Origin of the sequence: Flavobacterium sp. MDT1-60, from assembly GCF_014844035.1 — a bacterium.
In the GTDB taxonomy this organism is placed as follows: domain Bacteria; phylum Bacteroidota; class Bacteroidia; order Flavobacteriales; family Flavobacteriaceae; genus Flavobacterium.
Genome location: NZ_CP062159.1, coordinates 3,575,269 through 3,690,611, shown reverse-complemented (window position 1 = coordinate 3,690,611; position 115,343 = coordinate 3,575,269). Strand labels below are relative to the sequence as shown.

Below are 115,343 nucleotides of genomic sequence, written 5' to 3'. Positions count from 1 at the left end.
AATCAAATAATTTATACTACTCCCGACGGTACGACAGTGCATCTAAAGGACGTAGCAAATATTGAGCGCCGATATGAAGAAGAGTCATCTTTTATTAAAATAGGCAACGACAAGGCAATGCTGGTCTCTATTGAAATGCAGCCAGGGAATAATATTGTGGCCTTTGGCGAAAAGATAACTGAAAAACTGGAAAAATTACAAAAAGACTTTCCAGATGATATTAAAATCAATACTGTTTTTAGCCAGCCCGAAGTAGTCGAGCATAGTATCAGCCATTTCATGATGGAATTTGGATTAGCAATTATATCGGTAATTGTTGTAGTAATGCTTTTGCTGCCATTCAGGATGGCTGCCGTTTCATCATTGGCCGCACCAATTTCTGTTATGATAACATTTGGTGTAATGAATATGATTGGAATTGAACTGCATCAGGTATCATTGGCCGCACTTATCATCGTACTGGGGATGCTCGTGGATGATGCTGTAGTTGTTGTTGACAACTACATTGAAAAATTAGATGAAGGCATCACTCCATGGCAAGCCGCCTGGAAATCTGCCAAACAATTATCATTATCAATTTTTACGGCTACACTGGCAATCATATTTGCCTTTTTACCATTAGCCATTTTTATGGATGGAACTCCTAAAGATTTTATGGCATCATTGCCAGTAACTATTGCAGTAGCACTTACAGCATCTTTATTGGTGGCATTGTTTCTTACACCTTATATGTGTTTTGTATTCATTAAAAAAGGATTACATGATCATAATCACAAACCATCAGATTCTCCAAAGAAAAAGTCACTGCTTGATAAGTTACAAGATGTCTTTGATAAAGCTGTTACTTACTGTTTTAACAGGCCGAAAGCAACTTTGACAGCTGCTGTATTGGCGGTACTGTTAGCTGGTTTTGTGGCAACACAGGTTGACCAGGAGTTCTTCCCTATAAATGAGCGTAACCAGTTTAACATAGAAGTCTGGATGCCAAATGGAACGGCATTAACTGAAACAGAAAAAACGGTAAATGAAGTTGAAAAGATACTAAAAAAAGACAAACGTATCGTTAGCACAGCAAGCTTTATAGGAACAAGTTCTCCTCGTTTTCAAACTACTTATGCACCTGAGGTACCCCGCAAGAATTTTGCTCAAATATTGATTACAACCACCAGTAACGAGGCTACGGATGAAATTGTTAAGGAATACCTGCCCAAGTTTAATGGTTTTGTAAAAGATGGCTACATACGATTTAAACAGCTTAGTATGCAGGAAGGGTCTCCAATTGCAATTCGTGTCATAGGGGAAAACATGAATGATCAGAAACATGTTGCAGCCCAGGTTAAAACTATTCTGGAAAAAGCAGAAGGTACGAACTGGGTGCGAAGTGATTATGAGGATGATTATGTTGGTATAAGCCTTAAAATTAATGAAGAAGCGGCTGCCAGATTAGGTGTATCAAATCAGGTAATTACACAAACATTAGGAGCCGGGCTTAAAGGATATGCTGTTTCACAAGTTTGGGAGGGAGATAAACCGGTAGATATTTTTGTACGCTTGGATGCAGAGAGACGTAAGGATTTCAGCAATCTTGAAAACTTACATATCAACACCGCTTTTGGAAGCATGGTTTCGCTGAAAGAAGTTGCAAGTATTGTACCGACATGGCATACTGGTGTTATTGCGCGCAGAAATGGGTTAAGAACACTTACCATAAATTCAGAGGCTCAATTAGGAGTAAAAGCGGCCACTATTATGAAAAATATAGAACCTGAACTTAAAAAATTAGAATTACCCGAAGGCATAACATTGCAATATGGAGGAGATGCTGAATCAACAGAAGAGAACATGCCCGGTATGCTAACCGCATTGAGTGTTAGTATTTTATTGATATTCATAACGCTATTATTTCAATTTCAGGTACTGAGTAAATCACTGATTGTCCTTTCAACATTTTTACTGAGTCTTTTAGGAGCATTCCTTGGATTGTATATCACAGGAAATCCTATGGGTATGACCGCTTTTATGGGAATTATCAGTTTAATTGGGATAGTGGTGAGAAACGGAATTATACTGGTCGATTTTGCGGATGAGCTGGTGCATGAACATGGTTATTCTATTAAAGATGCTGCGCTTGCCGCGGCAAAACGAAGAATGCGTCCGATCTTCTTAACATCATCTGCCGGTGCCGTTGGAGTAGTTCCTATGATTATTTCAAAATCACCGCTTTGGGCACCACTGGGAAGTGTACTGGCATTCGGTCTTATTGTATCTATGGTTTTAACACTGTTTATTGTTCCTGTAATGTATTACAAATTTGTAAAACCTGCAGCAGAGCATGTAGACGATGACAACAATATCAAGCATTAACAAATTAAATCAGCATTATGCTTTAAGCAATATGCCGTAAGCAAAATCCATTAAAAAACAATTCTTGCTTAAAGCCTAAAGCTTAAAGCTTATCGCATAATAAATATAAAAATGAAACATAAACTTTTTTTAAAAGGAGTAATGATTATTTCCACATTAGTACTCAGTATAGCTGCTTCTGCTCAGTCAAAAGTGCTTTCGTTGGAGGAATGCCGCAAAATGGCATTGGAAAATAATAAAAGAGTAATAAGCGCCCAATTTCAATTAGACGCTGCCAAAGCTAATTATGAGGTATCTAAAACCAACGCTTTACCCACCATGGATGCTTCCGTGATGGGGGTACACCTGGGGGAACCATTTGATAAGTCACCATTGGTTCCGACAGACTTTGCCAATGCAAGTTTAGACGTGAAGCAGGTTATATATGCCGGAGGTAAAATCAAACTAAGCAAGGAAGCGAGTTCAAAAACAATTGAAATTTACCAAAGCCAAAAAGCAATGACCCAAACAGAGGTGTTATTAGCCGTAGAAAAGGGTTACTGGCAGATTGTACAGGCAAAGGAAAAAGTAAATCTGGCGGGAAAATACAGGGAAATGCTTAAAAGTCTAAGTCAGGACTTAAAAAATGCTGTAGATGCCGGACTTACCTATAAAAATGACTTTTTAAGGTCAGAAGTGAATCTTAACCAGGCTGAATTAAACATTATAAAAGCTAATGATGCCCTGGTATTGGCGAAACTTAATTTTTCACAAATAATTGGTCAGCATGGCGACACAAACTTTGCTGTTACTGATGAAGTGGGAGGTGATTTTACTGCTCTTTCTAAACTTCCTGATGCCGTTGCTGCGGATAACAGGCCTGAGATTGATATGCTTAAAAAAGCTATTGAAGTTGAGAAAATTAAAACTAAAATTATCAAAGCTGAAGTGAAACCTCAGGTGGGATTACAATTAAGCGGGTTTAGTTCTTATGGGGAAAATATTAATTTCTCTAATGGCAATAATAATTTAACCTCATACTACAGTACAGTTTCCTTTACTATGCCAGTGTTTGATTGGGGAAAGAATAAAAAGAAAGTGAAAGAGCAAAACTTTAAAATTCAATCTAAACAAGCTGAATTAGAAGAACAAAAAGAACTGATAGATATTGAAGTGCAGAATGCTTATTTGCAGCTTAACCAATCGGTTAAAAAAATAAGCTTATCAGCCAACTCTTTGAAACAGGCCGATGAAAACTTACGTCTTGCCAATGACAGATATAAGGTAGGGACAATAATTGGTAAAGATGTACTGGAAGCTCAGGTAATCTGGCAGGATGCCTATTCAAGTATAATAGATGCAAAAGCGGAGTATAAAGTAAATGTAGCCAATTACAATAAGGCAATTGGTGAATTAAAGTAGAAATCAATGGATAATAAGAGAAAAGATATTATGGAAGCCGCATCAATGCTGTTTTTACAAAAAGGCATCAAAGCAACCACTGTTGAGGAAATAGCCAAAAAATGCCACATATCAAAAAAAACATTTTATTATTTTTTTGTTGATAAGGAAGTTGTAATAATAGAAATCGTACAGAATTTGATCAACAAAACAGATCGGCAATTAAGGATGCTGCCCGATATTTCTCCCAACGCCTCTTCTGAATTAATTAGCTTTTTTCATTACCTGCAATCTAATATTTATGTATTTAATGCCTTGTTTATGAGTGACCTGAAGAAGTATTATCCGAATATCCATAACCTGTTCCTTCAGGACAGAAAAAATAAACTAATACCGTTCTTTATTAAAAACATTGAACGTGGAATTTTGGAAAATATTTATCGGACAAACTTAGATAGTAGGCTAACTGCTGAATTGTATTTTTTGCAGCTGGACAATGTTATTGACAATACTGATATCACAGAGGATGAAAGATATGCGATTATTTACTATATCAACAGCTTCTTTCTTCACGGTATTATGAACAAATTCGGGCTAAAATTAGCAATCACTCATTTTAATTAAAAAAAGTAATGGCAATGCAAGCTAAAAAGATTGTTATTGTTGGAGGTGGTTTTGCAGGAGTAAATCTTGCAAAACAGCTCTCTGGCAATTCTGAGTTCCAAATCATATTGGTTGACAAAAACAATTATCATTTTTTTCCTCCTCTGCTTTATCAGGTAGCGACAGCCTTTATTGAGACTTCCAATATTACTTATCCGTATAGAAAGATGTTTCAGGCTAAAAAAAATATCAGGTTTCACTATGGAACATTTTTAAAAGTAAACGCCGCGGAAAATACAATTGATACGGATACCGGGAGCTTAAGGTATGATTATCTGGTCCTGGCAATGGGAACCGAAACTAATTATTTTGGTATGGAAAACGTGAAAGCAAATGCCTTACCGATGAAATCAATTGATGATGCGCTCCATTTAAGAAACAGGATATTGCTTAATATGGAAAAAGCGGCACAAACCGAGAACGAAGCGGAACGCTTAAAATTAACCAATATCGTGATCGCCGGAGGAGGGCCCACAGGCGTTGAATTAGCTGGAATGATTGCAGAAATGGGAACTAAAATAATGAGTAAGGATTATCCGGAAATGCAGGAGTCAAAGGGGAAAATCTATCTTGTGAACTCACCTGCAAATTTGCTGAATGTAATGAGTGTTTCCTCACAGCAGGAAGCAAAAAAAACACTGGAAAAACTAGGCGTAATTATAAAACTTAACGCCGCTGTTAAAGACTATAAAGAGCAGCAGGTACACTTGTCAGATGGAGAAGTTTTAGATACGTCATTGCTGATTTGGACCTCCGGAGTTGTAGCGAGAGAAGTTAAAGGGCTGCCCGATAATAGTATTGGTAAAGCAAGAAGAGTTTTAGTAAATGAGTATAATCTGGTTCATGGCACAAATAATGTTTTTGCCATTGGAGATATGTGTTTACAATTTGAAGATAAAAACTATCCTCAGGGGCATCCGCAATTAGCACAAGTAGCAATTCAGCAGGGAAAATTATTAGCACAGAATATAAAAAATATTTCAGCTTCAAAACCGATGAAAAAATTCCAATACAATGATAAAGGAAGCATGGCTATAATATCAAAATACAATGCGGTGGTAGATTTTCCAAAATTCTTTTTGAGCGGCTACTTTGCCTGGTTAACCTGGTTGTTTATTCATCTTATCCCGATAGCAGGGTTTAGAAATAAAGTAAAGATTTTTTACAATTGGTGTGCAGCGATGGCAACCAATGATCCTACACTAAGAGTAATTATAAGGCCTCAAGTCGAAAAGAAATAATTTTGTAAAAATGAAAAAGAATCAAAAAGAAAAAGAAAATTCTGTTAATCGCAAGCAAGTAATGATAATTAGCTCAGATGACAGGAATTGGAGTGAAAGCGACTTTTATCCAATGCAGAACTGGTCACCTGAGGACAGGCAATTGTGGGAAAAAATTATGCTGGAAAAGAAAAAAACAGATAAGAAGTCGCGTACTCACGGATGTTGATTTAAAATTCGATACTACGTTTCAGCCCAGATTCAAATCGGGCGTCCAAAAATATTTAATGAGTTTCATGTTGATTTGGTTGGTGATTTGCCGGTTATTTATTAACCGGCATTTCATTTTTATAATACAACCAAATTTCAATTATTGATTTACCAGAAAATTACTATGTCCTATAAATTAGCAGCAGTATTTAGGCTGCTCTTATGTCTTATAGCCGAATATACAATGGTGTCCACTACTTTTCTGCTGTTATTCTTGAAATCTTATCAGGTATTACACAAGGCTGTTTTGTCCTATATATTTTAAAGAGATACAAACCCCGACCTTCCTTAATTATCGTTGCCATTTGAGCATTTTTTTTCGTTTGAAGTACCATTCGTTTAGATCAAATACTGTCTTTTTAAATCCTTTCCCTAAAAAAACCGATAATCAGACCAAACTTGGCGAACAGCTAACCTTTTTGCAGGGCAGCCCGCTATATATCTTTGCTTTATAATTTACAAGTCCTTTTAAAACAAAACTTAAATCTAAATAATAAAAAGCCATGGATATCTTAAAAAAAGTAAATATCGTAAGAAGAAAAATAGCCCAACAGTTAACTAAAAATATTGGACGTAATACGGCCAACATTACTTTTAACCACAGTGACACCGGCAAGGTGAAAAAAGTATTAATTGTCAGACCAAACCATAGGTTAGGGAATCAACTGTTAATGACACCACTGATAGCTGAAGTTTCAGAAATTTTTCCAAACTCTAAGATTGACCTGTTTGTGAAGGGTAATCTGGCTCCAATACTTTTTAAAAATTATTCAAATATTGACAGGATAATTCAGCTGCCTGGCAAACCATTTAAAAGTATCCTTCAGTATTTAAAAGGCTGGTCTGCAATTACGGAAAGAAAATATGATGTCGTAATTAATGTTGACAGCTGCTCTTCTTCTGGCAGGATTGCAACAAAAATTGCCGCTGCTGATTATAAATTTTATGGAGAACCTGACGAAATTCAGGAGAACGAATGTCCGCACTCTGCTAAACAGCCAGTTTACGGCCTGAGAAATTACTTATCACAATCAGAAAAACTCAATCTTGATAAGGCAATGCATGATTTGGATTTAAAACTAAATCCAGCTGAAATCAAAAAAGGTAAAGAAATACTGGACAAATTGGTAAAGGCTAAAAATACCAAGACAATATGCTTATTTACATATGCAACGGGTGAAAAGTGTTTTCCTGAGAGCTGGTGGATGGAATTATATAAAAGATTAAAAAAGGAGTTTGCGGATATTAATATTATAGAAGTCCTTCCTATAGAAAATATTTCAAAAATTAAATTCAAGGAACCTACATTTTACAGCAACAATATTCGTGAAGTCGGGGCATTGATCAAAAACACTTCTCTTTTTATAGGAGCTGACAGTGGTATTATGCACTTAGCCAGTGCGGTTCATGTTCCAACGATTGGTCTTTTTTCTGTAACTGACAGGGACAGATATGAACCCTATAATGCAGGCAGTGTGGCGATAAATACCAACTATTTCAGCACCAATGAGATTATGAGGCTTATTGCGCAACGAATAGACTGTTAATCTTAATAAATAATAATAATGAAAACTTCCATACCTAAAACAATAATCATTTTATCGGTATTACTGATCTGCTTTAATTCGTTTAGTCAAAATATTAAAAAAGATTCTATTAATGACCTTATAAACAATGCACCATCATTTACAATTTTTCAGGATAATTATTTCATCACCGGTTCTTCATTAGACAGTCCGGTAAGCCGAAGTACCTCTGATGCAAAATATCAAATCAGTTTCAAACAGCGCCTGACAAAAGCGACGCTTCCGTTTAATACTTATCTATTTCTCACCTATACGCAAAAATCGTTTTGGAAAATATACGAGGAATCCAAGCCCTTTGCAGAAACCAACTATAACCCGGCACTGGGACTGGGGAAATTTTTTACGAATAAAAATGATTTATTACGCATAGTAGCGGTTGCATTTGAACACGAATCCAATGGGAAGGATAGTATCTATTCGAGAACGTGGAACAGGATAAGTTTCCAGTACATGCAACAATTAACCAAAATGTCATCAGTAACGGTAAAGGGATGGATTCCCTTCGGCTATAAAGATGACAATCCCGATTTGATAAAATATGTTGGTTATGGTGAAATTAGCTATTCGCAGAAATTATTTAATGGACAGTATGTTTTTGACATAACCTCCAGAAAAGGAATGTCGTGGGATGATAAAGGCTCAGTTTGCGCACAGTTTTCGTATCGTCTTGGTAAACGAAACAATCAATATTTATCAGTGCAGTACTTCACTGGTTATGCAGAAAGCCTGATAGATTATTCTGAAAAAACCAATATGATCAGAGTTGGATTTGTGATAAAGCCTTCAAAATCGGTTTTTTATTAAGGTTTGATATCCGGAGCAGCTCCGTTGAATCCTATTTTGTGGTTAAAACGTGGTCACAGGAAAGAGAGCAAAAGAACATTTCGAGAAAAATATAGTTTATGAACCTCTATTGAATATAACAAATATGATTAAGAATTATAAATATTTAAGCCCTTTCAGGATTTTAATTTCCTTCCACAAATTAGTGGAAGAATTAGAACAAACAGCTGTATCCGATATTGAATATAAATCAAACTATGCCAAGAGTTTATTAGATAAGATCAAAGACATACCCGAAGTTCTTAACGGAATTGATTGTTTTGAAATTCTTGAAAACAATCAAAAGTTAATTCAGGATGTGCTGGCCGATTTGTTTCCCGCAGCTTTAACAGGCAATGAAATAAAAGCGGTAACAATCCCTTTTTACGATATTACATTTAATTATTCACAGCGGTTTAAAAAAATTCTCGATGACGCCGGAATGTGTTTTGACATCAGTATCAGGGACATGGATGAGCATCAGTTTTACATTATGAACTGTACGTTTATACTAAATGCCTATTATAAGCAAAAAATTAATGTTGAAAAGCCTTTGTTCTATGACATTCCGGACAAAAATGGAATTGTCAAACATTACAAAATAATTTACAATACTGATTTTCTGGAAATATGTCCGGCAGAGAACACCACGTTTCTAACCCAGCAGGAAATTGAGGAATTAATTGATAATTATCATAACATAGAATTATGGAAAAAGGCATTTCCTTATGATTCATGGTTCTTAAAAGGATTTGCAATAATAACACTTGTGGATGTCACGCTGGAAAATGCGGTTTCTAATCTGAAATCAAATTTATTGAAAGCAAACATCGAAAAAGTGGAGCTTAATGATAGCTTTGAGTCCATTTTTAGATCGGTATTTAAGATACCTGATTTAAAAGCAGGGTTCACACTTTATGATAACCAAGAAGGAATATTCATAAAACCTCCATTTAGTGAAGGCGAATTAGAAAGTTTTATACTCTTAGACACAAAAGAAGCTGATTGTAAAAATGCACTTTGCGGATGCTCTTTTGAAAGTCTGATTGAAAACAACAAGCCTTTTATAATTCCGAATGTTTATGATTTTTCTTTGACCAACAAACCCTTTGGTGTTCATTTACTGAGCCAGGATATTCAAAGTTTTTTGATGGCTCCAGTCATTAAGGACGATAAATTATTGGGACTGCTGCAGCTTACATCATCAACTGTAAGGGCTTTGAATTCTGTTAATGCCAATAAGCTCGAATTGTTACTGCCTTATATATCAGATACTATTGAAAAAAGTAATGATGATATGGTGAATCATCTGGAGGCAGTTATTCAAAAGGAATATACTTCGATTCATCCCAGTGTCTATTGGAAATTCAAAAAAGAAGTCCGCAACTATCTACACTTAAACAACTCAGTAAAAGATTATTCCTTTAAAGAAATATCCTTTAAAGAGGTGTATCCATTATATGGGCAAATAGATATTAAAGATTCTTCTGAAAATAGAAATAAGGCAATTGTAAAGGATTTGAAAGATCAGATCAATCAGATCATTACTATAATTGATGCCATAATTTCCGAAAAAAAAATTGGAGTCATTGATCAAAAAAAACATGAACTGCAAAGTTTTCTTATGGAATTAGATCAGCCCTTACAGAATAATTCAGAACAAAAAATACATCATTATATAGAAACAGAAATCCATTCCTTTTTAAAAACTTTTGATTACAATCAAAAAACAGAAAACCAAATAGATGACTATTTCCAAATGCTCAACCCAAAGACAGGAATGTTTTATCAGAGGCGGAAAGATTTTGACGATACAATAATGAGTATTAATAAAAAACTTTCTAATGTTTTGGAAAGCAGACAACAACAGGCACAGGATATTTTTCCACACTATTATGAAAGTTTTAAAACAGACGGCGTAGAGCACAATTTGTATATCGGGGCATCAATAGAACCTAACAAAACCTTTAATACGGTTTACCTGCAGAACTTAAGGCTGTGGCAATTGGAAACACTTTGTGAAATGGAATTGGAACATCATAAGCTTAAAACAACCTTGCCCTATACTCTTGATGTAACTTCACTCATACTGGCGACCCACACTCCAATTTCTATTCGTTTCAGGATGGATGAAAAACGATTTGATGTTGATGGCTCGTATAATGCACGTTACGAAGTGGTGAAGAAAAGAATCGACAAAGCATGTGTAAAAAATTCTGAAGAACGTATTACCCAAAAAGAAAAAATAACAATCGTGTATTCCAATTCTACCCAGGAAAAAGAATATCTCAAATATATCAGGTACCTGCAGCACAAAAATATTTTAGAAACGCAGATTGAACATTTGGAGGTTGAAGATTTGCAGGCTGTTTCCGGTTTAAAGGCGCTTCGGGTAAAAGTAAAGCATCAGGACAATAGTCTGGTTATTGAAGCAAAGGAGTACATAAGCAAACTTTTTAAGGAAAGATTAGATTCAAAATATTCGTATCATAATTTACAACATACGCAAAATGTTGTACTGGCTGCCCAAACCATTTGCAGAGCCGAAAAAATAGATTTGGAAAAAACAGACATACTGCTTTTGGCTGCCTGGTTTCATGATGCAGGTTACATTGAAGGGATGGATGATCACGAAAAAAAGAGTATTGAAATCGCTTTAAGCTTTCTACAGGAGAGAAATATTTCAGACAGCATCCAGCAAAAAGTAAGTGAGTTAATCCTGGCCACCACATTTAATTATATCCCAAAAAACAGATTGGAAAAAATAATCAAGGATGCAGACAACGTTCATTTGGCTAATGAAAGCTATCCGGAGTCATTAGAACTGTTAAGGGACGAGTGGGAGAAGTCTATGGATAAAAAATATGATGATACCCATTGGTATACTATGAATATTGAATTTCTTAAAAAACATCAGTATTTCACAAAATTTGCGCAAAATGAATGGCAGGTTTTAAAAGATAAAAACCTGAATTTAATCGAAACAAAACTACTAAACTGTTAATATAATGACTGAAAAATTAAATCATAATAATATAGAAAGTCCGCTTCAGGTTCAGGGGAAAAAAAATAAAAAGCGCAAATTTGAGAAGGGCGTAGATACCATGTTCAGGACTACCCTGAGCAACCATAATAATCTAAGCCGTTATGTGGATAACAAGGCCCATATTTTATTATCTGTAAATGCGATAATTATTTCCATATCCCTTTCCAAGATTTTTCCAAAACTGGATAACCCTGCCAATGAACATTTATTTATACCCACAGTAATTTTAATTGGATTTAGCGTAGCCTCGATGATATGTGCTATCATGGCTACAAGACCCAGTGTTACCAAAGGCAGCTTTACCAGAAAAGAAGTAGAGGAAAAAAAAGTAAACCTTTTATTTTTCGGGAATTTCTACAAAATGCCTTACCAGGATTATAACTGGGCAATGAATGAATTAATGAACGACAGCGAATACATATACAATTCCATGATAAAGGATTTATATCATCTGGGCATCGTTCTGGAAAAAAAATACAGGTTGTTACGAAACACCTACAACATTTTTATGTGCGGCATTATCATCGCGGTAGTGGCCTTTCTAATTGCTTTTAAATTCAGATAAAACGATGATTATGAAAAATATAAAACTATATCTGGTGCCATTTTTAATTATTGTGCAGTCCTGTGCTACTTTCAAGCCGCAGTCCTGTCCTGATGAGAAACAGGAAAATTATCCAGTTAACAAAAAAAAGCAACATACTTTCTTTTTGATTGGTGATGCCGGTAACGGATTTAAGGATATAAGCTCGGGGTCATTACTAACAGACCAGCTAAAAAGTGCCACCGATAAAAGTACGGTACTATTTTTAGGGGATAATATCTACCCGGCCGGAATGCCTGAAATAAACAGTTCAAAACGTAGTCAGGCCGATGCGGTACTTCAAAGTCAAATTGATTTTGTAAGGGGTTTCCAAGGAAAAACTATTTTTATCCCAGGCAATCATGACTGGTATAGTAACGGCCCTGAGGGTCTAAAAAGAGAACAGGAATTTGTTGAAAAGCAATTAGGAAAAAAATCCTTTTTGCCAAAAAACGGCTGTGCCATTGAAACTGTCAATATTGCAAATGACGTAGTGCTGATCATAGTTGATTCACAATGGTACATCACCGATTGGGACAACCATCCTGCCATAAATGAAGACTGTATTATAAAAACAAGAATTCAATTTTTAGACGAATTCAGGGATGAGATCAAGAAAGCCAGAGGTAAGACTACCCTTGTTGCGATTCATCACCCGATGTACAGCAATGGGGAACACGGAGGTCAGTATTCTTTCGAAAGCCACTTAACTCCTTTGCCTGTTTTAGGAAGTTTAAAAAATGTAATACGTAAAACATCTGGTATTTCAAATGCCGATATGCAAAATAAAAATTATAATGAATTAAAAAAGAGCCTGGTTGCGGCAGCCCAACAAAATGATAAAGTAATTTTTATCTCAGGGCACGAACACAGCCTGCAGTACATTGCTCAGGACAACTTGCATCAGATCATAAGCGGGTCTGCTTCAAAAAAATCAGAAACACGAAACACAAAAGGAGGAAAATTTTCGTACGCGGCCAATGGATATGCTGTTTTAGATGTTTTTGATGACGGTTCCTCTTTTGTGCGTTTTATAAATAGTGAGGATCAAAAAACAGTGTATCAATCACCCGTTTTACCTGCAGATACCCAAAAGCAAAATTTAAAATTTGGAAGTAATTTCCCAGCGGAAATTAAAAGTTCGATTTATGATAAAAAGACTACAAGCAAATCTATGTACTATGATTTTCTTTGGGGGAAAAGATACAGATATGCCTACAATACATCTGTCACAGCTAAAACCGTAAATCTTGATACTTTGTTTGGTGGATTGACCCCGGTTAGAAAAGGAGGAGGGAACCAGTCAAAAACCCTGCGATTAAAAACAAAATCAGGGAAGCAATATGTGATGAGAGCCATGAAGAAAAATGGAAGCCAATTTATACAATCAGCATTTTTTGAAGATCAGTATGTGGAGCAAAAGTTTCAGAATACTGCTGCAGAAGCGTTTATTCTGGATGTTTTTACAGGTTCTCATCCTTATGCTCCCTTTACAGTGGGAACACTTTGTGATGCTATTGGGGTTAATCATTTAAATTCAAAACTGTATTACATTCCAAAGCAAAAAGCACTGGGTGATTTTAATGCTGAGTTTGGAGACGAACAATATCTTCTGGAAGAACAGGCTTCTAGTGGTAATGTTGAACTTTCCAATCCATCTTTTACAGGCAATGTTATCAGTACTGCTGATCTGGTAGAGAAACTTCATTCAGACGAAAGTGTAGTTATTGATGAAAAGGAGTATATCAAAGCCCGATTATTTGATATGCTGATCAATGACTGGGACAGGCACCAGGACCAATGGAGATGGCTGGAATTTAAAGAAGATGGAAAATCAGTTTTCAGACCATTACCAAGGGACAGGGATCAGGCATTTTCTAAAATGTCAGATGGATTTATTTTGGGTGCTGCAGTAAAGTTGATACCACCAGCGAGATTATTGCGAAAATACAGCGATGATATAAAAGACGTTAAAGGCTTCAATATAGAACCTTATCCGCTAGATATAGCATTTATAAGAACTTCTGACAAAGCAGTTTGGGATGCGCAGGCAAAGCTAATACAAAACAATATAACGGATGAAGTAATTGAGAGTGCGTTTGAAAATATTCCAAAAGAACTAAACGATGAAACTGTCTTATCTATCAAACAGACACTCAAGGCAAGAAAAAATAATTTACAAAAAATTGCTGACAGGTATTTCCAATTAGTGAATAAGTATGCGGTTATAACAGGTACAAACAAAGATGATTTGATAAAAATTGAATGTCAGGAAAATGAGGATGTAGTGTTGTCTATATTCAGGAAAAAACGCGACAATACCCTTGAATTGTTTATTCAAAAAACGTATGATCCGAAAGTAACAAAAGAACTCTGGGTTTATGGCCTGGATGACAAGGATAATTTTGAAGTGACAGGTAAAAGCAAAAAAATAAAAATACGTTTAATAGGCGGCCAGAATAATGATCAATACCAGATCCTAAATGGCAAGAACATCTACATCTACGATTATAAAACTAAAAAGAATACGATTGACAATACGGCTAATGCAAATTTAAAACTAACAGATGATTATAATATCAATACCTATGACTACAAAAAATTGCAGGCTAATACCAACCAGATTATCCCTATTCTGGGAGCAAACCCCGATGATGGTTTTAAAATAGGCATAAATGACACTTATACTCTATATGGTTTTGACAGAAACCCTTTTTCAGCAAGACATCAATTCACAGCAGCCTATTATTTTGCAACAAGCGGTTATGAACTGCATTACAAGGGAGAGTTTGCTAATGTAATAGGTAAGCTTAATCTGGTAGTACAATCCAATTTCCAAAGCGCAAACTTCAGTCAAAACTTTTTTGGATATGGAAATGAAACGCAAAATAATGATGATATTTACGGATTAGACTACAACCGTGTCAAAGTAAAAGAATTAGGCTTTGCTCCATCACTTCTGTGGAAAGGAAAAGCAGGGAGCAGCCTGTCATTTGGCCTTTGTTATAAATCAATTGAAGTTGAAGAAACGCAGGGTAGATTTGTCGAGAACAACAGCGAATTGCCTCCTGCAGTTTTCGAAAAAAATCAATTTATAGGTGTAAGCACAAAATACCAATTCGAGAACTATGACAATAAAGCCTATCCAACACTAGGAATGAAAGCGGCTCTGGAAGCAGGATTTACGTCAAATATTGATGATAATAAAAGAAATTTCGCTTATATAATTCCGGAAGTCAGTTTTAACCATAAACTGGACCCATCGGGAAAATTAGTATTGGCCACCCAAATAAAAAGCCATATTATCTTCAACAACAACTACGAATTTTATCAGGCAACTTCTATTGGAGGAAGTGAAGGTCTTAGAGGGTTTAGAAACCAACGATTTACAGGCCAGCAGTCATTGTTCCAAAATACCGATCTAAGATATACATTCAAAAGTATGAAGACCAATATTATTCCGATAAGACTGGGAATGTACGGTGGTTTTGATTATGGAAGGATTTGGATGAAAAATGACTATTCAAACAAATGGAACAATTCCTATGGTGGCGGTCTTTTTATTAATGGAGCCGAATTATTAACGGCAAACCTTGGGTTATTCAATTCTATTGATGGGGTAAGGATGGCTTTTTCACTGGGATTTCAATTTTAATATTAATAGTAATATAGGAATAAGATAATAGAGTTAACATTTACCATTTCTATTTTTGTTTTCCAACCCTAATACAAAGATATCGTGCAGCAGAATACTATTCCTTCCGAAATTTCCTGGCTCTCCTTCAACAGTTGTGTTTTAGATGAAGCCAATGACCCTGGTAACCCGTTATATGAGCGTATCAAGTTCTTAGCCATTCATTCTTCGAACCTGGATGAGTTTTTCAGGGTAAAAATCAACAAATTACTAAAAGGAAATTCAGAAAAGGATACTGCTTTATTAGTGCAGGTTTTATCTGAGGTGAACCTTCAGCAAAATAAATTTGGGGTAATCTGGAAAGACACTATTGTACCTGAATTGGCAGAGAATAAAATCATTTTTTATGAAAATCAGGAAATTAAAAAGAAGCATTTAGACGAGATAGAATATTATTTCAAAAGTATTATCCTTTCCTATATTCAGGTCGTTTATATTACTGAAAACACCCCAAAAGCATATTTTTTAAATAATCGTGGATTGTATCTGCTGGTAAAATTAAAAGATACCTATGGAGCTTTCAGCTATGCTTACCTGAATATTCCGTCTGACAAACTGGAAAGATACAAACAGTTGCAGCGTATAGCAGAGACCAATTATATTATTTCTATTGACACCATTATCAGAAAATGCTTATCGTTTGTATTTCCTTTGGAAGAAGTTGTTTCCTGCAATGCCATAAAATTAAACAGGGATGAAAATTATGAGATTTTGGATGAAACCTCCGGGGATTTAATAGCAAAAATTGAGGCAAAAATTGAAGAAAGGAAATCGGGTTCATCAACACGATTTTTGTATGATTTCAATATGGATCCTGAAACTGTTTTGGTTTGTAAAAAAGCATTTCAATTGCACGAAAATGAAATGATAAAAGGCGGGAGTCATCATAATCTTTTTGATTTATTTAGGTTTCCAAATCCAATAAAACCAAGACTGCAAGGCGAAAGCTATCCTGCACTGAAACATTTGCCTTTTGAAAACAACACCTCTATTTTTGAGACTATTGACAAACAAAGCCAGTTAATCCATTTTCCATACCAGTCCTATCATTACGTCCTGCAGTTTTTCAATCAGGCTGCAATTCATAAGAATGTTACTGAAATAAAGATCACTTTATACCGTATTTCATCACAGTCGCTCATTGCAAATGCCTTGATAAGTGCTGCGAAAAACGGCAAAAAAGTCACTGTTTTTGTCGAAGTAAAAGCGAGATTTGATGAAAATAACAATTTGTACTGGTCCAAAGAAATGGAAAAGGCCGGAATCAAAATCATTTACAGTATGCCTAATTTAAAAGTACATGCCAAAGTTGCGCTTGTTACCATGAAAAAGGAACAGGGCAGGAGTAGATTTTACAGCTATTTATCTACAGGTAATTTTAACGAAACTACCGCCAGTGTTTATTCTGATTTTGGTTTTTTCACTTCAGAAGAAAAATACACAACCGATTTGAAAAAAGTATTTGCGTTTTTTAAAACCAAGGAAAAAGCGGCAGCAATAAAAAATCTTTTGGTTGCAGGCTTTAATATGAAAGAGAAGCTAATGGAATTGATAGACCAGGAAATCGCAAACAGCAAAGCAGGAAAAAAGGCGGCAATTTTATTGAAAGTAAACGGGATTGATGAAGAAGAAATTATAAACAAACTGATTGAAGCCAGCCAGGCGGGTGTTGAAGTAATTCTTCTGGTGAGAGGAATTTGCACCGTACTACCGGGAATTAAAAACAGCACTGAGAATATAAAAATCTACCGGATTGTAGATATGTTTTTAGAACACGCAAGGATATACAGATTTGCTAATGGTGGAAAAGAAAAAATCTACCTGTCATCTGCCGATATGTCCAGCAGAAACCTTAACAGGAGAATCGAAGTTGCTTTCCCGATACATGACGGTTTTCATAAAGCAGAAATAAACACCATAATCCAACTGCAGCTGGAGGATAACACAAAAAAAAGAAATATCAACTCTAAAGGTCTCAATGACCCAATTAATAGCAACTCCGGCAATCCAAGACGCTCTCAAAGAGAAATCTACAATTGGATTGCACAAAAAAATAATGTATAACTCAAAAGTTTAATTGTATTTGATTAAGGAGCTTGTTTTCCTTAATCAGATCTTTTAATCAAAAAAATAAAATAATGATCGATTTTTTACTATACCTGATTTCACTAATTCCATTGAGAATTTTATATTTCATTTCAGACTTTTTTGCTTTTTTACTGTATTATATTTTTAAATACCGCCGTAAGGTAGTGGCTGAAAACATCTACCAATCATTTCGTACGCTATCGGATATTGAGAGAATTATTATTGAAAAAAAATTCTACAGGGATTTTTGCGATAATTTTATTGAAACGATAAAGCTGCTTTCCATTTCTGAGAAAAAGTTACAGTCGCACATTACGGCAGACTATTCCCAATTAGAAAAGATCCTTGCAGAGAATCAAAATTGCCACATTTATTTGGGGCATCAGTTCAATTGGGAATGGGCAAATGCGCACATTGCTTCAGTTCTGAAAAAAACAGATGTTGTAGTGGTTTATAAGCCCTTGAGCAGCCGTCCGATAAATGATTTAATGCTGAGAATAAGAAGCCGTTTTGGCTCAAAAATGGTAGCCTCAAAAAACATGAAAAAAGAGATGGTACAGTTCTCAGACAAACAGCACATACTGGTTTTAGTGGCAGATCAAAACCCTAAAATTCCACAGAAAAGTTTTTGGACCCCGTTTCTTTCACAAAGGACAGCGTTTTTAAGTGGCACCGAACTGAATACGGCGCATCACAAGACACCAAGTCTATTTGCAAATATTATTCGTGAAAAAAGAGGACATTATAAATTTGTTCTCGAACCAATTTTTGATTTTTCCGAACCTTATAAAACGGGAATTATAACTAATATTTTTACTGAAAAACTGGAAAATGCAATTTTATCAAATCCGGAGAATTATTTATGGAGTCATAAGCGCTGGAAACATCAATACAAAAACGAATACCGAAAAAGATGGATTAACAAAACAATTAAAGTTTAGCTTTCTAAAGTATAATATGGTGTTGGATTTTAAATTATATATTGATAAAGGTGTAAAAGAAAACGGGACAAAAGAAGATTTTCATCTTTTGCCCCGTAGAGTGATCCTGAGATACAGTTTTCAAACCATTTTCTCCAGGATTTAAAGAAATTGGCATACTTTTAATAAAATTCTTTGAAAGATTTTACAATTTAAATTATTTTTAAAACCCCTCCATCTGCTCTAAGACAAGAACCGTTTGTTGCGATCGAAAGCGGACAGGATAAATAAATGGCCAGTGAAGCAATTTCTGCAGGATCTATAAAACGCTGTAATAAAGAATGCGGATTTGTCTGCTGTATAATAGCATTTTTCATTTGTTCAATTTCGATATTTTGTAAAGAAGCGATATGTTCAATTGTTGAGGCAACTCCCTCAGAATAAGTTGGTCCGCCTAAAATGGTATTCACTGTAACTTCAGTTCCTGCGGTTAATTTAGATAAACCATTACTTACAGCCATCATTGCAGCTTTTGTCATTCCGTAATGAATCATATTTCCGGGAATGTTTACACCAGATTCACTGCTGATAAAAATAATTCTTCCTGATTTCTTCTCAAGCATGTGCGGTAAAAGTTTTTTAGAAAGTCTGATACTGCTCATTACATTAACTTCAAAAATTCTATACCAATCTTCATCTTCCAGATTTTCAAAATCTTTTAATTCGAAAACACCAACGTTGTTAATGAGAATATCAATATTGTTTAACTCATTTAATAAAGCGGTTACTTCTTCTTTTTTTTCAAAGTCACACACAATCCCTGAAACGACAGCATCCGGAAATTCATCTTTTAATTTTTGTACTGCCAGATTTGTCTTTTCTTCATGCCTTCCATTAATGATAACTTCGGCTTTTTCATTTAATAATTGTTTGGCAATTGCATAACCAATTCCTTGCGTTGAACCGCTTATAAAAGCTCTTTTTCCTTCTAATTTTAAATTCATTTTTATTGTTTTTATTTTTGTAATGATTGATACATAAATATTCAAAAAAATTAGCTGATAACAGCTAATTGCATTTCTATTTGATTTTTTAAGGCAATTTTGTCTGGATACATCCTCCTGAGTGTATTGAGTCCACACCAAAATGTTATTAAATATCTGCCTAGTATTTCGGGGTCTGTCTTGTTTTTTAAGTTTCCTTTTGATTGTTCTTCTTTAATGGTTTGAGTAAACATTTGTTCTACTTCTTTTAAAATCTGAACCGCATTTGCTTCCATATTTTCATCAATAAAAGTCATTTCTACAACTGTATTGGCAATAATACAGCCTTTAAGATGCTCATTTTTTTCCGCGGAAGCAATACTTTTAAAAAAGTCTTTAATTAATTCTAACGGGGATGTGCTTTTGCTTAATTCGCTTTTAAAAGCCTCAAAAGATAATCGTCGTTCTGCAATAGCTTTTTGAAAAACCTCTTTTTTACCTCCTTTAAAGATATTGTAAAAACTTCCTGCTCCGGCTCCTGTTGCTTTTTGTAAATCGCTCAATGAGGTTGCACTGTATCCTTTCTGCCAAAAAATTTCTTGTGCTTTTTTTACAATATTAGCGTCTTCGTAAATGGTGGGTCTTCCTCTCATTGTTTTTTTTATTTTGTAACGATTGATACAAAATTATAAAAAAATAAGTTCACTCTAAATTTTAAAGCAATTTTTCTTTTAATTAAAAGACTTTCTGAATTGAAGGGGAGTTAAGCTGATTTTCTTTTTTGAAGAGTTTGCTAAAGGAGTGCGGATATTCGAAACCTAATGAACAGGCAATTTCGTTTGCGTTTAAATTTGATGCAGCAAGTAACTGTTTTGATTTTTCAATACTATGATTTTGAATGTATTGCTGAGCGTTTAAACCTGTAATACTTCGCAATAAATCACTCAAATAATTGGAAGAAATATTAAATGTTTGTGTTTGTTTTGAATCCTGTCAAGTCACCTTTACAGAACATACAAATCATATGTGTTTATATGTTAAAGCTTGTTAAAATGTGATTTCGCCGATTATTAAAGAAAAATTTATTTAAAGTAAATAGACACCCTTAACTTTATATGGCAAAAAGGTATCCCCTTCAAAACTTATGTGCCACGATTTTGCCATGGAACTCATAGCATCTAATCTTTGTATTTATAGATATCGTCAAAAGCTTGTTTCATTTTACATTACTTTGTTTCATTCTATAATATGAAACATAAAAAGTTCGTCAGTTAAAACCTACTTGACAAAACAAGGCTTAATTTTAGGTTTAAACCTAAAATTACAAATTATGAAAAACTACACACTACTAACCGTTTTAACTATTTTTACTCTCGTCTCAAATTTTAAGACAGAGGCTCAAACAAAAAAGAAGCCCAATATTATAATGGTTATCTCAGATGACACCGGCTGGGGTGATTTGGGAATATACGGCGGAGGAGTGGGACGCGGTATGCCAACGCCAAACCTTGATAAAATGGCTAAAGAAGGTATGCAGTTCTGGTCATTTTATGGACAGCCCAGCTGTACTCCTGGGAGAGCCGCAATGTTAACGGGACGAATCCCGAATAGAAGCGGCATGACTACTGTTGCTTTTCAAGGACAGGGAGGAGGACTGCCAAAAGAGGAATGGACACTTGCATCAGTACTTAAAAAAGCCAATTATAAAACTTATTTTTCAGGAAAATGGCACTTGGGAGAAGCCGACTACTCCATGCCCATTGCACATGGTTTTGATAAAATGCAGAACGTAGTACTGTATCATCTGAATGCTTATACATATGCTTTCGAGTCGTGGAACCCAGAAATGTCACCTGAAATGCTGGCTCTTTTTAAAAAAATTACGATAGGTGTACTTGAAGGAGAGGCAGGAGGAAAAGCGCGCGAGATAAGTAAAGTTACAGAAGAAAATATTGCGGAATTGGATATGATGATGGTAGAAAATAATTTAAAGCAGCTTGACGATTACGCAAAAAGTAAAGATCCATTTTTTATGTGTATTAACTTTGCAAAAAATCATCAGCCCAATCTACCCTCTAAACAATTTGTAGGTAAATCTCCAGGAAAAAGCAAATACTCTGATGCTGTGGTTGAGATGGACTATAACGTGGGCCGTATAATCGATAAAATTCGTTCTCTTGGTATTGCCGAGAACACTATAGTTATCTATACTGTTGATAATGGTGCCTGGCAGGATGTTCATCCCGATTCTGGCTATACGCCATTTAGAGGTACAAAAGGAACTGACAGAGAAGCAGGCAGCCGGGTACCGGCAATTGCATGGTGGCCTGGACAGATTGAAGCAGGAAGCGAAAGCCATGATATCGTTGGCGGACTTGACCTGATGGCGACATTTGCCAGCCTTGCAGGTGTAGACCTTCCTAAACAAGACCGGGCAGGTGTCGAAATGGTATTTGACAGTTATGATATGTCAAATGTTTTATTTAAAAAAGGAAAACCTATGCGTGACAGATGGTTCTATTTTACAGAAGCAGAATTATCACCGGGTGCAGTGCGAATAGGAAAATTTAAAGCGGTATTTAACACCCGCGGAGATAACGGTGCTATTGCCGGCAGTGATATGCCGGGACAACAGCTTGGATGGAGAGGCGATGAGACCTACGTTGCTACAGTGCCTGCTATTTATAATCTTTGGCAGGATCCGCAGGAACGATATGATTTGTTCATGAACAGCTGGACTGAAAAAACATGGACCGCAATAATTTTTAATCAGTCTATAGCGGAATTGATGAAGACTTATGCTAAAATACCTCCAAGGGCACCTCAGAGTGAAACTTTTACTGGTGAAATGCAAATAGAGCGATTTAGGACTATTGAACAAGTGAAAAAAATGATGAATGAAAAAAAGACAACACTCCCTCCATTAAGTGTAGATTCTAAATAGTAATTAAATTGACAGGCCATAATGCCCGGCTTTTTTATGGGCTATCTTGATAATTATTTTTTAGGAACTGGTTCCCGCTATACGCTGCAATCTTTGCGCGGAACCCCGCCACAAAGGATTTCACTGCTATCGGGGCTGAGGGCTGCTGCGGGACCTGTTTTGTCTTTGGATAACTGCATATTCTTAAAAATTCTCGACCTTTCGCTGCTGATTTGGCTCGTAATTTTCCTGATAGTAGTGCTTGATTGATAATCGTATAAAAAAAGGCGTCAATTGTGTTCAATTGGCGCCTTTTGGCTGTGGTGACCTCAGAGATACTAATTTCAAACCATTTTCTTCTGGATTTGAAGAAATTGGTATGCTTTTAAGTTTATTCTATAGATTTTATTTTAAAATATTTTAAAAGGAGTTCAATGTCTAAGAGTTATTTCTTTTTAAAATTTATTTGGCTGGAATAATGTCAATTATCACAGTACGGTTGTAAAAACGTTCTTCAGGAAGTTTATTTTCAAATGCAGACATACTTTCGTCTTCGCCAAAACCATGTACTTCGAATTTTACATCTTTTCTGCCAGAATTTGACAATGCCTTCTCTATAATGCTTTTCACTTCATTGGCTCTGTCTAAGGATAAATTCAAATTATAAGACTCTTCACCAATAATATCAGTATGTCCATGAATGATAACAGCAGCGTTTTTAGGTATTTTAGGTGTAACAACTTCTGTCAAATATTTCTCATACATCGCAATTGCTTTTGATTTATTAAATTCAAAAATAATGCTGTATCTAAGACCTTCGTCTGTTTTAGCTGGTGTCCACAACACCATGTGAGTAGTGGTAACTTTTTCTTCAATACTTCCACTTTTGGTTTTTCCAATCATTTTTACTTTATAGTCACCCTCAGAACGAGTTCCCATAATGCTTTTACCAGGAATACTTACTTTTTCCTGAGTATAAGGACCAAAAGCTTTTACTTTCCCATCTGGATCTGTAGTTTCTAAAGACCATGATGAGTATGCCTGTCCAGCACCAGCAGCATCGATAGTAACATAACTGTCAATAGGTGCTTCCTGAACTGTAACAAGTTCTAATGGTTTTAACGGAGCATCCGGGCCCACTTGAAATTCCATCAATAAATCAGGAGAATTACTTTCGATAGAAACCCTGCGGTCTCCTTCGCGAAGCAGCACCAATTCTTTTGTTGCTCCGGGCTGTTCAGATGGAATAGAAGGTTTTAACTGTCCTCTGGTCGCTATTCTTGATGCATTTATTTCAAATACAGAAACTAAATAAGTCTTTACAGATTCGGCCATTGCAGTACCATCTTCGGTTCCTGTTTCTGAAGAACCAACAAGCGTAACATTTGCTCCGGGATTTTTAACCATTCGATATCCAAGAATATTAATGACGTTATAATAAACTGTCATTTGTCGTGCAGAACGTCCTGAAGGATTTACACTGGCTGTAACTCCAATCTGATCTTCATTAAAATCTTTTACGTCTTCTTTTTTCAATAATTTGTAACGACTTGGTATTTTATTGGAATTAAGATCGAAAAAAACATAATTTCTTAAAGGAAATACCTCACGGACGCTACGTTCTCCGGGAATATTTTTAGGTGCATTTACAGAAAACTGCACTTTAGATGCTGTAACTGCTGCAACAGGAGTTTCAATTGCACTTCCTTGTCCAAATTTAAGTGCCATACCAACTCTAAGAGCAGTTACACTCCAAGTCTCGGTTGAGCGTGGATGTTGTCCAAAATAAGGCTGAAAATTTATAAAAGGAGATAAAACAAATTGTGTTTTATGATATTGTGAAGATAACGGAATATCAAAACCAGCTCCAATCTGCATTGAAATAATCGTTTTGTTTATCGCATCAAAATCACCTCTTACATCAGCCGTTTCTTCCTGATTAGGATAAGCCGGATTAGTTCCTAATGAATATTTAAATGCTTTATCTAAATTAAATGCCAGACGTGGCCCTCCATACAAATAAAAATTTGATTTAAAAGGCGCAAAACGAATGCTTGGTTCTATAGTAATATAACTTAAATCTGTAGATAAGTCTGCAGGGCAGTTACATGAAGTCATTTTTTGATCAAAAGAACCTTTTCTACTATCATAACCAGCCTGAAACATAAATCCCAACCTCGTATCGGGTTTGTGAAATTCTACAAGTGGTGCCAAATAAAGGCCTGCACCTTCACCATTATGAAAAGTAACCGGAGGAGTCAAATTCGAATTAAGCTGATGGGTCGAACCGCGGTAAAAACTATAGTTCGTGGCACCTGCTACACCAAAGAACCACGAAGGCTTTGTGTAAAAGACTTCTTGCGCCTGAAGCGTTGTTTGAGCACTTAGACATAATAGAATCAAAAGTAAAAATCTGTTTAACAGAGTTTTATCTGAAGTCTTGGTGGTATATAATTTTGTTTTAAAACTAATGTTAGTTTTCATTTGCGTTTATTTAGGTGATTGTTTTTATAGAGAAAAAAATCCCGTCCTAAGACGGGATTTACTATTTTAAAATATTATTTATGGTACATTAATAGTTGTGTTTACCATGGTGACAGATGCTACTAAAGAAATAGCTCTTCCATTAAGCACTGTTTGATTTGCATTTCCTGCAGTAGAAAAAGTAACTCCGGAATTTGCAATAATAGTTCCTACCATCGTTCCACCGCCGGCACTGTTGATAGTAGCAGCACTACCAACATACCAAAAAACGTTTTTAGGCAATCCGCCATTTATCATTATTACACTTTTGGCACCTGTAGGTCCTGCAATTCCAACCGTAAGTCCTGAAGCAGTTTGAAAAATCCAGGTAGCATTTGGGTCACCCTGTGCATCAAGTGTCAGGTTGCCATTGCTGATTTTGAAAGTACCACTCGCTGACTTATAAATACCTGGAGCTAACGTCAATCCGCCTAATTCTCCGGCATTAGGATCTGAACCACCTGGTTTTGCCGCAGGTGAAATACTTAAGTACGCTATATTCGCATCCAGTAACCCTTTTTGTGCAACTGCCAATGATGTCGCTGTTCCCGGAACCGGGGGTGCAGTAAATATATCACCAGTAACATTTCCAACATTTAGAGGAGTTTCGGTATAGATAACAGCACCATCATGAAATCCTGTAATAAGAGTAGAAGCAGCGGTAGTACCTAAACTTCCATTATTAATTACTGTATTTAATCCTTGATTTGTAATTCCGGCGTTACCACCAAAAGCTCCAAACATAGCAGCAGTACCAAGATCTATGATTATAGGTGCAGGAGGCAACAGCAAAGTTGTAAAGTTCCAAACATAGTCGCTAGCCAATGGAGTTCCGGCTGCACTTTTTGCCCCATTCGTAATTGTGGCTGTGTAAATTTTTCCTAATACAAGTGAATTTGTCGGTTTAAACGAAGCTGTAGTTCCGGAATAAGAAACAGTACCCGGAATTGTTGTGGCACCCTGTTTAAGAGTAAATGTGGCAGCATTGATTGACGCAACATCCATAATAGTACTAAAATCAGCAGTTACAGTTTGATTTAAGGCAACATTAACAGCATTATTCATAGGATCTGTTGCAGTTACTGCAGGTATCATATCTGTCGTAAAATTCCAAATAAAATCTGCTGTCATTGCAGTACCCTGTGCGTTTTTTGCACCTGTAGTTATAGTAACAGTGTAAATTTTATTAGGTAATAAAGGACTTGCAGGTATAAAAGATACCGTTGTTGATCCTGTATACGAAATTGATCCCGCTACAGCATTAGTTCCCTGATTTACTTTAAAAGTGGTACTGTTTAATGTGGCTGGATTCATAGCCATATTGAATGTTGCCGAAATTGTTTTATTCAAAGGAACTGAAACGGCATTATTAATAGGATCTGCAGTAATAACTACAGGTCTTAAAAGTGTTCCCGTCGAAAATACCCATACATATTCAAGCTGTAAAAAATTACCCATTACGTCTTTGGCTTTTGTAGTAATTTTGGCCGTGTAAGTGGTATTCTCTGCAAGTAAAACTGCTGGTGTGAATGATGCTGTTCTTCCGGAATATGTTACCGTTCCTGTAATAGGAGTCGTTCCTGCCACAGTAAACGAAGTCGAAGTAATAGAACCTGGATCCATTTCTTCGTTAAATGTTGCAGTAATAACCTGTCCCAATGGAACATTTAAAGCATTACTCAAAGGAGTGGTTGACTCGACTATAGGACATACTCCTATAACTTCTTCGAAATCATCATTTTCGCATCCTGTAATAAGTGTAATGCATATTATAGCAAATGTTAATAGTAAAGTTTTGATTTTCATTTTGTTTTGTTTAAGAAATTAGATTTATTTGACGGAAGTAAAGGTGATGTCAAATGGTGCTTAAACATTATACAATTCTGACTAAGAGTTGTATGATTAACACTATTTTTTGTAAAGAAAAATTCTGGGAGTGAAGAATATTGTTAAGACTGGAAAATAAAATAAAAATTATATACCTAAATTATTTCTTAAAATTCAGTGACTTATCCATTTTATTTGCTCGAATTTAAAATTTATTCAAATATTTATTATATCTGAATTTAATGCTTTTTTCCAAATCTGAATTTTATTTTGATTCACAATGTGTTAGGCTTACATACAGAAAATGGGCGTTTTTGCAGGAAGTTATTACGCTGGTTTAATGCTAAATTTGTTAATGCTTTTAAGATTATTGATTTGCAGAAATTTTATTAAGTATTTATATAGTACTTTTGGTGTTTGTAAAACTATTTCAACATGATAAGCTCTGAAAATTCCGCCGCAACTACTAAAGACTTAAAAGAAAAAGAGCCGGTAAAAATTATATTGGCTGAGGATGATAAAGATGATCAGGAATTGTTTAAGGAAGCTCTTAATGCAACAAAAGTTCCATCTGACGTTATTACAGTAGAAAACGGGGAGGAATTGGTTAACACCCTGAAAGATGAGTCCGAACCAAAACCTGATATTATTTTTATAGATATAAACATGCCGATTAAAGGAGGCAAGGAGGCACTAGCAGAAATAAAGAGCGATCAGGAACTTAAGGAAATCCCTGCAGTTATGCTCTCCACGTCTAATCATCCTAACGATATTGAAGATACTTTTAATAAGGGAGCAAATCTCTATGTACAAAAACCAAATTCTTTTACAGGCTTTATTCTCATTCTGAAAAAAGTATTCTTTCTCCACTGGACAAAAGCTTTAATGAATCCGGTTAAAAATATATTTTTTGTTTCTGAAAAGAATATATCTCAGGAGGATTAAATAATCGCACTTTTCTGTCTGCTTATTTATACACACGTTTAAATTTCAAAGAAATTGAAGCAAAATATCGAATCAAAATAAAAGCCTGAGAAATCTCAATTTCTCAGGCTTTTATTTTAGTTAATATCGCGAAGCATTCAAACATCTAACCAACTTGAAATTTAGAAAAATTTGAAGACACAAATTTCAATTCCTTTTTATTATATATTTATAATAATCCCTAAAATGTAGTTATAATAGTTACCTTTCCACAAAATGATACAATTGAATTTATGAATAAAAAGGGACCAATTATAATTATAGAAGATGATCTGGATGATCAACAATTTTTGGCAGATGTCTTTGAACAACTGCAATACCCAAATGAAATTATATTTTTTGGTGATGGAGAGGAAGCACTAGATTATCTTACTGAGACGACCATTGAGCCTTTCATTATATTCTCTGACATAAATATGCCAAAATTAAATGGAATTGAACTTAGGGCAAAAGTGCATGAGAATGAAGATTTAAGAATGAAATCTATTCCTTATCTATTTTTCTCAACAGTTGCCCAGCAGAAGCATGTTATTGAGGCCTATTCAAAATCGGTGCAGGGTTTTTTTGTTAAACCGTCGGATTTTATTAAAATGAAAGCAATGATAAAAAATATAGTTGAATACTGGCAAGATTGTGTTTCTCCTAATTATGTAAAATAATTAGGACTATTATGTGGTATTAGGTTACAGCTATTGGATTCACTCTTTATTACAATTTAATCAATTTTACTAATAAATATTTTTTTAGATATTTTCAGTAGCTTGTTTAAGAGGAAGTGTAACTATAAATTCGGCTCCATTTCCTTTTTCTCCTTTAGCTATTATAGTTCCATTGTGTCTGTTAATTATCTTTCGGCAAAGTGCCAGACCAATCCCGTTTCCTTCGTATTCATTTTTTGAATGAAGTCTTTCAAAAGCGGTAAATATTTTTTCTGCAAACATAGGATCCAGTCCGATACCATTATCTTTGAAAGAAATCTCAATAGATTCAACAGAATCGACAACCTTTATAACAGAGGTTATAATAACTCTCGGAGGCTGGTTGGCTTTTGTGAATTTTAATGCATTTTGGATAAGATTATAGAAAAGCTGCTGAATAAGAATTGCTGCTCCCTCGATTTCAGGAAGATCACTTGTGACCAGAATGGCACCTTTTTCTTTTATTATAAGCTCCAGATCTGTTTTAATGTTCTCTAATAACTCATTTAGGAAAATCTTTTCAACAGGCTGCGTACTTTTGTCAACAGTAGAATAGGCAAGCAGTCCTTCAATAATGCATTGCATACGATTTGCAGAATGCTCTATTTTGTTTAAGTGCATAACAGAACGATCCGGCAACTGGTTTCCAATTTCATTTTTTAAGAAGGTATTGAAGATTTTAATTTTTCTTACCGGTTCCTGAAGATCATGGCTCACCACATTAGCAAAATGCAGCAGATCATCATTAGATCGTCGGAGTTCCATGGTACTCTCTTCGATCTTTTTTTTCAGTTCTACTTCAAATTCTTTTTGATCGTGTATATCCTGTACAACTCCTAAGATTGTTGATGGATCTCCCTTTTCATCTTTTATGATTTTTCCAAAAACCTTAATCCACTTCTCCGACTTGTTTTCTTGTATAATTCTGGCTTCGTAGCAGACCACTCCGTTCAACAGCGCCTCTTTATGGGCTTTTTCCTGAAGATAGCGATCATCCGGATGCAGTTTTGCTACCAGTACCTCTATAGTCATTTCAGAATCAATGGACCAGAGTTTTTTGAAATTATCAGAGGTTTTGATCCTGTTTGTTTTAATGTCGATTTCGTATGTTCCCATGCCATAGGCTTCGATTGCCATGGTCAGCATTTCATCAGAATTCACTATTTGATTTTTAGCTACATGTAATTTAGTTACTTCTGTACAGGTGTTTACAACGCCATAAATAACTCCTTTTTCATTGTGAAGGGGAGTAAAACTATGATTAAAAAAGAGTGGTGTCCATACTCCTCTTATCAGGATATCAAGTTTTCTGTCGTTGACTTGAAAAGGTATTCCGGTTTTCATAACCTTTAGAACTTGTTCGATAATCGAATCTTTCTGAAATTCGGGAATCATCTCAGCGAACTTTTTGCCGATAACCTGCTCACCTTTATTCCATAAATTGCGCATGGCTGTATTAGCAAAGGAAATTACTAAATCATCAGTACAATAAACTGCAGTAGGTATTGGAGTATTTTGTAATATATCTTGTAGAAAAATTAAATTATTCTGCACATTTATTAGCTTTATGGTTTATGCTAAAGTAATATGTTGCATAAAGTTTCTGTTACATAATTAATGGCATAGATTGCACAACTTCAATATATCACCAAAGTACTAATTGTTTTAAGTTTTGAGATTTTAAAGAAGTACAGCGTTGTATTTGTGGGGTGAAAAACAGATTAACTCCAAAAATTTATAGCGATAAAAATACCGCAACTGACTACTATTACATAATTTTGTAATGCATGAAGCAACCAGCTTCTTACTATTATACTATGAGCAATACATTTTCTGACAATAACCAAATTGGAATGGTATCTACTTTCTCTGATCTTGTACATACCGATTTCAAAGGAGAAAGGAATGCGCTATGCTGGTACAGAAATTTAGATGGTGATTTTAACGAGATTGTGGCCCAGTTATCTTTAAAAGAAAATATAACGGAGGTTTATCGGGAAGATCTAATTGCACTCCAACTATCAGAAAAGGGGAATATAGCAAGGGAAATAATCTTAAATGATTTACAATTATTAGCTGATTTTGGAGCTTCGCCCGCTCTTAATTTACTGAAGTGTTATGAACGTGATGATGAATTTGATTTCATATCGACTGATGTGTATTCGTTTCATGTTGATCGTTCGCCCATTGCAACAGATACTTTTTTATGTACCTATCACGGAGCGGCAAGTGATATTATTTCTAATTCGCAGGCAGAGCAAAAAATCCTGATTCCGGAAATCCGAGCAAAGTTAAAAGAGCTGCATGATGGACCAGAGGAAGAATTCGATAACTTTTTGAAAGAAAATTATTTTGATTTGCATTATCAGGTACATCAGGATGCAGAACCTGTTAATTTAGGATTAGGGCATCTTTGGCGGCTGGCTGTAGATCATCCAAAACAACAAGTACTGCCTTGTATTCACAGAGCACCAATAGAAAAGGAAGGGGAGTATCGGTTGTTGTTGATTTGTTAAGAAAATTCTATAGATACTTACTCAAATCCAGATTAAGAATAGTACCAACTCTGCTAAACTCTTCATTAACCTTTGCATTCAGGATTAGTTGTTCATTGTTTATGGGATGATTAAAAATCAACTGATGCGCGTGAAGCATCATTCCTTTGAGGTCAAAATTTTCCAGCCATAATTTATTTTGTTTGTTACAACCATGTGGACGACTTCCTAAAATGGGATGAAAAATATGTTTGAAATGTTTGCGTAATTGATGCATACGTCCAGTTTCAGGAATCGCTTCTACCAAACAATATCGTGACGTTGGTTTATTGTTAAATTCCAATTCAACTTCGGCATTTTGCAAACGATGAAAGTAGGTTATGGCATTTTGTGTAATGTCATCATCATTGGTTAAATCATAATCAATCGTTAGTTCTTCGGGTGACCAGCCACGTAAAATGGCTAAATATTTTTTTTCGACTTCGCGTGTGGCAAAACGATCATTCATAATTTTCAAAACGGCTGTATCCAACGCAAATAACAAAACACCGGATGTTTTGCGGTCTAATCGATGAATAGGGTAGACGTGTTGCCCTATTTGATTTCTCAATTCCTGAATGGCATACACTTTTGCATCGCGGGCATAAAATGATTTGTGAACCAACAACCCACTTGGTTTATTAATGGCAATAATATATTCGTCCTGGTAAAGAATTTCTAACATTTGGCAAAAGTAAAAGAGATTTCGATTGAAATCTCTTTTATGAGTTATTTATTTCTAATTCGCAGGCAAAGCAAAAATTGAAATTCCAGAAATCTGAAGAAAGCTACGCGATCTTTTAATTTAATCTCACAGAATATAGATTTTCAACCTTTTTCTAAAATCATATTTACCGATTAAACACGTATGCTAATTTATGAGAAAGCAAATTGTAGTTTAACTATATTATATTTATTAAACTTCCAATGAAGAGGCATCAGCAAAATTCGCTTTCAACTCTTCTGGTAAATAAGGTCTTCCTCCAGTTGCAGGAATACAAGTTCCTGTAAATACTGCTGAAACCATTATTTTTCCATTTTTTATTATTGATTGTTTAAAATGCAGTCTTGGTAATCCTTTAGCATCTGTATATACAGCACAGGTCACATCAAAATTATCATCTTTTTTGAGGGAGCGTATAAATTTGATCTTATATTCTGATAAAACCATAAATACACCATTTTCTGCCTGTTGAACGAAATCAAAACCTAGAATCTCCCGAATATAATCATGGCGGCATTCCTCCATATAAAAAGGGTAATATAAGCCATCCATAATGCCTTGTACATCTATATGCGCGTCTGCAACAGTGTAATTTTTTGAATATTCCATAGTATTTATTATAAAGTTTTAATTTTCATAGCGAACGCAAATATTTTAGGATTATTGTGGTTTAAATTCCCGATCGCTCGAATATGCGCAACGATAGCGCAGAAATTCTTTCCGTGCCCGTTCCTAATATTGATAAAAAATGGATTTCTTTTTTTAAATCTGTTAAGATATGCTTTACGGGCACGGATTACAAATCCGCGCGATCGGGTATAGCAAGTTTAACTTACTTCAAGGTTGAATAGATTAATTACTAAAAACCTAATAAATCTGTTGTTCCAATGTAAAACGACATATGCTACTTTATAAAACACGTATTTATACCTGTAAAAAGTCTAAGTGTAATTTATATACTTGCTTAAACTAATTTTAAGTTTTATGTAAAAGAAAAGTTTTGGGAAGATATATTTAAATTTAAAACAATTTAATTAATAATAAAAGATCAACATGAAAAAAAAGCAGATTACTAATAGTGAAATAACAGAGACTGTAGCAACTAATTCAAAACCTACTGCGTATACAGGTCAATCTTTTCCATTTACAGAATTAAGTGATCGGATTTTTGAAATCATGTTATATCAAATTTTTCAATTAAGAATAGAAACAAAAGATTCAAGCTTAATAGAAAAATATGATGGAGTTGCTTTGATGCAAGGTGTCGGAGAAAAAGGAAGAGATTGTATATTGACAAAAAAAGGTGCTAATGTTGGTTTGATCCAATGTAAACAAATCAATAAAAATATCACAAAGCCTGAAGTATTAAAAGAAATTCTAAAATTTGTTTTACATTATATAAATGATAAAAGTTTAATTACTGATATAGATAATTTTACTTATTATTTAGCAGTTTCTAAAGGTTTGGCAGAAACTTCTATTACCTTGATTAGCAATTTCAATAAAAATTTTAAAACAGAAGATATTGAACATTATTGTGAAGAATTAATTTCTAAATATGTTGGATTGAAAACTATTAATTATAATGATCAAAAAGTCGAAATATTTAGAGTATTAGAAAAAATTGAAATAAAATGTATAAATCCCTCTGATTTGTCTCGCTATCTTTTTGAACACGATTCGTTGGTTAAATATTTCTTTAGAGTATTAACTATTACTGATAATGCGCTTCTGGAAAGTATAATTGAGACATATCTATCTCCAATTTTAAATAAAATTATTCCTAAAGAAGAAAGAGAAAACAAAGATTTTTCATTTAGATTTAAAGAATATATTCAAAGAGTATATACACACTATTCTTCATCAAGAACTTTAGTATTTGGAAATCAGCAAAAAAAATTAGAAGATTTTTATTACCCTTTAAATTTAGAATGCAAAGCGGAAGATGTAAACTGTAAGCCGTTAAAAGTGTGCACTTTAAATTACGAAGAAGATTTTCTTCCACAATTTAGGAAGGTTATAATTGTTGACAATGGAGGAATGGGAAAATCAACAATTATGAAGTGGCTATTTTTAAATGTTATAAAATATAAAAAGGGTATTCCAATCTTTATAGAACTGAGAAAACTTAAAAATAAAAAAACTATTATCGAAGAAATTATTTCAGAACTCAATCCAATTGATAAAGTTCTAGAAAAAGATTTAGTTACTAAATTAATTGCTCAGGGCAATTTTATTTTCTTTTTCGATGGCTATGATGAAATTTCTGATATTGACAGAGAATTTGTTACCACTGATTTACAAAATTTTATTTCCAAATCATCGAACAATCTATTTTTGTTAACTTCTAGGCCAGAAACAGCTTTAAATACTTTTAGTGATTTTAAAGAATTTAAAGTAAAAAAAATGGAGAAAACGGAGGCTTTTGAATTAATAAAGAAAATTGGTAATAATAGTGAAAAATCATTGAGATTGATAGAGAAGCTTAAAGAAAATGATTTTGAAAACATCGATGATTTTTTACAAAGCCCGTTATTAGTATCTCTACTTTATAAAAAATTTGAACATAGAGAGAACATTCCTATTCAACTTCAAGAATTTTATTATGATGTATTCGAAGCCCTATATCAAGATCATGATTTGACTAAAGGAGATAGTTTTGTGCGAAATAAAAAGACAAAACTTAGCTTTAATGATTTTTTTCAAATATTAAGGGAATTTGCTTATTACACATTTAAAAAAGAAGAAATTGAATATAATGATGCAATTCTTAATAAATATCTTGATGAAATTTCAAAAAGATTGCCTCACATAAAATTTAAATTCACTGATTTAGCCGAAGATCTTGTAAAGGCAGTACCATTATTTAATAAAGAAGGTCTGCAATACAAGTGGTCTCACAAATCCTTTCAAGAGTATTTTACTGCAGAATATATTTGCAGAGATTCGAAAGAAAAACAGGTAAGTATTTTAAATCAGATGTATAAAAGTTCTAAGTCTGAAAAATATTTTTTTGTTTTCAAGCTATGCTATGATATTGATTTTAAGTCTTTCAGAGAATCAGTTATTGTGCCCTACTTAAATGAGTTCGTTGAGCATTTTGAAAATTCGTTTTCTTCTTTACACTCCCTTCCAAATATTGACTTAAATGAAGTGATTCTTCGAAAACTAATAACTTTTAATAAATCATATTTAATAATTACAGATAGAAATAATGATTTTATTAATTCAATTTTCGACAAATTAAAAAAAGAAGATTTCTTTAATGGTGGTAAATTGGAAAATTTTCCAGACTTTATGGATGATGACCACAAAATAATAGTTATTGTTTTTTCTTCAATGACTATTATTGGATCGAGAAAGAAATCTGATATTTTAGAGCTTTTAATTGATAAAAAAAGTGATTTATTAAAACAGATTAAAAATGATTCAAAAAAAAATAAAAAAGGAAAAAAAGAATTTAAGAAAGGTTTTCCTGAAGCCGTAATTGTGAATTTACAACAAAACTTTTCAAATGAGACAGCTGAAAATTTAGCTTTTTTTAATAACCTTGTTGTATCTACTTTTCTTGAAAAAAGCGATCAACATTTAGACATTGATAAATGCAAAATATTTCTAAAAAAATATAATGAAGAAATTGAAAATATCCAAGAGGATTATTATCAAGGCTTTTAATTATTCTATGCAAATATTAGATGGATATAATTTAATACAAAGAAAAATATGATGACTAGAAAATTTATGCTGATTACATTGCTGATTTTATTTGTTTTGCCTTTACAAGGACAAACGCCACAAAATAGTACAAGTGCAACAAAACAGATAGAAAAGCAAGTTGAAGCTCCGATTTATCAATTATTTCCAACTGAAAACTATTGGACTTTTATTAAATTAGATACTCGAAATGGAAAAATGTGGCAAGTACATTTTACTATATCAGAAGAGGGCTACGAAGGCGAACTAGTATTAAATTCAGATTCACTTGTATTGACTGCAGAAGAAATAAACGGGAGGTTTACACTTTACCCTACAAAAAACACATATAATTTCTTATTACTTGACCAAATGAATGGTAAAACATATCAGGTACAATGGAATAGTGCTAAAGAAAAGAGATTTGTCAGCCGTATTTAAAGCAGTTTCATTTAATATAACGAAATCGGCGATCGCACAACTGTCATTTAATTAAGATATTAAAACATTATGAAGTTGAACAAATACTGTCAAAACAAAAAAGAGACTAGAAAGTCTCTTTGTGAAATTAATTATCTTTATAAATAATTATTTAGCAATCAATTTCTCAAGCCTCGCCATCATTTCATCTTTCTCTTTCAACATACGCTCGTATAAAGCAATTTTTTCTTCATGAAGTTGGATCAATTTTTCAATTGAATTATTATTGAAAGTTGGATTATAATTTATTAATCCTTGAGTATCATGAAAAGTATTAGAAATAATATTTATTGCCTGATCTTCATCAAAATTCTGAAAAGCTTCAACTGGAATTTTTAATGCATTTGAGATTTGATCCAATATATCATCTTCAATTATATCTTTTTGCTCCAGCATAGAAATTTTCTTTTGGTTCCAGTCATTTCCCAGATCAAAAGCCAATGCCTCTTGTTTTATGCCAAGCATTTCTCTGAAGCGTTTTACGTTTCTTCCCTGATGTATTTTCTGTTCCATAATGAATATCAATTTTTCTAAAGGCTCAAAGATAAAGCCATTTGGATTAAAAATCCTGAATTTCAAAGATAAAAAAATATCCCATAAAAGAGCCGTTTTTGTCAGGTATTATATCCAGTTTACGAATAGATTATCCTTTTGAAAGAACGGAATTTCGCTTGTAAATTTTAAATCTACTTATTATGAAAAAGAATAAAATAGCATTCGAAACTAACTTTTGGGCAGGGTTGGCGGCAGGAAATCCATTTAAGGCAGTTAAAGCCTTTTTTGATTTTGCACATCTTGATTATTATAAACAAAATTTAACTGAAGTGGTAATTTATAGCTGTAAAACGAAAGCTTACGAACAGGACAACCCCTCCAATGCTTTTGTCTTTTACACTGCAATCAACTCTTTTGTCAAAGTCTGTTACGGTCTCCAACAGAAAAGCAAAAAATGGAAAGTTACAGCGCCTTTGCACTCTGAAACAGTATTTCATCTTTCTTCCCTGACGAACGAAGAATATGAAAATCCTTTTATTGTATTTCAAAAAGCATTTGATGAAAAAACGCTGGAAGAATTTGAATTCTTTCTATGTCTAATCCTGGAGCTTTCTTTATCTCCCTGTCCCGGAAATCCTGACTCTGACCTGACGACGCCCTATATTCATTTAATCAAAATGCTCGATGCAGCAGAAATAATAAGAGAAAGGGGAGTTGAGAAAATCAAGAAAAACCGATAAGATTGATGCTGTAGCGGAATAAAATATCCCTTATTCAAACTTTAGAATACGATATTAAATAATAGGGAAGAGGTATAAGAAAAATCCCTTTTCGTTATGAAAAGGGGATTTAATTACAAAAAAGGTTCAGTTAGGCGGTGTTTAAAAGAAAATAACACAAGCCCTACTTTTGATTTGATATTGTATTTTTCAAATAAAGCAGCTCTATAAATTTCAATAGATTTTATTGACAGATTCATAATTTCTGCCATCTGTTCATAGGTGAATTCCCTTTCATCACAAACCAATCTCAGGAAATCGAATTCTCGCTGAGTTAAAACAATATTTTGCTTTTTCTCACCATTGCTATCATAATTACGTACACGTTTAAGAATTTCAGAAACATTGTTATATCCTATTTTAATAATGTTATCAATAGCAAATTTCAAATCGTGGGCTGTACAATTTTTATGTAAAAAACCTCTGGCGCCATGATGATAAGCTGCATCAATTATTTGCTCGTCAAGATGCTGTGTCAACAGTAAGACTTTGTACTCTTCTTCTTTTTCTTCTAGTGCTTTTAATACTTCAATACCATTCATATGAGGCATGGAGTAATCCAGAATGTATATATGGGGAGAAGGGTTTATTGGTAGTGCCTGCAAGAAATCATCACCATTATCAAACTCATGAATTACTTTGTAGTTGCCAATTTTATGCAGTAATTCTTTTAGACCTTGTCTTACAATAGAATGATCATCAATTATACAAATAGTAGTTTGTTCCATACTTAAATTCTTTTGTTTTCTGATAGGGTAATTTCAGTGCCAGATCCTAGCATACTTTTTACAGTAAAATGATATGACATACTATCGGCTCTTTTTGCCATATTTATCAACCCAAAAGATAATCTGTTTTTTTTATCGTCAGAATCAAAACCTTTACCGTTATCTGCAATTATCATTTTAAAATGAGGAGTGGTTGTTATATAAATATTTATTTTATTGGCTTTAGCATGTTTAAAAATATTATTGATACATTCCTGAAAGATGCGATAAATGATTATCTTTTCATTGTCATCAAATTTCTTCACCTTGATTTCCTCAAAAGAGTATATAATTTCAATTTTGCTGTTTTTTTTCAACCGCTTTATTTCTGTGGCAATTGCTTTTATTACATCTTGCTGTAATAATAATTGGGTGTTCAGGGCATGACTGATACTTCTTATGGATTTTGATAAATTTCCAAGTGATTGTGATACCGGTTCTAATATTTCTCCCAGTTCGGGAGAATCCAACTTCATATTTTCTATTTGAAAATTGATGTATGTCAACTGCTGACCGGCATCATCATGAAGATCCTGAGAAATATTATTCAGTACCTGCTCCTGAGTTTCAATTACAGTTTGAGTAATTGCTTTTTGGAAATTGAGATCTTTCTCATGCAAAAGCTCTGTATATTTTTTTATCTTATTAAAATAAAGACGAATCAGAATAACACAAAAAAATAGTATTAAACCAATAAAAATAAAGGCTATTATTATTCCTAGTACGACTTGATTCATTTGTAGTTATTTTTTTCTCTGTAGATGTAAATATTGATTAAAGTATAATAGGCGATACAAACTATATTAACAATAAAAACATATAGCGTAACCTGACCAAATAAAATTATTCTTGTAACCTCCAAGGCTTTAAATCCTAACATTAAACCCATGCCAAAAAAGAAATACACCGGTGCAAATAATAGTAAATAATTATTGGATAAGAAATACATTAAGTTCTCTTCTCTTAATTGCCTGTAACTTTCATAGATAAAAAGTATGACATATAACAAGGCACCAAAAACGAAAGTGTAATAATTATAAACATCTGTTATTTCTATCACAGTAAAATTAATAATAGAAAATAGTACAAAAACGCATAGTATACTATTGGACATTTTTTTAGACTTTGTGTTTTCTTTAAACGCCAGCATCCAAAGAATATCATGAAAAACAATACTGATATTAAATGGTATTCGAATTGACCTATTATTATATACTAAAATAGAATTTATCAATTCTGTAAAAAAAACCACAAATAGAATATACAAGAGATATCGATGCATTTTAATTTTCCAGCGAAGATTGCCTAAAGCAAAAAGCAGCGTTATTAAAACGCATGCTTTTATTGGATTTATAATATCTAGAATATTCAATCTTACTTATTTATAATGGTATATTACGATTAGGACTTTGATTCTTTTTTGAAGGATCAGTTGAATAATCAAAATATGGGGTTTCATTTACTGATTGTCCGTTACCAGGATTTCCATTGACCTGAATGACAACAACACGTTCTCCAGATTTATCTATAATAGCAAAACTGAAATGAAATTCAGCATTATCATTTTTTTTAGCATATTCTTTTGCCAAACTTCTTATTAAAGCTGTAGAAAAGCGATAATAGGGACCTCCTTTTGTTGATATATATTCATATACCATTTTCAATGTATCAATTTTATTTTCTTTATATTCTAAATTTACATAGGCATCATATCCATGATTCTTAATAATTTTTTTAAGATCCCCCCATGTAATAACATACTTTCCTTTTTGATCAGTTACAGTGCCTTTTACTTTATGATCTTTTAAAACCGCTTCTTCTAGTATTTTGCGTTTAACTCTATCACCATGCTGTTTTAACCATTTCGCTTTTTCTTCAATATTGGGTAACTTGTAATAGTCATCTAAAGTTAAAGAATCACTTGTGGAAGCTGGCTTATCTACATTAGTTTCAGTAGCTACGGTCGTGTTGTCTTCTTTTTCTTTTTTACACGCTGCAATGGTTAAAATAACCATTAAAATTAGAGTACATTTTTTCATGATATAAAGTTATTTAAGGGTTAATAATTTATTCTTCAAATTTTACCATTATCCTCGCACACTTAATAGGGTAAAACCCTATTTTATCAGATTTTACCCCTATTAATCAATTTATCAGCTAAAATAGCGATTTTCCTGCAAATAAATAATATTTAGCTAAAAACCAATTTATTAGGTGAAAAACCATATCTGTTTTAGGTATTTACCTAAGTAATGAAATTACAGGCTGACGTAGTTTTGGAATACAAATTACAAGAATATTACCAGGAAGCCGAAAAGGGTATTATAGAGTAAGCAGAATTAAACATTAATAATTATGCCTAGAGAAATTAAATCAGCAAATCAGCAATTGCAAATACAAAATGTAGCACCAAATGATTTTAAAGACCGATTAATAAAGCTGATTCCCGCAGAAATTATAGCTGCGTACGTCACGATATCAGGTTTAATAATAGGTTTTGCAAAGAATAACCCAAATGCGGACAAGTCTTATTTATTATGGATTGTCATCCTTGTTTTAATGATTTTTACCCCTGTTTATTTGATGAAAATCTTGGGAGTTTCGAAGAAAGTCCAAATCTTGTTTTCAACAATTGGTTTTTTAATTTGGGCTTTTGCAACAGCTTCACCGTATACAAAAGATATACTTGGCTTTTCTTTTGAGTTAATTGCTTCCCTGATATTGATACTATATACTTTATTGATACCTCTTTTCTATAAAGGATAAGCAAAGAAAATAAAATTTTATAAAATTTAAATTATTACATTATGAAACCCACCAAAAAAACAAATACGAAAAATGAGGATTTTGAATTAAATGATAGTTCTTTTTTGCCAAAAGAAGAGTTCCTCCACAAGTACAACAACAATATAATTTGTCTAACTGATTCCAAAGGTTACGCGCAACCTAATGACAAGGATTTATTTGAGATACGTCTTGATTCTTCCAATGGTTTTATACCTCTTTGGGAAAAAGGGGTTACCCTAAATTGGAGATTTAGTAAATCTTTTGGAAGCTACTTTGCTAAACCTGAGGCAGCTAAAACCGGTGTTAGAAAACTTTTTGGGGAAGCCATTTTAGCCTGGCAAGATGCCTGCCCTATAAAATTCCATGAAGATAATGATGCCTGGGACTTTGAAATTGCTATGCATCAGAAGAATTGTAACAATAATGGATGTGTTTTAGCGTCTGCTTTTTTCCCTGATCCCGGACAAAATATTTTTTATATCTATCCTACAATGTTTGAGCAAAACCATCAGGAACAGATAGAAACTATAGAACATGAAATTGGTCATATTTTTGGGTTACGACATTTCTTTGCTAACATATCTGAAAGAGAATGGTCGAGCGAATTATTTGGAACGGACAGTGCATTTTCGATCATGAATTATGGTGATAAAAGTAGATTAACAGCAGATGATATTAAAGATTTAAAAATACTATATGAACTAGTATGGAGTGGAAAACTTACAGAAATAAACGGTACCGAAATTAAGCTATTCAAATCCTATCATATGAGCAGTAGTTTGAGTAATAGTAGTTTTCAATTATCAAATGCAGTAAATTCTAAAGGATTACATGAGCTGTTATTAGAGTCTAATTTTATATCATCAGCATTTGAATTGAGTGACGATGTATCACTTCTAGTTAAAAGAGCCATATTGAATGTAAAAGGGAATAACTCAACAGATCCAGCTACGCTTTTGGATGGGTTGGAACTGGTAGCAAATTTACTTTACGCCGGTAACGATTTTATCCTGCTAGCAGTAAAATTGAATAAGCTTATTACTGACAAATCGAAGAAAATAACTGTAGCAGAAATGAAAAAGTGCACAACAGTTGGGGATTGTGTCACTTTAGTAAATATTAAATTGTAATATTATGAAATCATTATATCTAATCTTAGTGTTTAGTATATTCTTAGGGGCTCAAAATTGTTTAAGCCAGAATGATACAGTTGTTACTAAAGAAATTGTTACTATAGAAAAAACTGAGTCGTCTAAACTTCTTAAGCCATTTTTAGATAAAATCAGTATTAAGAAATCATTTGATACTAAAACAGATGATGATGAAAAAGCAGCTACACTTTCCTTTACAATTCCAAAAGATAAAGAGAATATCTTCAAAATTAATGCTGGGATTGGTTTTACTTTAGATACATTAATAAACAACAAATATAATGCGGTTATAGGATTTTTTGTATATAATAAAAACAATCAGATAGACAAACGTCAGGAAAATTATAAGCTTGGAATAAATCACAATTTTGTTTATTTCACAAAAAATGATTTGGGTATTATTAATGACAATTCATTAGAGTATCTAAATGATAATGTAAAAAAAGCACAGTCACTGTTAGCATTATCCTCTTTAAGTATTAGGTCTAATAATGGAAAACTAATTTTTGAAAGTTATGCAACTAGAGATAGTTGGTTCGCATACAAGCTTCTGCCCAGAGTTGGTCTAGAATACCAAAATAGTTATGACGTAGCTTTACCTTTAGAACAAGGTTACTATTTTAGAAGCTATTTTAATGTAGGTGGGGCTGTATTATTGAGAAAAAAGACTGTCTTTGAAAAAACAGTGGCGACAAATATTTTTTACAATAGCAAAGGAGAGGTAGTAAAAAGCACTAAAAGTATATTTAAAAAAACGGGGACAATAACTATTACATACAACAGCAAAGGCGAGGTAGTAAAAAAGGATGAAAGTTTACCTGATAAAGATAAAGAAGATAAAACGTTTCGTAAAAAAGGATTAGAATTGATTGTCAATTACGAAGGGAGAAATAGCCTTCTTGATAATTTTGAAAATAATCCAAACTATACTTATTTTCTGAAAGGTGAATTAAAATTATATCCTATAAGAAATGATAATTTATCAATAAGCCTATCCTACAATAAAGGAGAAAACCCATTGGAAGGATTAGAAAAACAAGAGTTTTGGATGTTGGGATTTAACTTCAAAAAATAAGTTTTTACATCGCTCTCCGAAGTCTTCTTTAAGAAAAGCTATAAGGCAGGAAAAATGTTATTTTTAAATATTTAAAAATAAATAAATTAACGGTTTGAATCCAGTCAAGGTAACTCTGCGGGAAATTCAACTTCTTGCACCTGATCTTTTTATATACTTGTTAAATAGTAAAAAAAAGGCATAAAAAAGCTCCAAATCATTGATTTGGAGCTTTTTATTCGTGACCCCAGAGGTACAAATTTCAAACTATTTTATCCAGGATTTAAAGAAGTTGGTTTACTTTCAAGTAAATTTATAAGATGATTTTTAATAGTATTTCTTTAAGTCTCTTTATAATTTAATTTTTATTCTTGAAAAGAACATAAACCAATTCCACTCCCAAGTTTTACCATTGTCATTAGAGAATGCCTGCCCCCAAACCGGATTGTCAGTATCTGTACGATCATACTGAAATTGAACTATAATTTCTTTTCCATTAATAATTTCTTTCCCAAAAAAAAGGCCTATATTATTTTCAAAAGAGCCTAACAATGGTGGATCAAGTATTCCAAAAATACTATCTGCCCAATATAAACTCCACAATTTTGTTACGGGATTAAACAATCTTAATGCAAATGCTTCAATTGGTTGTTGTTTTGAATCACACATATAATGCTTTTCAATATTACTAATACCTGTTAACAGCAATTCTGTTGTTTTTGAACCTTCTATATCAACCCATTCTTTACAATTATTAAATCTTTCTTTTAATTTTCTGTGATGAACTTTATGGTTACCAATTAAAAATGAATAATCAGATGAATTGGAATTAGATGACGGCTTAATTTCTAAAGTTCCATCGACCATAAAAGTAGGTGTTTGTGCCAGTAATGGGTAATTATTATTTGTCATAATGCTCTTTATTTTGATTTAAAAGGACCCAATTATTTTGTGTTGTAATTAATTCCTGCATTGCTTTTTTTAAAGCGTTTGGCATATTATTAATGGCTTTTTGCTTTGCTTCGTATTCCTCTATGTCCTGGAAGTTTGTTATTGTAACCAATAAATTTTTATCTTGAAAAACTGGTAATCTCGGAAAATCATTTTCAGTCATTTCACTAACCCAAATCGAAATATCTTCAATATTTATTGTTTTTAAAAAAGGGATGTAGTGAGTGTCAAATAATTCTATTACCTTCTTAATTGTACTATTACAAATATAAAAATCAATTACTGTGACTGCTTTGTCAGTTTTTAATGTTACTGTTTTATGTAAGGGTTTTAATAAATAAACATTATCAGAGTTAATTATCATTTCATTTGCTCCCTTACCATATTCTTTCCAGATTGGACTATCAATATAAAAATCGTTTAAAAATTTAACTCTTGTTTTCATATCTGTAAAACCACGAAACCATACAAATCTGTCGTTGACTTCATTGATTTTAAATTCTCCCAATGTATGTCCGCCCAATTCATTCATAGGCGAAACAAAATTTGAGTGAAAATAATGTCTGAATGTATCAGCCATATCTGGTTTTAATAAATAATTACGAAGTTCTAGTACTTTAATATTTTCTAAATCCTGAGGGGCTGATTTATTCATATCATTTTTTTTACTTTTTGAGCATTTAACAAAATTGGTTTACAAGAGACCAAAACAATTATTGCGATTAGGGTTATGGAATTAAAAAGTTTTGACTTCATTGGTATTGTTTTTTATGTGTTCCAAGACTAGTAATTCCTGTAAAGATAAAATTATGATATCTTTGTTGCAAGTACGTACAATTTTGTATCGTAGTTACTAAAAGGATACTAATATTGATTATCAATTATTTAAAAAATAAAAAAATGGAAAATAAAATTAGAATTGCTTATTGTCCTGTTGATTATGCGTTTCAAAGAATAGGCGGAAAATATAAAGGAAGGATTTTATGGTATTTAAAAGATAATCTATTACGATATGGTGAACTTAAAAGAGTAGTAGAAGGGATAACCCCTAAAATGCTTACACAAACACTTAAAGAGTTGGAAGCTGATCAATTAATTTCCAGGAAAGTATACCCTGAAGTTCCGCCTCGTGTTGAATATTCACTTACTGAAACGGGAACTGAATTAATTCCTTTTATAAATCAAATGCGAATATGGGGAGAAAAGCAAATGTCATTGAATTGAGTTTTGAGAAAACAACCCACTCTCCGAAGAGTTTTTATGGAAAACTTTGCGAATGTCTCCTGACTTCGCACTCATGAGGTGTTGAGTAAATCAAGAAAAACCGATAAGATTGATGCTGTAGCGGAATAAAATATCCCTTATTCAAACTTTAGAATACGATATTATGAAAACTTCAACATCGATTTTCTTTATGTTATCTGTTATAAATAGGAAAAAGATATAAAAATAATAAAGTAAAAAATAAGTAAACACAGATTCATTAAAAGAGCCGCCTCAGGAATTAGAACTGAGACGGCTTTTTTGTTTATCCTGGCAGAATGCTTTAAAAATTAACCCATTTTAAACCTAACATAAACTCCAGTTTTTATCCAGAAATTCATCCTCTCCAGGCTCCTCTGTCTTATAAGCAATTGCTTCCGGAATAGATGTCTTAGGTATGTTTACATGTACAATGGTATTTTCCTTAATGCTGTCAAGTTGTCTCAAAACCTCCTCGAGTTCGTCGAGACTACTGACTTCAAAACCTTTGCCTCCAAATACATCAACTAGTTTCGCATATTTCCAACGGTGCATTTCGTTGTAATCATAAACGTTGTTTAAATCGGGAACGCTATATTCTACCTTGTCTGCACCACGAAACGGATTTGGATTAACAAGCATTTGTTCAATACCATAAATACCATTATCCAAAACAAAAACAATGGTGTCGTGTTTCAGTTTATTCTGTGTAGATATGGCCTGACAGGTTTCCTGAAAAGCACCGTCCCCAACAAATACCACCGGCCTTTTATCAGGTCTGGCACATTTTATTCCGGTTGCCGCAGGAACAGAATAACCTATCGAAAGCCATGATGCCTGCGCTACGAATCCGTTAGGTTCTGCAATACGGATGCCCTGGGCACCCAATAAAGGAAAACCCGCATCGGCAACCACTATATGCCTCTCGTCTATAAAATTATTGATTCGGTTGAAAAATGTATCGTAAGTAAGTGCCGGTTTTCCTTTTTTTAGTATTCTGTTATCAGCTAGGAAAAATGATTCAGGCAGCTTCGCTGCATCATACATTTCATAAGCACTAAAGGTAACTTTGGTAAGTTCTTCTTTCAGGAATATTATAAAATCTCTTAGCGATACATTGGCTACATAAGAAGCACCAATCCTTACACCGCTGTGATTGGCAAGTACAGTATCCTCTTTCCAGACATCAAAACCACCCAAATTTTTGCCGGTGGTCCATACGCCAAGGCCAATTTTTAGCTGGGCTTTTTCGAATTGTTCCTTGACATCTTTTGGCGATGCCTTTCCATTAAAAACGCCTTTGAACTTAGGATGGTTTTCGGATACAATTGATTTCCCAAGTATAGAAGTTACAAATTCTGTATCGGTAGTTTCGATCAAATCCAGGAATTCCTTTTGAATACCATAGCGCTGGATCTCAATGCCGCCCCAGAAAATAATTTCTTTTCCGCGTGCCATTGCAGCTACTCTTTGGGCAGCCTTGCGTGCACTTGTTTGACATTTAGATGCTTCTCTTTCTGCCAATGGAGTGACTGGCGGATTGCATTCCATTCGCCATGCATCTTCAAAAACTTCAAGATAAACCGGTCTTCCATATAAAATACAGGCATTTAGTACTGCATCAATTTTATAAGGAGCATCTGATGAACCTGTGATTTGTTCTGCCGCAACGGTAACGTTTCGGTATACATTGATGTTACTGTACATATCACCTGTCATATGTGATGCCAGCATGCCCTGAACGAGGCTTCGTTGCTGGTCTTTGTTGGTTGGAGCGCCATTAATAACAAGCACAGGACAGTGCTCTACATAAGAGCCTGCAACCGAATTGAGTAACGTAAATGCTCCCACGCCATATGTTACTGCTACTGCAGCGAAACCATTTTGACGTGCGTAGGCATCAGTACAATGTCCGGCGTTTATTTCATTCGTGTCGTTAACGATTTTAATTTTTGCATTTTTGTCTTCGTGAATCGTATTCAAAAACGGTGCGGTATAATTACCAGCAATTCCAAATAAATGGGTAAGTCCTAATTGTTCCAGACGTATTTGCAGGTATTTTGCAACGGAGATTTTTTTCTGTGACATCTTAAATTGGGTTATTCAGGTTACCAGTATTTTCGTTGACTTCAAGTGCTGTGCGGATTCCGGACTCGATAGCTCCTTCAATCCAGGCATGTTTCAGGGAAGTATGCTCTCCGGCAAAATGTGCTTTTCCATTCCATTCAGTTGAGATGATATGACGTTGCAATAATTGTAACTGTCCCGGATTAAATATTGCTGCTTCACCATAAGCATACGGGTCGCGCATCCAGCTTTGTGTTGCAGCACCAATTAATTTCCCACCTTTCTTTTTATAGTCCTTGATACTCGAGGTAATTACGGCAAGGCCAATAATGCGCTGCTGTTCCTTTTCGTCATCGGAGTGCATAATGGCCAGATTTTTAAGTGCATAAAAATACCTGTCGTCGTCATCCAAAGAATCCCAGCGGCTTGCTTCGTCAGACCAGCAATAAGATGCCAGCACGACACCGTGTCCTTTACTTCCCAAATCATTGCTTGGATAATAGGTGAAACGGTTCGAAAAATCAGTAATCGTACCACCACCAACAATATTATAAGGTGCTTCCTGCCACCATTTCTCACGAAATTCCAACAATATTTTAGTAGCAGAATCGTAGTGCAGTTCCCGGATTGCTTTTCGTTTAAGCTGTTTGAATTGAGGTGTTACATACACATGTCTTAATGCTGAAAAGGGTATAGTGACAATCACTTCATCAAATTCCAGATCACCAACAGGTGTTTTTAATGCTTTGAATCCTGCATCTTCATAAAACTGGAAGTCACGCTGTACTTCAATATCCACTTCTATTTTTACCTTGTTGTTAATGAGCATCATTTTGGTCATCCTGCAATCAAAATAGGTATTTTCTTCGAGACTATGAGCTTTAAAGAATGCATTTGGCAGCATGTCGCTTCCGCCCACAATTTCCATAAACCGAGTAGTATCCTTGATAATATTTTGCTCAATAAAACTCTGGATAAAATCATAAGACATTCTTGACTCCAGATTTTGCAGGACTCCAATCATCTCTATGGCATTCTCTGAATACATCGAATTTTCCTTTAAGAAACGACGCATCGAATATTCTCCGTAACGCTCGATCAGCAAAGGCCAGTTTTTCTCAGGATCTTCTGCAATAAAAGCCTTAAGCGGATTAATGATATTGTCCATTAAATCGCTGGCATGCTTGTTTTCACTTTTGCCCAGATTAAAGCCCAGTAGTTCGTTTACATCAATATCTTTTCGGATATATTCATTCTGTACAACACGTTTACGGTTAACGTAGAAAAGAGAATTTCGAGTAGTATCAGGCTCCGGTTTAGTTGGGTCTGCCTGATGTGCGATTGCCTGTTCCTTATCGACAGACAGATAATAAAAAGGCTCAGTTTTGAGTCCGAGTTTATCAATGTATTTGAGCACCATCTGGTGTATGGTCGGGATGCGCATCGCACCCGCTTCACCATAAACACTGTCGTCTTCAAAATATTTTTTGTTTTCAGAATTCCTGAAAGTCTTAATCCTGCCACCAACACGGGTGTTTGATTCGACTATCGTAACATTATGACCGGCCTGTTTTAACAGACTTGCGGCTACCATTCCGGCCATTCCGGCACCAATGATTAATACGTCTTTTGGTTTATCCGTACGCGGAATTCCGTCGTCAATGTACTTTAAGTATTGCTGGATAATAGTGTCGTTGTCTTCGTCGAGTAAGCCGTGTAAATAGTTTTCCATGATGGGGTGGTTTAGTTATGGGGTTTATTTTTTTTATGAATGAAATTATTTACAAATAAACTCAGTAAAATCCGGATTTTTAAGCGTAATTCTACCTGTTTTTATATTGTAGAATACGGGATTTTTAATTCTCCAGATCAAAAGCACTGTTTTTTTGTATGACAGAAATCTTATTTTATTGTTTTACTCAATTTAAATTTATAATCCAAAGGTGACACCAATCAAAGGTGGCAAACCCTAATTATATGGTTAGGAGATGGTCTTTCTGCTATAATTATTTCAGAAAGAAAGTTTATTTGTTGGCGGAATAATATTTCCTCCTTCAGTTTTACTTTGATGGATTAACTAAGGATAATGTTCCGAAATTTGCTGTTCATTTTAAATCGAATTTCGATGGTCATCTGATTTTGATACAAGATGGTCAATGGTAGTAATTTTTGCATTTCGACTACAACCATCATTAAAAACCAAGTTTTTTTCTTGTGTAAATAAAGGCTTGTTTTGTGTATGTGTTTTAAAATCAGGTACTAATACGCTATTTCACACCATTTTATTTCCTTTATTTTATACTTATCAAAATTTACATTTTTGAAAAATAAAAACAATTAAAATATAAGTAATCATGGAAAATGGAAAAACTATGGATGTAATTGGTAGTCCAATTAGTCCTACAAGTAAAGAAGTAACTGGTAATAGCTCGGGTCTAATCGGTGATCAGGTCAGTCCATCAAACTCATTATTGAATAAATTTGATACGCCTGCTTTTCAAGGAGAGAAAGATTTTAAAAATCAACCTGTTGAACTCGAAAATAAGTTTTTGTTAGCGTGGAGTAATTATGTTACTTACTGCACTCAAAATTCTCAAATAGGAAATCCTTGGACTAGCCTTTATGACAATCCAAGATCATGGTATTTCAATCCAATTAATGAACCTTTATATAGTCCGTCTGAGGATAATACAGTTCCTATTCAATGGACCGCTTTTCCTAATAGAGTTAATTTTTATTTTACTCCGCTTTTTACTCAAAAATTTGGGAACGATGCGACAAATAAATTGCATGAACTTGCTGATATCGGACCAACGGCTTTTACCCAAAAATATAATATTGAATTGCTTGTTCCTAAAAACGGATGCAATCCACAATCTCCGGTTACTCGTCCTTTTGGGCCAATGGGACCACGCGGGTGGCAAGACGAATACACAGAATGGTCTGTTATTCGTGATGCTAATGGAGATATTACAACAGTTGATTTTACTCATGAAAATCCGGAATATTGGTTTCATTTGTGGAGAGTTAATCCCAATTTGGTTTTATCTCTTTATCAAGAAATACTCGGTCACACGAATGTTAAACTCGAAGATCTCTATTTGTTAGATGAAAATAATGAGCCTGTAATTATTCGTGAAACGGGAAGTTACGCTTATAATCCTATAAATAAATGGAATTCCGGAACGTCTGTCACTCCAACAAGTGGTGGAGCAATCCACTTAACAAGTCCACCAAATTCATTGGGTGCCGAAATTTATCTGGGTGCCGCAGCAACTATCTTAAGAGAAGTAAATGGAGTAATAATCACGGATGCCAATGCTCTTATTTGTGCAGCACAGTACGGACAAATACACAGAAACAGCGATCCTAGAATTGGGCAATCGGTTAATTTATTAGTGCAAAAAAACAATATCCAAGTATCACTTACAAACCCAATAGCACTTTACGGACAAGTACCCGATTTTTCTATGTTTATAATGCCTGCAAATGCTAACAAAACCATTCAGGATTGTTACTCTATCGTTAGAGGACTTAGCGCTACTACAGGAACCGATTATTATCCCAATAATATGATACTTCATTCTAGATTTACGATTCCTGAAGGAGCTAATTTTACTATGAAAGATATTAAAATTAATGGAGTGCCTATTCAATGGGGTTCGCAAATTGCAGATACGTTCAAGGTACAACTTGCAGGAACAGGTATTCTTCCTAAAGTGGGCCAGCAAAAGCAAATTTTTCCGCCTGTTGCTGATCAGAATCCTGGACTGCCAAATTTGCAATACCTTCTGGATTATTCATTATTGGAAGCTAGCTTGTATAATAATTTAAACTCGCTTTCTAATCTTACTTCATGCATAACGCAAGTGGAGGTAAATTCTTCAACAAGTAATATTGCTATTTTAACCAGTGGCGCGAACCAAACTACTCAGTTTAATTTTGGCGATGGCATATCTGTAGTTGTAAATTCTTTTCAGGATTTGGGAGATCAAGGAGAACTTTTTGTTGTTACTCTTATTGTGAACTCTTCTACTAGTATTGGAGAAAAACCTTTTTCGTTGAGTAACAATGCTACAGATCCTCAATTCCCTGTTCGTGGTGTATTAGAAGTTGTTCCTGCTGGAACTTTGCCATCTGTAAAACAAAATAGCACAAATAATGCTAATCTCTCCAGTGAGAAAATACAATATCTAAAAACTATCTTGTAATGAAAAATTTCAACTTAGTATTTTGGCTGGTATCATTGTTGCTCATTGGTATCTGGTCTTGCGAAAAAAGCACTAAAAAGCAAAAAGAAGATCAGAATATAATGAGTATTAAGCAAGCCAAAGTTGCTGGACCTTCGGCCAATTGTGGTGCATTTTGCGATCCTCCAGTTGTAGATTATCACTTGCCAACGGATGTCTGTAATCTTTCGCAACAAACTACGTTAAATTGTTTTGCATGGACTAATTTTCTAGCCTTAAACTGGAATTCCTCAAACACACGAGGAATTCCAGATTCTACCAGGACTGCTTCAAGTTATGGTGTGCCAGGTGATTTTAGTCCAACAGTATGGGAAAGTTATTTGAACATAGATGATGTTTTTACAGACCATGGTCCTTTACCATGGATAAATAATAATCTCAAAAGAAACAGCTTTGTAAAAAAAATGACATTATTAAATAAAGTAGGACACATACAGGAAAGAGTGAACAAGAAAATCCTTAAGGCCGCTGGCGGATCAGTAGAAGAGCTTTTTCAGGCCAAAGGTGCTTGGCTTACCGATCAAAAAGGGAATTTAGTTTGGTATGAAGTGAAAATAAATTTAGATGAGTATAATTTTATTGCCAATAATAAACTTTATGACCCAATAAATCAAGTATCTTATGCTGCCGCCAATAATGGCCTATGGTTGCCGGGTGGGCCAAGTGTATACGGTAATCAGGGTGCTATGGAACTAAAGGCTGCATGGAAAGTGGTGAGTGCTAAGGATCTTGATTCTGTAAAGCCATATTATAAAATATCTAAGGCAATGGTGCCAGAGGTTTTGGGATTTGATAAAAATAAGAATCTTATTTTAGGGGAATATTCAATGCAATATTTAGCACTTGTAGGCTTACATATTATTAGAAAAACGGATTTGGCACACCAATTTGTTTGGATGACTTTTGAACATGTTGACAATGCGCCAACAGAAGGAGAGGTAGATCCTAAAAAGACATATAGTTTTTTTAACAAAGCGAGTACAGCTGTTCCTAATCAATCCCCTGATGTAGTTATTGGTAATTTAAAGAATCCAGTTCAAGTAACGCGAATAGCGTCAAACGCCTTAAATCAGGATATTAAAGCGCTTAATGCCTATGTGCAAAACCTGATAAGACAAAGTAATCCGAATTCGGTGTGGCAATATTATCAATTGGTAAATGTGCAATGGCCACAAAGTGCTGTTACAGATCAAGCAAATCATCAAGGAAAAATACCACTTGATGAAGGAGGGATCACTCCTACAAATATCGCTAATGTTACTTTAGAGACCTATGCGCAAGAAGATTATTGTATGTCTTGCCATAAATTTGCGAGTGTAAATAACAGCAAATTTGCAACTGGGTATAGTTTTATTTTTTCGAATGCGAAGACACAAATTAACAAAGCGAGTGCTAAGAATACTATGGATATGAAACAAATTAAAACTTATTTAAAGCAAAAGAACTAATGGTGTTTTTGAGTTTTGCAGCTTTCTTATCTAGATGTGTTTTTGTCAAATAAATAACAAAAAATGATTAATCAGGTTATTTAAAATAGCATCATCAAATTGGCCTCCCAATCGGGAGGCTTTTATTTTTTTTACATTTTTTTATTTTTTTCTCCTTGATTTTACTGAGGGCTCAACGGGGGTAGAATAAAAAATTGATTTGTTCTCTATCGTTTCTTTGCCCTCTAACTTTGATCTTTTTTTAATATCTACTTGATTAATAATGAGTTAAATTGTAAAAAAAACGGGACAAAAGATAATTTTTATCTTTTGTCCCGTAGAATGACCTCGACGGGACAAATTTCTATAAATTTTATGGAAGATTTGAAGAGATTGGCTTACTACAAGTAGAGGCTGTCTTTCAATGACACTAGAAATTTGGTTTGGATGTCCTGTTGGGATTGATGTAAATTTGTGTCTAATATTTAATTTTTTGCTATGAGAGAGCAGGATTCGAATCTTAAGCTTGGAACCTGCATATAAATATTTGATTTTTTAGTGAACAGATGCTTGGCAAGATTGGGGTTTTGGTATTATTTAAAAACTGTTTTTGTATTTGGGAGATTTGGCAAATCCAAATAATGCGCTTAATTTAGTCCCATGATCGCCAAGCCGTAAACCGTTAACGGATATTTTTAAGACACAAATCATAATATTGACACATAAACAATATGTCCAACCAATTTATATTTTTTTTCAGCGCTTTAGGAGCTTTTAATGGTTTACTACTTTCAGGTTATTTTGCCTACAATGCTAAAAAGAAAAAATTTTCAAATTATTTCTTATCATTTCTGTTTTTAGTATTAAGTATTCGGGTTATAAAATCTGTATTTTTCTATTTTAATCCTCATCTATCAAATATTTTTATTCAGATTGGACTTTCAGCCTGCATACTTATTGGTCCATTTCTTTATTTATTTCTAAAATCAAATTTAGATAATAAAAAATCAAATTGGCTTATTCATATTTTACCTTACATAACAATTATAAGTATAGGGGGTATTTTGTATCCTTATGTTGATCATCGTGTTGTTTGGAGTAAATGGATTGTAAAAGCTATTTATTGGCAATGGTTCATTTATATTGTTTTATCTTTTAAATATATCCTACCAATACTAAAAAAAATAAAAACTAAAGAAAGTCTAAAAAAAATAGATGTTTGGCATCTTAGTATTTATTTAGGAACATTCCTTATTTGGTTGGCATATTATATCGCAGCGTATACCTCTTATATTGTTGGAGCTTTATCATTCACATTTATTCTGTACTTAATGGCTTTGCTTTTGCTTTTCAGAAGCAGCAAAGAATCTACTTTTTTTCAGGAAAAAGAGAAATACAAAGACAAAGAAATTGACATGGATACATTGGATCTAATTGGTCATAATCTTTCTATTATTGTTAAGAAAGAGTTATACTTAAAACCTAATTTCACACTTGACGAAGCCGCAAAAGAACTGAATGTAACAAAACATCTATTATCTCAATATCTGAATGTGATACTCGGTAAATCCTTCACCAATCTCATAAATGAGTATAGGATTGAAAAAGCAAAAAAGTTATTGGAAACTGAAAACAACTTTACTGTCGAAGGTATTGGATATGAAAGTGGTTTTAATTCAAAATCAACTTTTTTTACCACATTTAAAAAAATCACAGGAAAAACCCCAACCGAATACCAAAAAATGCCCATAAAATGAGTTCGTTTTTATAACATCGAACTCCTATATTATAAACCAAAACCTCTAAGCTATTTCTTCGTCACATATTTGCATGTATTTTAAAAATTAAAAAACGCAAATATGTACAAAGTAATATCAACGTTCAGGTTACCGCTTTTAATAAGCACTTGTTTTTGCTTATTCTCTACCTTTGTTTTTTCGCAAAACAAAATCCTATTTGTAGTTTCTAATCAGGACTACTATGGAACTTCACAGATTAAAACTGCTAACCACTTTGGGGAGATTGTTGTGCCCTACAACGTATTTTCGAAAGCAGGATTTACAGTAGATTTTGTAAGCCCAAAAGGCGGAGCTATTCCAATCGGCTATATCAATGCTTCGGATAGTATTCATAAAAAATTCCTATACAATAATTTTTTAATGAATAAACTCAAAACTACGATGAAGCCTACCGAGGTTGTTCCTGAAAATTATAGTGCGATTTTTTATGGCGGCGGCGGCGCAGCTATGTATGGCGTAGCAGAAAACGTTATTATTCAAAACCTTGCAAGACAGATTTTTCTAAAAAATGGGGTGATTTCGGCTATTTGCCACGGTACGGCAGGCTTGGCGTATTTGAAAGACGAGGCAGGTAAATCACTCTACAAAGACAAAAAAATAACTGGTTTTGCGGATAAATTTGAAGACAAACAAGAGGAATATTACAAAACATTTCCTTTTTCCATTGACGAGGCTATTAAAAAGAATGAAGGCAACTTTGTGCATTCTGATAAATTAGGAGAGGGTTTTTATGTGGTAGATGGCCGGTTTGTAACGGGGCAAGACCCTAGCGCTGCCTCAAAAATGGCTTCCGAAATAATCACACTTATAGAAAAAAACAAACCTGTTATACAACAAGAATCCATTAGAAATTTGGATAAAGTATTCTCTGAGTGGGATAATTCTAAGGCTAAACCGGGCGTAGCAGCAGGTCTTCTAAAAGAGGGGCAAATTATCTATGTAAAAGGTTTTGGGCGTGCAGATATAACCCACGACATTCCCATCAATACAGATACCAAATTTCAAATAGGGGCTATGGCAAAGCAATTTACGGCCTTTACTATTTTATTGCTGGAAGAACAAGGGAAATTGTCTTTGTCTGATGATGTGCGCAAATATATTCCACAACTTCCTGATTTTGGTTCTAAAATTACCATAAAACATTTACTGAGTCAATCCAGTGGTTTGCACGACTTTTTGGCTCTAAAAGAAATTGCAGGCTGGCAGGAAAAAGATGTTTTTACACAAAAAGACGCTTTGGATTTAATTTTCCGACAAAAAGAATTGGATTATGAGCCAGGAACAAAATTTTCGCAGACTTCATCAGGGCTTATTTTATTAGCTGAAGTAGTTAAACAAGTTACAGGTCAAACACTTGCTGGATTTTCTCAGCAAGTTATTTTTCAACCTTTAGGCATGACCAATACCTTGTTTTGCGATGATAATGAAATGATAATACCCAATGTAGCTGTTTCGTATCAAGTATCTAAAAACGGATTCAAGAACAATCTCATCAATTATTCTATTTTCGGAACTACTAATCTTTATACTTCGGCGGCAGATTTGAGCCGTTGGTATCTCAATTTTGAGAAACCCAAAGTAGGAAGTGAAAAATTGATAGAAAAACTGGCTTCCCCGGTTACTTTAAATGATGGTAAAACTACTTTTAATCCAACCTCAGGAAGACTTTTGTATGGGCAACAGTACGTACATGCAAAACGTGGCGTTCCAAAAATCTGGACGTATGGTTTAGAAGGCGGTTATGCAAGCAATATTTTCATATTCCCCAATCAAAATGTTACTTCGTTTGTGCTTGGAAATAACAACAGATATAACGGTAGTCTTGCTATGAACATGGCTCTTGAAGTACTTGGAAATGTTTTTCCAAAACCGGCAAGTATTGACTTTAGTAAGCTTAAAAGCATAAAAATGACACCCCAACAATTAGGAGTATACAATGGCTTTTATTGGGATGATGAAAGAATGTCAGGGCGCAGGGTTTTTGTGAAAAATGACACTTTACGCTATCAAGTATTGGGCAGTGCAACTGAAAGTTTGTTAGTACCTATTACAGATAAAAAATTTCAAATGGTGGTTGATGGAGACGATGTAATTATGGTCGAATTTCGTAAGGAAGGTGATCATTTTAAAATGATTTATACTTCTGGTGAAAGTGACCAATATGTCTATGAATACTTCACCCCAAAAACATATTCTACAACAGATTTAAATGAGTTTTCAGGTACCTATTATTGTAAAATTTTGGGAGCAAGCTATACATTGGCTCAAAGCGAAAAAGGCTTAATCACAAGTAATAAGAGTCAACCCATCATCAATTTCACTCTAATTCAGTCAGATTTGTTTCTGAGTAGTGCCAGAAATTTGGGTGGTATTCGGTTTGTTCGTGATAAACAACAAAAAATCACAGGATTTTATATAAATTCTGATAGGATTAAGAATTTACTTTTCGAAAAAATCTAAAAATAATTTTAACAATTTAGCTATGAAATTTTCTAAAATTGTATTGATACTATTAACGATAATTTTCCAAAGTACTGTCTTTGCACAAACAGCAAATAAGAAATCTGAAAAAGGACAGATTGAAGAAACTTTGATGCACTACATTGAAGGGACTAAAAATGCAGAACCTGAAAGGCTACAAAAAGCCTTTCATCCCGATTTCAACCTTTATTCTGTTGCAAAAGATAGTCTGAGAATTTGGAAAGGACAAGAATATATTGGCAACTTCAAAGATGGTAAAAAATCAAACCGTATTGGACGCATCCTATTTATTGATATTGAAAATGATGCGGCTATTGCAAAAGTGGAGATTCTCATGCCAGAAAAACAGCGTAATTATACGACTATTTTTTATTATTAAAATATGAAGACCAATGGAAAATTATTCACAAAAGTTTCTCTTGGAAAGTTTTAAATCAAACAGACAAAAAATAAAAACAAAATAAACAAAATGAATAGACATGTTATAAGTTTGACATTACGATTGGTATTAGGATTGAATTTTTTATTTGCTTCTGTTGCACACTTGAAATTGTGGAAATTTTATGTAGAAGAACCATCAAAAATAACCTCATGGATTACAAATAATTTCGTTTTAGGAAATTGTATTGCAGTTGGACTTTTTATAGTCTCTTTTTTCCTAATATTAGGATACAAAACAATTTGGGCAACAATTGCTTCAATTGCATTTTTATTAATAAATCATATTACGTTATTATTTGCTAAACCTGCAAATCAGGCATTCAGCGGACCATTTTATAATTCATTTCATCATTCTGTTCCATTTATTGGTTTTGCGATTGTTCTTTTATACGCTTTATCGACAAAAAAAGACTTTTCGATAGACAAATTTTTAAAAAATGAGAATGAATTGAGTTCAAAGACAAAAGACGAAATAGTATTTTTCATTGCACGAATTTTCATTGGGGTACTATTTTTTGCACAAGGATTAGAGTTACTGACAGGAAAAGCAACTTTAATGAGCTTTGCTGAAAATGTATATGTAAAATCGTATGATACAACATTTATTCCAACGTCTTTATTGTGGTTTATGGGACTTTCTAATCCTTGGATTTTGTGCATCTGTGGGGCTTTGCTAACACTTGGCCTAAAAACAAAGTTGACTGCCTATTTGTTGTCTTTTTTTATGGTAAGTATTGTATTTGGACATTTATTGGACGATCCTTTTGAAACTTCGGGTTCCATCAGTATGTACGGATTTAATAATTTAGCCTTTGTTCTACTTGTAATGTGGCTAGAAAACGGACAGAACAAATATAGTATTAACCTCTGAATGAAAAAAGAAAACTTTGTTTCATGAAAAATCAATCACTAAACTTGAATTAATAATTAAGTTTGTCAAAATTTAATAACCAACAACTGATAAAAAAGATGAAACTACCTCCATACGATAAATTTCCAGAAATTAATTCAGATACTATTATTTTAAGACAAGTAGAAACTAATGATATCAATGACCTTGTTGAAATATCTTTCTATGATTCACGCCCAGCTTTGACATTTAATGACGCATTAGAAATGCAAGAAAGAATTAACCTGGACTATCAAAATGGTAATTCAATTCATTGGGGAATTGCCAACAAACTGACAAATAAAATCATGGGAACATTAGGATATTATCGTGGGTTTGACGAAGGAATTGGAGAACTTGGTTGCGTTTTAAAACCAGAATTTCAAGGGCAAGGTTTTATGACTATTGCAATGAAACTTGTTACCGAATTTGGACTTACAAATATTGGGCTAACCAAAATAATAGCGATTACATCCAAACAAAACGAAGAAGCAATAAAGCTTCTTGAACGTGTGAGTTTTATTAAAACAGCAGATCTTGAAAATGATGAAATTGAATATCTGTTTGTAAATAACCTTCGATAAGTCTTACTTATAATTTAGCCTAAATTAGGATTTTTTTTGCTGTTTCACAGCTTTTGTTGTTCATTTTAAACCGAATTTCGTAGGTCAGTTGATTTTGATACAAGATGGTCAATAGTAGAATTTTTTGCAATATATATATGTTTTATATCACAAATTAAATTGATAAAAATCATTTTCTTGAACTTCTTTTATTCTAATTTTATTCCTGAAATAATTCTCTTTATAGCAATTGCACAAGCCTTTCTTTATAATTCGAGCGTTTCGGAGTTTTAATTAATTTTTAGCCGCAACTGAAATTCTTCAGTTAGAGCATTTTTCACAATTTAATCACAGAGAAAATTAAACAATCATACATATGAAAACAAAGTTTCATAATTTCTATACTAATGGCTAGTGATTTTCAAAATAGCTGCAAAAAATACTATAATAATATAAACTGTAATTAGCAAATGGGCAGATGTTAACTTCTTTCCTTTCCAGATTAAATTCTTGATATCTTTTTTATTATCCTGAAAGCCTTTTTTTTCTAGTGGACTCATAATGATTTAGATTTTCCAGGATGATAACAAACATAATGCCTTTAATTTATTTTTGTTTTTAATATGTTCATTATCAGTGGTTTTGTTCGTTGTTGAAATTCCTTCCACTAATTAAATACTATCAAAATGATACTATATTTCTCAAAACGAATGGGTTAAGGGCTAAAGTTAAATTTCAATATAATCCTCAGACATTTGTTGAATGTTTGGCAGAAGATTTTCTTTTTAATTGAGATCCTTTATAGGGAGTAACCACTAATGGATATTTTTCTATTACAAGATTACTTTGGTCCAAGCCAAAATTAATTTCTTCTTTTACGGCTAAATATTTTAAGTTATAATAGCTTTTCATTACAAAATTTTTCCAAAATGGCATATTGTTATCATAAGACAAAAAGCTGTCTCTTATTACAAACTTAAAATCTCCTATAGAAGATTGTTTGTATTCGAACTCATTGCTTTGTGGAAGATTAACTTCTTTGTTCTTAATCATTTCTTTTACAACTTCCCTAAAGAATAAATCCAGTCGTGGTTCTTCGCGAAATCCTAAATCAAAGGTTATAAAGTATATATCGTCTTTTACAACTGTATCAATTTCATAATTTACTCCATAAGGTTCATCCAGAACATTCACATGAATAAACCAATAATTATCGGCACGTTTTGGAGTTCCGTAATTAAATATTGAGTTCATTAAGTTTTTCTCGAATTTATGCAGACTTTTAGAGTAGGTCAAAAAGACAAGATTGCTTGCATATTTTGGAATACTTTTATCTGCGCTTAATTTTTGGATTGCAGGAAGATAACTTGCAATATCTGTGAACTCCACAAGTGCAGATTTCGTTTTCTGGCCTTTCCACCAAATGTACATAATTAAGAAAAGCGTAAATCCAATAACTAATGTAATCCATCCCCCTTCACTAATTTTTTGGAGATTGGCAATAAGAAAACTAAATTCGATACATAGAAACAATGAAGTAATGAGTAATACCCATAGTATATGGACTCTTTTAGCTCGTAGGTAATAATATATTAAAACGGTGCTCATAATCATGGTAAGCGTTACGCTTAACCCAAATGCCGCTTCCATTTTAGTACTTTGCTTAAAATGCAGTACCATAAAAATGCAGCCCGACATTAATAGCCAGTTTATGGCAGGAATATAAAGCTGTCCTTTAATGTTTCCGGGAAACAATACTTGATGCCTTGGCCATAGCCCCAGCCGTATCGCTTCATTTATCAAAGTGAAACAACCGCTGATCAAAGCCTGTGAGGCAATAATTGTAGCGGCCGTAGCAATAATCAGCGAAGGCCAGAATATTTGTTTTGGAACTATATGATAAAACGGACTTATAGTGCCAATGGTTTCTCCTATATGATCCATAAGCCATGCGGTTTGCCCGGCATAACATAAAATAAGTGCTATTTTAATAAAAATCCAGCTGATCCGTATATTGTTTCTGCCGCAATGTCCCATATCGCTGTAAAGCGCTTCTGCTCCGGTTGTACATAAAAAAATACTTCCCAAAAGCCAGAAGCCTTTTGGTTCAATAACCAGCATTTGATAAGCGTAATAAGGATTTAGCGCTTTTAGTACGCTAAAATTACCACTTAACGAAATGGTTCCTATCACTGCAATAAAACCAAACCAAATCACCATGGCCGGCCCAAAAATTTTACCAATTTTATCTGTACCAAATTGTTGGAACATAAAGAGCCCAATTAAAATTCCAATAATAACCGGAACAGTATTAAAGGCAGGAATTACATTTTGTACTCCCTCAATTGCCGATGCAACTGATATAGGGGGAGTAATAATGCCATCTGCCATTAAGAATGCGCCTCCGGCCATAGCAGGAAAAATAAGCCATTTTCCCCAGTATCTTCTTATTAGGGCGTATAGAGATAAAATACCACCTTCTCCATTATTATCTGCCTGCAATGTTATAATGACATATTTTAAGGTCGTCTGAAAAAAAAGTGTCCAAAAGATACAGCTTAAACTCCCAAGAGCTATAGCTTCGGTAATGATACGGTTATGGAAAACGGCATTCAGGGTATATAGAGGAGAAGTTCCAATATCTCCAAACACTATTCCTATAGCAATAAGTGAACCTGCGAGAGTAATTCTTTGGTGAAAAGCGGCAGTATTGTGCATTGATGATTGTTTAATTCAAATATAAGAGTTTTCAAAAAAAAGCATGTTGAATTTTAAATAAATAATTTAAGGATTAGTTATTAAATTAATTATTTATATACTTGAATTTATTAATAAAGGTATTTAAATTTCCAACAAGGACATACTTAATAAAGTATTAAACAGAATGATGGTATGGATAATAAAACTCGCAACTGATGCGAGAAATTAATAAGATTGTTCGATGCGAAATTAAAAATCATAACTTTGTACTGATGAAAATTTTAATAGTAGAAGACGACCAAAGAGTAGCCGAACTGATCCAGCGAGGGCTTGAAGAGCACGGATTTATAGTAACATTGGCTTATGATGGTATTTCAGGCAAGAAACTGGCACTCAATAATGACTATGATTTACTAATCACAGATATTATTTTACCAAAACTTGACGGACTGGATCTAAGCAAAGAAATTCGCAGGAATAAACCTGATTTGCCTATTATTATGCTAACAGCTCTTGGCACAACTGATGATAAAGTGGAAGGGTTTGATGCCGGTGCAGATGATTACCTTACAAAGCCTTTTGAAATGAGAGAACTTTTGGTGCGTATCAAAGCTTTATTAAAACGCAGTAACAACACAAATCATACTATTGGATTTATTCTAAAGTATGCTGATCTTGAAATGAACCTGCAAACAAAAGATGTAAAAAGAAATAATATTGAGATAAGCTTAACTCCAAAAGAATTTAAGCTTTTAGAATATATGCTTCAAAATACGGAACGTGTTTTGTCCCGAACAGAAATTTCAGAAAAAGTTTGGGATACAAATTTTGATACCGGAACAAATTTCATAGATGTATATATCAATTATTTACGAAAAAAAATTGATAAGAATTTTGATAAAAAACTCATCCATACCAAATCCGGAATGGGATTTATTTTGAAAACAGATGAAGATTAGAAATCGCCTCACGCTATTGTTTACCTTTATTACGGCCTCTATCTTATTGATATTTGCCTCTGTTATTTATCTTTCGGCAAAAGAAAACAGAGAAAAGGAGTTTTATGCTTCCTTAAAAAAAGAAGCAATTACCAAGGCCAATTTGTTTCTTAATGCAAAAGTTAATTCTAAAACACTGCAAAATATTTATAAAAATAACAGAGCTACTTTGAATGAGGTTGAAGTTGCTATTTACGACACGTCATTTCGACTACTTTATCATGATGCCGTTGATATAGATGTAGTGAAAGAAACCAAAACGATGATTGGTGAAATTATTCAAAAAAAAGAATTGCAATTTTATCAGAAAGACTGGCAGGTGATTGGTCTGAAATATAATTTTCAAGGAAAAAATTATGTTATTACAGCAGCAGCTTACGATGAATATGGTTATAAAAAACTACAGAATTTGCTTCAAAGCAGTATTGTTGTTTTTATAATATCTATTCTGTTTTTGTATTTTGCTGGCCGTTTTTTCTCGAAAAAGGCATTTGAACCTATTGTTGAAATGACCAATAAAGCAAAAAAAATTTCGGCTACTAATCTTGATTTACGAATAAGTTCTAACGAAAGTAAAGACGAACTCTCAGAGATGGCTAATACTTTTAACGAAATGCTGAACCGTTTAGAAAACTCATTTGATGCCCAGAAGCATTTTGTTTCAAATATTTCACATGAATTACGGACACCACTTTCTGCCATTATTACAGAATTAGAATTATCAACAAATAAAGAACGTAGTGTAGAAGAATATAAGAAGGCTATTGAAAATGCTTTGGATGACGCTAAAAAACTAGCCAAACTTTCCAATAGTTTACTCGATTTTGCCAAAGCCAGTTATGATCCTTTAGAAATAGCTTTTAAATCAGTACGAATAGATGAGGTATTGTTAGATGCAAGGCAACAAGTACAAAAATCAAACGCTGATTATAAGGTAACAATTCATTTTGAAAATGATTTTGAAAATGACAATCAAATTTTAGTAAATGGAAATGAATATCTCTTAAAGGTAGCTTTTGTCAATTTACTGGAAAATGGCTGCAAATTTTCGCAGAACCATCAAAGTCAGGTATCAATATCATTTGTTGAAAATAAAATTGCTTTAAGTTTTTCTGATAACGGAATTGGTATTTTAACCGATGATTTAGAGCATATTTTTACACCATTCTATAGAGGAACAAATAAAGTCTACGCTGATGGTAATGGTATTGGACTCTCATTGACAAAGAAAATTATCTTACTTCACAAAGGAGCTATTTCAGTTTCATCAAAAAAAGATTTCGGATCCACTTTTTCAGTTACGATACCTCATGTTTGATATTCTTCTAATGAAATTCTAATTTTTTTCTAAAACATCTCTAATGGCTTAGCCAATAAGCTTGTTCTATTTTTGCAATGCAATAAATATAGAATAAAGCCATGCAAAAACATCCCTTTTTTTTATTTGTTTTGTTGATTTTGTTTTCAGCTAAAGGAATTTCACAAAACAATTATAATCTTCAAAAATCCTTGCAAACGGCAAGAAAAAATAATCCTATTCTCAAAGGTCAATATTATGCTGTTGATATTGCCCAAAGTGATATTGTAACCGCAAAATTAAGACCTAATCCAACTTTTGGCTTTAATTATATAGGCACTGTGGGACAGCAAAATTATGCCCCAAATACAGCGTTTTTTAATAGTTCGAACACACAAACGTACTTTCAGTTAGGTAAAGTTTTTCAACTTCCTGCAACACGTAAAAACAAAATTGAGTTTGCCAGTCAAAATTCAGTAGTAACACAAAAAAACTATACTGAAACAGAACGTAATCTTTTTCAGGATGTAGGTTTAAAATGGGTTGATGTCTGGGCAGTGCAAAAGCAATTAGAAATAGTCAAAAAAGCCAGCAGTAATCTGGATAGTTTAGTGATTATAAATAAAGTGCGTTTAAAAAATCAGGTCATTTCTCAAACAGATTTTAACCGAACTTCTTTATTGGCCAATCAATATGCGGTACAAATTAAAACATCGGAGCAAAATTTTAAAAATGAATTGTTAAATCTTAAATATCTCTTGGGAACTCAGGAAGAAATAAACATTGATTCTAAAGATGAATTTTCATTTGTCGTACCCTCTAATTTAGAAGATTTTTTGCAGGAAGCCTTAATGAAACGAAGTGATGTTTTAGCAACCAAATCAATTATAGATGTTGCCAATACAAATATTAAACTTCAAAAGTCTTTAGCTTATCCGCAGCCTGAATTGGGAGTTATTTATAATCCGCAAAACAAAATTCCCTACGTTGGTATATACGGAACAATAGAGCTTCCGTTTTTTTCAAGGAATCAGGGAGAAATTAAAAAATCCAATTATATAAAGCAGCAAGCCCAGCAAAGTTTGCAAACTACAAATCTTCAGGTTAAAGCGGAAATTATTAATGCATTTAATGCTTTTCAGACTCAAAAAAAGAATGTTGAAAATTTCAATAGTTTATTATCCCAATCTGAAAACATTTTAAAAAGCGTAAAATATTCTTATTTGCGGGGCGGAACAACCATTATTGATTTTTTAGAAGCGCAGCGCAGTTGGCTTGACATTCAACAACAATACTATGAGACCATGCAGCAATACAAAACAGATTATATCAAATTGCTTTATACCTCAGGTTTAATTAATCAAATAGCACAATAATTATGAAACATTTAATAAAATATAGCGGGGTCATGTTATTATTTCTTTGCGCTTGTGGAGGAAAAGACAATAAACAAACCCCAGAGATAAACAGTATACCACAAGTAATGAATAACGGGAAAACCATTTTATTTCCTAACGACAGTAGTATTTCTTTTTTTGAAACAGAACCAATAGGCAGTTCTGTACTTAATGACCAAATTACGGCTCCGGCCAAAGTTTCGGCAACCGTTATGAAATCAGAAGAAGGGGCATCACAAAATATCATTTTATTTGAAAACCCCGATTTAGCAGCTAGTTATACACAGCTAATTCAGCATTTAATTAATATCAATCAAATTCAGTATAAAAACATAAAGCAAAAACAAATAGAAGTAGATCGGGCTAAAGATTTGCAGGCTCATGGTGCAGCCACCGGTAAGGACTTGTTGGAAGCGCAAACTGCTTTGTCTATGGAACAGACGAATTTAGCAAATGAAAGAGCAGCTATTATAGAGCATGAAACTAAATTAAAGGCTGGTGGATTTCAGCCCGAAATCCTCAAGAGAGCAAAGGCCGGAACTTCATTTATTATATGCGATATTCCGGAAAATCAAATCAGTAAAATCAAAAAAGGAGATAACTGCATTGTACGGTTTACTGCTTTTCCAAATGAAAAATTTGCCGGAAAGATTGATGCTGTTGCCGATATGATTGATCAGACAACCCGAATGGTTAAACTTCGAATAAGTTTAAATAATGCAAGTGGTAAATTGAAGGCGGGAATGTTTGCAACGGTTTCTTTTGGTTTAAGTGAAGGTGATTTTATTAGTATTGATAAAAATTCGTTGGTTACGGTTCAGGCAAAAAACTATGTTTTTGTAAAAAGAGGCACTAAAAATTTTGAACGTACAGAAATAACAATTGGTAATCAGATCGGAAACAGGATTGTTGTTTATAGTGGCTTGATGAATGGTGATGTTATAGCCATTAAAGGCGTTATGCAATTAAAAGGATTAAGTTTCGGATATTAAATTAGTCATCATGTCGATAAAAGAAAAAATATTAAAAGGCGATTTCTCAGACCTTTTGCTTAATCGTAATAATGCGCATTATGTTCATCCATCGGCAGTAGCAAAAGTTTTTGCAACTATTCCTTTTGAAGCTGCTTTGAAAGCCTATCAGGCCCTACCAAGTAAAAATCAGGTAACTGTATTTTCTTATTTAGACACTTTTTTGCAAAAAAAAATTATTAAAAATTTCTCTCCTAAAAAAAGTGAATTCATTTTGAATGAGTTAAGCTCCGATGATAGAATGATGTTTTTTTCAACTTTAAAAAGTTTAGAGCAAACTCATTTTTTAAGTCTGCTTAACGAAAAAAATAAAGATAGTGTTCAGAGCTTATTGGGTTATCCAAAAAACAGTGTAGCTCGAATTATGGATACCAATATAGCAACTACACGATTTGATATTACCCTGGCAGAAGCCATATTAGAAATAAGAAGCAAACATACTGACGATGAAACGACTAACGTAGTTTTTGTAGTTGATAGCGATAATAAACTTATAGATGATATTCCCATCAGAAGATTTGTATTGAATGATCCGGACAAAAAAGTTTCAGATATTTTAGATGGCTTTTGTCCAAGTTTAGCAATTTCAGAAACAAAAGAGGATGCAGTTACTAAATTCAAAGAGTATGACAGAGATGTTTTGCCGGTGGTCAATGCACAAAATGTCTTGTTGGGCGTAGTTACTATTGATGATATTTTAGATGTTGCCGAACAGGCCAACACTAAAGAAATACAAAAGATAGGAGGGCTGGAAGAGCTTGATTATCCTTACGTAAAAACATCATTTTTTTCATTGCTAAAAAAACGCGCCAGTTGGTTAATTATTTTGTTTTTAGGCGAAATGCTAACAGCTACTGCTATGGGGTATTTTGATGGCGAAATTCAAAAAGCAGTTGTATTGGCATTATTTGTTCCCTTAATTATTTCAAGTGGAGGAAACAGCGGATCTCAGGCTGCAACACTTATTATCAGGGCTATGGCTTTGAAAGAGATTGGTTTGAAAGATTGGTGGTTCGTCATGCGCAGAGAAATTTTATCAGGTTTGTCATTAGGAGTAGTTCTGGGAAGCATTGGTTTGATAAGAATTGCGATATGGCAAAATTTGCATTGGTACGACTATGGTCAACATTGGTTTTTACTGGCCGTAACCATATTTTTCTCTCTAATTGGTATTGTAATGTGGGGAACATTAAGCGGTTCAATGATACCAATATTGTTAAAACGATGCAAGATAGATCCGGCTACTTCATCAGCACCATTTGTAGCTACATTGGTAGATGTAACGGGATTAATCATTTATTTTTCAATAGCATCCATTATTTTAAAAGGAACAATTTTATAAAGCAACATATATCATGAGCGAAAAACATTCCCATAATCATAGCCATTCTCATAATGTTGTGCCGGCAAACATCAACAAAGCATTTGTTATTGGCATTATACTCAATTTGTTGTATGTGATTATACAAGTAGTTATTGGATTTCGAATAAACTCACTTTCGTTACTCTCTGATGCAGGGCATAATTTTTTGGATGTGGCAGGATTGGGTTTGTCAATGATTGCCTTTAAACTGATGCAATCGAAAACAACTGAAAAATATACCTATGGTTACCGTAAAGCCTCTATTCTTATATCGTTGCTCAATGCCGTGATATTACTTATTTCCATCGGCGCAATTGGCTATGAAGCAATTTTCCGCTTTGCAAATCCACAACCAATACCAGGAATAACTATTGCTATCATTGCCTCCATTGGTATTGTGATAAATGGGGTTTCAGCGTTTTTATTTTTCAAGGATAAAGAAAAAGATATTAATATAAAATCCGCATTTCTGCATTTACTTTCTGATGCGTTGGTATCATCAGGTTTGATTTTAGGTGGTATTATTATTTATTATACACATTGGTTTTGGATTGATCCGCTTTTGAGTATCATTATTTGTCTTGTAATTATTGCCAGTATGTGGCGTTTACTCAAAGACAGTTTGCGTCTTTCTTTAGACGGTGTACCTGAAAATACAGATTTTGATACTATAAAGGCAGCAGCTCTAAAAATCAGCGGTATAAATAGCATTCATCATATCCATATTTGGGCAATAAGTACTACTGAAAATGCTATGACTGCACATCTTGTAATAAATGAAGATGTAAGCCCGGAGCAATTACAGGTCATAAAAATGCAATTCAGACACCAGATGGAACACGAAAACATCCATCATATCACGCTTGAAACAGAATATTCAAATTGTGAAAATTTTAATTGCTAATATTTTAATTAAAAAAACAATGATACAAGCACACATCTATATAGATAAGGATGAGTTAAAAGGAGCAAAGCCTTTATACGAATATATTTTAAGAATTTTAATAGAACAAAATATTCAGGGAGCAACTGTATTCCATGGTAAATTGGGGTATGGAACGCACCAATATCTTAAAAGGCCAAATGATTGGTTCAGTTTTGATGAAACTCCCCTGTTGATCATCTTTATTGATGAAGATGAAAAAGTAAAATTAGCTTTAAAAGCTTTGCGAGAAGTATATAAAGGCGGTTTTATAGTTACTAATCAAGTCGAAAAATGGTAATATAATGATTAAGAATTTACTCTTATTCAGCCTGCGAAACCGCTGGGCTGTAATTGCGATCAGTGTTGTATTGATGGCAATAGGATTTTGGTGTTTTACCCAACTAAAAATTGAAGCTTATCCTGATATTGCAGATACTAATGTAATTGTAGTTGCTCAATACGAAGGCAGGGCAGCTGAAGAAGTAGAACAACAAGTTACGGTTCCTATCGAAAGAGCTTTGCAAAACACACCTAATGTTTTAGACCGCAGAAGCCGCACTATTTTTGGTTTATCAGTAGTTCAGCTTACTTTTAAAGATGGAACAGATGATTATTTTGCACGCCAGCAAGTAACTGAACGACTTGCAGGTGCAGAACTGCCGGCAGGCGTTGCGCCGGAATTAGCACCACTTTCTACAGCAGTAGGCGAAATTTTCAGATATGTTGTAGAAGCGCCATCAAACTATAGCCAGGCGCAGCTAAGAGATTTGCAGGATTGGGTTATAAAACCAGCTTTGTTGCAAGTTCCGGGTATTGCTGATGTTACTACTTTTGGTGGTCCCCTTAAACAATTTCATATTATTACTTCTCCGGAAAAATTAAGAAAATACAATCTTACTTTGCAAAACGTGATGGATGCGGTAAATGTGAATAATCAAAATACTGGTGGAAATATAATTGAAAGAGGCGGGCAGGGATTTGCAGTACGAGGTTTAGGAGCTATTAAAACAGATCAGGATATTCAAAATATTGTTCTTAAATCTGAAAATGGTGTGCCTGTTTTTGTTCGTGATGTGGCGACAGTTGAAATCACTCCACCACCACCAAGCGGTGTTCTGGGATATACAGTAACCAAAGAAAAAAAAGATGTAAGCAGTGGTGTTGAAGGCATTATTCTTTTAAGGCGATATGAAAACCCGAGCGAGGTTTTAAAATCTCTGAAAGAGAGAATAGCAGATTTACAGGAAAACGATCTGCCGCAAGGTGTAACCTTACGACCGATGTATGACAGAAGTTTTTTGATAGACCATTCGTTAGAAACTGTTGCGCACACTTTATTAGAAGGAATTTCTATTGTAATTATACTGTTGATTTTATTTCTTGGAAGTGCCAGAAGTGCCTTGGTTGTCGCCTTAACTATTCCATTTTCGTTACTGTTTGCTTTTATTTTAATGAAACTTACAGGTATTCCCGCCAATTTACTTTCGCTTGGAGCAATAGATTTTGGAATTATCGTAGATGGAGCCTGTTTAATGGCAGAACATCTTATTAGGAAATACAGAACAGCTACACTTGAGGAAAGACAGAAAGGTATTGTGAAAATCACGCTACAGGCTGCGCAAGAAGTGGGAAGAGAAATTTTCTTTTCGGTAACTATCATCATATTGGCCTATATGCCAATACTTTTAATGACCCGAGTAGAAGGTAAATTGTTTTCTCCGATGGCTTTAACTTTAGCTTTTGCAGTTATAGGTTCAATGCTCGCGGCACTGACCTTTATTCCGGTGTTGATTTCGTTTGTTTACAGAAAAGAATTGCTAGATATTGATAAACCTATTAAAGAGCATAAAAATGTTGTACTGGATTTTTTAACTAATGCATACGAAAAAACATTATCCGGATTTTTAAATAATTATAAAAAAACTACCCTGATAGGTTTCTCAGTTGTTACTGTATTTATTTTATGCGGATTAAAATTAGGAACCGAATTTTTGCCAACATTAGATGAAGGGTCTATCTTTTTAAGAGGGAATTTCCCTGCTGGAATTTCCATACAGGAAAACGCGAAATACGCTCCGAAAATCAGAAAAATTATTGCTAAATATCCTCAAATATCCTATGTAATAACGCAAACGGGTCGCAATGATGATGGGACTGACCCATTTCCTGCCAATAGAAATGAAATTTTAGTCGGGCTAAAAGATTATAAACTCTGGAGTGATACTATTGCTAAAAAAGATTTGGTTGAAATAATTAAAACAGATCTGCAGCAACAAATTCCATCAGTACAGTTTTCTTCAGGACAGCCCATTATTGACCAGGTTATGGAGATTGTAAATGGCAGCGCTGCCGATCTTGCCATTTCTGTTGTTGGCGATGATTTGCAAATGATGAGAAAAAAGGCTGAAGATATTGCAAAAATTGTTAAAAAGATTAAGGGTGCAGCCAATGTAAATATTGAACAGGAAGGCCAGCAGGAACAATTGGCAATAGATATTAACAGGGAACAAGCTGCCCGTTTTGGGATTAATGTTGCTGATATTCAAAACATGATAGAAGCAGCGATTGGAGGGAAAACTATTTCTATTTTATATGACGGAACAAAGCGTTATGACATTGTAGTTCGGTTTTTACCAGAGTACAGAAATTCTATTGATGCTGTAAAAAATATTTTAGTACCATCATCTAATGGAGCGTTGATACCAATGAGCCAATTGGCAAATATACATTTTGTGGAAGGACAGACTAATATTTATCGCTATGGCAGTAAACGTATGATTACCGTTAGAACAAATATTAAAGGAAGGGACCAGGGAAGTTTTGTAAAAGAGCTGAGACAAAAAGTAGAAAAAAGTGTTCATGTGCCTAAAGGATATAACATCATTTATGGGGGACAGTATGAAAACCTGGAACGAGCAGGAAAGCAATTGGCTTTTACGATTCCTTTGACCATTATTATGGTGTTTTTATTTCTGTTTATGTTGTATAAAAACCTTCAGCATACCATGATTACAATGAGTTGCATATTGTTTGCTTTAGGAGGTGGTATCGTAGCCTTGCTCCTTCGAGGGTATTATTTTAATGTTTCTGCCGGGGTTGGTTTTGTGAGTATTTTTGGTATTTCTGTAATGGCAGGTGTATTGCTTGTTTCGGCTCTTAATAGAAAAACCTTATTTAAAGAAAATAATTTGCATGAAAATGTATTGACGGGATCAAAAGAGCAATTAAGGGCTTTATTGTCAATTCTTATTGTTGCTATTATCGGACTCGTTCCTGCTGCGATATCCTCAGGTATTGGCTCAGATGTGCAACGACCGTTGGCAACAGTAATTATAGGCGGATTAACAAGTACACTGTTTTTTGCTCCAATATTAATTCCTCCATTATATCTTTGGATGAACAAGAAGAGAAAAGTAAAACCTTTTAATTGAGGATCGTATCAAAAATATTAAACTATTGCAATTTAAACTTGATAGACAATAACAAATGCTCAGAAATGAGCATTTGTTATTGTTGAGTTATCAATTATTGTCGGTAGTTATCATCTACGGAGTCAAACTATGTAACTAGTTTTAGAAGGTTTAATTTTGTTTCAGAAACTAAGGTAATCAAATGTTTTTCTTTTCAAACCTCTGCCAACTCGCTTAAAACTTGGAAATCTTCAGGTATAAGGTTCGAATTTTGCGCCAAGGAGTTCGGTTAAATTTTCATAAATAGAGACCTCGAAAGGGCAAATGGCTATAAATTTTATAGAAGATTTGAAGAGATTGGCTTACTAAATTTAGTGTCTGTCTCTCATTGGATTTGAGAATTTGGTTTGGATGTCCTGTTGGGGATTGATGTGAAAATTTTATCTAAATTTGAGTTTGTCTAATATAATTTATAATTCCAAACCAAAACCGTGAGTCATTTTTTCTTTTTATATTTTTAATTTCAAATCAAGTATTTATAAAAAACTTTACTTATCAAAAAGGTATCTATTGGGAATGCTTTGGTATCTGGTATCATTACTCTAATTTTTAATTTTGTCAGATACAAATTTTAAAATTAAAATAAGATGAATAAGGCATTATTATTAATTGATATACAGAAAGAATATTTTAAAAATGGGGCATTAGAACTTGTAAATCCTATTGGCGCAAGTGAAAATGCAAAGAAATTATTGGAGCATTTCAGAAAAGAAAATGGGACTATTATTCATGTGCAGCACATATCCGGAGAAGGAGTTCCTTTTTTTGTTCCCGGTACAAAAGGAATAGAAATTCATGAAAATGTCAAACCGCTGGAAGGAGAGAAAGTAATCATTAAAAGTGAATTTTGTGAAAATGCTGCATACAGAATAGTTCGCTTAAATAAATTTACTTCGTCAGCATAGGCCAATTTATTCTGTTTTTTACCTCTAAAAATAGAAAACAAATTCTTTAATGTAACATCTGCAACACCATCAATTTTCCTATCAGTTGGTATAATGGTTTCTACTCCTTCAATGGCTTGCCATAAACCAGGATTAGTACCTGCCAAATGTATCTGGCGATATTCTAATAGTACTTTATTGGAAGCAATTATTTGGGCATGAGGACCTTTTCATCTATCCATACCTGCCTGACGTGGTTTGTCGGAACGCATCCATAATAGAATTGAAGACGAGAGATGTTTTTCAGATTTTACATTCGTTGCAACTTTTACTGGTTTTGTATTTTGGGCATAAGCCCCAAAAAATGAGCTAAAACCAAGAGCTATTAATAATAATATTCTTTTCAATTTTTTAAATTTATTGAGTTAAAAAGGGTATTGCTTTTTTAAGAAATTCTTCGTGATATTGAAATATACCACCATGCCCGGAATTGGTATAAATTACATAATCCTCACCATTCTCCCAGGCTTTGTCGCCTAAAATATTACCAGGATTGGGCATATTTTGGCATACATTCAAGTCAAATCAATAAAAAAGCGATATTAATTCTAGAAAGCATTTTGGAATCCATGGCTAATTTTATTCCAACACACATCTTTCTTTTGGAGAAATATCATTTATACCAACAACTTAATGATGTGGTATTATTTTGTTAACGAAAAACATGATAAGAGTTTGTTTGGGAGGATATAATTTCGCAAAATAAAATAAAATTTATTATTCGTTTAAAAAAACAAATAATGATAATTTATTACAATTGGTACACTCACTATTTACAATAAACAGCTAAATGTCTTTAAATAAGCTAAATGATGAGATTATTACTTCTTTTGCCAACGGTAATAAAGATGCTTTTATAGCTGTTTATAATCATTATCAGCAAATAGTATTTAACAACGTCGCACGGCTTATTCCACAAACCGATGTTGTTGAAGATGTATTGCAGGAAGTTTTTTTGAAGCTTTGGGAAAACAAAAACAAATTCCAGGACGAGCATGCAGTAGCTTCGTGGTTATTCTCTGTCAGTTACAACCAGTCTATTTCCCATATCAGAAAATTGATTCGAGAAAGAAAGTATCTGGAATCCATGAAAACAGATTTCAATTTTGAATACGATCCCGAAAGCGAAGTTGAAATAGAGAATATCAAAGAAAACATTTTGACGGAAGCTATTAATCAGTTACCGTTGCGCAAAAAACAGGCCTTTGAACTTTGTAAATTACAGGGGAAAACCTATGCTGAAGCTGCCGAAATTATGAATATATCTTCAGAAACGGTAAAAGAGCATATTACCCTTGCCCTAAAATTTGTGCATACCTATACAGTAAATCGCTACGAAAAAGAGTCAGCAATATCTTTATTTATCATCGGTTTATACTTCCGTACTTAGTCTGTTTACAGTCAGATCTTAGTATTTACAATTAATCCTTCTTTTGTTAATAATTACTTAACTAACACTGTACCCCCCATTTTTATAAGTCTTGCGTTTTTAGAATAGTTGCGGTATGCCAGATACCCCTTCTTATTTTAAGGACAAGACATGTAATTATACTATGAATAAAATTCAATCACTTATTGAAAAATTGTGGAAAGGAACTATAAGTCCCGAAGAAATCACAATATTGGAAAATGCTTTAAAAAATGTAAATGACGAAGAAAGTAATCAAGTCAAAAATCATTTTAGAAAATTATACGATCAGGATGATGCCCCTGATCAAAACAATAAAAACAAGACAATACTTTTAAAACGCATCCTGAAATCTATTGACGATAGCGAAATGCGTCAACCAAAACGATTGACTCTTAGTTCAAAATATATCTGGTGGGCTGCGGCAGCTATAGTTGGTATTTGTACTTTATTTCTTTTCCAAATAAATAATCACTCTCTGGATACAGCAGATAGCAAAATTGCGCAAGTAATTCAAAAATTCAAAATAATTCAAAATAAGCAACATCATAGTATAAACGTTGATTTGCCTGATGGATCTGCAATTGTTTTATTTCCTAAAAGTGCAATTTCTTACAATCAGGAATTTAATAAAAAAGACAGGATAATTAACCTCAAAGGAAAAGCAATATTTAAAGTTGCCAAAAATAAGGCAAGACCTTTCAGCGTATTTTCTCAGGGATTTGCTACCACCGCATTGGGTACACAATTCTTAGTAACGAGTACTAAAGAGAATCAGATTGAGGTAAAACTTTTTGAAGGACATGTAAGAGTACGAGATACACATAGCAAGGGTAAAAATATTCCGGACATCTATCTAAAACCCGGACAATTGGTGACTTTGAACAAGCTAAGTGCCAAATACGAAATAAGCACATTTAGATTAAACGAAAATACACTGGCAACTACAGCTAAAATTACTCCTAAGAATCAAATAGTGACCAACAATGGCTCGCTTAATTTCAATAATACACCACTTAATATGGTACTACAGAAACTAAGTGAAAAATATAAAACGACTATAGACTATGACAAGGAAACTGTTGAAGGACTTTATTTTACAGGAAGGGTTGAACAAACAGACAAGCTCAACACTGTATTATCCATCATAGTAAATATGAATGAATTAAAATTAAAAGAAGAGCAAGGAAAACTCATTATAACAAAGTAGAACAATTAAAATTTAACGACTAAAACAAAAAAAGAAAATGAATCTATTATTTATGCCGAAAAAAAGAAAGTGGCCGTTATTTACCTGCCTATTACTGTTTATTGCCACGCAAGCCATTGCACAAACACAAAACCCAATTGTATCGGGTACAGTAATATCCGAAAATGGCGAGGCTCTTCCGGGAGTAACCGTACAAATTGAAAACAATGATCATAAAATAGTGGACTCAGGTATTACTGATGAAAAAGGTTTATTTACAACTTCTGCCCTAAAATTAGGAGAAATCTATGACTTCTCTTTTTCCTCTATGGGGTATCAATCTACTCAAATAAAATCATTTGCAGTAAAAGCTGGCACTAACACACTTTTAGCAAGATTAAAAGATAACAACGAGAAATTAAACGAAGTAGTGGTGGTTGGTTATGGTACTCAACAAAAGCGTTTTGTAACAGGTTCTGTAACAAAAGTGAGTGCGGAGCAACTATCTAATTATAGCGGAAGTAACTTTGCCCAACAATTGAGCGGTAAAGCAGCCGGTATTCAAATTAACGAAGCATCAGGACAACCGGGTTCAAACCCTCAAATTATTATTCGCGGTATTGGTACATTGACTGCCGGACGTAACCCTTTGATTGTAGTAGATGGTTTTCCTCTAACGGAAGGAACTTCTTTCAATTACATTAATCCAAATGATATAGAAAGTCTTGAAGTATTAAAAGATCCTGCATCTGCATCTATATATGGTTCCAGAGCGGCAAACGGCGTAATTCTTATCACCACCAAAAAAAGTAAGGCTGATATGTTTAATATAACTATAGACGCTTATACCGGATTTCAACAACGATCAGATAAAGTAGAATATGTTAATGCGCATGATGCTGCTATTTTTTTTACTGAAGCAAGAGATCAGGGATATATATCTAAAGATCCTGCAAACAGAAGCATAACAGATGATCGTGCGACCAGAGTTGCAAAAGGAGCTTCGTTGAGAGAATTACGTCTAAATTATCTGGATCCTTACCTGAACAACCAAACCGGCTTGACAGATACAAACTGGACGAATGAAATATTCCGTACAGCACCTATAAGTAATATAAATGTGGCTTTGAGCGGCGGGAACGGAAAAACATCTTACTATACTTCCTTCAATGCCTTCAATCAGGAAGGTTTAGTGGTCGAAAACGGATTAAAACGTTACAGTGCCAGTATAAAATTAAACAATAAAATATCTGATAAGGCTGAATTTGGTGTAAGCCTGAACCCTTCTTATACAATACAGCGTTATTATAATGAAAGTGGTGGATTTGACGAACCACTTGGTGGAGTCAGAGCAATGTATCCTTTCTTCAAGCCGTATAATGATGACGGTACTTTGGCCATCAGTCAACAAATAAAAGCCAATCAGCCCGAAGATGGTGCCTTGGTAGAAAATCCGATTGCTTATCTTAATATGGTAAAAAACAACCGTACTTTCTTCAAGCTTTATGGGAATGCGTTTATCAACTATTCTATAATAAATGGCTTAAAATATAAATTTACTTTAGGCGGGGATTTTTCACAAAGTATGTATGATTTTTATAACCCTTCTAACCTGGGAGCTTATCGCACACCTGCGCCTAAGCCGGCAACTGCCTCAGAGACTGACGGATCATTAACAAATTACTTATTAGAACATACCTTAACCTATTCTAAAAAAATTGACAAGCACGATTTTACTCTTTTGACAGGCTACAGTTACCAGAAAGAAAATTCATACTCAACTATCATAACCGGAGCAAATATTGCCGATGATAATATAGACAACATTGGTGGAGCCAGCTCTTTTACTGTAAACGCTAACAGATACAGATGGGTGCAAATCTCTTATTTTTCAAGATTGCAATATATTTTTGCAGACAAGTACATTGCCTCGTTCTCTTATAGAATGGATGGTTCTTCAAGATTTGGGGCCGATAGCAGATGGGGTAAATTCCCTTCGGTAACAGCAGGTTGGATTTTCAGTAAAGAAGGATTCTTCCCTGAGCAAGATGTAGTTAGCTTTGGAAAATTGAGAGCGACCTGGGGACGTTCCGGGAATAATCAAATTGGTTCTTATGGTTCATTGGGTATTGTAACAGGAGGTAATGCCGCCAACAATTATATATGGGGTAATACGCCTGCTTCGGGCTTTAGTGCTTCAACAACACCAAATATAAATCTTTCGTGGGAAACCAATACATCTTATAATTTAGGTCTGGATTTGCAATTATTTCGAAAAATTGACATTACTGCCGAATATTATAATGCCACTACTTCTAATTTATTGCTGGATGTACCTGTTCCGCAACAATCGGGTTTCAGTAGCTCCTTACAAAATATTGGAAAAGTTCAAAATAAAGGATTAGACCTTAGCATCTCTGCCAGTGATATCAAATTAGGTCAGGTGAGATGGAATCCTGGTGCGAATATCTCTTTCAACAAAAATGAAGTATTGGCTTTGGCACCAGGTCAGACACAAATTATTTCAGGTAGTGCAAGCAATATTATTACAAAAGTGGGCGGCCCTATAGCCGAGTTATACGGTTATCAGATTATGGGTGTATATAAAACACAAGATCAGTTTAATGATCCAGGCACACCAAAATTGCCGGGTACGCAAATGGGAGATTATATTGTAAAAGATGTAAATGGAGATGGCATAATTGACACCAAAGACTGGACACCAATGGGTACTTATTCTCCAAAATTCACGTATGGATTCTCCAATTCTTTTGCTTACAAAAACTTTTCATTAACCTTTTCATTAACAGGTGTTGAAGGCCGTAAGGTATATGAAACAAACCTTGCTACATTTGAAGAAGCAGGAGAAGGATTCTCTACGCCATCAAAATATTATTTTGAAAACAGATACCATCCTATAGATAATCCGAACGGATTTTTTGCTCAACCCAACTTAGGAAATTTTTCTGCAGCCCGCAGAGCTACAAAAGCATCAAATTTGTATATCCTTGATGCCGATTATTTAAGGCTTCGTGATGTACAATTGGCCTATACGCTTCCTTCATCTATAGTAAAAAGAGCCAAAATAGCGAACATGAAAATTTATATAGGTGGAAACAATTTATTCACCATTACAAAATACAGAGGATATAATCCGGAAACAACTTCTGGTTCTGCCTTAACAAACGGGCAGGCAACATCCAACTATCCTGTGGCCAGAACCATTATTTTTGGTACCAATATCACCCTTTAACAACTAAAACGAATACGATGAAAAAGATATTTTTTGCAATAATTGGAGCTGTCTCTCTTGTTTCCTGCAGCAGCGACCTTGATCAACATCCCTTAACGGATAAAGAGTCGGGTAAGTTTTTGACCACCGAAACCGAAGTAGAAGAATATGTCGCCGCAACCTATGCCTCATTACAGGCAAATGGATTGTATGGTTTGTATTTGCCCGCCATGGGCGAAGTACCTTCTGATAATACTTATGAAGAAGTACCGGCAAATGACGGTGCAATTTACGGAGATTTAGAAGAATTTAAAACCGTTCCGACAAATGGAATGATTGCTGATAACTGGAAAGCCAGCTATGTTACCATACAGCGCTGTAATGTAGTATTGAACAGAATAGCCGGAGTAGCCTATAAAGCAGATGCTGTAAAAAACTCCAGAATTGGAGAGATGAAGTTCATAAGAGCATTAATTTACTTTAATATGGTACAGTTTTATGGTGATGTTCCTTTGACAACTGACGAGACCAAAGATCCAAATGTTTATTTTGGTAAAGGTCGCCAACCGGCAGCCGATGTTTATAAGCAAATTATCCAAGACCTTACAGATGCAATTCCGATTTTACCTGCATCAACAACACAACCAGGACGTGTAATAAAAACGGCGGCTCAGGCTTTGTTAGGGAAAGTGTATCTTACACAAAAAGATTATACTAACGCAAAAATCCAAATTGATGCTGTTGTAAATTCTGGTGCACACGCACTATTCAATGATCCAACCACACTTTTTGATTTAGCAAACGAAAATGTAAGTGAATTCATTTTTTCAGTACAGTTTGGTTCAGGTATAAACAGCAATACAGAGGGCAGTATTATGGTTCAACAGTTTTCGCCTTCGGGTGTAATAAGTGGTGCCAAAGGACATAGCTTGCCTACCAAAGAATTATACAGCAAATACATTGTCGGGGATAAAAGAAAAGACAACTATGTTAAGCTTTCTTCTGCCGGGACTCCGTACAATAATAAACTGAAAAAACCCGTAGCACCAACACCTCCTGCTGATGGCGGAAGCAATACAGTGGTACTTCGTTATGCTGACGTGTTATTGATGCAGGCCGAAATTGAAAACGAATTGGGTAATACACTTACAACAGCAAAACCAGCATTAGATAAAGTAAGAAACAGAGCCGGACTTGCTCCTGCAACTGCCCTTACACAAGCTGATTTGCGTGATGCGATTGAACTGGAAAGACGGTTAGAATTAATAGGAGAAGGTTATCGTTGGCTGGATTTACTTAGAACCGGAAAAGCAATCAGTACGATGAATGCCTGGTTTATTTCCCAAAACAAACCTACGACAGTAACTTCTCAGTTCCTTTTAATGCCTATACCGCAAAATCAAAGAGATGCAGATCCTACCATAACACAAAATAAGGATTATCAATAGTAATAAGTACAGAATCGCTATACTTCAGCATGACAATTTGATACTGAAGTATGGTGATTTCTATTTTTATAAAAAATTAATTCATACAAAGATGAAAAAGCTATCAATAGTATTGTTCACTTTTTTCATTTACACTTTTGCAGTAGCACAAGAAAATAATGACACGACCAATATTCTTTGGAAAGAAGGCTACATGGACATACACCATATCAACACTGGTCGAGGTGTCTGTACCTTTTTTATATTACCGGACGGAACAACCATGATGGTTGATGCCGGTGATATGGACGATACCTATTATGCAGGACCTGATTCCAGAAGTTGGCCATTGACGGTAACACCTGCCTATCCTGATAAGAGTAAAAATTCAGGCGAGTGGATTGTTGATTATATGAAACAGGTTTATCCGCAGGTAAAACAAATTGATTTTGCTCTTATTACCCATTTCCATTCAGATCACATGGGAGTCATTCAACAGGATAGCAAAACAGCTTTGCAAGGTGGATACAAACTTACGGGAATTACGCAGGTTGGTGATTTGGTCCCCATCAAAAAACTGATTGACCGTGGCGCTCCTAACTACAATTTCCCACTTGATTTGAATAAATATTATACCGAAGAAAACAGTATTTTCCTTAATTATCAAAAATTCATTACAGAAAACAAAAAAAAGGACTTGAAAGCAGAAGGTCTTGATGTGGGAAAGTCGGATCAATTGGTACTTGTAAAAAACAAAAAAAAATATCCGGATTTTCGCATAACCGGAGTTAAGAGCAGCGGTACTATCTGGACCGGTGTTGGTAATCAAACACAGGAATACATTGTGGCCGACAGCATCGTTAAAAAAGGAAAATTCAACGAAAACCCTTTGAGCCTTGCCATAAAACTTAGCTACGGGAAATTTGATTACTTTACTGGCGTTGATAACACCGGATTGCAAGGCTATGGTTTACCCAAATGGTTTGACACAGAAACCCCCATGGCCAAAGCCGTAGGCAAAGTAGAAGTAACAACTTTAGATCATCATGGTAATCGTGATGGTACCAACGAAAATTTCCTTTCGTATTTGCAACCGCAGGTTGTGGTAGAGCAAACTTGGTGCAGCGACCATCCTGGTCAGGAAGTAATGCATAGACTTTTGTCAGACCATATTTACAAGGGGGAAAAAAATATTTTTGCGACCAATATTCAGGAAGTAACCAAACACACCTTAGGCTATTGGTTTACCAAAGGATATAAAAGTATGTTTGGACACGTAATTGTTAGGGTTTTACCAGGAGGCAATTCGTTTTACGTTCTTATTGCCGAGACAGTAAATGGTAAGATTCAAATAAAAAAATCATTCGGACCCTATAATTCTAATTAATTTTAAAACAAAAAATACTATGTATAATAAATATTTAGCCCTTATTCTTCTAACAACTCTTTTTTGTTATCAGGCAGAGGCTCAAAAAAAGGGAAAATCGGTTTCGCCACAACAGAAACTAGAGCAATTGTTTAATCCAAAAAATAGCGAAATATTAGTTACCGCTCACCGGGGCGATTGGAGAAATGCTCCAGAAAATTCTTTATTGGCATTAAAATATTGCATCGATATGGGTGTTGATATTATGGAATTGGATTTGAAAAGAACCAAAGACGGCCAGTTGATTGTAATGCACGACAGAACCATTGACCGTACCACTAACGGCAAAGGAAAACCGGAAGATTACACTTTGGAAGAGATTCAAAAATTTAAACTTAAAAATGGTTTGGGCAGACCTACTTCACATCAAATTCCAACTTTTGAAGAAATGCTTATTACCGCAAAAGGCAAAATATTGATTGACGTAGACAAAGGTTACGAATATTTTGGCGAGGTGACAGCACTCATCAAAAAACATAATATGTTTGATCAGACATTCATCAATATTGATGAGAACACCAATTTAGAAAGTGTGGAATCCAAATATGGAAAAGTAGATCCCGAGGCAGTATTAATGCCGGTTATTCGCTATACAGACAGTCATGCCGAAAAGATTGTAAACAGCTACATGAGTCATAAAAAAACTGTTTTCCAGCCTGTTTTTGACACCGATACAATCAAAACAATTAATGATTTACCAATGCTGAAACAGAAAGGTTATGGTGTTTGGATTAACAGTCTTTGGGCATCTTTAAACGGTGGTCATGATGATGATAGTGCGGTGGATGAGAACAAACCTGATGAATCCTGGGGATGGATAATAAAAAAAGGAGCTAATGTAATTCAAACTGACAGGCCAAAAGAATTACTGGAATATTTGAAAAATAAAAAATTACATCAATAACCATAACTATAGAAAAGATTTTTGCAAAAATGCAATAAGTCAGGATAGTTACGCTTAATCTGCTATCCTTACAGTTAATTTAGTTTATTGATTATCTTTGAAAAACACTTATAAATAACACAATAATGAACAGAAGAAAGTTCTTTAAAAATGGCTCCTTATTTACAATCGGCGCAGTAGTGATGAATCCTTTACAGGGTTCGGCCAATATTTTAGATTTAGAATCAGCTAATAAAAATAAGAAAGCAAAAAATATTATTTTATTGGTTAGTGACGGGATGAGCACGGGAACATTAAACATGACCGATTTGTTTTTGAACAGAAAAACAGGTAAAGGCTCCAATTGGATACAATTATATAAAGACAATAAGGTGTCAAGAGCTTTAATGGATACTGCCTCTGCGAGTTCTATCGTAACAGATTCATCGGCAGCCAGCTCGGCTTGGGGAGGAGGTTTTAGAGTAAACAATGGTGCACTAAATGTTAGTCCGCAAGGAGAACCGCATTTGCCGATTTGGCAGAAATTTAAAAAGGCGGGAAAAATGGCAGGTTGTGTTACGACCGTTCCCATAACGCACGCCACTCCGGCTGGCTTTTGTGTTAACAGCAAAAGCAGAAATGCTCAGGATGATATCGCCGAACAATATTTAGAGCTTGGCTTTGATGTTATGATGGGAGGCGGCGCAAACTATTTTAGTCCAGAATTAAGGAAAGATAAAAAAGACATGTTTGCAGCTTTTAAATCGAAAGGATATCAGGTTGTAAAAACGCGATCTGAAATGGAGACAGCTTCAAGTTCGCAACCTATTTTGGGAGTGTTTGCTGATGATGGACTTCCGTATAATGTGGATAGAAATAGTGATGAAAATTTAAAGAAAGCTATTCCGAGCCTTGGTGAAATGGCTCAAAAAGCAATTGACAGAATGAAAAATCATAAAAGTGGTTTTGTTTTGCAAATTGAAAGCGGAAAAGTAGATTGGGCAGCACATGGTAACGACATTGCAGGTTTGATAAATGACCAGATTGAGTTTGATGAAGCGGTAAAAGTAGCAATAGATTTTGCAGAGAAAGACAAAGAAACTTTAGTTATTATCACGACAGATCACGGAAATGCAAATCCCGGAATAATTTATGGGAAATACGCCAATGATAATTTTGATAGCATTCAGCACTATACCCAAACCAATGAGTGGATTTTGAATCAAATAAAAGAAGATACTTCAGTTTACAAGGTAAAGGAAATTATCGAAAAAGCAAATGGACACTCCGTTTCAGATGAAGACGCAAAAACAGTCTTGGGGTATTATGATGGGTTACATAAAGAAGACGGTTTGTATAATTACAAAAAACTGCCTTACAAAGCTTTTGCAGAAATGCAGGGAAAAATAAATTCTGTCGGATGGATCAGCATGGATCATTCTGCAGATTATGTTGAATTGGCAATGTTTGGTCCGGGAAGTGAACTTTTAAAACCTTTCGTAAAAAACACAGATTTACATTATTTAATGCTGCAGGCGGCAGAAGTCGATAATAAATTTTAAATGAGCCTAATAAAATTGGAACTTTTTCAAGAGTTTAAAGGCTTTAAGCTCTTCCGGTTAAGCTGAATTATAAGGTATTTAAAAACTCGTAACTGTGACCGATGGTGCGAGTTTTTAATTTGGATATAGTCTATTTTAATCTTCATGAAAAATTTTGAATATATCAATACTTTTCTTTTTAAACCTCTCTCCAACTCGTTTAAAATGTGAAATTTTTAACAAAAGGTTCGAATTCTGTACCAAATTGTTCACTTTAATACTTGAAATAACGAGCAGTAACAGGACTCGAACCTGCCTTGTTTAATATGTAGTTTATATTAAATATTAGACCAATATCATCCCGAACCCTTGTTTTTGAGCCCTTTACTTGTGGAACTTCTTAAACATTCCAAAAAGAAGATCACCTATAGATGTACTCCGAAATAATAAAGTTTCAAACCTAAATCCGTTAGGCCTTGATTTTACTGAAATTCCTTTTTTCCATTATTGTTGTGCCACGATTGTGCCACAAATTCAATTTGTCAATTTTGTAAAGACTTTTTATCTGTTTAACTTGTTTGAAATGAGTGTTATAGTTCGTGATTTTAAAAACCAAAACAAGTGATTTTTATCATAAACTAAAAATAGATCTTTATTAATTAACTTTTAATCCACGGAGAAAAATAAGCAGTTATTATGAAGCTATGTGTTTTTTAATCAATGCATTAAGTCTGATAAAGTTTTCGTTGTTGAAAAAGGTATAAACTCCAGTTTAAAGATCTTAAACAGATTGATAATTTATTATAGTAAATAGATTGTTAATATTAATGAGAGGTAATGTTAAAAATACCATAACTTGAGTTGTAATATTAAATTGTTTTTTTGATATAAAATTTTTTTTATGGAAAATAACAATGATTTAAGCAGAAGAAGGTTTCTTAGAAATTCTTTATTGGTTGCTGGAGGAGTTTTCATCACCCCACTTATTGAAAGCTGCAGTGACGATGATAAAACGGATAACAGCAGTGCGCCAGATGGAATGAAAAATGAAGGGTTTGAGACAGGAGTAGCCAGTTTTGACCCTACTGAAAAAGGAGTAATTATCTGGACAAGATATTCAACAGGTTCAGATGCTGAAATTACCTGGGAGCTCAGTAAGGATGCCGCATTTTCTGAAGTAACAAGAAAAGGGCAGGCAGCGGCATCTTCGATAAATGATTTTACAATAGCGGTAGATGTTCAGAATATTACCTCCAATACAAAATATTATTATAGATTTTATAATGCCAAAACCAAACAGGTAACTGTAACCGGAGAAACACGCACACTGCCCTCTAAAACAGATAGTGTAAATGATGTAAAAATGGCTGTTGTTTCCTGTTCTAATTTTCCAGCTGGACTTTTCAATGTGTATGGAGCGATTGCTTCTTCAGATGCCGATGTAGTGGTTCATCTCGGAGATTATATCTACGAATATGCGCCGGGACAGTATGGAACAAATCCTTTTACCAACCCGCTGGGCAGAGAACATAAACCAGCCAGGGAGATTACAAGCCTCAGCGATTACAGAGAACGATACAGACAATATAGAGGAGATAAAAATCTTCAGTTGCTTCATCAGAAAAAACCTTTTATATGTGTCTGGGATGACCATGAGTTTGCTAACGATTCTTATAAATCTGGTGCAGAAAACCATCAGCCGGCCGAAGGAGATTTTCAAATGAGAAAAATGGCCGCTTTTCAAGCCTACAGCGAATATATTCCCCTTAAAACAGGAAAAGATCTTAGAATTTACAGAAGTTTTAATTTCGGTAATATTCTTTCACTTTACATGATGGATACCAGAGTTATAGCAAGAGACAAGCAGATGAGTTATGCTGATTATATTGATAATGTCGGAAATTTTGACCAGACAAAATTTAAAACGGATCTGCTAAGCACAAGCAGAAAATTAATTGGAAGCGAACAAATGGCATGGCTGGGATCACAGATCAATGCAGATACTGCTAAATGGAAAGTACTAGGCCAGCAGATCCTGATGACAAAAATGCTGATTCCTGCAGAACTGCTGCTGCTTTTGAACCAAATTTTAGCAGAAGTCGATCAACTAGGAAGTGCACAGCCGGCAACCATGCAGGCTCTTACTGGTGCAATCTCTCAACTTGTCGTTATTAAAATGAGACATAAACAAAGTGATCCTTCTTTAACTGCTCAGGAAATTGCGAGAGTTACGACAACTTTGCCCTATAATCTGGATGCCTGGGATGGTTATTTTGCAGAAAGAGAACAATTGTATGCGATGCTTTCCGGAAAAAATGTTGTGGTTTTAGCCGGAGATACTCATAATGCATGGATGGGTAAACTTACCGATATGCAGGGAAATCATATAGGAACTGAAATAGCATGTAGTTCTGTTTCATCACCAGGATTGGAAGCTTATCTTGGAATTACCTCAGACCCTTCAAAAGCGATAGAATTAGCACAAGCATTTACAGTACTGATAGATGATTTAGAATATGCAAATTTGTATAAACGAGGATATGCGTATCTTAAATTTACATTATCTGGTTCTGAAACTGAATGGCGATTTGTAGACAATGTAACAACTGAAACTACCACTACTATTACAGAAAAAAAATATATTATAGCATAGTATTTTTGTGTTTATTCGGTACTGATTGAAATTTTTCGGTAATGCCAAAAAACTAAATAAATTGAAACTATAAATTAAATCGGGGCAGGAGTAATCATGTTCCGATTTTTTATATCAGATGATCTACCCCGGTACACCTTTAATATCAGTCAAATTGCATATATGTTTAAGCATGAATAAGCTAAAGGCATGGATTTATTTGAGCTGTGGTACCCCGATTAAAAGTACTGCTTACGCTTCAATGCTGTCTTGGAAATGATTAAAGATGCTGAAAATGAACTAAATGTGGATATCAAAAAAAGGACTTAATAAATCAATCGTTTTTATAAACAACAACAACTTGAAAATACTATTTAGTATATTTTTTCCTTAGGATTTTGATTTCTTCTTGATCAATTCCCCATCACTTTTCAAGCCTTCACCAGCATTATAATGATAGTTCAGTTTTTGAAAATAGCTTGTGTTCAATTCACACATCAGACAGACTGAATTTTAAAAGAATTCTAAATAAAAAAAGGAAACAGCGAGTAAACTCTGTTTCCTTTTATATTAGTTTTTATGCGAAATAACCTTGATCTATTTACCGCTTGAGGCAGTAATTTTTCCTAATTGAAGTCTGTAATCCGGTCTCTTTGCATTATATAGGTCAACAAAAGTTTCTTTGTTATCTGTGTGGGAATAAACATTAAAAAAGACGCTGTTACCGTACCAGTTTTCTAAATCTGTATTGTCAGTCTTGTTTTCTGAAAAGATATTGCCGCTGCATTGATTAAAGAACATCTCTTCAAATTTGATTTTTTTTAGATTAACCTCATTGATTTCAGTTTTACTATCTATAAGCACCGCAGGATTAAAACCAGAAACTACACTTCTTTTTAATTCCAAAGATGCATTTTCAGCAACATAAACAGCTTCTTTAACTAAACCTGCCTGAATATCTGCTGTAATATTTTCACTGTCGTTTAGCATTGTCATGTTTGAAGCACTAACGAATGTGGCTTTTTTGGTGAAGTCAGTTTCGTTTTTCTTTTCATAGGTTTTTACCTCCAGACATCTGGATCCATCTTTATTGCTCGATAAATAAGATGATCTCACAGCTAATGAATTAAATAATCGGCATTGGATTCCCTGCGTAAATTTAAAATCATCATTAATCGATTTATAGGATACTAATTGAGAGGTGTTCACATCACCTCCATAAAAAGCAAATGAATCACCGCCTGAGTAACTTACCATGATATTCTCCAAAATGGTTTTATTGCCCACTCCTGCAATAGTCAATCCATTAAAAGCATCCATTCCTTTAACTTTTTTACCGGCAAATTCAATTCGCACATATTTTAAGACTCCTGAATTTGAAGCTTGGTTGTTCCCTCCATATACAGTAAGTGCCGGATCAAGATCCATACTATAAGAACCAGCATTACCAAATTTATTTATTGGAGCATCGCCAAGAATTACCACGCCACCCCAATCACCTGCTTTTTTCATGCTTTGGTTTGAGGTAAATATAATAGGGTCTGTTTCCTGTCCTGCTGCCATAATTTGGGCACCTTTTGTAATTACAAGAGTACCTTTTGAAACAGCATCTCCAATAATTACTGTACCGGGCTCAATAGTGAGCACTGCATTATTAGTTACATATACATTTCCTTGAAGTATATATACATTTCTTTTCAGCAGTTTTGTGTTTTCAGTAATATTTCCGGCTAAAATTTGATTTGCATCTTTGGACTCGGCCTTTTGAGGCTTGAATTCTGTCCAGTTATCCAGCCAGTTGCTGTATCCTATAATTCCTTTTTCCTGCTGTGCACTTGCGCCGGCAGCTGTCAGCAGCAGGCAAATCATTAGAGTAATTTTTTTCATAGTCTTGGGGCTATTAGGTATTATATGTTCTTTAGACATTCAGCAAACAAAGTGTATTTAATAACAACAGTTTTTTGTAGTCTTTGGTAATCAATCTGCAAATTATATCAGTTAAAAAATGATAGAGTAAATTGCTGCGGCGTCTAATACAAATATAGATAAACAAGTTGGAGTCTGCGGGGGATTTACTCATATTTAACATTTGAGAAAGAAATTTAACAGTGTAGCTAATATTACTTTCAAAAGAAATTAAATAATAAACTTTGGAAGGTACGATATACATACATGTACTCAAATATATTTCTACTTCAGAGAATTTGAATCTGGCATTAGTCAGTAAAAAAATGTATTGTGGTAAAATCCGCTTATGATAATTGTGAGTTTTTGCTTATATTTTAAGGTGTGCTAAATTTAGTTTGTGAGAAAAGCTGTTCTGTAGCGTCCCCAATGCAGTGTTCTAAAAGCTTAACATTGGAAAATATATTTTAATACTACATTTGTTTACAATTTATTAACAATAAAACAATCTTTTAGTTAAATGGTTGTTGAATTTGTGCTTGCAAGGTAATTTTTGAATTAAAATATAAATAGCCATGAGCAAAAACAGCCCGGAGGAAAGATTGAATAATCAGCAAGACAATAACAATAGTAATCAGGTAGTGTAGACCCCTGTAAATGCTGTTGCTTCTGAAATCCCGCCCGCAGAAATTAAAGAAACAGAAGTTCAGGATACTATGTCTGAAGATTTAAAAATCAATAAGGAAGAACTATCAAAAGAAATTTCTGAAGAAAAAGGAAAGTCAGAAAAGAATAAACTTAAAATCAATAAGATGAAGGAAAAAGAAAAAGAGAAGAAGCAGTCTGGAAAGAAAAAAGAAAAAGCTAAAAAGAACAAGAAAGATAAAAAGGCAAAATTAAAAGCAAAGGCAAAAAAGAAAGACAGGGCCCAAAAAGCAAAAAATAAAGCCAAAGCAAAGAAAATTGCAAAAAAGAAAGCGAAAAAATCTAAGTCAAAAAAAGGCAAGAAATAAGACTTAGCCTTTGCGTAAGCAAGGGCTTTTTATTGATATGCCAAATCTGTTTTAGATGAACCTGATTTTATCTATTAATTCTTTGTTACTAAAACAAAGTAAAACACCGGCGGTTTTTATTAAATTGTAAATAAAAAGACACTATCGACTTCATGTTTCCTGCACGTGGCATGAGCTGAAGTACTATGTTAAGTTTGTAACCGCGAGGATTATCGGGTTCGATATTTACCTATTTTTGTTTTGAAATGTATAATTGTAAACTACAACAACCAAATAAAAATGGAAATCTTAAGTTTTTTAAAGCCTAAAAAAAAGAAGCGCTTTGTTTCTGAAAATGATTTTATTACCAATCAGGATAAACAATTTCGACTTTCAATAGAATCACTTGTAGGACTGCGTGATGCTGGTGTTGAAGAGGAAGATGAATTAAAAATTGATTATTTCTTTTATACGGATACTTTGGAGAAATCCGAAAAACTGGAAGGGGAAATCCAAAAATTGGGTTACATAGTCAATCATGGATCTGCTTCCCATGATAAAAGCCTTTTTGTAATATCAGGCAGAACCACAGAAATGAAAATGATGCACGAAACACTGAAAGAATGGATTGGAGCAATGTGTGACCTGGGTTATAAATATGACTGCAGCTTTGATAGCTGGAGAATTGCCCCAGGATCGAAATAAAACTCTGAGTTTTTTCTGAAAACACTTCACTTATAAGAAGCTGTTTTTATTTTTACCAGGCATTGTTATAATAGTTTATGGCAAAAAAACACAAATCAGGGCTTATTTTAGTAAACTGAAGTGAGTTTAAAAATGTTAGCCCTGAAGATGTAAAGCATACAATCCATGTATAATGCAATTCATAAAAGACAGGTAATGAAAACAATCCAATGCAGAACAGATGATCTTACCCAATATACAGTTAACATTTCTCATATTATCTGTATGTTTCCATACGAAGAATCCCTGGGAACCTGGATTTGCCTAAGCTGCGTTACCAGGCTTAAAATACTGCTTTCCCTTGATGTTATGCTTAAAATGATCAAGCAGGCGAATGAAAAATAAGCCTTCTTTGTTCACGGCAGGCATTACAGATACAATTAATTACTATGTTTTTAGAAGAGGATATTGATATCTCCAAAATAGAATTGAAAAAATTGGTTAATTTTTTACCCTATCCCATTATCATCACCGAGAAATTGGGGGGAGAATATTTCTACTCTTTTTTCAATAAGAATTTCATAAAAAAAATGGGTTACCGTATTAGCGAAGTTCCTGCAAGAATGGATCTTTTAAAATTACTTTATCCTGATGATCATTACAGGAACGAAATTCTACAGGAATGGACTTCAAAAGAAAACAGGGTAAAGCAGGCAGGAAAAGGATTTATTAAAATCAAGGCTCATGTGACCTGCAGATCAGGAGAAAAAAAATGGTTTGAAATTAAGGGTTCCATTGTTAATAATCTGCAGATTGTAGCTTTTTTTAATATCAACAATGATGTTATCATGCAGGATAAACTGCGAAAAAAAAACCTGAACAATGACAGGATGCTCTCCATTCTGGGGCATGATCTGAGAAGCCCCATTGCCAATCTGATTTCTATTTCCTCCCTGGCGGAGCGTTCTGAAATTTCGCAGCAGGAATTTATTTCCATGATGCAGATTATTAAAGAGGAGTCACTTGAAGCGCTTCAATTGCTGGATACTACTTTTAATTGGCACGGCTGAATTTTAATACGATTCGGCATCAGGAAGTTTTGATCGATTTCAACGTGCTGATAGCAGATGTCCTGAAGATCTATAAATCAACCTGCGAGAATAAGAACATTACTCTCACTGTAGATGTTGATAAACTCAATAATATAAAAAATGATTTGGGAATTTTAACGGTTATTATAAGAAACCTGATTTCCAATGCGATCAAATTCACTTCAGAGGACGGATGCATCACCATTTCATCAAGCAAGAAAGAGCTGGTGATAGTGGATAATGGAATCGGGATGACACCCGAAATGCTCAATGCCATTTTGAATCAAAATTATTCCACACGCAGGGGCACAGCTAATGAAAAAGGAGCTGGAGTCGGCCTTCAGCTGGTTATGAATTTGGTAGAAAAAATCGACTGCGGGCTTTTTATATCCAGTGAAGTTTCAAAAGGCACGACAGTTCGGATTGTTTTTTGATTCCATCCAGAAACCTGTTTTTTTAATTTTGAGGCCGCATTTCATTAAGATCGAGTACAGAGAAGTGCAAGGTCTCCAAAAATGCTTTTGCATTTTTTTTTGCTTTTTTATTTATACCTTCAAAAAATATTTTTGCTGGTTGCTCATCTTGGAGCTCGGGTAAAGCCGGATTTGTCCGTAATGGGTTATAGAGGCGGATGATATGCGTTCCCGGCAGTAAGTCGGAAAGTATTTCACTGGAGGATTTCTCAGAAGGTACTGAAGCGAGTGATTCCAGGCAGAAAAAGGGATTGTTGGTGTGCAGTATTATTTTTCCCCTAACGTCAGGGAGTATTTGGGTCATCTGTTCGAGATTCTCACGGGGAACAAATAGTATAATAATTTCGGTCAGCGCTGCTTCTCCGATACTGACAAGTATTACATTGCTGCCAATTTTCTGAACGGACTCCCTTACGATATTGTTTCCTCGCGGATTGCTTACCAAAACTTGGTGTCCGGATGCAGCGGCCTTGTGTGCTAAATTTAAAGTAACGCTCCCGACTCCTAATGATTCCTATCTTCATAATTTCATATTTATTTCTAAGGCATGATAGGGGTCATGGATCAGAATTATTACTAATTAGGATAACAAAAACTTTAACGGTATAATTTAATTTTTTTTAGGGGAATGCAATCAGGTGTATTTACCTGTTTTTGTACTTTTTGTACATTGTGCAGTGATTAGGGTATTTTATAGAGGTAAGCTTACGATCTTGCAGCTTTCAGCCTGACTTTTTTAATAAGAAGAAGTGAATCCCTGATTAGCGATTTTATCTCTCCTGAGGGAACTTTTTCAGGCTGAGCACTGTTCTGCATCTCATGGTCGATATTCAGCTGGGCACTGAGCAGCTGGGTTTCAAAAGTTTTCAGTGTCTGGTTTTCCACTGTAGAGCTTTTTTTGTAGTAATAAATGGCATTGTGAATGTCTTCGATATGTCCTGTAAAATCGCGAACGGCTTTTTTGGAAAGCGCTCTGCTGTAGTATACGGAGAATTTTAAGGGATCATTTTCAATGGCCTTATCAAAATCTTCGATGGCATTGTCATGGCAGTCCAGTTTTTGCAGGCAGTTTCCCCTGAGTTCATAGGCATCGGTTTCAAAACCCAGATGGATGGCCTTATTGAGATGGGTCAGGGCATCGGAAATGCGGTTGGATAAAAAAAGATTTCTGCCTTTTTCCAGATTTTCGGCGCCGGGATCAATACCGGATTTGGAAAATCTTTCCTTAATTTTTTGTATCGTTATACTGGTAAACCATTTCATGTTTTTTAATTTTTGACTGGTTAGGCGATTAATGATAACGATTTGTTGAAGCTGGGATAATAAAAGTAGTTATTTTTTTATGAGTGGATTAGTTAAGGGCAATTATTTTATGTTTAGTAAGATAAAAATATTTGTATTCAAATGACTATTTTTCAATGCTTTATATGAATATTTAATATAAGTGATGCTAAAAAATGAACTTCATAATGCTTTAGCGTACATTAGAACCCGAAATGATTAATTTGGGTATTTAGACCTTTTCTGTTGTAGACCAGTATCACCTACGAACTACAGCTTAAGATCAATGATACTGAGGCTTTCGTAGACCTTTCAAAAAAAATCACCTATAGGTGACTCAGAAAAGTATTTCAAACATTCGAACCTAAATTCGGAAGACCTTGTATTTACTGCATTTCTAATTCTTCAAAAAATAAATGTGCCACGATTTTGCCACAAAACTAAAAGTGTAGATAATTGTGATTATAAGCAACTTGACTGCTTTAACTTTTTGTGACAAAAAGGTATCCACTCTATTCGATTTTGGAGTTTTTTTTAAACATTGTAATTAACTGTTGATACAACATAAATCCAGGACTTTAAATAATTCATTTATTGCATTAGTTAATAACGAATTAGCATTTTTATGCATTAGTTTCGGTACTACTTTTACATCAATTTGATAATAGAAGTAAATACAATGAGAACAACTTTTTTCATAAAAACATTTAATGAATTAACCAATAGCGAATTATACCAGATCTTACAGTTGAGAAGCGAAGTATTTGTTGTCGAGCAAAATTGTGTATTTCAGGACATCGACAATAAGGATCAGGAAAGTTATCACCATCTTTATTTGGTGGATGGCATTCTTGCAGGATACACCAGACTTCTGCCAGCGGGATTGTCTTATAACGAAATTTCAATTGGTCGTGTAGTCACGGCTCCAGCTTTTAGAGGCATAGGTTTGGGAAAGGAACTCATGCAAAAGTCTATTGAAGCTTGTGAAAAACTCTTTGAAGAAACCACTATACGTATAGGTGCGCAACGCCATTTGTCAAAATTTTACAATTCGATAGGGTTTGTGGAGAGTGGTGAACCTTATGATGAAGACGGCATATTACATATCGAAATGGTAAGGTAACTATTTTCTATAATAATTCAAGAATAGTACTGATCAGGGTATTTGGATCGTTTTTTCGCCAATTTACATACAGGTTTGCAGTGAAAGTAAGTGGAATAAATCGAACATTTTCATGATGATGAAGTCTGTAAGATTCAGGCAAAATGGAAATACCCAAACCATTTTTAATTAAAGAAATAATGGTAGATCCAAATTCGCAGGAAATATACGAATCAGGGTCAATTTGATAGTGTTTATAAACATCACTGATAATGCTGTCATAACTATTGCTGGAACCTGCATTGGTTGCAATGAATTTTTCTTCAGCAATACTTTTATGGGTAACATCATCAATTGTTATAAAGTGATGGTGGGTAGGAACAACTAAGCACAAGTTTTCAGAGCCAAGATTTTTTGAATCAATAGCAGGTGATTCATTTTTTTCACGGCTGAAGGCCAGATCAATTTTGTAGTTTTTCAATTGATCTTCCTGCTGTTCATAAGTTAGCTGCACCAGCTCAATTTTTAATTTAGGAAATACAGCTGCAATATTTTTAATAAAATCGGGTATGATCGAAGCAGAAATAGAGTCTGGGTGCGCTATACAAACAGAGCCCTGCTCGCCTAAATGAATTTGACGGGCATGTTTTTGAATAGCTTCAAACTGAATAAGTTCGGTGGTCCACTTTTCCTGTAAAAATGCGCCGGCAGCAGTAAGTTTGACATTGCGTTTGTTTCTAAAAAAAAGCTGCAACCCCAGTTCATTCTCCAGAGACATAATATGTCGGCTCAGGGCAGATTGGGTAATGTTCATTTTTTCGGCCGTTTTCCAAAAGTGAAGCTCTTTGGCAAGAGCCAGAAAATATTTCAATTGCTGTATATCCATGTCTGCAATTTAATAATAATATAAAACAATTATCAAAATGTTTTTTTCGAATATTTCAAATTATAACATGCAAAAGAAAAAATTATATCTTATCCTTTTAATACTCGGCACAGCATTTTGGGGTATTTCATTCTCAGTAACTAAGATTGGAGTAGCGGCAGGATCGCTATATGTTTTTCTGGTTTATAGATTAGCACTCGCTGCCGTTATTCTTTCTATATTCTTTGTTAAATTTTTTAAAAAGACTGATAGCAAAAGTATTATAGGAGGAATTATGCTCTCGCTCCCTTTGACCTTTGGGATAATTCTGCAGACAAAAGGTCTTGAATATCTGCCCGCATCTCAGTGTACATTTATCGCCGGAATATGTGTAATTCTGGTTCCTGTGCTCAAGTGGATGTTGTATAAAACTGTTTTTTCCGGTAAAATATGGATGGCCTCGCTTATTGCGCTGCTGGGTTTGGGAATAATTTCTATTTCCGACGGATTAAAAATAAATACGGGTACTATTTATGTCATTTTAGGAACAATTGGGTTTAGTGTCTATCTCATAATGGTCGAAAAACAAAAAGACAAACATGAAATAATAACTACAATCGTCCCGATGTTTGCTGCAAGCACTGTTATCTGTTTAATTCTGGCATTAACAGATAATGCACAAATCTGGTTAATTGATGACCCTAACTTCTGGACTGCTATTATGTACTGCGCCGTCTTTTCTACGGCTTATATGTACGCTGTGTCCATGATTTCACAAAACTATTTATCGGCCGAAAAAGTGGCTATAATTTATCTTTTTGAACCTGTATTTGGAGCATTTGCTGCATTTATTATATTGGATGAACCTTTGACATGGAAATTAATTCTGGGCGGAACCCTGATTTTAATTGCAACGTTATGGTCTGAAATCGATATTCCGGTCAAAAAGCTGGTAGAAGATATTTAATCATATAACATCATAAATACATGAACCAAACAGAAATAAAAATTCGTAAAGCCTTTGAGGCAGACAGTGAAAAAATGTGGGTATTGATGAAAGAACTGGCTGTATTTGAAAAATACATTGATGTTTTTGCGATTACTCCGGAGATAGTAAAAGAAAGTGGATTCAGAAAAAGTCCTGCGGATTTTTATTCTTTTGTGGCAGATGATAATGGACAAATTGCCGGTATGTTGGTTTACTATTACCTGCCTTATACTACTGTAAACAGGCCTTCTATTTACCTCAAGGAATTGTATGTTGATGCAGCGTATAGAGGACAAAAGATAGGAGAGCAGTTAATGAATGCCTTGCATGTAGAGGCTAAGTTAAATAATTGTGCGCAGATAAAATGGACTGTTGCACCCTGGAATTATGCAGGTAAAAAGTTTTATGAAAGGCTGGGAGCAAGTGAAAACAAAGATTGGCTGAATTATGAATGGAAAGTCTAGTTTAATAATTAAAAAAGGAACAAATGGAAAATTTTCAAATTAAGAAAGTAAGTATAAATGATATCGTTCAATTGCAGGAAATTGGCCGAAAAACATTTTTTGAAACCTTCTCTGAAAGTAATACAGAGGAGAATATGACTAAATATTTAGAAGAAGGCTTTTCGGTTGAAAAACTTTCTAAAGAAATAAGCGAAGAGAATTCCGAGTTTTATTTTGCAGCAATTGATAATGTTGTTGTGGGATATCTTAAAACAAACAGTGGACAGTCGCAAACAGAACTGCAGGACAATGAAGGACTTGAGATTGAAAGGATATATGTACTGAAAGAATATCATGGTAAAAGCGCAGGTCAGTTTTTATACGATCATGCGATCCAAATTGCTGAGACTAATAAATTAAATTTTGTATGGCTTGGCGTTTGGGAAGAGAATCACAGAGCAATCAGTTTCTATAAGAAGAATGGTTTTGTAGAATTTGATAAACATATTTTTGTCTTGGGAACAGATGAACAAACTGATATTATGATGAAAAAAAATCTCAAAAATCAATAGACATTTAGAAACACTTAATAGATAATTTACTACTATTGGAAATCATTTTATAGCCATAAAAAAAATACATATGAAACTTAATCTCTATCAAATTGATGCTTTTACAGATAAAATATTCGGGGGCAATCAAGCCTGTGTCGTACCTCTTGAAGAGTGGTTAAGCAACGAAATGTTGTTGAAGATAGCAAATGAAAATGCTGTTGCCGAAACGGCTTTCTTTGTAGATAAAGGCGGGAAAATACATTTACGCTGGTTTACACCAGAAATCGAAATGGATCTTTGCGGTCATGCGACCTTAGCCACTGCACACTGCTTAAAACAAATCCTCGGTCATAAAAGTGATAAAATTGTTTTTGAAACCTTAAGCGGAGACCTGACTGTTGAAGTAGAAAACGGTCTCTATAAAATGGATTTCCCTTCAAGAATGTCATTAAAGGCAAATCTTCCGGCAGTGATTGAAAATGCGATAAGTATTAAACCAAAAGAAGTATTTAAGTCTCGGGATTATGTTTTAGTTTATGATAACGAATCTCAAATTAGAAATATGACTATAGACAGGCAGATTTTTGATCAGATAAATCTTGATCCAGGCGGTGTAATTGTTACCGAAAAAGGAGATAACTGTGATTTTGTTTCCAGATTTTTTACACCTCAGGCATCTATTCTGGAAGATCCGGTCACTGGTTCTGCACACTGCTCCTTAATTCCTTTATGGGCAGCAAGACTAAGCAAAAAAGAGCTCTATACCCTTCAGGTATCTGAGCGGCTCGGTGAGCTTTTTTGCGAAGACAGAGGTGAACGGGTTACGATAAGTGGAAGAGCAAAAACCTATTCTATCGGAAATATATGGATTGAGTAAATACTGCTATAAAAACAGAAATATAATCGCGTTTTATTTTTACTAAAATATTTGAAATTATGATGGTGGATTTTTTAATATATTCGAACCTAAATCCGTTAACCCTTGATTTTGCTAAATTTCTGGTTTTCAAAAACACCATGTGCCACGATTTTACCACAAAATCGAAGCAGCAATTTTTTTAAACTTTTAAACCTAATTTTTGCATTTTAACTTGTTTAAAATGAATGCTATAATTTTTAATTGTTCGAATGAGTTCCCTGGAAAAATGATTTAGGTAGTGGCGACACCGGTATAGATTTAGCTGCTCTCAGTCAGGTATTAAATAGTATCAGATGTTTGTTTTATGGGAAGAGTTACTATAAATTCAGCTCCATTATCTTTTTCTCCCATTGCAGTGATTGTACCATGACAAGCTCACCGTTGTATTATAATAAGAAGGATAGATTATTGAAGTAACCCCCATCGCATAAGCATATTAATTATTAAAATAAAATAAAAAACTCAAATTCAGCTAGTTCTCATTTAATAAAGCTACCTTTGAGCAATTAAATACATTAAAATGCAAGAAGGTACAGTAAAATTTTTCAATGAAGAAAAAGGTTTCGGATTCATAACTCCAAATAATGGAGGGGACGAAGTTTTTGTTCATGCTTCAGGTCTATCAGAAAACATTCGTCAAAACGATGAAGTACGATATGACGTAGAAGAAGGCCGTAAAGGTCCAAACGCAGTAAACGTAGTCATAGCATAATCATACTATAACAGTTAGTTTATAAAGGCATCTGCTCAGGCATCTGCCTTTTTTTATTCTATTGGATAAAATTACTGTTAATCCTTAAAATTTGATTTTTTATCAGCAACATAAGCCTGCTGTTCTAAAAATGCTTTTTGTTTTTCTAATAACTTCACTTTTGCTTCCAGTTCCATTATTTTTTGTTCAGGAGATTTTTGCATAACAGAAGGAGTTTGATTATCCCAATCAAAGTTACCAAATTTTCGAAGCCGTTGGACGATTGTAGAACGGGATTGAATAGCATAATCTTTTCTAACCTGAGAAATTGAGGTTCTTCCTTGTTCTATTTCTTGAACAATTTGAAACTTAAAAGACATACTGTAATCTTTTTGTGTACGCTTCACATAACGTAATTCTTGATCTTTTTCCATAATGATACTTTTTGTGTATCGATATTTCAGGACAAGACACGAGATCTCGACAAAGTGGGTTCTAAGATAGTTAAAAGCAAAAAAAGCTCCAGATTTCTCTGAAGCTTTTTACTTTGTGGCGGGAAGCATTCAAATATCTAACCAATTTATGAATGATTTTAATAAAGTTGTCGCAACAATTTGACGTATTTTTTTAGATTGAATTATAAGTTTTATTAAAATCTATAGCCTGCAGTTATTCCAAATTTTGCAACAATAGTATGATCTGTTTTATCTGCATTGATTAATATACCGCCATAACCAACATTTGCTTCAAAAAGAAATCCGCTTTTACTGACCCATTTCCAGCCTCCGCCTGCACCGAGAGCAAAATTAATAACGTCGGGATTCTCGGTATATATTGAATGATCTTCTGAAGTGTATATTTTTTTGCCATCTGTTGAAGCCAGCATTCCAAATCCTTCAACAAACCAGCCTGATGCGTATTTTTTACCAAAATATCTTCTGTAATACGGAGATATTGAATAATTTAAATCTTTTTCATTCTTTTTATTGTCAAACACATAATAAAAAGAAAGCCCTAATGACGAATTATGATTTAAATGTCTTTCGTAACCAACCTGAAAAGATTGCCATAAAGGTGCAAGTGCATTTAATTTAATTTCATTATTTTTCTGATAAGGATCAGTTCCATTTTGAGCATTGACAGAATAAAAGGCAGACAAAATGATCAGTAGTAAAAAGTTTTTTTTCATAAAAATTAATTTGAATTATTTAAGTCCAAAATTCAGATAAGAAAAATTACAAAAGGTCTCAAAAGCTTAAAAATGGATAAATTAATACTTATTTACTGGTATTTTTAAACTCATTAGGTGTCTGGCCTGTATGTTTTTTAAAGGCTTTGTAAAAAGTTGCTTTTGAAGTAAAACCGGATTCCAGCCCCATTGCCAGCAAATTATAATTATCATAATCAGAATTGGAGATCATCTCTTTTACAGCTTCAACCCGATATTGATTAATGTAGTTGGCAAAGTTGTCTTCTGTTATTGTGTTTACAATTAGTGAAACATATCCTGCACTTATTCCCAGTTTTTCAGCAACTTTTTCTCTGTTTAATGTACTGTCAGTATAAATGTGCTGTTCTTTAAAAAGAAGTTCCAGTTTTTGGAAATAAGCATTATCTGCTGTGATAGATTCTCTATATTCTTCGACTCTTACATCTTCTAACATTTGAGTATTACTATATGAAATAGTTAAATCCTGGTTTATAAAATTATAGACAGCCGCTTTGTTTTTGGCAAGTTTGTATTTGTATATACCCATATAAGACGTCCAGTGAATTATGAATGTTGCAGCTAAAGCCAAAATGCTCATAGTGGCAGAAAGGTCAAATTGAATAAATAAGCTGGTTAGATAGATAATAAGAAAAGCAAATATCGATGAAGAAATGATTGTTAGTAAGGTAATGATCCATTTTTTTTCCTGAGGATCTTTTAAATGTCTTATCAAAAAATAAGAATAACAAAGAAGAAATGGAATAAATGTAACTGCTAGGATAAGATGAATTAGACCAAGTATTTTGAATATATAGATGTTTGACTCAGGAATAGTATAAATTCCTGCAACATGATCAAGGTCACGGGCAATATTAAGGATGGCAGAAAAAGCAAATGGAGTGAAATACAAATAGATTTTTTGCTTGCTTTTTGCAATTTTATCAATCCGGTTTATAATAAATAGGAATAGAAATGGCGGTAATAGAAATATCCACTCGATGTTATCAATAAAGTGTAGAAAAGGATGGGCGGTAAGCACATCTTCAATCTCAAAAACATGATTTAGTAAAATAATTGAAAGTGTAAATAGTAAGTAGGCTAGATATTTATTTGAATTACTATTGAATATAGAAGACTTTAAAATAATTAAGCCTAAGACGATTCCTTGAAAAATCGCAATATTTAAAAGTGTTGTATAAATCAATTTTTTTAAGATAAAAGTTATTTTTAGGATTTGCTTTTGAATATTATGGTATTTAGTTACTCTTCAAAACATAGCTAATTTCACACGAAATAGCAAAGCGAATTTATAGTAATGTAAATGATTTTCTTAACGGATTAAGAAATGATTAACTAAAGTTATTCATTAATTGTATAAAAAAACTTAAACAATTTTTTAAGATTCTGATTTGAGGAATAAACCAATTTTTGGCAGATGTTGAGCAGCAATTAAAAAATGAAAATAAAAGAGCGGTTAATGAGATTATACGCCAATTTCTAAATTATATTTTATAATTAGCCGTCGAAAATTAGTTTAGTATAATTTAGGAAAATGTTAATCTTTATTTTATGTCATTCAAGGTGTTCAAATCCTGTTAACTTATAGAGCGATAATCTTGAAATCATCTTGTTTTTCGTATAAAAATATGCTCTTTTGCATTTGTTTTTTGTTGTTATAGAAATTATAAAAAAACAAATGATTCGAAAGTATTTTATTTAATAGTATAAATAAAAAAATGGCACCAATTGTCTTCAATTGGCACCATTTGACTGTGGTGACAGGAACAGGACAAATTTCTAAAAAATTTATGGACGATTTGAAGAGATTGGCGTACTGGACGTAGAGGCTGTCTTTCATTGGCTTTACAAATTTGGTTTAGATGTCCTGTCGGGGATCTATAGGAACAATTCTCGAACCATTTTAAAATTGTCTTTAAAAAAATATCTAGTTTCAATGCCTTGACTGGACGAATTTCTATAATTTTTTTCAAAGATTAGAAGATCTTAATTTGGGGCAGTGGTTGTCAATTTGGTTAATATACCAAAAGATTGAAAATTATCATTTTTTAATTTTTCCTCACTATCTGAGAAGTAATTGGCTCTCCTCTCTCTGTAAAAACATCGTCGGCATAGTAGTTTTGAAATTGCATAGGGAGACCAACACCAGTTGTAAGAGATGAAGTTGTCTGCAGATGATAATGCAGATGTGGCCCTGTAGAATAACCGCTGTTTCCAGCCAGACCAACCTGCTGACCTCTCTGTACCGTATCTCCGACCGCTACTATTATAGAATTCTTTTTTAAATGAAGCATAAAGGAAAACTCCCCATTCAAATGATCAATAATAATATAATTACCTAACGATTGCTTACCGTTTTTAATTCCGGGAACATTATCCTCAATTGCGTTTTCCATCGCTATTATCTTTCCGTCTCCAGGCGCATTCAAACGTTTCCCAAAACAATAATAATCTTCATTTTTAGTTCCGTCTCCTGTATTCGCTCTTCTGTTTATTATATGAACAATGTCCAGTGCATATCTCTGGTGCCGGTTAGGCATAAAATGATGATTTAATTCCAGAGATTTCCCTCCTGCGACTATATACCAGTCGCCTTCAAAAGGCAATTCTAATACTGTTTTTGTCTTGTAATTTAAATAGATGTCTTCATCGTATTTTCCTTCATCACCCATAAGCATGTCTGCACAGGAGGTAAATAAAACCATAAAGATAATTGCAAAAAAGCATCCCAAAGATTTGATTTGTTTCATAATTAAAATTTATAGTTAATACCCAGATTTAATTGATGCTGCAGTTCTCTGTATGCACTTGGCACCTGAAGCCTCGCATAATTAAAATTATAGCCTGCTTTTACATCAAAATGATTAGAAAGCTTATAACCATACTCCAATTCCCATAAAACACTTTGATAGTTGTCTATGGTATAAAACTTACCTTCTGTGTTGGTAACTCTAAGTAACGCTACAGGAAGAGTTAATTTTGATGATAAATATTGTTTTTCACTAGATTGGTATCTAAATCTACCCGTTATTCCAAATTCCTGATGTAGCGTATAATAATCCTCATTATTAAAAGAAGAAGTGTTTGGATTGCTATAAATAGAAGTATTGGTCTGTGATTGAAGTCCTCCATATATAACAAATCGATCTTTATCATAAATCTTTTTGAGATAAGAAAAACCCAACCCGACTTTCGCAAAATCATTGTTGAGATTGGAAAGTTTATCGGTTTTTAGTTCAGATGAAAGATAATCAATCTTAATTTCAAATAGATTTTCTTTTTTACTAGTATGTGTGTAATTTAATTTATACACCGAGCCTTCATACTCATACATTGACACTGGCGCAAACTCGAGGTTTTTCAAATAGCCAAAATTATAGCCTGTCGAAAATTCCAGCTGGTTCTTTTTTTCGGTAGTTTGTGCTTGAACCGAGACTGCAGACAAAATCGCAGTCGTAAAAATGAGTCGATTTAATTTCATATATATTGCAATGATTAAGTTGATTATGATGGCAAACCTAAATGAAATAAAAACCGATAAAGTCCAAATATCTTAAGACTGGAGAAATCCGAACTTATTTATTGGTATTCCGAAAACTGTTTGGTGTCATACCTGTAGATTTTTTGAAGGCATTGTGAAATGTTGTCTTCGAAGTGAATCCAGATTCTAATCCTATTGCCAGTAAGCTGTAGTTTTCATAGTCTGAATCTAGAATCATTTCTTTCACGGCTTCGACCCGATAGTTATTTATATAATTGGCAAAGTTATCTCCCGTAATCACATTAATCAGTTGCGAAACATATCCTGCACTTATTCCTAGCTGTTCTGCTACTTTTTCTCTGTTTAGATTGCTGTTTTTATAAATTTGATGCTCTTCGCAAAGTATTTCCAGCCTCTTAAAATAAGGGTTTTCTTTTGTAAAGAGATCTAAACCATTTGCATCATTTCCTTTTTTAAGGATTACTTCTTCGACAGATATTTCATCTTCTGACAAAGTCTTTTTATTTAGCAGTTCTTCTATTCCTGCTTTATTGTCGGCCAGCCTGTATCTAAACACGCCATAATAAGCTGTGCAATGAATTAAAAATGTAGCAAACAATGCCAGAATCTGCATAACATACGAAAGATCATATTCAAAAAGCAAGCCTGTCAGAATAGCCACCATCCAGGAAAGCATTAATACATAAACCAAAAACCATAAAAAAGTGATCCATTTCTTTTCCTGTTTATCTTTTGAAAATTTAATAAATCCGAAGGTATAAACAGCCATAAAGGGCATAAATACCAGAACAAGATAAAAATCAAAACTTCCAATAGTTTCTATAATGTTTTTAAGAAAATGCGGAATTGTAAAAATATGCGCTACAGCATCGCAGTCATAAAAAACATTTGTAATGGCTGAATATAGAAACGGTGCATACAACCATCGAATCTTTTTCGAATTTCTGATGGGATGATTCAACTGATGTATAACAAACATAAAAATTAAAACAGGAAAGAGAAATGCCCATTCGACATCATCAAGAAAACGCAGAAAGGGTATACTGCTGTAAAGATCAATTATTTCAAAGACGAGGTTAGCAATAAGAATGGAAAGCGTAAATATTGCATAAGCCAAATATTTATTGGCTTTGCTCTTAAACAATGGTGATTTTAAGATAATTGCTCCTAAAACTATTCCTTGAAAAATTGCTGTGTTAAAAAATATTGTAAAGATCAATCTATATAGCTGTTGTTTAAATATACTGATGCCATAATGCTTCCAGTACAAAATTATTTTTAGTCTATTACCTGCATTTTATTTCACGAAACTAAACTTAATTCATTTCATTTTATGTTAAATGAAATACAATTAAAACTAAATAAAAAGACAATTAATAAGATCCAGAATTACAAATTATGAAGCCGCGATTCTTTCATTATTCTAGTTATAGAAAAACCAATTTTTTGCTTCAGTCGAGCAACAATTATATTTGAAAAAATGAGAGCAGGAAATTCAAATAATTATGAAATATTAAATCATTTAAAAATGAGATTTCATTTTCTGAAATTGAACAGTAACTAGAAAAAAATAGGATATTATAAAGTCATAGTTTCTCTTCATTCTTAGTGTTCGAATCCTGTTAAGTTATCGAACGATAAATCAACTATTTGTGTTATTTTTTATATAAATATATATACTGATGCAGTTGACTCTTAGTATTATTTTAGAGAAAGAAATAAAGGCAAAAAATGATTCAAAGTTATCGTATTTAGTAGAAGTAGTAAAAAAATGGCGCCAATTGTCTTCAATTGGCGCCATTTGGCTGTGGTGACCTCGACGGGACAAATTTCTATAAATTTTATGGACGATTTGAAGAAATTGGCTTATTTACAAGTTGATTTGTAAGATAATTATTTTAATTTTTTAATGGAAAGCGGTTTGTATGTATCGGAGGGGTTAATGTTAAAAAATTCGAAGTATAAGAATATTTTAATTCTGAAAATACATAATCATTTTAAATCATAATATGCAATTTAGTTTTTAAATATTGAATTCAAATGAGTATTTAGTAAAATTAAATAATATTTAAGAGATTATTCAGGTGAAAATTCGATGATCATATTTGCTAATTTATATTATAGATACAATATATTATTGCTGTTTCATAGAACTAAAAAATTGCTTTATTCCTGTCCAAAGTGCTTTATTATAGTGCTATCCGAATGACTTCGACTTTAAGTAATTTTTTAATGTTTATGGAGATCCAAACTTAATTCATGTCATCTCACGGAAGTTTTCCTAAATAAAATATTCAAAAGTTTTATTATTTCTCCAAAGTGTCTTTATGACCTGCTTGATAGGTAATTGTTATGATTTATGTTATTCTGCTTAATATAAAATCTCACATTTCTTAATTTAATATTTTAGTGTAAGTATCTTAAAAACAAGTATATATACGTGTGTTTATCTGGTCTTTTTCGGTTATTTTTGAAAGAATATAAAACGAAATAGAATTGCACCAATCTATATCAAAATGGTGGATATGCGAATAGTTGTATCGCTTATAAATAAGTTGCGCACAATTTTGACTGAGAAACAAAAATTCAAAACAAAAACAACAACAATATGGAAAATCCAAAAGATGTAACAGGAAAGTGGCTTTATAGAAGCTTTGTTAACAATACTAACCCAAATGAAGATCCGCAGTTATTCGGGCAGGGTGAGTTGGCTATTTTACCCTCAGACTTTGGTCATATCATTGGTGACTTTGATTTTGGGGAATGGGGCAAAGTGACAATAAAAGGAACTATACATTTCGGCAACCCTTTCCAACTGAGATTTCAGGGAAGAGGAGTAAAAGGAACTGGAGCTGAGGACTGGGTATATGACTACATTGGTTATTATATACCCAATTGGGTTGAAGGCGTAAATCAATTACCTGCAATCGTAGGAAGCGTGATAAGAACAGAACCGCACGGGCAGTCAAAAGCTGGGATTGTGGCTTCGTTTATTATGATCAAAATGAGTTAATCAAAACTAAAAATCAAATAAGAATGAAATTTATTCTCAAAATAAACGGAAGCGAAGATAAAAACGCAGAATTTGTGGGATGGACTCCTGTAAAGTGCACATTGACTGTTGATGGATACGGCGGAGATTTACCAATGCCCGTAACAATCACTCCTGAGCATATCAATAAAGCTGGTCGAATAGACCTATACCTGGATAATGCAACAAGTGCTACTCCTGTGAAGAAGATAGAACACGATTTTCAAAATGCTAACGAACTTACCTTCTATGTTGCAGGTAAATATGGCCACGCAAGTATCGCAGAAAGAATTGCAGGGAAAGTTGTAGGAAAAGATACTTTCATTTATGTAAAATCGAATAACTCGGATCTTGAATTGAAAAAAGAGATCATGGTTAGGGTACGGAAAAATGCTAATAAACTCGATCAAGAAGAAATGACCATGTTCTTGGAAGCATTTGTACGTCTATCGAAAGAAAATGCAAAGGATAATTACCCAGACCCAAATAATGAATTTACAAGAAAACCAAGTAAATTGTTAGATGAAATTGTATTGATGCATACACTGGATGCTTCGAATGAAATACACGGACGTACTTCTTTTCATCCTTGGCATAGAGCTTTCTTGTTGCATCTGGAGAGAGAATTACAAAGAATATATCCTGAAGTTGCCATACCATATTGGAAATTCGATGAGAAGGCAGATCGAGTATTTACTTCAACATTCATAGGAGAAACTAAAAACACAGAACTTCCTAATGCAACTGATCCAAGAATTGAAGAAGGCTTGGGTGAACAACTTGAGCCTGCATTCGATCAATTAAACCCAATGTTAACTTATTCGAAACATATTTTTTGGGGAGGAGCTCTAAAACGCGCTTATCGTAATCAGAATCCTGTTGATGGGAAATCACAATATGTTATAAGAACAGAGAAACAATTAATTTGTGAGGGAGAGGAAGGCTTACGTGATAGCTTTTCATTTTGGTCAAATTATGAAGAGCGTGGTTCTCACAATGGAGGCCATTTAACATTTACTGGGCATATAGTTAATGTTGGCAAAGATCCTGTAGATCCGCTTTTCTTTATGATGCATAGTAATGTCGATCGCTTATGGGCTTTATGGCAACAAGTGAATAACAGATTTAATGTCAATGAAATAGAAACTTATCCACATCCAGGAAAATACTCAGGGCTAAGAGGGCAAGATTGGGCAAAAGATAAAAAGTTAGAAGATGGGTTTTATTATGTAGGGGAAGATGATATTGGAAACTTTGCTGAAGATACTTTATGGCCTTGGGGATATGATTTCGAATTAAGCAGACCTATGAGAAAATGGGAAACAAAAGATTTAGGAGGTGATGAAAAAGGAAAAGTGCCACAGATAAATATTAAATTTCCTAATTCTCCTACTTCTAGATATCCTTATCCTTATGATGCACTAACAGTAAGGAGTACAATAGACTATCAAGGTAAACTTAGTAAAAATAACGAAGCACATCAAGGGTTTGACTATGATGATATACCGTACTTTGACTCTAACAAAAAACCATATGTATGTGATGTGCCAGAGTTTGATAGGAAAGAACTTGTAGATAAATTCTTTAACGAAAAACTTGCAACTAAGGAAAGATTAAAAGCTGCAGACGAGATATTTCTATTTGGTGATGTGGAGCAATCTAAGGTAATAGAGATATTGAATAACAAGAATGAAGAAACAGAAATTAGGCTTAAGTCGCTAATTCAAGTGGATGATTCCCAAATAGATTTCTTAGATTCTGCTCTTGAGATTATTGCTGATAAATCTGAACCCATCGAAATTAGATCTGAACTTATACATAAACTAGTTGGCTCAAAAAGATCAAATAGGGCATTTTCCTCTAGACGGTCTAAATTTTTTAATATCCTCAGAGGCTTAATTAAGGACGAAAATCAACAGTTAAGATTTCAAGCCATTGAAATTCTAGCCGCACATGAGGATGAAATTGTTCAGGAGTTCCTGATTGAAGAACTGAAAAAAGAGCGTAGTGAGTTCATCTCTAAACCAGATGCTATTTTCTTTCTGAGAGAAAGTCCAAAACCTCAGCACGTAGCGTTATTTCGAGATGTTTTTGAAAAAAGTGAAGATTTAAAAGTGAGAAAAGCAGCAATAGAAGGTCTGGGAGATGATCCCCATTCTATTGAATTACTTAAGAAGGTTGTGACTGATGTTGATGAGAAATTTAAAGTTAGGGAAGCAGGAGCTCTTTCTCTTCACCATCTGGATAAAAAAGCTATGAATGATTTGGCTGCTGAAATTATTGCTAAACCAGAACCGGGTGAAGGGATCAAGTTATTTAGAAGTCTTAGCCCGGATCCGGACGAAGTGGACTTCAAAGCAGGATTGCTTAATATGCTGACATTTACCGGAGACCCCAAAAAACTCAAAGAAAACGAAGGATTAAAATCTTCATTAATGGAAGTTATGGACTCTGGTACTCAAAACAAGGCAAACTTTCGCAGTAACATGGAATTGTTTGGTACGGCATCTATCAATGAGCAAACGATTATTGAAAAACTAGCTGCAGAACTAATGGACAGACTTGAAAGCAACGATAATGATTAAGCCAAGCCTTACAAAAGATAGTACTGAAGAGGAAATCGGAAAAGTACTGGACAGAATTCGTAAATGCGAATTATCCAGAAATCTTTTAATAGAACTTCTTTCAGAGCGACATAACATTTATGTAGAACGTCCCAGCTATCAGATGAACCGAATCAAAGGGTATACCCTTGCCTCTTTTTTAGAGGTGGGGCTGCCTGATTCAGCCATGAATTTTGTTTTAGATGAGTTGCAAAACGGAAGAAATGCCTATATAGTCGGGGCAGCGGCCAGAGGGTTACGTGGTGCCACGCAGCTCAAAGCTCGGTATGTAAGTTTTTTGATTCAAGCCATTTACAATCTTAAGTACCATGATGATAGTTTTGATTTGACTGTGTTTAAGCCTGAGTGGCCCTTACAAAAACCTTCGACTGCGCGTCTGGAAATTCTCAGTACGCTTCAATGGCTTAGAGGTTATGCTAAAGGAGCAGTACCCGAACTCAGGTCATTTCTGAATAATTTAGAAGACTTTACTCCTGAGATGCGTGTTGAGATACTAAAAACTATCCAAGCAATTGAGGAAGACGAAAGAGAACTTGATCTTAGTTGTTGTGAAGTTGAAGGTAAAAGTACTTTCAATATCTCTTGGTTATGGAAAGGTATGCGTAACATCAGAAATATTGGAAACCTAAGAGTTCAAAACGAAGATGGATTAATACAACCACTTGAGGATATTATTGCTCAAAAACCAACGGTTGTGGCATTCTTTTATACAAGGTGTATGAACCCTAATAAGTGTACATTAACCATTAACAAAATCGGTTGGCTGCAAAATGAATTAGTGAAAAGGGGACTTGAGTATAAGGTAAATCTTCTTGCATTCACTTATGATCCAAACTATGACACTCCTTCAAAAATGCGAGTATTTGGAGAGAACAGAGGAATAAGATTTGGTTCAAATACTCATGTTTTAAGAACTCGTCCGGAAGAGTTTGGTGTAATCTCTGATTTTTTTCAACTTGGGGTCAATCATGTAGCTTCAACGGTCAATCAGCATAGACTTGAAGTATTCATTCTGAATCAACATGGTAGTATTGAAACAACCTATACAAGATTACAATGGGAAGTGGAAAATGTGGTTTCAGATCTAATAAAATTGGTAGAATCATCATTAAAGCGAAGATGGGGCACAAAAATTCTAAATACCACTCAACAAGTGGTTTTTCCTGTTATAGTTGTTTTCTTTCCAAAATGCCCCTTTTGTTGGGCTGCTTACCTAAGCGTATTTGGAATTTCAGGGCTCCAGAGTATTCCATATAGCCCTTGGTTGCTGCCTATAATTTTCAGTGTAATGGTGTTTAACCTAGTATTGCTTTACAGGAAGGCCAAAGTACGAAATGGACTATTCCCTTTTTGGATTAGTTTGATGGGAACTTTGCTAGTGGGCGTTGGATATAGTATGACAAATAAGCCAACTTCCTTTTTAGGTATAGGTTTGATATTAATTGGAGCAGTCTTAAATAGCCTGTCATTTAATCACTGGAGCAAAGTTGCCTATTTTAGTGATTCATTTTTTACAAGACTTATGGGAGGATTTTCGCTAAAATTAAATAAACAAAAAACTGTGTACAACAAGGTATTGCCAAAAGGGGAGCTGAACGGAAAAGAGAAAAAAATCCTATATCCTTAACGGGACTTCGAACCATCGTTCAGCTCCGATTAAATCTCAAACAAAGCCAATTTTAGAATGTTTATTTCAAACAGACTAAGGATTTCTTGTGGAAAATTCGAACCATAAAATATTAGGCTGTGAAGGCTTGAAAAATCTACATATTTGTGCATAAAAAAAGAGACAACTATTTGCTAGTTGTCTCCTTAAGTGACTTACTGAACAATTTACAAACCATTTTATGAACGATTTAAAGAAATTAGCCTATTTTCAAGTAAATTTGTAGGATAATTATTTATTTATTTTATTTATAAGTGGTTTGTATGTATCGTAAGGGTTAATGTTAAAAACGTTAAATCGAATGTTATTCATTTTAAGAACAGAATTTAAAAAGAAAATTTTCATTGAATTACGTATATATTAGTCTAAATTCAGAAGTAAATTTAAATTAATATTTTTAGAATATTTACATCATAATTTAATGTGGAGAAAAAGAGGGGCTCCTGAACCTTTATATTTTTCCCAATAATGATGGGCTTTCACAGACTAAACTAAGAAAAGGGTCGCCAATAGGGTAATTCTCAAAATTTTATATTTATTAGTAAAAATAATGTATTATTACTAATTTAATTCAAGAGCGCCTTAATGAATCATTATATTTTATGCACTCGTTACCCATACGTCGGATCATCAGTCTTCTGCAAACTAATCTGATCTCCTCCTTATTTCAGATGTCCGTAGATTATTATAAGAAAAGTATCAATTGCGTTTGCGGTCATTAATAAATTAAAATCTAAATTGATTTTGCTAACTTATTGAGAGCTATGAAAATATAGTAAGCTATTACGCCGTTTTTTTTTAGTATTTTGCTAAATTTACTCACCAAGTTAATTTTAGCTCACATGAATCGAGTAAGTAAAAATATGAAACCGGAGATAACCACTTTAAGAAAGTTCAGAGATATGATCGCATATATGAACTTACCCGTCTTCTCTTATATTGATAACGACGATTTTGCTATTATAAAAATTCATGAGATGGGATTAAAAATGCCCTATATTACCCCCACCTTTAGACCGGATTTTTATACTTTAATAATTGTAAGTGAAGGAAAAGGTACATTTATGGCAGGTGATCATGTGTTTGAACTTGGTCCTCAGCATGTGTTTATGAAATATCCTGATAGTTATTTATCCAGTGGTTGGACAGAATCGCCGGTTGGATATAACATTTCTTTTACGGAAGAGTTTCTAACTAAATACTTTCCTGATGGACTTGATGAAATTCCTGTAAAGGACATAACAAACGCATTTAATTACGGACTCAGCGATGATGATTATAAACCGTTTGATGACATTTGCGCGGAAATATATAATGAAGCTATTTCTTCTTCAAATAATAGATACGAAATGATCGCAAATCTTCTTATTCATTTTTTGTTACTAGTCCAACAACATCAAAATAAGATTAAATTAGAGATTCAAAATGAAAAAAATGCCCTTATCCTGGCATCATTCTTTAAAAATGTTGATCAGAATTTCAACATGCTCTTATCTGGTGAGAGTGCAACCGTTCTTCGTACAAAAGAACATTCTAAATTGTTAAATGTTAATGATTCTTTTCTCTCAAAAGTAATTAGTAAAACCTCAGGCAGAACAATCAATCAATGGATAAACGACAGACTCATTGATGAAATCAGCTATTTATTAAAAAATACTCATAGACCAATTCCTGAAATTGCACAAATGTTTGCTTTTACCGATCTTGGATATTTTTACACATTTTTTAAAAGGAATACTAAAACTACTCCAAGTTCAGTAAGAAATGATTTTAACGCTTTGGATTCTGATCGCACTCATGTGTATCGCGGCGAGATTGTAAAAATAAGGCCGAACTGGTAATCTACAGGCTGAATTAGGTAATTTTCATTTTCAAAAACTTTGAATATTTGATATCTTCTTGAAAAAGCATTCTATAAAGAAGTTTGATCTAATTATAACAATTGAATCTATTTCGCTAAATTTGTTTTGGTAACTAATGTAGTAATTAAGAATTTAAGTGTATCTGAAATGAAACCGGAGCTAACGTCCTTAAAAAAGTTTAGAGATATATTGGCGTTTATGAATTTACCTGTCTTTTCTTATATTGACAGCGACGATTTTGCCATAATAAAAATACATGATATGGGATTAAAAATGCCTTATCTTACCCCCATTTTCAGACCTGATTACTATACTTTAACTATAATACAAGGTGGCAAAGGCACTTTTGTTGTAGGTGATCATATTTATGAACTTGGTCCTTATCATGTATTTATGAAGCAGCCGGATATCTACTTTTCAAGTGGCTGGACAGAATCACCTGTTGGATATAGCATTTCATTTACCAGAGTTTTCTTTGAGAAATACTTTCGTAATGGTATTGATGATATTCCATTTAAAAACAATACAAATGCTCTTAATTATTGTTTAAATAAAAGTGATTTTAGTGAATTTGAAGAAATTTGCGCGGAAATTTATGAAGAAGCCATTGCTGTTTCAAATTGTAAATACGAGATAATTTCTAACCTTCTTATAAATATGTTATTGCTTATTCAACAACATCAGAGTAGATTAAAAGTAGAGATTCATGACGAAAAAAATGCTGCTATTGTGACAGCATTCCTCAAAAATATAGATCAGAATTTTAACAGTTTAATTTCTGGTGAAAGTATTACATTGCTTCGTACGAAAGAACATGCAAAACTTTTAAATCTGACAGAAACTTATTTTTCTAAAGTGATTAGTAAAACCTCAGGTAAAACAATTAACCAATGGATTGACGGAAGGCTAATTGATGAAATCAACTATCTGCTAAAAAATACCGATAAACCAATTCCTGAAATTGCAGAAATGTTTGCATTTAGTGACCTTAAATATTTCTATACATTTTTTAAAAAGAACACTAAAAATACGCCTAGTTCAGTACGAAAAGATTTTAATGCATCTGATTCTGATAGGGCTCATGTGTATCGTGGAGATGTTGTAAACATAAGAGCTACCTGGTAAATTTTTATAATCATACTTTAATCCATATATTTTTTACGGTAATTTCCTGGTGATTGACCAGTATGTTTCTTAAAGAAAATATTAAAATAAGTCAGATAGGAAAAACCTAAGATGTAAGCAATTTCTTTTATTGAAAGCCGGGAATCTTTCATTAGGCTTTTTGCAACACTTAATGTTTTTTCGATGATCATCTGGCTGCCTGTTTTTCCTGTTTTTTCCTTTAGGACACTTGAAAGATAATTTTTATGAAGCTGTTGCATTTCGGCATAATCTTTTATAGTCATAACGATGTTGATCTTGCCTTTGAGTAATTGATCATAATGATGTTCCAGATTTTGCATAAAATCCTGTATAATGTCCGGATTTCGATTTTGCGGCGTTTGAAGTTTGTATCCTTCCCAGTATTCTTTTTTAATTTTAAGTAGGAATCTGGCAAGTAGATTAGCACACATTTTCTTTTGCAAAGGGCAATCTTTTTGCAGCTCCTTCACAATCTGGAAAATTGTTTTTTTTAATTCCTCTTGAAATTCTTCTGAAATATTCAACGGAAGATGTCTTTCAAATAGTAAAAATGGAAAAGTTTCATAAATAGATATTCCTGCATATTTATTGATAAAACTCTCTGTAAACCATAAACCATAAGATTCAGTTACACTCTCCCAAGTCAATTGCTGAAGTTCATGCGGTTTATTTACAAACAACATTTTTGGTTTAATAATATGTGGATCTTTATCAACAATAATTGTTCCTTGCGCCTCCACGACAAATCCAATTGAAAAAAATTCAGTGTAAAAAAGTGGAGTAGACCATGGAAGTGTATGTTCGGGATGCAATATTTTTGAGTCGACAAAACAAAGCTCATCATCTCCAATTAGTCCATGCGAGAGATCACTGTCTATTAGATTTACGGATTCAAGAAAATCAGTGAATTGAATTCTTCGGCGCTCTTTCATTTTCAAATAATACTATAATTGAAGACTTTTTTTGCGATAATTAACTGGCGATAACCCTGTATGTTTTTTAAAGAAAATACTAAAGTAAGACAAATAAGTGAATCCCAGCATGTACGCAATCTCTTTTAATAATAATCTAGGATCTTCAATAAGTATTTTTGCTGCGCTGAGGGTTTTTTCCGCTATCAGTTGCCCGCCTGTTTTTCCGGTTTTAGCCTTTAAAATGCTGGAGAGATAATTTTCATGTAGTTGCTGCATTTCTGCATAATCTTTCATGTATAACGTTCTTTGTACTTTACCTTTTAGCAATTGGTCATAATGGAATTCAAGATTCTGGAAAAAATCATTCACGA

General features: G+C 33.9%; 96 protein-coding genes and 1 pseudogene (2 of these 97 only partly in view). 63 read left to right on the top strand and 34 right to left on the bottom strand.

The annotated features are described in order from the left end of the window. From IHE43_RS15465 to IHE43_RS15415, 12 genes are all read left to right on the top strand, one after another. Positions 1–2,364: the 3' portion of an efflux RND transporter permease subunit gene (locus tag IHE43_RS15465; protein WP_192184726.1), read on the top strand. It extends 744 nt beyond the left edge of the window; the window shows 2,364 of its 3,108 coding nt (coding positions 745–3,108); its start codon lies off the left edge, out of view; it ends in the stop codon at positions 2,362–2,364. 111 nt (positions 2,365–2,475) lie between these two features. Continuing rightward, positions 2,476–3,765 (top strand): TolC family protein, encoded by a 1,290-nt coding sequence (locus IHE43_RS15460; RefSeq protein WP_192184725.1) that lies wholly within the window; start codon positions 2,476–2,478, stop codon positions 3,763–3,765. A 6-nt stretch (positions 3,766–3,771) separates the two neighbouring features. Further along, positions 3,772–4,368: a TetR/AcrR family transcriptional regulator gene (locus IHE43_RS15455; RefSeq protein ID WP_192184724.1), complete on the top strand. Its 597-nt coding sequence runs from the start codon at positions 3,772–3,774 to the stop codon at positions 4,366–4,368. A 14-nt stretch (positions 4,369–4,382) separates the two neighbouring features. Continuing rightward, complete coding sequence (locus IHE43_RS15450) at positions 4,383–5,648, top strand: NAD(P)/FAD-dependent oxidoreductase (RefSeq protein ID WP_192184723.1); 1,266 nt, start codon at positions 4,383–4,385, stop codon at positions 5,646–5,648. Between the two features lie 10 nt (positions 5,649–5,658). Beyond that, entirely contained in the window at positions 5,659–5,856 is a 198-nt protein-coding gene (locus IHE43_RS15445) for a hypothetical protein (RefSeq protein ID WP_192184722.1), read from the top strand. Positions 5,857–6,400: 544 nt separating this feature from the next. Further along, entirely contained in the window at positions 6,401–7,444 is a 1,044-nt protein-coding gene (locus IHE43_RS15440; protein WP_192184721.1) for a glycosyltransferase family 9 protein, read from the top strand. Between the two features lie 18 nt (positions 7,445–7,462). Next, positions 7,463–8,287 (top strand): phospholipase A, encoded by an 825-nt coding sequence (locus tag IHE43_RS15435; protein ID WP_192184720.1) that lies wholly within the window; start codon positions 7,463–7,465, stop codon positions 8,285–8,287. A gap of 124 nt (positions 8,288–8,411) precedes the next feature. Further along, complete coding sequence (locus IHE43_RS23675) at positions 8,412–11,309, top strand: HD domain-containing protein (protein ID WP_225585140.1); 2,898 nt, start codon at positions 8,412–8,414, stop codon at positions 11,307–11,309. Positions 11,310–11,313: 4 nt separating this feature from the next. Beyond that, the gene (locus tag IHE43_RS23670) at positions 11,314–11,916 is read left to right on the top strand and encodes a Pycsar system effector family protein (RefSeq protein WP_225585139.1); all 603 of its coding nucleotides are present in this window, start codon (positions 11,314–11,316) and stop codon (positions 11,914–11,916) included. Positions 11,917–11,926: 10 nt separating this feature from the next. Next, on the top strand, positions 11,927–15,589 hold the full coding sequence (locus IHE43_RS15425; protein ID WP_192184719.1) for a metallophosphoesterase: 3,663 nt from the start codon (positions 11,927–11,929) through the stop codon (positions 15,587–15,589). An 84-nt stretch (positions 15,590–15,673) separates the two neighbouring features. Beyond that, positions 15,674–17,692, top strand: a complete 2,019-nt coding sequence (gene ppk1 / locus IHE43_RS15420; RefSeq protein WP_192184718.1) for a polyphosphate kinase 1 — start codon at positions 15,674–15,676, stop codon at positions 17,690–17,692. A gap of 74 nt (positions 17,693–17,766) precedes the next feature. Beyond that, positions 17,767–18,657, top strand: coding sequence for a lysophospholipid acyltransferase family protein (locus IHE43_RS15415; protein ID WP_192184717.1), 891 nt, complete (start codon positions 17,767–17,769; stop codon positions 18,655–18,657). Between the two features lie 191 nt (positions 18,658–18,848). On the opposite strand, the gene IHE43_RS15410 is transcribed toward IHE43_RS15415, so the two are convergent. The 3 genes from IHE43_RS15410 to IHE43_RS15400 all read right to left on the bottom strand — a co-directional run bounded on the left by IHE43_RS15410 (position 18,849) and on the right by IHE43_RS15400 (position 20,567). Continuing rightward, on the bottom strand, positions 18,849–19,640 hold the full coding sequence (locus IHE43_RS15410; RefSeq protein ID WP_192184716.1) for an SDR family NAD(P)-dependent oxidoreductase: 792 nt from the start codon (positions 19,638–19,640) through the stop codon (positions 18,849–18,851). A 50-nt stretch (positions 19,641–19,690) separates the two neighbouring features. After that, complete coding sequence (locus tag IHE43_RS15405; RefSeq protein WP_192184715.1) at positions 19,691–20,272, bottom strand: TetR/AcrR family transcriptional regulator; 582 nt, start codon at positions 20,270–20,272, stop codon at positions 19,691–19,693. 82 nt (positions 20,273–20,354) lie between these two features. Continuing rightward, the gene (locus IHE43_RS15400; protein WP_255513799.1) at positions 20,355–20,567 is read right to left on the bottom strand and encodes an AraC family transcriptional regulator; all 213 of its coding nucleotides are present in this window, start codon (positions 20,565–20,567) and stop codon (positions 20,355–20,357) included. 478 nt (positions 20,568–21,045) lie between these two features. On the opposite strand from IHE43_RS15400, the gene IHE43_RS15395 reads away from it, so the two are divergent. Further along, positions 21,046–22,563: an arylsulfatase gene (locus IHE43_RS15395; RefSeq protein ID WP_255513798.1), complete on the top strand. Its 1,518-nt coding sequence runs from the start codon at positions 21,046–21,048 to the stop codon at positions 22,561–22,563. A 34-nt stretch (positions 22,564–22,597) separates the two neighbouring features. On the opposite strand, the gene IHE43_RS15390 is transcribed toward IHE43_RS15395, so the two are convergent. The 3 genes from IHE43_RS15390 to IHE43_RS15380 all read right to left on the bottom strand — a co-directional run bounded on the left by IHE43_RS15390 (position 22,598) and on the right by IHE43_RS15380 (position 26,871). Further along, a complete protein-coding gene (locus IHE43_RS15390; protein WP_192184714.1) occupies positions 22,598–22,846 on the bottom strand; it encodes a hypothetical protein in 249 nt (82 codons plus the stop codon). Between the two features lie 158 nt (positions 22,847–23,004). Beyond that, positions 23,005–25,026, bottom strand: a complete 2,022-nt coding sequence (locus tag IHE43_RS15385) for an OmpA family protein (RefSeq protein ID WP_192184713.1) — start codon at positions 25,024–25,026, stop codon at positions 23,005–23,007. Between the two features lie 78 nt (positions 25,027–25,104). Beyond that, entirely contained in the window at positions 25,105–26,871 is a 1,767-nt protein-coding gene (locus IHE43_RS15380; protein ID WP_192184712.1) for an Ig-like domain-containing protein, read from the bottom strand. Positions 26,872–27,327: 456 nt separating this feature from the next. Here IHE43_RS15380 and IHE43_RS15375 point away from each other — a divergent pair, with 456 nt between their 5' ends. Both IHE43_RS15375 and IHE43_RS15370 read left to right on the top strand, forming a co-directional pair. Beyond that, positions 27,328–27,837 carry a response regulator gene (locus IHE43_RS15375; RefSeq protein WP_192184711.1) on the top strand — a complete coding sequence of 170 codons (510 nt, stop codon included), beginning with the start codon at positions 27,328–27,330 and terminating at the stop codon, positions 27,835–27,837. 272 nt (positions 27,838–28,109) lie between these two features. Then, the gene (locus IHE43_RS15370; RefSeq protein WP_192184710.1) at positions 28,110–28,535 is read left to right on the top strand and encodes a response regulator; all 426 of its coding nucleotides are present in this window, start codon (positions 28,110–28,112) and stop codon (positions 28,533–28,535) included. An 84-nt stretch (positions 28,536–28,619) separates the two neighbouring features. Here IHE43_RS15370 and IHE43_RS15365 read toward each other — a convergent pair whose 3' ends face one another. Then, positions 28,620–30,128 carry an ATP-binding protein gene (locus tag IHE43_RS15365; protein WP_225585137.1) on the bottom strand — a complete coding sequence of 503 codons (1,509 nt, stop codon included), beginning with the start codon at positions 30,126–30,128 and terminating at the stop codon, positions 28,620–28,622. A gap of 263 nt (positions 30,129–30,391) precedes the next feature. Between IHE43_RS15365 and IHE43_RS15360 the strand changes: the two genes are divergently transcribed. After that, on the top strand, positions 30,392–31,090 hold the full coding sequence (locus IHE43_RS15360) for a DUF1826 domain-containing protein (protein WP_192188229.1): 699 nt from the start codon (positions 30,392–30,394) through the stop codon (positions 31,088–31,090). Positions 31,091–31,097: 7 nt separating this feature from the next. Here IHE43_RS15360 and IHE43_RS15355 read toward each other — a convergent pair whose 3' ends face one another. Together IHE43_RS15355 and IHE43_RS15350 are read right to left on the bottom strand one after the other, a co-directional pair. Then, positions 31,098–31,793 carry a pseudouridine synthase gene (locus IHE43_RS15355; protein ID WP_192184709.1) on the bottom strand — a complete coding sequence of 232 codons (696 nt, stop codon included), beginning with the start codon at positions 31,791–31,793 and terminating at the stop codon, positions 31,098–31,100. 231 nt (positions 31,794–32,024) lie between these two features. Beyond that, positions 32,025–32,441, bottom strand: coding sequence for a thioesterase family protein (locus IHE43_RS15350; RefSeq protein WP_192184708.1), 417 nt, complete (start codon positions 32,439–32,441; stop codon positions 32,025–32,027). Between the two features lie 444 nt (positions 32,442–32,885). Between IHE43_RS15350 and IHE43_RS15345 the strand changes: the two genes are divergently transcribed. Both IHE43_RS15345 and IHE43_RS15340 read left to right on the top strand, forming a co-directional pair. Next, complete coding sequence (locus IHE43_RS15345; RefSeq protein ID WP_192184707.1) at positions 32,886–35,507, top strand: NACHT domain-containing NTPase; 2,622 nt, start codon at positions 32,886–32,888, stop codon at positions 35,505–35,507. A 48-nt stretch (positions 35,508–35,555) separates the two neighbouring features. Further along, a complete protein-coding gene (locus tag IHE43_RS15340) occupies positions 35,556–35,966 on the top strand; it encodes a hypothetical protein (RefSeq protein ID WP_192184706.1) in 411 nt (136 codons plus the stop codon). 147 nt (positions 35,967–36,113) lie between these two features. On the opposite strand, the gene IHE43_RS15335 is transcribed toward IHE43_RS15340, so the two are convergent. Next, the gene (locus IHE43_RS15335; RefSeq protein ID WP_192184705.1) at positions 36,114–36,518 is read right to left on the bottom strand and encodes a helix-turn-helix transcriptional regulator; all 405 of its coding nucleotides are present in this window, start codon (positions 36,516–36,518) and stop codon (positions 36,114–36,116) included. 182 nt (positions 36,519–36,700) lie between these two features. Between IHE43_RS15335 and IHE43_RS15330 the strand changes: the two genes are divergently transcribed. Next, complete coding sequence (locus tag IHE43_RS15330; protein ID WP_192184704.1) at positions 36,701–37,240, top strand: hypothetical protein; 540 nt, start codon at positions 36,701–36,703, stop codon at positions 37,238–37,240. 113 nt (positions 37,241–37,353) lie between these two features. Here IHE43_RS15330 and IHE43_RS15325 read toward each other — a convergent pair whose 3' ends face one another. The 4 genes from IHE43_RS15325 to IHE43_RS15310 form a co-directional block, all read right to left on the bottom strand. Beyond that, positions 37,354–38,007: a response regulator transcription factor gene (locus tag IHE43_RS15325; RefSeq protein ID WP_192184703.1), complete on the bottom strand. Its 654-nt coding sequence runs from the start codon at positions 38,005–38,007 to the stop codon at positions 37,354–37,356. A 2-nt stretch (positions 38,008–38,009) separates the two neighbouring features. After that, the gene (locus IHE43_RS15320; RefSeq protein WP_192184702.1) at positions 38,010–38,783 is read right to left on the bottom strand and encodes a sensor histidine kinase; all 774 of its coding nucleotides are present in this window, start codon (positions 38,781–38,783) and stop codon (positions 38,010–38,012) included. Continuing rightward, a complete protein-coding gene (locus IHE43_RS15315; RefSeq protein ID WP_192184701.1) occupies positions 38,780–39,160 on the bottom strand; it encodes a hypothetical protein in 381 nt (126 codons plus the stop codon). The genes IHE43_RS15320 and IHE43_RS15315 overlap by 4 nt, the downstream gene beginning before the upstream one ends. A 268-nt stretch (positions 39,161–39,428) precedes the next feature. Next, positions 39,429–40,085, bottom strand: a complete 657-nt coding sequence (locus IHE43_RS15310) for a hypothetical protein (protein ID WP_192184700.1) — start codon at positions 40,083–40,085, stop codon at positions 39,429–39,431. Between the two features lie 316 nt (positions 40,086–40,401). On the opposite strand from IHE43_RS15310, the gene IHE43_RS15305 reads away from it, so the two are divergent. From IHE43_RS15305 to IHE43_RS15295, 3 genes are read left to right on the top strand one after another with little or no spacing between them, the layout of a single operon-like run. Beyond that, complete coding sequence (locus tag IHE43_RS15305; RefSeq protein ID WP_192184699.1) at positions 40,402–40,812, top strand: hypothetical protein; 411 nt, start codon at positions 40,402–40,404, stop codon at positions 40,810–40,812. A 41-nt stretch (positions 40,813–40,853) separates the two neighbouring features. After that, positions 40,854–41,963, top strand: coding sequence for a matrixin family metalloprotease (locus IHE43_RS15300; RefSeq protein WP_192184698.1), 1,110 nt, complete (start codon positions 40,854–40,856; stop codon positions 41,961–41,963). A gap of 4 nt (positions 41,964–41,967) precedes the next feature. Continuing rightward, positions 41,968–43,059 (top strand): hypothetical protein, encoded by a 1,092-nt coding sequence (locus tag IHE43_RS15295; protein ID WP_192184697.1) that lies wholly within the window; start codon positions 41,968–41,970, stop codon positions 43,057–43,059. 330 nt (positions 43,060–43,389) lie between these two features. Here IHE43_RS15295 and IHE43_RS15290 read toward each other — a convergent pair whose 3' ends face one another. Both IHE43_RS15290 and IHE43_RS15285 read right to left on the bottom strand, forming a co-directional pair. After that, complete coding sequence (locus IHE43_RS15290; RefSeq protein ID WP_192184696.1) at positions 43,390–43,950, bottom strand: hypothetical protein; 561 nt, start codon at positions 43,948–43,950, stop codon at positions 43,390–43,392. Further along, on the bottom strand, positions 43,940–44,644 hold the full coding sequence (locus IHE43_RS15285; RefSeq protein ID WP_192184695.1) for a hypothetical protein: 705 nt from the start codon (positions 44,642–44,644) through the stop codon (positions 43,940–43,942). The genes IHE43_RS15290 and IHE43_RS15285 overlap by 11 nt, the downstream gene beginning before the upstream one ends. A 245-nt stretch (positions 44,645–44,889) precedes the next feature. Here IHE43_RS15285 and IHE43_RS15280 point away from each other — a divergent pair, with 245 nt between their 5' ends. Continuing rightward, complete coding sequence (locus IHE43_RS15280) at positions 44,890–45,213, top strand: helix-turn-helix domain-containing protein (protein WP_192184694.1); 324 nt, start codon at positions 44,890–44,892, stop codon at positions 45,211–45,213. A gap of 345 nt (positions 45,214–45,558) precedes the next feature. On the opposite strand, the gene IHE43_RS15275 is transcribed toward IHE43_RS15280, so the two are convergent. Beyond that, positions 45,559–47,319, bottom strand: coding sequence for an alpha-keto acid decarboxylase family protein (locus tag IHE43_RS15275; protein ID WP_192184693.1), 1,761 nt, complete (start codon positions 47,317–47,319; stop codon positions 45,559–45,561). Position 47,320: 1 nt separating this feature from the next. After that, on the bottom strand, positions 47,321–49,030 hold the full coding sequence (locus tag IHE43_RS15270; RefSeq protein WP_192184692.1) for an FAD-dependent oxidoreductase: 1,710 nt from the start codon (positions 49,028–49,030) through the stop codon (positions 47,321–47,323). Between the two features lie 622 nt (positions 49,031–49,652). On the opposite strand from IHE43_RS15270, the gene IHE43_RS15265 reads away from it, so the two are divergent. The 7 genes from IHE43_RS15265 to IHE43_RS15235 all read left to right on the top strand — a co-directional run bounded on the left by IHE43_RS15265 (position 49,653) and on the right by IHE43_RS15235 (position 59,169). Then, complete coding sequence (locus tag IHE43_RS15265) at positions 49,653–51,509, top strand: hypothetical protein (protein ID WP_192184691.1); 1,857 nt, start codon at positions 49,653–49,655, stop codon at positions 51,507–51,509. Then, on the top strand, positions 51,509–52,996 hold the full coding sequence (locus tag IHE43_RS15260) for a hypothetical protein (protein WP_192184690.1): 1,488 nt from the start codon (positions 51,509–51,511) through the stop codon (positions 52,994–52,996). The genes IHE43_RS15265 and IHE43_RS15260 overlap by 1 nt, the downstream gene beginning before the upstream one ends. Before the next feature lie 710 nt (positions 52,997–53,706). After that, positions 53,707–54,732, top strand: coding sequence for an AraC family transcriptional regulator (locus IHE43_RS15255; RefSeq protein WP_192184689.1), 1,026 nt, complete (start codon positions 53,707–53,709; stop codon positions 54,730–54,732). Positions 54,733–54,834: 102 nt separating this feature from the next. After that, positions 54,835–57,234 carry a serine hydrolase gene (locus tag IHE43_RS15250; RefSeq protein WP_192184688.1) on the top strand — a complete coding sequence of 800 codons (2,400 nt, stop codon included), beginning with the start codon at positions 54,835–54,837 and terminating at the stop codon, positions 57,232–57,234. Between the two features lie 22 nt (positions 57,235–57,256). After that, positions 57,257–57,634: a nuclear transport factor 2 family protein gene (locus IHE43_RS15245; RefSeq protein WP_192184687.1), complete on the top strand. Its 378-nt coding sequence runs from the start codon at positions 57,257–57,259 to the stop codon at positions 57,632–57,634. A gap of 90 nt (positions 57,635–57,724) precedes the next feature. Beyond that, positions 57,725–58,567, top strand: a complete 843-nt coding sequence (locus IHE43_RS15240) for a DoxX family membrane protein (protein ID WP_192184686.1) — start codon at positions 57,725–57,727, stop codon at positions 58,565–58,567. 98 nt (positions 58,568–58,665) lie between these two features. Beyond that, positions 58,666–59,169: a GNAT family N-acetyltransferase gene (locus tag IHE43_RS15235; protein WP_192184685.1), complete on the top strand. Its 504-nt coding sequence runs from the start codon at positions 58,666–58,668 to the stop codon at positions 59,167–59,169. Between the two features lie 383 nt (positions 59,170–59,552). On the opposite strand, the gene IHE43_RS15230 is transcribed toward IHE43_RS15235, so the two are convergent. Together IHE43_RS15230 and IHE43_RS15225 are read right to left on the bottom strand one after the other, a co-directional pair. Further along, positions 59,553–59,708, bottom strand: a complete 156-nt coding sequence (locus tag IHE43_RS15230) for a hypothetical protein (RefSeq protein ID WP_192184684.1) — start codon at positions 59,706–59,708, stop codon at positions 59,553–59,555. A 187-nt stretch (positions 59,709–59,895) separates the two neighbouring features. Further along, positions 59,896–61,866 carry a KUP/HAK/KT family potassium transporter gene (locus IHE43_RS15225; protein ID WP_192184683.1) on the bottom strand — a complete coding sequence of 657 codons (1,971 nt, stop codon included), beginning with the start codon at positions 61,864–61,866 and terminating at the stop codon, positions 59,896–59,898. Between the two features lie 254 nt (positions 61,867–62,120). Between IHE43_RS15225 and IHE43_RS15220 the strand changes: the two genes are divergently transcribed. The 9 genes from IHE43_RS15220 to IHE43_RS15180 all read left to right on the top strand — a co-directional run bounded on the left by IHE43_RS15220 (position 62,121) and on the right by IHE43_RS15180 (position 73,234). Then, on the top strand, positions 62,121–62,807 hold the full coding sequence (locus IHE43_RS15220; RefSeq protein ID WP_192184682.1) for a response regulator transcription factor: 687 nt from the start codon (positions 62,121–62,123) through the stop codon (positions 62,805–62,807). Continuing rightward, the gene (locus tag IHE43_RS15215) at positions 62,797–64,164 is read left to right on the top strand and encodes a HAMP domain-containing sensor histidine kinase (protein ID WP_192184681.1); all 1,368 of its coding nucleotides are present in this window, start codon (positions 62,797–62,799) and stop codon (positions 64,162–64,164) included. Before IHE43_RS15220 ends, IHE43_RS15215 begins: the two co-directional genes overlap by 11 nt. A gap of 101 nt (positions 64,165–64,265) precedes the next feature. Then, positions 64,266–65,519 carry a TolC family protein gene (locus IHE43_RS15210; RefSeq protein WP_192184680.1) on the top strand — a complete coding sequence of 418 codons (1,254 nt, stop codon included), beginning with the start codon at positions 64,266–64,268 and terminating at the stop codon, positions 65,517–65,519. Between the two features lie 2 nt (positions 65,520–65,521). After that, entirely contained in the window at positions 65,522–66,532 is a 1,011-nt protein-coding gene (locus tag IHE43_RS15205; protein WP_192184679.1) for an efflux RND transporter periplasmic adaptor subunit, read from the top strand. Positions 66,533–66,542: 10 nt separating this feature from the next. Further along, the gene (gene mgtE, locus IHE43_RS15200; protein ID WP_192184678.1) at positions 66,543–67,913 is read left to right on the top strand and encodes a magnesium transporter; all 1,371 of its coding nucleotides are present in this window, start codon (positions 66,543–66,545) and stop codon (positions 67,911–67,913) included. 13 nt (positions 67,914–67,926) lie between these two features. Beyond that, entirely contained in the window at positions 67,927–68,838 is a 912-nt protein-coding gene (locus IHE43_RS15195) for a cation diffusion facilitator family transporter (RefSeq protein ID WP_192184677.1), read from the top strand. Then, on the top strand, positions 68,819–69,157 hold the full coding sequence (locus IHE43_RS15190) for a DUF190 domain-containing protein (protein ID WP_225585134.1): 339 nt from the start codon (positions 68,819–68,821) through the stop codon (positions 69,155–69,157). The genes IHE43_RS15195 and IHE43_RS15190 overlap by 20 nt, the downstream gene beginning before the upstream one ends. Before the next feature lie 4 nt (positions 69,158–69,161). After that, positions 69,162–72,290 (top strand): efflux RND transporter permease subunit, encoded by a 3,129-nt coding sequence (locus IHE43_RS15185; protein WP_192184675.1) that lies wholly within the window; start codon positions 69,162–69,164, stop codon positions 72,288–72,290. Positions 72,291–72,916: 626 nt separating this feature from the next. Further along, on the top strand, positions 72,917–73,234 hold the full coding sequence (locus IHE43_RS15180; RefSeq protein ID WP_192184674.1) for an isochorismatase family protein: 318 nt from the start codon (positions 72,917–72,919) through the stop codon (positions 73,232–73,234). Between the two features lie 209 nt (positions 73,235–73,443). On the opposite strand, the gene IHE43_RS15175 is transcribed toward IHE43_RS15180, so the two are convergent. Both IHE43_RS15175 and IHE43_RS15170 read right to left on the bottom strand, forming a co-directional pair. Then, on the bottom strand, positions 73,444–73,620 hold the full coding sequence (locus IHE43_RS15175) for a hypothetical protein (protein WP_192188283.1): 177 nt from the start codon (positions 73,618–73,620) through the stop codon (positions 73,444–73,446). 10 nt (positions 73,621–73,630) lie between these two features. Further along, the gene (locus tag IHE43_RS15170; protein WP_192184673.1) at positions 73,631–73,774 is read right to left on the bottom strand and encodes a hypothetical protein; all 144 of its coding nucleotides are present in this window, start codon (positions 73,772–73,774) and stop codon (positions 73,631–73,633) included. Between the two features lie 289 nt (positions 73,775–74,063). Between IHE43_RS15170 and IHE43_RS15165 the strand changes: the two genes are divergently transcribed. The 8 genes from IHE43_RS15165 to IHE43_RS15130 all read left to right on the top strand — a co-directional run bounded on the left by IHE43_RS15165 (position 74,064) and on the right by IHE43_RS15130 (position 87,032). After that, positions 74,064–74,663 carry an RNA polymerase sigma factor gene (locus tag IHE43_RS15165; protein WP_192184672.1) on the top strand — a complete coding sequence of 200 codons (600 nt, stop codon included), beginning with the start codon at positions 74,064–74,066 and terminating at the stop codon, positions 74,661–74,663. A gap of 163 nt (positions 74,664–74,826) precedes the next feature. After that, positions 74,827–75,891 (top strand): FecR family protein, encoded by a 1,065-nt coding sequence (locus tag IHE43_RS15160; protein ID WP_192184671.1) that lies wholly within the window; start codon positions 74,827–74,829, stop codon positions 75,889–75,891. A gap of 37 nt (positions 75,892–75,928) precedes the next feature. Continuing rightward, positions 75,929–79,123 (top strand): TonB-dependent receptor, encoded by a 3,195-nt coding sequence (locus IHE43_RS15155; protein ID WP_192184670.1) that lies wholly within the window; start codon positions 75,929–75,931, stop codon positions 79,121–79,123. A gap of 17 nt (positions 79,124–79,140) precedes the next feature. Next, complete coding sequence (locus tag IHE43_RS15150; RefSeq protein WP_192184669.1) at positions 79,141–80,550, top strand: RagB/SusD family nutrient uptake outer membrane protein; 1,410 nt, start codon at positions 79,141–79,143, stop codon at positions 80,548–80,550. Positions 80,551–80,641: 91 nt separating this feature from the next. Next, positions 80,642–81,916: a ComEC/Rec2 family competence protein gene (locus IHE43_RS15145; protein WP_192184668.1), complete on the top strand. Its 1,275-nt coding sequence runs from the start codon at positions 80,642–80,644 to the stop codon at positions 81,914–81,916. 19 nt (positions 81,917–81,935) lie between these two features. Next, entirely contained in the window at positions 81,936–82,859 is a 924-nt protein-coding gene (locus IHE43_RS15140) for a glycerophosphodiester phosphodiesterase family protein (RefSeq protein WP_192184667.1), read from the top strand. A gap of 125 nt (positions 82,860–82,984) precedes the next feature. Next, positions 82,985–84,400 (top strand): alkaline phosphatase, encoded by a 1,416-nt coding sequence (locus IHE43_RS15135; RefSeq protein ID WP_192184666.1) that lies wholly within the window; start codon positions 82,985–82,987, stop codon positions 84,398–84,400. Positions 84,401–85,280: 880 nt separating this feature from the next. Beyond that, on the top strand, positions 85,281–87,032 hold the full coding sequence (locus tag IHE43_RS15130) for an alkaline phosphatase (RefSeq protein WP_192184665.1): 1,752 nt from the start codon (positions 85,281–85,283) through the stop codon (positions 87,030–87,032). 576 nt (positions 87,033–87,608) lie between these two features. Here IHE43_RS15130 and IHE43_RS15125 read toward each other — a convergent pair. Further along, positions 87,609–88,898, bottom strand: a complete 1,290-nt coding sequence (locus IHE43_RS15125) for a hypothetical protein (protein WP_192184664.1) — start codon at positions 88,896–88,898, stop codon at positions 87,609–87,611. A 734-nt stretch (positions 88,899–89,632) separates the two neighbouring features. Here IHE43_RS15125 and IHE43_RS15120 point away from each other — a divergent pair. The 5 genes from IHE43_RS15120 to IHE43_RS15100 all read left to right on the top strand — a co-directional run bounded on the left by IHE43_RS15120 (position 89,633) and on the right by IHE43_RS15100 (position 92,117). Further along, complete coding sequence (locus IHE43_RS15120) at positions 89,633–89,929, top strand: hypothetical protein (protein ID WP_192184663.1); 297 nt, start codon at positions 89,633–89,635, stop codon at positions 89,927–89,929. 279 nt (positions 89,930–90,208) lie between these two features. Beyond that, the gene (locus tag IHE43_RS15115) at positions 90,209–90,613 is read left to right on the top strand and encodes a ribonuclease E inhibitor RraB (RefSeq protein WP_192184662.1); all 405 of its coding nucleotides are present in this window, start codon (positions 90,209–90,211) and stop codon (positions 90,611–90,613) included. A gap of 195 nt (positions 90,614–90,808) precedes the next feature. After that, positions 90,809–90,997, top strand: a complete 189-nt coding sequence (locus tag IHE43_RS15110; protein WP_192184661.1) for a hypothetical protein — start codon at positions 90,809–90,811, stop codon at positions 90,995–90,997. Positions 90,998–91,041: 44 nt separating this feature from the next. Further along, a complete protein-coding gene (locus tag IHE43_RS15105; protein ID WP_192184660.1) occupies positions 91,042–91,662 on the top strand; it encodes a hypothetical protein in 621 nt (206 codons plus the stop codon). 44 nt (positions 91,663–91,706) lie between these two features. Beyond that, on the top strand, positions 91,707–92,117 hold the full coding sequence (locus tag IHE43_RS15100; protein ID WP_192184659.1) for a HAMP domain-containing sensor histidine kinase: 411 nt from the start codon (positions 91,707–91,709) through the stop codon (positions 92,115–92,117). A gap of 22 nt (positions 92,118–92,139) precedes the next feature. On the opposite strand, the pseudogene IHE43_RS15095 reads toward IHE43_RS15100, so the two are convergent. Together IHE43_RS15095 and IHE43_RS15090 are read right to left on the bottom strand one after the other, a co-directional pair. Next, positions 92,140–92,652, bottom strand: a pseudogene (locus tag IHE43_RS15095) (NAD(P)-binding domain-containing protein); the annotation flags it as partial. Positions 92,653–92,861: 209 nt separating this feature from the next. Beyond that, positions 92,862–93,419, bottom strand: a complete 558-nt coding sequence (locus tag IHE43_RS15090; RefSeq protein WP_192184658.1) for a tetratricopeptide repeat protein — start codon at positions 93,417–93,419, stop codon at positions 92,862–92,864. 697 nt (positions 93,420–94,116) lie between these two features. Between IHE43_RS15090 and IHE43_RS15085 the strand changes: the two genes are divergently transcribed. Next, complete coding sequence (locus IHE43_RS15085; protein WP_192184657.1) at positions 94,117–94,560, top strand: GNAT family N-acetyltransferase; 444 nt, start codon at positions 94,117–94,119, stop codon at positions 94,558–94,560. A 7-nt stretch (positions 94,561–94,567) separates the two neighbouring features. Here IHE43_RS15085 and IHE43_RS15080 read toward each other — a convergent pair whose 3' ends face one another. After that, positions 94,568–95,425 carry a LysR family transcriptional regulator gene (locus IHE43_RS15080; RefSeq protein WP_192184656.1) on the bottom strand — a complete coding sequence of 286 codons (858 nt, stop codon included), beginning with the start codon at positions 95,423–95,425 and terminating at the stop codon, positions 94,568–94,570. Between the two features lie 67 nt (positions 95,426–95,492). Between IHE43_RS15080 and IHE43_RS15075 the strand changes: the two genes are divergently transcribed. The 5 genes from IHE43_RS15075 to IHE43_RS15055 all read left to right on the top strand — a co-directional run bounded on the left by IHE43_RS15075 (position 95,493) and on the right by IHE43_RS15055 (position 99,020). Further along, positions 95,493–96,371, top strand: coding sequence for a DMT family transporter (locus IHE43_RS15075; protein WP_192184655.1), 879 nt, complete (start codon positions 95,493–95,495; stop codon positions 96,369–96,371). Between the two features lie 20 nt (positions 96,372–96,391). After that, positions 96,392–96,856, top strand: coding sequence for a GNAT family N-acetyltransferase (locus IHE43_RS15070; protein ID WP_192184654.1), 465 nt, complete (start codon positions 96,392–96,394; stop codon positions 96,854–96,856). 23 nt (positions 96,857–96,879) lie between these two features. Then, on the top strand, positions 96,880–97,407 hold the full coding sequence (locus IHE43_RS15065) for a GNAT family N-acetyltransferase (RefSeq protein ID WP_192184653.1): 528 nt from the start codon (positions 96,880–96,882) through the stop codon (positions 97,405–97,407). 70 nt (positions 97,408–97,477) lie between these two features. Then, entirely contained in the window at positions 97,478–98,266 is a 789-nt protein-coding gene (locus IHE43_RS15060) for a PhzF family phenazine biosynthesis protein (RefSeq protein WP_192184652.1), read from the top strand. 562 nt (positions 98,267–98,828) lie between these two features. Then, complete coding sequence (locus IHE43_RS15055) at positions 98,829–99,020, top strand: cold-shock protein (protein WP_192184651.1); 192 nt, start codon at positions 98,829–98,831, stop codon at positions 99,018–99,020. Positions 99,021–99,097: 77 nt separating this feature from the next. Here IHE43_RS15055 and IHE43_RS15050 read toward each other — a convergent pair whose 3' ends face one another. From IHE43_RS15050 to IHE43_RS15025, 6 genes are all read right to left on the bottom strand, one after another. Next, positions 99,098–99,433: a transposase gene (locus IHE43_RS15050; RefSeq protein WP_192184650.1), complete on the bottom strand. Its 336-nt coding sequence runs from the start codon at positions 99,431–99,433 to the stop codon at positions 99,098–99,100. A 215-nt stretch (positions 99,434–99,648) separates the two neighbouring features. After that, positions 99,649–100,188 carry a DUF3575 domain-containing protein gene (locus IHE43_RS15045; protein ID WP_192184649.1) on the bottom strand — a complete coding sequence of 180 codons (540 nt, stop codon included), beginning with the start codon at positions 100,186–100,188 and terminating at the stop codon, positions 99,649–99,651. Positions 100,189–100,276: 88 nt separating this feature from the next. Next, positions 100,277–101,413 (bottom strand): AraC family transcriptional regulator, encoded by a 1,137-nt coding sequence (locus IHE43_RS15040; RefSeq protein ID WP_192184648.1) that lies wholly within the window; start codon positions 101,411–101,413, stop codon positions 100,277–100,279. 862 nt (positions 101,414–102,275) lie between these two features. Next, a complete protein-coding gene (locus IHE43_RS15035) occupies positions 102,276–102,977 on the bottom strand; it encodes a M23 family metallopeptidase (RefSeq protein WP_192184647.1) in 702 nt (233 codons plus the stop codon). 2 nt (positions 102,978–102,979) lie between these two features. Then, a complete protein-coding gene (locus IHE43_RS15030; RefSeq protein ID WP_192184646.1) occupies positions 102,980–103,708 on the bottom strand; it encodes a hypothetical protein in 729 nt (242 codons plus the stop codon). 94 nt (positions 103,709–103,802) lie between these two features. After that, entirely contained in the window at positions 103,803–104,873 is a 1,071-nt protein-coding gene (locus tag IHE43_RS15025; protein ID WP_225585131.1) for an AraC family transcriptional regulator, read from the bottom strand. 1,464 nt (positions 104,874–106,337) lie between these two features. Here IHE43_RS15025 and IHE43_RS15020 point away from each other — a divergent pair. From IHE43_RS15020 to IHE43_RS15000, 5 genes are all read left to right on the top strand, one after another. Beyond that, positions 106,338–106,742 (top strand): hypothetical protein, encoded by a 405-nt coding sequence (locus IHE43_RS15020; protein WP_192184644.1) that lies wholly within the window; start codon positions 106,338–106,340, stop codon positions 106,740–106,742. Positions 106,743–106,765: 23 nt separating this feature from the next. Continuing rightward, a complete protein-coding gene (locus IHE43_RS15015) occupies positions 106,766–109,345 on the top strand; it encodes a tyrosinase family protein (protein ID WP_192184643.1) in 2,580 nt (859 codons plus the stop codon). Then, positions 109,338–111,011, top strand: coding sequence for an SCO family protein (locus IHE43_RS15010; protein ID WP_192184642.1), 1,674 nt, complete (start codon positions 109,338–109,340; stop codon positions 111,009–111,011). The genes IHE43_RS15015 and IHE43_RS15010 overlap by 8 nt, the downstream gene beginning before the upstream one ends. Before the next feature lie 902 nt (positions 111,012–111,913). Beyond that, the gene (locus tag IHE43_RS15005; protein WP_192184641.1) at positions 111,914–112,891 is read left to right on the top strand and encodes an AraC family transcriptional regulator; all 978 of its coding nucleotides are present in this window, start codon (positions 111,914–111,916) and stop codon (positions 112,889–112,891) included. A 168-nt stretch (positions 112,892–113,059) separates the two neighbouring features. Beyond that, a complete protein-coding gene (locus IHE43_RS15000) occupies positions 113,060–114,037 on the top strand; it encodes an AraC family transcriptional regulator (protein WP_192184640.1) in 978 nt (325 codons plus the stop codon). Between the two features lie 17 nt (positions 114,038–114,054). Here IHE43_RS15000 and IHE43_RS14995 read toward each other — a convergent pair whose 3' ends face one another. Together IHE43_RS14995 and IHE43_RS14990 are read right to left on the bottom strand one after the other, a co-directional pair. Then, positions 114,055–114,990 carry an AraC family transcriptional regulator gene (locus tag IHE43_RS14995; protein ID WP_192184639.1) on the bottom strand — a complete coding sequence of 312 codons (936 nt, stop codon included), beginning with the start codon at positions 114,988–114,990 and terminating at the stop codon, positions 114,055–114,057. A 12-nt stretch (positions 114,991–115,002) separates the two neighbouring features. Next, positions 115,003–115,343 carry the 3' end of an AraC family transcriptional regulator gene (locus IHE43_RS14990; RefSeq protein ID WP_192184638.1) on the bottom strand. It continues 628 nt past the right edge of the window, so only the last 341 of its 969 coding nucleotides appear in the window; its start codon lies off the right edge, out of view; the stop codon is at positions 115,003–115,005.

Excerpts from the sequence above, each read along its gene's own strand:
- IHE43_RS15360 (WP_192188229.1), top strand. The coding sequence starts at position 30,392 with ATGAGCAATACATTTTCTGACAATAACCAAATTGGAATGGTATCTACT.
- IHE43_RS15370 (WP_192184710.1), top strand. The coding sequence starts at position 28,110 with ATGAATAAAAAGGGACCAATTATAATTATAGAAGATGATCTGGATGAT.
- IHE43_RS15215 (WP_192184681.1), top strand. The coding sequence starts at position 62,797 with ATGAAGATTAGAAATCGCCTCACGCTATTGTTTACCTTTATTACGGCC.
- IHE43_RS15375 (WP_192184711.1), top strand. The coding sequence starts at position 27,328 with ATGATAAGCTCTGAAAATTCCGCCGCAACTACTAAAGACTTAAAAGAA.
- mgtE (WP_192184678.1), top strand. The coding sequence starts at position 66,543 with ATGTCGATAAAAGAAAAAATATTAAAAGGCGATTTCTCAGACCTTTTG.
- IHE43_RS15085 (WP_192184657.1), top strand. The coding sequence starts at position 94,117 with ATGAGAACAACTTTTTTCATAAAAACATTTAATGAATTAACCAATAGC.
- IHE43_RS15445 (WP_192184722.1), top strand. The coding sequence starts at position 5,659 with ATGAAAAAGAATCAAAAAGAAAAAGAAAATTCTGTTAATCGCAAGCAA.
- IHE43_RS15145 (WP_192184668.1), top strand. The coding sequence starts at position 80,642 with ATGAAAAAGCTATCAATAGTATTGTTCACTTTTTTCATTTACACTTTT.
- IHE43_RS15255 (WP_192184689.1), top strand. The coding sequence starts at position 53,707 with ATGTCCAACCAATTTATATTTTTTTTCAGCGCTTTAGGAGCTTTTAAT.
- IHE43_RS15245 (WP_192184687.1), top strand. The coding sequence starts at position 57,257 with ATGAAATTTTCTAAAATTGTATTGATACTATTAACGATAATTTTCCAA.
- IHE43_RS15300 (WP_192184698.1), top strand. The coding sequence starts at position 40,854 with ATGAAACCCACCAAAAAAACAAATACGAAAAATGAGGATTTTGAATTA.
- IHE43_RS15435 (WP_192184720.1), top strand. The coding sequence starts at position 7,463 with ATGAAAACTTCCATACCTAAAACAATAATCATTTTATCGGTATTACTG.
- IHE43_RS15455 (WP_192184724.1), top strand. The coding sequence starts at position 3,772 with ATGGATAATAAGAGAAAAGATATTATGGAAGCCGCATCAATGCTGTTT.
- IHE43_RS15290 (WP_192184696.1), bottom strand. The coding sequence starts at position 43,950 with ATGACAAATAATAATTACCCATTACTGGCACAAACACCTACTTTTATG.
- IHE43_RS15230 (WP_192184684.1), bottom strand. The coding sequence starts at position 59,708 with ATGAGTCCACTAGAAAAAAAAGGCTTTCAGGATAATAAAAAAGATATC.
- IHE43_RS15350 (WP_192184708.1), bottom strand. The coding sequence starts at position 32,441 with ATGGAATATTCAAAAAATTACACTGTTGCAGACGCGCATATAGATGTA.
- IHE43_RS15460 (WP_192184725.1), top strand. The coding sequence starts at position 2,476 with ATGAAACATAAACTTTTTTTAAAAGGAGTAATGATTATTTCCACATTA.
- IHE43_RS15320 (WP_192184702.1), bottom strand. The coding sequence starts at position 38,783 with ATGAATCAAGTCGTACTAGGAATAATAATAGCCTTTATTTTTATTGGT.
- IHE43_RS15340 (WP_192184706.1), top strand. The coding sequence starts at position 35,556 with ATGATGACTAGAAAATTTATGCTGATTACATTGCTGATTTTATTTGTT.
- IHE43_RS15345 (WP_192184707.1), top strand. The coding sequence starts at position 32,886 with ATGAAAAAAAAGCAGATTACTAATAGTGAAATAACAGAGACTGTAGCA.
- IHE43_RS15310 (WP_192184700.1), bottom strand. The coding sequence starts at position 40,085 with ATGAAAAAATGTACTCTAATTTTAATGGTTATTTTAACCATTGCAGCG.
- IHE43_RS15325 (WP_192184703.1), bottom strand. The coding sequence starts at position 38,007 with ATGGAACAAACTACTATTTGTATAATTGATGATCATTCTATTGTAAGA.
- IHE43_RS15335 (WP_192184705.1), bottom strand. The coding sequence starts at position 36,518 with ATGGAACAGAAAATACATCAGGGAAGAAACGTAAAACGCTTCAGAGAA.
- IHE43_RS15035 (WP_192184647.1), bottom strand. The coding sequence starts at position 102,977 with ATGAAACAAATCAAATCTTTGGGATGCTTTTTTGCAATTATCTTTATG.
- IHE43_RS15440 (WP_192184721.1), top strand. The coding sequence starts at position 6,401 with ATGGATATCTTAAAAAAAGTAAATATCGTAAGAAGAAAAATAGCCCAA.
- IHE43_RS15020 (WP_192184644.1), top strand. The coding sequence starts at position 106,338 with ATGGAAAATCCAAAAGATGTAACAGGAAAGTGGCTTTATAGAAGCTTT.
- IHE43_RS15090 (WP_192184658.1), bottom strand. The coding sequence starts at position 93,419 with ATGAAATGGTTTACCAGTATAACGATACAAAAAATTAAGGAAAGATTT.
- IHE43_RS15065 (WP_192184653.1), top strand. The coding sequence starts at position 96,880 with ATGGAAAATTTTCAAATTAAGAAAGTAAGTATAAATGATATCGTTCAA.
- IHE43_RS15130 (WP_192184665.1), top strand. The coding sequence starts at position 85,281 with ATGGAAAATAACAATGATTTAAGCAGAAGAAGGTTTCTTAGAAATTCT.
- IHE43_RS15280 (WP_192184694.1), top strand. The coding sequence starts at position 44,890 with ATGGAAAATAAAATTAGAATTGCTTATTGTCCTGTTGATTATGCGTTT.
- IHE43_RS23670 (WP_225585139.1), top strand. The coding sequence starts at position 11,314 with ATGACTGAAAAATTAAATCATAATAATATAGAAAGTCCGCTTCAGGTT.
- IHE43_RS15055 (WP_192184651.1), top strand. The coding sequence starts at position 98,829 with ATGCAAGAAGGTACAGTAAAATTTTTCAATGAAGAAAAAGGTTTCGGA.
- IHE43_RS15295 (WP_192184697.1), top strand. The coding sequence starts at position 41,968 with ATGAAATCATTATATCTAATCTTAGTGTTTAGTATATTCTTAGGGGCT.
- IHE43_RS15075 (WP_192184655.1), top strand. The coding sequence starts at position 95,493 with ATGCAAAAGAAAAAATTATATCTTATCCTTTTAATACTCGGCACAGCA.
- IHE43_RS15225 (WP_192184683.1), bottom strand. The coding sequence starts at position 61,866 with ATGCACAATACTGCCGCTTTTCACCAAAGAATTACTCTCGCAGGTTCA.
- IHE43_RS15275 (WP_192184693.1), bottom strand. The coding sequence starts at position 47,319 with ATGTCACAGAAAAAAATCTCCGTTGCAAAATACCTGCAAATACGTCTG.
- IHE43_RS15000 (WP_192184640.1), top strand. The coding sequence starts at position 113,060 with ATGAAACCGGAGCTAACGTCCTTAAAAAAGTTTAGAGATATATTGGCG.
- IHE43_RS15135 (WP_192184666.1), top strand. The coding sequence starts at position 82,985 with ATGAACAGAAGAAAGTTCTTTAAAAATGGCTCCTTATTTACAATCGGC.
- IHE43_RS15010 (WP_192184642.1), top strand. The coding sequence starts at position 109,338 with ATGATTAAGCCAAGCCTTACAAAAGATAGTACTGAAGAGGAAATCGGA.
- IHE43_RS15045 (WP_192184649.1), bottom strand. The coding sequence starts at position 100,188 with ATGAAAAAAAACTTTTTACTACTGATCATTTTGTCTGCCTTTTATTCT.
- IHE43_RS15240 (WP_192184686.1), top strand. The coding sequence starts at position 57,725 with ATGAATAGACATGTTATAAGTTTGACATTACGATTGGTATTAGGATTG.
- IHE43_RS15160 (WP_192184671.1), top strand. The coding sequence starts at position 74,827 with ATGAATAAAATTCAATCACTTATTGAAAAATTGTGGAAAGGAACTATA.
- IHE43_RS15015 (WP_192184643.1), top strand. The coding sequence starts at position 106,766 with ATGAAATTTATTCTCAAAATAAACGGAAGCGAAGATAAAAACGCAGAA.
- IHE43_RS15080 (WP_192184656.1), bottom strand. The coding sequence starts at position 95,425 with ATGGATATACAGCAATTGAAATATTTTCTGGCTCTTGCCAAAGAGCTT.
- IHE43_RS15450 (WP_192184723.1), top strand. The coding sequence starts at position 4,383 with ATGCAAGCTAAAAAGATTGTTATTGTTGGAGGTGGTTTTGCAGGAGTA.
- IHE43_RS15030 (WP_192184646.1), bottom strand. The coding sequence starts at position 103,708 with ATGAAATTAAATCGACTCATTTTTACGACTGCGATTTTGTCTGCAGTC.
- IHE43_RS14995 (WP_192184639.1), bottom strand. The coding sequence starts at position 114,990 with ATGAAAGAGCGCCGAAGAATTCAATTCACTGATTTTCTTGAATCCGTA.
- IHE43_RS15395 (WP_255513798.1), top strand. The coding sequence starts at position 21,046 with ATGGTTATCTCAGATGACACCGGCTGGGGTGATTTGGGAATATACGGC.
- IHE43_RS15115 (WP_192184662.1), top strand. The coding sequence starts at position 90,209 with ATGGAAATCTTAAGTTTTTTAAAGCCTAAAAAAAAGAAGCGCTTTGTT.
- IHE43_RS15425 (WP_192184719.1), top strand. The coding sequence starts at position 11,927 with ATGAAAAATATAAAACTATATCTGGTGCCATTTTTAATTATTGTGCAG.
- IHE43_RS15405 (WP_192184715.1), bottom strand. The coding sequence starts at position 20,272 with ATGAGAGGAAGACCCACCATTTACGAAGACGCTAATATTGTAAAAAAA.
- IHE43_RS15105 (WP_192184660.1), top strand. The coding sequence starts at position 91,042 with ATGTTTTTAGAAGAGGATATTGATATCTCCAAAATAGAATTGAAAAAA.
- IHE43_RS15265 (WP_192184691.1), top strand. The coding sequence starts at position 49,653 with ATGGAAAATGGAAAAACTATGGATGTAATTGGTAGTCCAATTAGTCCT.
- IHE43_RS15270 (WP_192184692.1), bottom strand. The coding sequence starts at position 49,030 with ATGGAAAACTATTTACACGGCTTACTCGACGAAGACAACGACACTATT.
- IHE43_RS15220 (WP_192184682.1), top strand. The coding sequence starts at position 62,121 with ATGAAAATTTTAATAGTAGAAGACGACCAAAGAGTAGCCGAACTGATC.
- IHE43_RS15210 (WP_192184680.1), top strand. The coding sequence starts at position 64,266 with ATGCAAAAACATCCCTTTTTTTTATTTGTTTTGTTGATTTTGTTTTCA.
- IHE43_RS15250 (WP_192184688.1), top strand. The coding sequence starts at position 54,835 with ATGTACAAAGTAATATCAACGTTCAGGTTACCGCTTTTAATAAGCACT.
- IHE43_RS15140 (WP_192184667.1), top strand. The coding sequence starts at position 81,936 with ATGTATAATAAATATTTAGCCCTTATTCTTCTAACAACTCTTTTTTGT.
- IHE43_RS15260 (WP_192184690.1), top strand. The coding sequence starts at position 51,509 with ATGAAAAATTTCAACTTAGTATTTTGGCTGGTATCATTGTTGCTCATT.
- IHE43_RS15410 (WP_192184716.1), bottom strand. The coding sequence starts at position 19,640 with ATGAATTTAAAATTAGAAGGAAAAAGAGCTTTTATAAGCGGTTCAACG.
- IHE43_RS15155 (WP_192184670.1), top strand. The coding sequence starts at position 75,929 with ATGAATCTATTATTTATGCCGAAAAAAAGAAAGTGGCCGTTATTTACC.
- IHE43_RS15380 (WP_192184712.1), bottom strand. The coding sequence starts at position 26,871 with ATGAAAATCAAAACTTTACTATTAACATTTGCTATAATATGCATTACA.
- IHE43_RS15205 (WP_192184679.1), top strand. The coding sequence starts at position 65,522 with ATGAAACATTTAATAAAATATAGCGGGGTCATGTTATTATTTCTTTGC.
- IHE43_RS15330 (WP_192184704.1), top strand. The coding sequence starts at position 36,701 with ATGAAAAAGAATAAAATAGCATTCGAAACTAACTTTTGGGCAGGGTTG.
- IHE43_RS15165 (WP_192184672.1), top strand. The coding sequence starts at position 74,064 with ATGTCTTTAAATAAGCTAAATGATGAGATTATTACTTCTTTTGCCAAC.
- IHE43_RS15125 (WP_192184664.1), bottom strand. The coding sequence starts at position 88,898 with ATGAAAAAAATTACTCTAATGATTTGCCTGCTGCTGACAGCTGCCGGC.
- IHE43_RS15355 (WP_192184709.1), bottom strand. The coding sequence starts at position 31,793 with ATGTTAGAAATTCTTTACCAGGACGAATATATTATTGCCATTAATAAA.
- IHE43_RS15185 (WP_192184675.1), top strand. The coding sequence starts at position 69,162 with ATGATTAAGAATTTACTCTTATTCAGCCTGCGAAACCGCTGGGCTGTA.
- IHE43_RS15235 (WP_192184685.1), top strand. The coding sequence starts at position 58,666 with ATGAAACTACCTCCATACGATAAATTTCCAGAAATTAATTCAGATACT.
- IHE43_RS15070 (WP_192184654.1), top strand. The coding sequence starts at position 96,392 with ATGAACCAAACAGAAATAAAAATTCGTAAAGCCTTTGAGGCAGACAGT.
- IHE43_RS15285 (WP_192184695.1), bottom strand. The coding sequence starts at position 44,644 with ATGAATAAATCAGCCCCTCAGGATTTAGAAAATATTAAAGTACTAGAA.
- IHE43_RS15385 (WP_192184713.1), bottom strand. The coding sequence starts at position 25,026 with ATGAAAACTAACATTAGTTTTAAAACAAAATTATATACCACCAAGACT.
- IHE43_RS15315 (WP_192184701.1), bottom strand. The coding sequence starts at position 39,160 with ATGTCCAATAGTATACTATGCGTTTTTGTACTATTTTCTATTATTAAT.
- IHE43_RS15180 (WP_192184674.1), top strand. The coding sequence starts at position 72,917 with ATGAATAAGGCATTATTATTAATTGATATACAGAAAGAATATTTTAAA.
- IHE43_RS15120 (WP_192184663.1), top strand. The coding sequence starts at position 89,633 with ATGTCTGAAGATTTAAAAATCAATAAGGAAGAACTATCAAAAGAAATT.
- IHE43_RS15170 (WP_192184673.1), bottom strand. The coding sequence starts at position 73,774 with ATGCCCAATCCTGGTAATATTTTAGGCGACAAAGCCTGGGAGAATGGT.
- IHE43_RS15415 (WP_192184717.1), top strand. The coding sequence starts at position 17,767 with ATGATCGATTTTTTACTATACCTGATTTCACTAATTCCATTGAGAATT.
- IHE43_RS15005 (WP_192184641.1), top strand. The coding sequence starts at position 111,914 with ATGAAACCGGAGATAACCACTTTAAGAAAGTTCAGAGATATGATCGCA.
- IHE43_RS15050 (WP_192184650.1), bottom strand. The coding sequence starts at position 99,433 with ATGGAAAAAGATCAAGAATTACGTTATGTGAAGCGTACACAAAAAGAT.
- IHE43_RS23675 (WP_225585140.1), top strand. The coding sequence starts at position 8,412 with ATGATTAAGAATTATAAATATTTAAGCCCTTTCAGGATTTTAATTTCC.
- IHE43_RS15060 (WP_192184652.1), top strand. The coding sequence starts at position 97,478 with ATGAAACTTAATCTCTATCAAATTGATGCTTTTACAGATAAAATATTC.
- IHE43_RS15305 (WP_192184699.1), top strand. The coding sequence starts at position 40,402 with ATGCCTAGAGAAATTAAATCAGCAAATCAGCAATTGCAAATACAAAAT.
- IHE43_RS15150 (WP_192184669.1), top strand. The coding sequence starts at position 79,141 with ATGAAAAAGATATTTTTTGCAATAATTGGAGCTGTCTCTCTTGTTTCC.
- IHE43_RS15110 (WP_192184661.1), top strand. The coding sequence starts at position 90,809 with ATGAAAACAATCCAATGCAGAACAGATGATCTTACCCAATATACAGTT.
- IHE43_RS15195 (WP_192184677.1), top strand. The coding sequence starts at position 67,927 with ATGAGCGAAAAACATTCCCATAATCATAGCCATTCTCATAATGTTGTG.